Raw genomic sequence first — 83,893 nt, forward strand, 5'->3', positions numbered from 1 at the left:
GCCGCAAAGCGGCCCCAGGTATTATGAAGTCTTCCTGTTCAACCCCACTTCCATGTCATCGATCAGCGCCTTGGCCATGGCATTTGGTTTCAGATTCGGAAATGTCTGACAGCCTTCAAGATCGCCGGGGCTGCTGCGCAGCCCTTTCGCGACACAAGGCCGCTCCTACAGGGATGCGCGTACTCCTGTAGGAGCGGCCTTGTGTCGCGAAAGGGGCGCAAAGCGCCCCCAGAATCAAAAACGAGATTCCTGATCAGACCAGTGGTATTGACCTGGTATTAAAGTGGTATTAATTTTCCACCCAACAACAATATCGGACACCCCTCATGCGTCCTCTATCGGCCCTGCGCCCCGACGACACCAGCGCCACCCCGCTCTACCTGCAGCTGGCGCGCAACCTTGAGCAGGCCATCCACGCCGGCCAATGGACCGCCGACCAGGCGCTGCCCTCGGAGCGCACCCTCAGCGAAACCCTGGACATCTCCCGGGTCACCGCGCGCAAGGCCCTCGAGGTCCTGCTCGAACAAGGCCTGATCCATCGCATCCAGGGCTCCGGCACCTTCATCACGCCACGCCTGGAACAACCCCTGTCACGCCTGTCGAGCTTCAGCGAAATGCTGCGCATGAAAGGCTTCGTGCCCAGCTCCCAGTGGCTCGAGCGCAGCATCGGCACCCCAAGCAACGACGAACTGATCCGCCTCGGCCTGTCGCCCACCGACCAGGTGGTCCACCTCAAGCGCCTGCGCAAGGCCGACGACATCGTCATGGCGGTGGAGGTCAGCACCCTGCCCGCCCGCCTGCTCGGCGACCCACAGGCCATCGGCGATTCGCTCTACCAGCACCTCGACCGGCTCGGCCGCCCGGTGGTCCGCGCCCTGCAACACATCCGCGCAATCAACGCCGGCGACGAGCTGGCCGCCCAGGTGGGCATCGCCCCCGGCACCGCCATGCTGCTGATGACCCGCATCGGCTACCTCGACGACAACACCGCCATCGAGCTGACCGACACCTACTGCCGCAACGACTACTACGACTTCGTCGCCGAACTGCGACGCTGACCGGAGCCCCCATGGACATCGCCAACATCCTCACCCCCGACGGCTGGGTGCGCGGACAACTGCACCTCGAAAACGGCCGTGTCCGGGCCATCGAGGGCACGCCGTGCGACCCGCAGGCCAACGACCTGCCGTACCTGCTGCCCGGTTTCATCGACCTGCACGTGCACGGTGGTGGGGGCAGCGACATCATGCAGGGCGGCGAAGCCTTCGCCACCATCGCCCGTACCCACCGACGCTTCGGCACCACCTCGCTGCTGGCCACTACCATGACCGCACCCCGCGAGGAACTGACCCGCGTGCTCGCCGAGCTGGGCGAGCACCTCAAGCACCCGCGCCAGGGCGCGCGCATTCTCGGCGTGCACCTGGAAGGCCCGTACATCAACCCCGGCAAGCTCGGCGCGCAGCCGAACTTCGCCCACCAGGCGCTGCTCGACGAGGTCGAGCAATACCTGGCCCTGGCGCCGATCAAGGTCATCACCATCGCCCCGGAAATCGCCGGCCACCTGCCGCTGATCCAGGCCCTGAGCCAGCGCGGCATCCGCCTGCAGCTCGGCCATACCCTGGGCAGCTACGAAGAAGGCGTGGCGGCCCTGGAGGCCGGCGCCACCAGCTTCACCCACCTGTACAACGCCATGAGCCCGCTGCACCACCGTGAGCCGGGCATCGTCGGCGCGGCCCTGGCCCATGCTCGCTACGCCGAGCTGATTCCCGACCTGCTGCACGTGCACCCCGGCGCCATGCGCGTGGCCCTGCGCTCGATCCCGTGCCTGTACTGCGTGACCGACTCCACCGCCGCCGCCGGCATGCCCGACGGCGAATACCGCCTGGGCAGCCACACCGTGACCAAGTGCCTGGGCGGCGTGCGCCTGCCCGACGGCACCCTGGCCGGCAGCACCCTGACCATGGACCAAGCCCTGCGCAACCTGGTGAAGATCGGCCTGCCGCTGGCCGAAGCCTCCGAGCGCCTGTCGCGCCATCCCGCCGATTATCTCGGCATCGCCGACCGTGGCCGCCTGCAACCGGGCGCCTGGGCCGACGCGGTGCTGCTGGACCGCCAACTGAACCTGACCGCCGTGATGATCGAAGGAGAAACCGCATGAATTCAAGGATGCTCGAAGAAGCCCGCGCCTGCGCCGAGGTCGTCCAACGTCAGACACAGACGCTGGATCCGCGCCTGGAAACCCTGGCCGAACAGCTGCGCCGGCTCGATCCGCAAGTGGCGCTGACCGTGGCCCGGGGCAGCTCGGACCACGCCGCCAGCTACTTCGCCTACATCGCCATGCAGCAGCTGGGGCTGCCGGTGGCTTCGCTGCCGATGTCGGTGGTGACCCTGCAGCAGGCACCGCTGCGAGTGCGTGGCCAGGTGGCGCTGGGCTTCTCGCAGTCGGGGCAGAGCCCGGACCTGGTGGAAAGCCTGCGCCGCCTGGGCCAATGCGGGGCAACCACGGTCTCGCTGGTCAACGCCGAAGGCTCGCCCCTGGAGCAGGCCTGCCAGCACCACTTGCCGCTGTGCGCGGGCCCTGAGCTGTCGGTGGCGGCGACCAAGAGCTTCGTCGCCACCCTGGCTGCCAGCGCCCACCTGGTCGCCCACTGGGGCCAGGACCGCGCCCTGCTGGCAGCCGGCCTTGCCCTGCCCGCGCAGCTGCGCGAGGCCGCCGCGCAGGACTGGACCCCGGCCATCGACACCCTGCGCGACAGCGAGCGCCTGATGGTGATCGGCCGTGGCGCGGGCTTCGCCATCGCCCAGGAGGCCGCGCTCAAACTCAAGGAAACCTCGGTGATCCAGGCCGAAGCCTTCAGCAGCGCCGAAGTGCGCCATGGCCCGATGGCCCTGATCGATGCCCAGTACCCGCTGCTGGTGTTCGCCCCCCGTGGCGTCGAGCAGGCCGGGCTGCTGCAGCTGGCCGCCGACATGCGCCAGCGCGGTGCCCGCGTGCTGCTGGCGGCGCCGGTCGATATCGCCGGGCGCGACCTCACCCTGAGCTGCGCCGAACACCCGGCCCTGGACCCGCTGCTGGCGATCCAGAGCTTCTACATCATGGCCGCGGCCCTGGCCGAGGCCCGCGGCCTCGACCCCGACCAGCCGCGCCACCTGAGCAAAGTGACCTGCACGCAGTGAAGCCGCGAGGAACAGCGCATGCCCGACAATAACAAGATCATCCTCCATGCCCCGCTCGCCGGACCGCTGATACCGCTGGACCAGGTACCCGACCCGGTGTTCAGCAGCGCCACCCTGGGCGACGGCGTCGCCATCGACCCGTTGAACGACGTGCTGCACGCGCCCTGCGCGGGCGAAGTGGTGCAACTGGCGCGCACCGGCCATGCGCTGACCCTGCGTGCGGCCAACGGCGCGGAAGTCCTTTTGCATATCGGTGTCGACACCGTGCAGTTGCAGGGGCGTGGGTTCTCGCCACAGGTTCGGTTGGGCGAACACGTGATGCAGGGCCAGGCGCTGGTGCACTTCGATATGGACCTGGTGGCGCAGCACTGTGTCAGCCTGGTCACCGTGATGCTGATCAGCAATGGCCCAGGCTTTGGCCTGACGCGACTGGACACAGGCACTTCGCGCCTGGGCACGGCGTTGCTGGAGGTCGAGGCCACGGGCAGCGGAGCGCATGCACGACCGGTCAGCCATGAGTGCGCGCGCGGTCATGCCCGGGTCGCTCATCACGGCGGCCTGCACGCCCGCCCCGCGGCCCTGCTGCGCCAGACCGCGCAAGGCTTCCAGAGCCATGCCGTGCTGCGTTTCGCCGAGCGCGAGGCCGACCTCACCAGCCTGGTGGCGGTCATGGGCCTGGGCGTTGGCGAAGGCGCCGAAATCGAACTGATCTGCACCGGGCCGGACAGCCAGGCCGCGCTGCAGGCGTTGATCGCCGCCGTGCAGACCGCCTCGGTCGGTGAGCGCCATGCCTCGCACGTGCCCACCAGCACCGTCACGCCCAAGCCCAATGCCGAGCCCGGCGTGCTCAACGGTGTCTGCGCCGCCCCCGGCCTCGCCCTCGGGCCACTGGCGCGCCTGGACGGCATCAGCCTGCCGGCGGACAGCGGCGATAACGACCCCGCCGAGCAGCACCAGGCGCTGAACAGCGCCCTGGCCGAGGTCCGTCATGCCATCGACCGCGACTGGCGCCACCTGCCTCGCGGCCAGGAGGACGCGGCAGCGATCCTCGAGGCCCACCTGGCCCTGCTCGACGACCCGGCCCTGCTCGGCGATGCCCGCCAGCATATCGCCGGCGGCGTCGCCGCCAGCCATGCCTGGAGCCGCGCCATCGAGACCCAGTGCCAGGTCCTGCGCAGCCTGGGCAACCCGTTGCTGGCCGAGCGCGCCAACGACCTGTACGACCTGCAGCAGCGGGTGCTGCGCGCCCTGCTCGGCGAAACCCGGCAACTGCGCCTGCCGCCGGCGGCCATCGTCGTCGCCCACGAACTGACGCCCTCCGACCTGCTGCTGCTCGCCCGTCACGATGTCGCCGGGCTGTGCATGGCCGCCGGTGGCGCCACCTCGCACGTCGCCATCCTCGCCCGTGCCCGCGGCCTGCCATGCCTGGTGGCCGTGGGCGAAGCGCTGCTCGACCTGCCCGCCGGCACGCCCCTGGTGCTGGACGCCGACCAGGGCCGCCTGGAAACCCAGGCCGACCCGCAACGCCTGGCCGAGGTCCACTGCCACCTGCAGCAACGCCGCGAAATCCGCCAGCGCCAGCAGGCCGCCGCGCAGCAAGGCGCGCGCACCCGCGATGGCCAGTTGATCGAGGTCGCGGCCAACGTCGCCAGCGCCGAAGAAGCCGCCCAGGCCCTGGCCCAGGGCGCCGACGGCATCGGCCTGCTGCGCAGCGAGTTCCTGTTCATCGACCGCCCCACCGCACCGGACGAGGCCGAGCAGCGCAACGCCTACCAGGCCGTGCTCGACGCCATGGCCGAACGCCCGGTGATCATCCGCACCATCGATGTCGGCGGCGACAAGCAGCTCGACTACCTGCCCCTGCCGGCCGAGGCCAACCCGGTGCTGGGCCTGCGCGGCATCCGCCTGGGCCAGGTCCGTCCGGAGCTGCTCGACCAGCAACTGCGCGCCCTGCTCCAGGTCAGCCCGCAGCGGCGCTGCCGGATCATGCTGCCGATGGTCACCGAGGTCGACGAGTTGATCGCCATCCGCCAGCGCCTTGACCGGCTGGCCGCCGAGCTGGGCGGGACGACACGCGCCGAACTGGGGGTGATGATCGAGGTGCCGGCCGCGGCGCTGCTCGCCGAGCGTCTGGCCGAGCATGCGGACTTCTTCTCCATCGGCACCAACGACCTGTCCCAGTACACCCTGGCCATGGACCGTGACCATGCCGGGCTGGCGGCGCGGGTCGATGCCCTGCACCCAGCGCTGCTGCGCCTGATCGAGCTGACCTGCCAGGGCGCGGCGAAGCACGGTCGCTGGGTCGGCGTGTGCGGTGCGCTGGCCTCCGACCCGCTGGCCACGCCGGTGCTGGTCGGCCTCGGCGTGGCCGAGCTGTCGGTCAGCGCGCCGCAGATCGGCGAGATCAAGGCCCTGGTCCGCCAGCTCGACGCCAGCGCCTGCCGCCGTTTCAGCCAGGGCCTGCTGGGCCTGGCCAGCGCCGGTGCCGTGCGCCAGGCCTGCCGCGACTTCGCCGCGCAATCCCACGCCCAACCCGCGGCCCCCATGGCCCTACAACAATAATCGGAGCGCACCATGTACCAGCACTTCATCCAGGGCCTGCAGCGGCTCGGCCGCGCCTTGATGCTGCCCATCGCCATCCTGCCCATCGCCGGCCTGTTGCTGCGCCTGGGCGACACCGACCTGCTCGACATCGCCCTGGTGCATGACGCCGGCCAAGCGATCTTCGCCAACCTGGCGCTGATCTTCGCCGTCGGCATCGCCGTGGGCTTCGCCCGCGACAACAACGGCACCGCGGGCCTGGCCGGCGCCATCGGCTACCTGGTGCTGGTGGCGACGCTGAAGGTGATCGATCCGAAGATCGACATGGGCATGCTCGCCGGCATCATCTGCGGCCTGCTCGGCGGCGGCCTGTACAACCGCTTCAAGGACATCCAGCTGCCGGACTACCTGGCGTTCTTCGGCGGCCGGCGCTTCGTGCCGATCGCCACCGGGCTTTCGGCGGTGATCCTCGGACTGCTGTTCGGCCTGATCTGGCCACCGATCCAGCACGGCATCAACGCGCTCGGCCAGCTGATGCTGGAGAGCGGCAGCATCGGCGCGTTCTTCTTCGGCGTGCTCAACCGGCTGCTGATCATCACCGGCCTGCACCATATCCTCAACAACCTGGTGTGGTTCGTCTTCGGCAGCTTCCAGGCGGCCAGTGGCCAGGTGGTGACCGGCGATCTGGCGCGCTACTTCGCCGGCGATCCCAACGCCGGGCAGTTCATGGCCGGCATGTTCCCGATGATGATCTTCGGCCTGCCCGCCGCGTGCCTGGCCATGTATCGCCACGCCCTGCCGGCGCGGCGCAAGCTGATCGGCGGGGTGCTGCTGTCGATGGCGCTGACCTCGGCGCTGACCGGGGTGACCGAGCCGATCGAGTTCGCCTTCATGTTCCTCGCGCCGCTTTTGTACCTGATCCACGCGCTGCTGACCGGCTTGTCCATGGCGATCTGCGACCTGCTGGGCATCCGCCTGGGCTTTACCTTCTCCGGCGGCGCCATCGACATGGCCCTGGGCTGGGGCCGCTCGAGCAACGGCTGGCTGGTGTTCCCGGTCGGTGTGCTGTACGGCCTGCTCTACTACTTCGTGTTCGACTTCTGTATTCGCCGCTTCGACCTGAAGACGCCGGGGCGCGAGGAGCAGCCCACGGAGCAGGCCAACAACGCCGAAACGCCCCGGGGTCGTCGCTATATCGACGCCCTGGGTGGCGCGGACAACCTGCTGGGTGTCGATGCCTGCACCACACGCCTGCGCCTGGTACTGGCCGATCGCTCGCTGGCCCAGGACGAAGCGCTGAAAAAGCTCGGGGCCATGGCCGTGGTGCGTCCTGGCAGTGGCGGTAGCCTGCAAGTGGTGGTCGGCCCGATGGCCGACGCGTTGGCGGACGAGATCCGTGGCGAGCTGACGCATGGCCTGGCAGCCACGCCTGCCGACGTCGGCGCAACAGCCGACAGCATCGAGCCACTGCCGGCAGACGGTTGGTTGCAGGCCCTCGGCGGACGCGACAACCTGCTCAAGGTCGAGTGCGTGGCACTGAGCCGGGTACGGGTTCAGTTCAGGGATCCGACCAAGGCCAGCCAGGAACACCTCATGGCGTTGGGCTGCCAGGGGATCAGCCCACAGGCCGATGGCGTCTGGCACCTGCTGATGGGGCCACGGGCGCAGGCGCTGAACGTGGCGCTGCAGGCCTGACAGGGCTCACGAGCAGGCGATGTAATCACTGCACTCGACCGTGCGTGGGAAGGCGCCGTGGCGTGCCCACGGAATCATGACGATGAGAAGCAAGACGGGTCTTGCTTCGCCGTGAGGCATTCGTTCCATATTCTGCTGCCGCACCCGCAACGTCAGGCTGCTCCTCTCGTACAACCAGAGAGGACACACGCCATGAACCACTTGAACGATGCTCCGGTCTTCACCAGCGATTTCGCGCTGGAGCAGTTATGCGCTTTCGCCAGGAACATGGAAGAGCTGGATTTCGTGCTGATGTTCATGCCGATCTTCGGTTCGCAAGTGCCCAGTGAGATGTTCCTGCGCTTGCGTGCAGATCTTCTGGCGGGCGACATCAGCAGCCCCGGCTATGTGGTAGAGGATCGCGGTCAGGACAATGCCCGCTACGACGACGAACACCAGGTGATCGTCGTCAACCCGGAAAAAATCGAACTGGCACTGACCACCCCAAGCTCCACGCCGAACCTGCTTATGGCCTTGCTCGGTACCTTCGGCCAGTATCTGGCGGACCTCTACGCATCGGACGACAGCGACTGGCCCAGGCCGCAAGCACAGGAGCTGCGCAGCATCGGCTCACGCTATGCCAGCCTGATGGCATTCTGCGACGACCAGACCAGGGATGGGACGGTGTTTGCCCATTACACCAGCGACGAGCACGACGCGGCGTTGCTACTCGATGCGAGCGAGGCGCCAGCAGTAGATGAACTCTTGCCCGAAGACGCATGGCAATTGTCCATCGAACCTCGATTCGGTGCCGGAGACGGCGGCCATGAATCGGTGGAAGAAGTACTGAGCGAGGTCGGCTTCTCCCACCAGGAATGCAAAGCCATCTACTTCGGCAACTGGATACGTGACCACTCGCAACTGATCGATCCCAAGCTGGTTCGCCCGGAGCACGCCCCCAAGCAGTTCCCCGCGAAACTCTCGAGGGAGGCACTGACCCAGGTGGTCGACATGCTTGCGCTCAAGGCGTTCAACAGCCTGCAACTCTCCGAAAGTGGACGTGAGGCTTACCGGGTGACCCAGGCACTGCTTGGGGTCTATCGCGCATCGGAGCATATCGACAACCCTACCAACCTCGAGAACGACCCCGTCGACCCGAAAACGATCGACGAGGATTTCGAGCCGCTGGTACTGCCCGACGACCCTGATAACGAGGTCTACTACAGCACCTCGATGAAAGCCTACATAGACGGCCCGGCGAGGTACATGAACAGCAGGATCTACCAGGCTGCCACGGCAGGTCGAACCCCGGAAGGCATGCGTTTGTTCGGCGAGGCCCTGCACGTGCTGGAGGATTATTTCGCCCACTCCAACTTTGTCGAACTGAGCCTGCGCAAGCTGGGGCACGAAGACGTGCTGCCGTGGACCACGCAGGTTCCCTGCCGACACGACTATCCCGTCGTGACCGGCCTGTTCAGCGGCCTGGACATTCTCGCCAGCATCGCCGAGCCGCTGAGCAAGATGCTGTTTCCCGCCAACCCCCTGTTCTTCGAGCCGCTCAGGAGAGGTTACCGCAGCGACGCCGAGCAGATGATGCTGATCCTGCTGCGCGAGCAGGAAAACCCGATGTGGCTGAAATCGCTGGAGAACATGCTGGCCATGCGTGACCGGATCGCCGACAACCCACTGTTGCGCTTCGCGCACCTCGGGTTCTGGGCCCTGACCCTGCCATTGCGACTGGTCGGCCACTATTGCAACCGCGTTTTCCAGTCGTTGCTGGTGAAACTGGGGGATCTGGTGGATGACCTGCAAACCAGCATGGGCGACGACCCCAACACCTCTCCAGGCGTCGATCCTACCCATTCACAACTGGCCAAGGATCACGACACCCATCCGTTCCACACGCTGGCCATGCTGCTGGCGCGCGAGGCGGTTCGCCAGGTAGGTGCGCATATGCAGGCACACTGGAACGGCGAGGTCAGCTATCCGCCCGCGGACCTTGCAGTGAACTTCCTGTGTCATCCCAACGACTGCGACTGGCAGGACGCGATCGTCGACGAATGGGCGAGCACTCACCAGACGCAAATCGAAGCCGGCAAATACGCCAGCGAATTCGAACGGCTGCGCGACGAGTACATGGCGAAAGCGCACGAGACGATACGGGCCTTGGCTGCGAACGGCAACTATACCCCGGTGAAAACCAGCGAAAGCTTCCGCACGCTCTTCCCGTTCCGTTGACCACAATGCAATCGGGGCCGCTGCGCGGCCCCGATCGGGTTCACAGATCCAGCAGTTGCCAGACCTCGTACGCCGGTGTCTGGTAGGGGTGGCTGTGCTTGAGCGCGGCGACCGCCTGGGCGATCAGCGCATCAGCCACCACCAGCTCCACCTTCCACTCCTCGACCACCTCGACCTGGCCAGTCTGCCCGAGGTACGGCTGGCTGCCGTCCAACGGGCGGAACTGGCCCTGGCCCAGGGTCTGCCAGGCGCAGTGGTCATAGTCGCCGATGCGCCCGCCACCGGCGGTGAACACGGCGGTCTTGACCACCTCGACATGGCTGTCGGGGACGAAGAAGGCGAGCTTGTACACCCTTAGTTCACCCACACCCGCGCATTGCGGAACATGCGCATCAGGGCCGCGTCTTCCTGCCACTCATCCGGGCGCCAGGAGTTCTGCACGGCGCGGAACATCCGCTCCGGGTGCGGCATCATGATGGTCACGCGGCCGTCGCGGCTGGTCAGGCCGGTGATGCCACGCGGCGAGCCGTTCGGGTTGGCCGGGTAGGCTTCGGTGACCTTGCCATGGTTATCGACGTAGCGCAGGGCCACGCAACCGGACAGGTCGGCTTCCAGCAGCGCTTCTTCGCTGGCGAATTCGGCATGGCCTTCGCCGTGGGCGATGGCGATCGGCATGCGCGAACCGGCCATGCCCTGCAGGAAGATCGAGTTGGACTTCTGCACCTCGACCATGGCCACGCGCGCCTCGAACTGCTCCGAGCGGTTGCGCACGAAGTGCGGCCAGTACTCGGTGCCCGGGATCAGCTCGTGCAGGTTGGACATCATCTGGCAACCGTTGCACACGCCCAGGGCGAAGCTGTCGGTACGCTCGAAGAAGGCCTGGAAGGCATCGCGGGCACGGGCGTTGAACAGCGCCGACTTGGCCCAGCCTTCACCGGCACCCAGCACGTCGCCGTAAGAGAAGCCGCCGCAGGCCACCAGACCTTTGAAGGCTTCGAAGTCGACACGGCCAGACAGGATGTCGCTCATGTGCACGTCGACCGCAGCGAAGCCCGCGCGGTCGAAGGCGGCAGCCATCTCGACCTGGCCGTTGACACCCTGCTCGCGCAGGATCGCCACTTGCGGACGCACGCCTTTCTTGATGTACGGCGCGGCGATGTCGTCGTTGACGTCGTAGCCCAGCTTGACCGACAGGCCCGGGTTGTCTTCTTCCAGCAGGGCGTCGAATTCCTGGTCGGCGCAGTCGGCGTTGTCGCGCAGGCGCTGGACCTGATAGCTGGTTTCGGCCCACTGGCGCTGCAGCAGGCGGCGATCGCCGTTGAACAGCTCTTCGCCTTCGAAGTTGATCAGCACTTCACCGTTGTTGATCGGCTGGCCGATCACGGCGACGCAATCCTCACCCAGGCCAGCGGCGCTGAACTGCGCCAGCACATCCGGCGTGGCGTCCTGACGGACCTGGATCACCGCGCCCAGCTCTTCGTTGAAGAGGATGGCCGCGACTTTCTCGCGCTTGCTGGTCAGGTTGCCCAGTTCCAGCTCCAGGCCACAGTGGCCGGCGAAGGCCATTTCCAGCACGGTGGTCATCAGGCCGCCGTCGGAACGGTCGTGGTAGGCCAGCAGGTGGCCGTCTTCGTTCAGGCCCTGGATCACGGCGAAGAACGCCTTGAGGTCCTCGGCGTCATCGACGTCCGGCGCCTGAGCGGCCAGCTTGCCATGGGTCTGCGCCAGGATCGAGGCGCCCATGCGGTTCTGTCCACGGCCCAGGTCGATCAGGATCAGGTCGGTTTCGCCCTTGTCCATGCGCAGTTGCGGGGTCAGGGTCTTGCGGATGTCGGTGACCGGGGCGAAGCCGGTGATGATCAGCGACATCGGCGAGGTGACGCTCTTCTGCTCGCCCGCCTCGCTCCACTGGGTCTTCATCGACATCGAGTCTTTGCCGACCGGGATGGTGATGCCCAGCTCCGGGCACAGCTCCATGCCGACGGCCTTGACGGTGTCGTACAGGCGGGCGTCTTCACCCGGGTGGCCAGCGGCGGACATCCAGTTGGCCGACAGCTTGATGTCGGACAGCTTCTCGATACGCGAGGCGGCCAGGTTGGTCAGGGTCTCGCCGATCGCCATGCGCCCGGACGCCGGGGCGTCGAGCAGGGCCAGCGGCGTGCGCTCGCCCATGGCCATGGCTTCACCCGTGTAGACGTCGAAGCTGGTGGCGGTGACGGCGCAGTCGGCTACCGGTACCTGCCACGGGCCGACCATCTGGTCGCGAGCCACGAGGCCGGTGATGGTGCGGTCGCCGATGGTGATCAGGAAGCTCTTGCTGGCCACGGCCGGGTGACGCAGGACGCGCTCGACCGAATCCTTGAGCTCCAGGGTGCTCGGGTCGAACTCATCGCCCAGCTCCGCTTCGCGGCTGACCGAACGGTGCATGCGCGGCGGCTTGCCCAGCAGCACGTCCAGCGGCATGTCCACCGGGGTGTTGTCGAAGTGACTGTCGGTGACGGTGAGGTGCTTCTCCTCGGTGGCCTCGCCCACCACCGCGAACGGGCAGCGCTCACGCTCGCAGATGGCCTGGAAGCGCTCGAAGTCCTCGGCGCTGACCGCCAGCACGTAGCGCTCCTGCGACTCGTTGGACCAGATCTCGTGCGGGGCCATGCCCGGCTCGTCGTTGGGCACGTTGCGCAGTTCGAAGCGGCCACCGCGGCCACCGTCGTTGACCAGCTCCGGGAAGGCGTTGGAGATGCCGCCGGCGCCGACGTCGTGGATGAAGGCGATCGGGTTCTTGTCACCCAGCTGCCAGCAGCGGTCGATGACCTCCTGGCAACGGCGTTCCATTTCCGGGTTTTCGCGCTGTACCGAGGCGAAGTCCAGGTCAGCCGAGCTGGCGCCGGTGGCGACCGACGAGGCGGCGCCGCCGCCCAGGCCGATCAGCATGGCCGGGCCGCCGAGCACGATCAGCTTGGCGCCGACGGTGATCTCGCCCTTCTGCACGTGGTCTTCACGGATGTTGCCCATGCCGCCGGCGAGCATGATCGGCTTGTGGTAGCCACGGACTTCTTCACCGTGCGGGGTGTTGATGCCCTGCTCGAAGGTGCGGAAGTAGCCGGTCAGCGCCGGGCGACCGAATTCGTTGTTGAACGCGGCGCCGCCCAGTGGGCCTTCGATCATGATGTCGAGGGCGTCGACGATGCGCTCAGGCTTGCCGTAAGGCTTCTCCCATGGCTGTTCGAAGCCTGGGATACGCAGGTTGGATACGGTGAAGCCGGTCAGGCCAGCCTTGGGCTTGGCGCCACGGCCGGTGGCGCCTTCGTCGCGGATCTCGCCGCCGGAGCCAGTGGAGGCGCCGGAGAACGGGGCGATGGCGGTCGGGTGGTTGTGGGTCTCGACCTTCATCAGGATGTGCACCGGCTCCTGTACCGCGCCGTACTGGCGGGTCTCAGGGTTCGGGAAGAAGCGGCCGGCGACGCTGCCGACGATCACCGAGGCGTTGTCCTTGTACGCAGACAGCACGCCTTCGCTGTGCATCTGGTAGGTGTTCTTGATCATGCCGAACAGGCTCTTCTCCTGCGCCTGGCCGTCGATGTCCCAGCTGGCGTTGAAGATCTTGTGGCGGCAGTGCTCGGAGTTGGCCTGGGCGAACATCATCAGTTCGATGTCGTTCGGGTTGCGCTTGAGCCCCTGGAAGGCGTTGACCAGGTAGTCGATCTCGTCCTCGGCCAGGGCCAGGCCCAGGTCGATGTTGGCTTGCGCCAGGGCGGCGCGGCCACCGGCGAGGATGTCCACCGAGGTCATCGGCTTGGGCTGGGCGTGGCTGAACAGGTCGGCGGCATCTTCCAGCTTGGCCAGCACGCGCTGGGTCATACGGTCGTGCAGCTCGGCGGCAAGCACCTGGGCGTCGGCATCGGAAATGTTACCGGCGACGTAGTAGGCGATGCCGCGCTCCAGGCGCTGGATCGACTGCAAGCCGCAGTTGTGGGCGATGTCGCTGGCCTTGGATGCCCAGGGCGAGATGGTGCCCAGGCGCGGCACGACCAGGAACAGGCGGCCGGCTGGCTCCTGCACCGGCACGCTCGGGCCGTACTTGAGCAGACGGCCCAGCACCTGCTGCTGGTCGGCGGTCAGCTCGCCGTCGACGTCGGCGAAGTGGGCGAATTCGGCATACAAACCAGTAACAGCGGGGACTTTCTGGCTCAGTTGCTCGAGTAATTTACCGTGGCGAAAGGCAGAAAGGGCAGGAGCGCCGCGCAGGATCAACATCGTCGGGACAGCCTCAGGAAGGGGTGTGCTTAGAGGCCGTGCATTCTAGCCTAATTCGCAGGCTTTCGGCACCCGCTCAAAGCCAATGCTGCCGGGCGGCGGAACCGGACTTTCGGGTCAAAAAAGCAGCTGCAAGCTACAAGCTTCAAGCGGCAAGAAAAAGCGGGGGCGCACACTCTGCTTTTTCTTGCAGCTTGCAGCTTGCCGCTTGCAGCTTGCTGCTTGCTGCTTGCAGCTTGCAGCTTGCAGCTCATATCCGCTAACAGACCTGCCAACCATTGTCGAGATATGGCGCCGCCGGTCCTTTGCGTATACTGCACCCTATGTTCGCCCACACTGCTTTGCGCCAGCGATGCGCCAGATGGCTCCTCGCAACCGGACTCTTCCTGATGCTCGGTGCCTGCGTTGAAAAACCCAGCACCCTCGAACGCGTCAAGGAGGATGGCGTATTGCGCGTAATTACCCGCAACAGCCCGGCCACCTACTTCCAGGACCGCAACGGCGAAACCGGCTTCGAGTACGAACTGGTCAAGCGCTTCGCCGACGACCTGGGCGTGAAGCTCGAGATCGAGACCGCCGACAACCTCGACGAGCTGTTCGACCAGCTGGGCAAGCCCTCCGGCCCGGTGCTGGCCGCCGCCGGCCTGGTCAGCAGCGAACGCCGCGCCGCCCAGGCGAAGTTCTCCCACCCCTACCTTGAAGTGACCCCGCAGGTCATCTACCGCAATGGCCGCTCGCGGCCGACCAGCGTCAAGGGCCTGGTGGGCAAGAAGATCATGGTGCTCAAGGGCAGCAGCCACGCCGACCAGCTCGCCGAGCTGAAAAAGCAGAACCCGGGGCTGGAGTACGAGGAGTCCGACGCCGTCGAAGTGGTCGACCTGCTGCGCATGGTCGACGAGGGCCAGATCGACCTGACCCTGGTCGACTCCAACGAACTGGCGATGAACCAGGTGTACTTCCCCAACGTGCGCGTGGCCTTCGACCTGGGCGACACCCGCGACCAGCGCTGGGCGGTGGCTGCCGGCGAAGACAACAGCCTGCTCAACGAGATCAACGAGTTTCTCGACAAGTCGCAGAAGAACGGCACCCTGCAGCGCCTGAAGGACCGTTACTACGGCCACGTCGATGTCCTCGGCTACGTCGGTGCCTACACCTTCGCCCAGCACCTGCAGCAGCGCCTGCCCAAGTACGAAAAGCACTTCAAGACCAGCTCCAAGGTCGAGCAGGTCGACTGGCGCCTGCTCGCCGCGATCGGCTACCAGGAGTCGATGTGGCAGCCGGAGGTCACCTCCAAGACCGGCGTGCGCGGCCTGATGATGCTCACCCAGCGCACCGCCCAGGCCATGGGCGTGTCCAACCGCCTGGATCCCAAGCAAAGCATCCAGGGCGGCGCCAAGTACTTCATGCTGGTCAAGGACCAACTCGACGACAGCATCAAGGAACCGGACCGCACCTGGTTCGCCCTGGCGGCCTACAACGTCGGCAGCGGCCACCTGGAAGACGCCCGCACCTTGGCCAAGCGCGAAGGCCTGAACCCGAACAAGTGGCTGGACGTGAAGAAGATGCTGCCGCGCCTGTCGCAGAAGCAGTGGTACAGCAAGACCAAGTACGGTTATGCCCGCGGCGGCGAGCCGGTGCACTTCGTGGCCAACATCCGCCGCTACTACGACATCCTCACCTGGGTGACGCAGCCGCAGCTCGAAGGCCAGGTGGCCGAGGGCAACCTGCATGTGCCGGGGGTGAACAAGGACAAGCCGGCGGAGCAGTCACCGCCGATGTGACGCCATCGCGGGGCAAGCCCGCTCCCACGATACCCGTGGGAGCGGGCTTGCCCCGCGATCGATCATTGACCTTTCGCCCGCCGCGCCTTGAAGAACTCGCTCAGGATCGCCCCGCACTCCTGCGCCAGCACCCCACCCTCGACCATCACCCGATGATTGAGAAAGCCCTGCCCGAAGAACTGCCCCTGGCTCTGCACGATCCCCGCCTTGGGCTCCAGCGCCCCGTAGACCACCCGTGCCACCCGCGAATGCACGATCAACCCCGCGCACATGCTGCACGGCTCCAGGGTCACGTACAGCGTGCTGCCCGGCAACCGGTAGTTGCTGGCGGACTTGGCCGCGGCGCGAATCGCCACCATTTCGGCATGAGCACTGGGGTCGCTGTCGATGATCGGCCGATTGAAGCCCTGGCCAATCACCTGGCCATGCTGCACCAGCACCGCGCCCACCGGCACTTCGCCCAGGGCCGCGCCCTGCGCCGCCAGCTCCAGGGCCAGGCGCATGAATTCCTGGTCGCGGCTGCGATCGATGATCTGCGGTCGCATCAGACCACCGCGATCGCGGCCATCAGGCCGGTTTCCATGTGGTCGATGACGTGGCAGTGGAACATCCAGGTGCCGGGGTTGTCCGCCACCAGCGCCACCTGCGCCCGCTCGTTCTTGCCCAGCAGGTAGGTGTCGGTGAACCACGGCTCGACAATCTTGCGCCGATTCGAGGCGATCACCTTGAAACTCATGCCGTGCAGGTGGATCGGGTGCTGGTACTGGGTCATGTTCTTCAGCTCGAAGATATAGCTCTTGCCCTTGCGCAGCGTGGCGATCGGCCGGTCGGCGCAGGTCTTGTCGGTGATGTCCCAGGCCTGGCCGTTGATCTGCCACAGGCTCGGCGGCTTGCCGTTCTCGGTGTTCACCGAGACCTTGCCGACCCATTCGAAATTGAAGTTGAGCTTCTCGGCGTTCTCCAGGTCCGGTTCGGCCACCGGATTGGGCGGCAGCGCCTTGGGCCAGTCGCCAGGCGCTTCGCTGCTGGCCACCGAGCGCAGGGTGCCCAGGCGCACGAATCCATCGCGCAGGGAGATCTCTTCGCCGGCCTCGGGAATGCGGATCGCCAGGCAGATGCGCATGCCCGGGCCAAGCCAGTACTCGTCGTCCAGCGGACGCGGAGTGACCGGATTGCCGTCGAGGGCGTAGATCATCGCCTCGCAGTTGCCCTTGAGGTTCAACCGGTAGGTCCAGGTGTTGTCCAGGTTCAGCAGGCGCACCCGCACGACCTGCCCCGCCGGCAGTTCGGTGACCGACTCAGGTTGGCCATTGATGGTGATCAGGCGCCCCGCGGTGCCGTTGCGGGCAGCCTCACGGGGGATGCTGAAGGGCATCCAGGCACCCTGCTCGTCCACGTGCCAGTTCTTCAGGCTCAGCGTGCGCTCGTGCCTGAAGCCGGTCGGCTCGCGCTCCTCGACGATCAGCGGCCCGACCAGGCCGCGCCCCAGCTCCTCGGAGCTGCTCACATGCGGGTGGTACCAATAGCTGCCGGCATCCGGCACGCGGAACTTGTAGTCGAAGTACTCGCCCGGCTTGACCGGCAGCTGCGAGACGTACGGCACTCCGTCCATCTCCAGCGGCAGGCGAATGCCATGCCAGTGAATGGTGGTCTCCACCGGCAGGCGGTTGATGAAGCGCACCCGCAGCCAGGTGCCTTGGCGCACCCGCAGCTCGGTACCCGGCGCCGACGGGCCGAAGGCCCAGGCTTCGGTCTTGAAGCCCGGCACCAACTCGACATCCAGGGGCGCGGCGATCAGTTCGTAGTCGTGCCCGGCGTTGTCGTCCTCGACCTTGCCCAGCCAGTAGCGCGCCGCGCCTCCGGCGCCTAGACCTACCACCACCAGGCCGGTCAGGCCCTTGAGCATTTGTCGACGGGTAAAGGACATCAGTGCGGGTACCTCGTTTCAGCGCGATCAAGCTGCCAGCGGGGCTGGCGATGAAGGGCGAATACGATACACCTGCATTTGCGAAATATTAAGTGAAGTCTTGTCGCAGGACGGCCAGCGGCGCAACGCCTCCATTATCCATCCGAGCCCCATGCGCATGGCTCCCACTGGTTCGCCAGGATCGCCGGCAGCAGATCATGCCGACTGCACTGCAAGTATGTCTTCAGCGGTCTGCCGGCCCAGCAGCGGCGCCAGAATGACGCCTGGATGGGCGACAGCGACAAACAGCCCCTCGAAGCCTGGCAGAAACCGACGTAGCGGCCAGCCATCGGTTGTCTTGGGTCGTTGCACGGCATGCAGCGAACGCAACGTCACCGCGCAGTCCGGGTGCAGTGATTGGCGAACCGCCGCCAGGCTGTCCCGGCCCAGGGCTTGCAGCTTGTCATGCCCAGGAAAATCGGCGGCAGACAACAAGCCACCGGCCAGCGTCGGGCGCAGTTCAAGGGACTGGCCATAAAGCAGATGACGCAGTGATACGGATCGGGCATCGAAGCGCAGCAACACCGCCGGTTCTTCGTAAAGAGGCAGTTGCACATCCAGCGGGCCGACCAATGCCTGAGCGCCCATCGCGTTGGCCAGCACCACCACGTCAGCCTGGATGACGCCACCCAGGGTACGCACGCCGCAGACCCGATGCCCATTGAGTACAAGACCCGAAACCTCACAGCCGGCCAGCAAGCGTGCGCCATCCGCTTGCGCGGCGGCCAGCAGGCGGTGGGCCAACTGGTCCGGTTCCACGGCAAACTCTTCAGGCGCCCAGAGCGCCAGCTCCGGCGGCCGTGCCAGGGCCGGTTCCAGTTGCTGGATCTGCTTGCGTCCGACCTCCGCCATGCTCACGCCAGCGGCCTGCTGCTCGGCGAGCATGCGCTGGGTTTGCTGGTCACTGTCGAGCCAGATCAAGGCGCCCTGCGCAGCCACCGGCAATGGCCCAAGGGTCTGTGCCAGACGAGCGAACTCGCCGAGCGCCTGCTGCTCGAGTGCGAACCGGGCGGGATGCTCGGAAGGCAGGCGGCTACCCGTGCCAACCCAGCCGTAGGATTGGCCGGTGACGCCCTGGCCCATGGCACGCTCGCGCTCGAACACGGTGACCCTGGCCCCCCGACGGGCGAGATGCCAGGCAATCGAGGCACCGAGAATGCCGCCACCCACTACTGCTGCATGAAGCGCCATGGCACAGCATCCTTGTACAAAGCCGAAGAAACGCAGTGTGGACAAGAATCGGCAGGACGTCTGTGAACAATCGTGTCGGGGCCGCGTCAGGATCGGTCATCACCTGTGGGCCAACAACCCGCGCAACAGTAGCCTCAGGGCTTCAAGCCCCTGTTCCAGGCGCGCCTCGCTATCCTCTCCCTGCGCGATCCACTGCGCGGCCTCGGCCAGGCTGCCATAGATCAATGCCGCCAATGCCCGCGGATCGGCCTGGGTCATCACGCCCCCCTCGACCAACTGCCGCACCAGCCGCTGCATGGTCGCCAGGCACTGCTGGTGCGAGGCGTGCGAGGCAGCGCCCAGCACCGCCCGGGCATCACGCAGCACGATGCGTTGCATATCCGGCTCCACGGCCATCTCGAGGTAAGTGCGACAACGGCGCTGGAAACCTTCCCAGGCATCCTCGGCGGTAACGGTGATGCGGTTCAGGCGCTCGTCTACCTCGCCGTCTATCTGCGCCACCACCGCCGCCAACAAGCCCTGCTTGTCACCGAAATGATGGTAGAGCGCGCCCCGTGTCAAACCCGCTCGGGCTGTCAGGTCATCCATCGAGGTATTGGCGTAGCCCTGCTCACTGAATACCTTGCGCGCCATGGCCAGCAGCGTGGCTCGCGTCTGCTCCATCTCGGCGCGGGTGCGTCGGACCATGCGCTCTCTCCTTTACATACACACTGCATGATTGATTACATTCAAAGCGTATGTATATGATCCATTCATACGCATTGCACGTATTTTCGCCAACACACCTCGCAGTGACAAGGGACTGGATCATGGGCACATCGACTGGCGCAGCACCCCTGCATGACAACTGGCTCGCGGTAGGCGCCGCGGGTCTGGCCACCTTCTCGGTGGTCACCACGGAAATGTTGCCGGTGGGCTTGCTGACGCCCATCGCCGAAACCCTGGACAGCAGCACCGGCACCACCGGCCTGACACTGACCCTGCCCTCGCTGCTGGCCGCGCTGTTCGCCCCTCTGGTCGTGGTCGCCGCTGGCGGCGTGGACCGCCGGCGGATCCTCTGCGGCCTGCTGGGCCTGCTGGCGCTCGCCAACCTCGCCTCGGCGCTGGCCCCGAACATCGGCTGGCTGCTGGCGGCACGGGTGCTGGTCGGCTTCTGCATCGGCGGCATCTGGGCCATCGCCGGAGGGCTGGCCGCACGCCTGGTAGCCAACCCTGCCGTCGGCCTGGCGACGGCCATCATCTTTGGTGGCGTGGCGGCCGCCTCGGTGCTGGGCGTGCCGCTGGGCGCGATGATCGGTGATTTCGTCGGCTGGCGCTGGGCGTTCGCCGGCATGGCCGCGCTCAGCGCATTGGTGCTGCTGTTGCACCTCGCCGTGCTGCCGCCATTGCCTGTCGCCAGCGCGGTGACAGCGCGGCAGTTTTTCGCGCAGTCGGGCAATCGTGCGCTACGGATCGGGTTGCTGCTCACCCTGTTGCTGGTGGCGGGGCACTTCCTGACCTTCACCTTCGTGCGCCCCCTGCTGCTTGGCTGGTCCGGGTTCGATGACCAGTGGATCGGCGCGCTGCTGTTCGCCTATGGCGTGGCCGGGATGACCGGCAACTTCCTGGTCGGCCTGCTCGCCTCGAAGCGGCCGGGCACGACCTTGGCGCTGATCGCACTGGGACTGCTGCTGGTGCCGGCGATGTTTCTGAGCGTCGGCCACACGCCTGTCGGCGGCACCATCGCGCTGCTGACCTGGGGCCTGGCCTATGGCGGCGTTTCGGTCGGGCTGATGACCTGGATGATCAAGGCGGCGCCATCGGCGGTGGAGGTGGCCACGGCGCTGTACATTGCCGTGTTCAATGGCGCTATTGCCCTGGGATCGTGGGCAGGAGGGCAGATCGTGGACGAGCTCGGTCTGGCCGACATGCTGTGGTTGGCCGCAGCGTTGGCAGGCGCAGCCCTGCTGCTGTCCCTGACACGCCTTGAACGACGCCAGGACGCCAGCGTCGCCAGGCACTGCTGAGAAACGGCAAAGCCCGCCTGACGGCGGGCTTTGCGCTTATCGGATCACGGCCCGGGCCGGGCGCGGGATCATTCCCACTCTATTATCAATAGGTACCTATAGCCACTTTTAACCGTACTCCTTAAAGCAAATTCCATTTCGAGACCATGATAAATACCATGCGAATGACTGCTCTTGAGAGTGATCTCGCTAGGAACACCTTCCCAAGGCAAGGCCGGTAAAAGCTGCCGCATCAAAACCGGAGTCCGGAGAACGTCAGTCCATAGTCGAATCTGGCGACTGATTTGGATATCGTCACATCCATGCTCTGAGAGGCTAGGAAGCGAACGGGTTGAGCGGATCCGGCTTGAGCCTTAACGACGCAGCGCAAATGCTGCAGCGTCCTCAGCGCCGTAAACCTCTGCGTCAAGCAGGCGCTCGTAGATCGTCATCGCACGAGTTTTGATCTCTATTGGTGAGCGCTGAAGTGCAATCACAAGCCCTATAAATTCGCCGTCGTACATCCCTCCAACGGTCCTATCTGGCGATTTACGTGCAAGCTCAGTTGCAGCCTCTGCGATTTCAAGCACCAGCATTTCAAAGCCTGGATAAAGCAACAGGTGCTGAAGCGAGCGTACAAACAGCAACCCCATCGACTCTCTGAGCAGATCAATATTTACTGCAACAGAAGCCAGCAGGGCTCGCGTCATCTCATCGGGAGGTAATCGCTCGCCACAATCTACAGCTGTAGATAGCGCATGAGCCTCGAACCCACTAACAATGCTGGCCATAGAAATGAGGTAGGCATGCGAGCGGCTTCGAATATCGTGATCAAGTTCACCCCACCCCGCCGCTGCCGCAAATAACACACCAGACCTGGCGGAAACATCATTCCCGCCCTTCACCGCTTCGACTATCTCGCCCATCCCACAAGAAGCAGTGCTATCGACAATCACGCTAGCAGCAGAGAACTCACCACCAATCTGCCTAAGCTTATGATCGCTATGAGTGAGCCAGAAGTTGACAATCTCCTGCTGTAAGCTCGTATGCATGCGAACGCGCAGGCGCCACAACGGCTGGACTACAGCTGCATCTTCAAACGCCGCTGGAAACCTCCGCCAGATCGCCTCAATCAGCTCGCCCACTCTTGCCGAATCTGCCCACCAAAGTTCATGCGACCTGAATATTAGGATCGCACTCCAAACCTCGGGATCTTCAGGATAAGTAACGTGTAGTTCCAACTCCGAGAGCCAACCATCACAATCCACGCCGTCACGATAAATATATCCCGCCGCGATCGCGGACAGCAGCGTAAAATTGCGCTGAGGGAGAAAATGCATCCCCCCGCCCCGGCCAAATAGCATGGCCTCAGGGCGTTGATCTGGTTTTTCATTCCTCTCACGATTGGATTTGTTTAACTCGGCGTGACGTAGTGTTTCTGCGGCCAACACATTGGGGTCGCGCTGCAGCCAGCCTTTGAGCAACTCGATGTCACGACCCTCAAGACCTTTCAGGCGTTTAGCGAGTACCTCCATGGCGCTGGCAACATCGTGGCGAAAGCTAGTCGACGAAAAGCCACGGGACTGGGCATCCCAAATCAAAGCTTTCTGTGTCTGAGCGTCAACTGCCTCAACCGCCGACAACTCCCTAATCGCGGCGCCTGTAACCTGCTCGTGCAGACCCGGCTGTAAACGCGGAATGATACGAAGAACACGATCTGGAAACGACTTCGCAAACGCAGCAAAAGCCCGAGACAACTCAGTAACACCACCCTTCAACCAGTGTTTCGGGTGCTCATGACGCCCAGTGTGGTCATTTACTGCATCGAGCATTTTGATAATCGCATCGTCACTGGCTTTCGCCATCTGATCGTGGCTCATGGGTGATCCAACGAACTGCGCCATCCTCCGACCGCCACGCTTTGCTCGTAGCGTGGGCTGTTCGGCCTGCCACTCCTCAACTTGCCTACGACGACGGGGTGTCAGTACTTGCACAGGTAGTTCGGCAAGTAAACGCAACCTCCGCTCATCAGACCAACGGAGCAATTGCCTTCGATGGGCAGGATCTCGCTCTTCCTGTAATTCTTCCCCCCAAGGCTCCCAAGCCTCAATGTAATCGCGCATCCGCTCAATATCAGCGAGCGAGAGGTAGGGAGTGATCTGGGCAATCAGTGTGCTTGACGACCAACCACAGATCATGTGGCCGACACTTCTTTCATCATCGAACATATCGCTACCTAGATGAAGACGCCGCTGATCGGTCAGGAGAAACGCAAGCGCATACTCAGCAAATACAGCCGAGTTCGCCGCCAGGGTATCGGCCACTAGCGACTGGACCTCATCAATTTCTACAGCACCAACAGTAACAAGCAAGGTGCGCACACCTAGCGGGTCAGAAACTGCTGACTCTTCGAGCACACTTCGCAGGAGCTGCGTCAAATGCCCTTGGCCAGAGTCATGTTTCCAATCGTATGGAACAGATATCGATTGCGGATACCGATGCCCTGGCCGTCCATCACCAACCTCTCGCGATGCCACCCCGACAAACCAAGGCAGGAGCCGTTCGGCACAATAGAGCGGTGCGGCTGCCGCAATCTTTTCAATGCCATAAACGCTGATGTCATTGTGCCGATCCGCAGGCTGCAACTCAGCCCAAAATGAAATGAGATCCAAAGCAACGTGAGTATTACCGTTCTCATGTAAAGTTTTGGTGTAATGGGATATCGCCCAATCTGCCAACATCGTTCGATTAAAGATCGTACGGACATGGGCGATTGCACGGTCGGTCGCAATACCAGAACGCTCAAAGAGACTAAACACATCTCCGTCATGTGAAGTATCCGACCAATAGCGGTCGACCAGATCCATAACTTTGCTCGAGTCCTCAGCAACTTCTCGAACGAGCAACATGGTCGCATTCCAGCGATGCTTTTCGTCCTGTAGAAGAAAAGGAAGGAGCGGCAGCACCCCTGACCTCCAGCACGGCCATCTTGTCGCTAGCTGCCTGAATGCCCGATTCGCAAGTGCATGATCGTTACGCGCCATCCAATCGACCCAAGCAATATCACTTGCACTTGGATCATCAACACTCGCCAAATAATCGGCCACAAGATGGCGCAAATGTCTGCGTGTCTTGGGGTTTGGTAGCAACAAGCGAATAGCAACCTCATAGGAAGCCGTATCAACCCTTCGCATGTGCTCAAGGCCGCGCAAGACTGTTCCCCGCGCAAATAAGCCTTCTTGGCGACTCCATGCATAATCAGCCAGCTCTTGTGCGGTTCGGAGTGTCTTAGCTTGGAAATCATCGAGCCATGACTGATGACTGAATCCGATACTGGCGTCTTCGCGGATGACGATGCCAATTGACTCGGCCCAACGCAGCATCTCGCTGTAATCAGGATCATAGTGAGCGGCCGGCCGCCAGAGGCTCTCATACTGAGTCATGTCAGCTGCGAGTTGGCGCAAGAACGCCAGACACGAAGCACGCGCAGTCCCTACAGGTAGTTTTTTGTCGAGCCATCGATCAAGTAAGTTTGCTGCTGTAAAATCCGCAGGATTCAAGCCAGACTTGGCAAGATCAACGTATATAGCGAGAGCAAAAGGTGTACGCAGCGTCTCTTTGAGACTATCCGGCACAACCGTGGAGTCAATACCGAGTTCACCAAGCAGTGTGGATATCCGCTCGAACGGAGGCAGAGCAAGTAGTAACTCATCCGCATCAAGTAACCTAAATCGAGCGTCGAACTTCGCCTCAAATGGTCGCGAAGAAACGATTACGTGAATGGGAAGTTTATTGCCCTCTTGACTCTCTGCCTCCTGTAGCCGAGACGCAAGGCGAAGTAAGACCTGCATGCGCTGTGAACTTTGGTCCATCACTTCACTGACAGCGTCAAGCTGATCAATGATCAACACAACCGGGGCTTCAACCGCCAGCGAGAGAAGCTCCTGTTCGATGTCACCTGACATACCAAGATCGCGAGCGAGGTCGGCGAAATTCACAATATTAGGGCTAAGCATGTCGGCCTTTATCGCTAGCACAATCTGGCCGCGGGCTTTGAGGGCACAATACAGCTCAGCGAGAAGTGCTGACTTCCCAGTCCCTGCGCCTCCGACGACTAACGTAGAGCCTGCAGGGTGCCGACTGATCCGGTGGATCAGATCGTCGAATTCTGGTCGCTCTATATGCTGCCCCCAAATCTGTTGAGACCAGTCGGCCAGACCGCGCGACCCCCGTGTTATGTCTTCCTCAACATCAGCTCTGGTGAATGTTTGTGTGGTCTTTGAGACTAAGCCAGCTGCAGCGAACCGAGCCTCAATCATGGCCTCGGCATCCTCCACAGCCACAACAAGTTGAACTTTGAAAAAACGTTGGCGGACAGCAGGAATGTCCTCCAGTAACGCATCTAGGTCGACTGGTCTATGAAGCTCATATTTCAGGTTCTTCAGGGCAGCTCTGATGCCTGGCATGACAGCCTCGATCTTCAGCATCGAGAATGCTTCATACTTTTTAATGACATCGGCAACCAGACTTAAAAGCTCAGTTTCATTGGCAGTTAGCCAAGTCTGTGGTGCATCGAAAAAATCGGTTGTAGTGCTGGCAGGATCCGAAGCAAGGGCAAGAACAAATCGAAAACTAGCCGGGTCCGGCATAAGCGCCGGCTCAAGCACAACATTTAGAAGGAACTTAATTACCTCACGGAGCGTGTCCGGCCGGGTGAAACCGGCCTTAACCTTTTTGCACTGAATAAGCCCAACTGGCTTCTCATCCTTCGTGAGCCAAACATCCCGTCCTTGATCAGCTCCTGTGACCATCAAGCGAAGATTGCTGTACCACGACGACTCAGATGCACGCCCTCGATAGATGCTGTACAAGAGAAGTTCAAAATCAGCGTCCGTTAACGCAAGATAATTTGCTCTATCTGGTCCCACACGCCCTTCGTCTACTGCCCTGACGTGAGCGTACGCAACGTTAATCTCATCATCTGTGAGGACTTTCATACTGGTCTTCCATATTTGACGATTTCCAGCTTCCGACAAAGAGCTGCTGCCAACACAATGCGGCACTTTCAATAGCGAGACCAAGCGCCGCCAGTGCAGACATGAAAAAACCGGCCAAAGCCGGTTCTTTCATACAGTCATGCAGTCGTGCAGCACTGCGGGGTTACTCCCACTCGATGGTGGCCGGCGGCTTGCTCGACACGTCGTAGGTGACGCGGGAGATGCCGTCGATTTCGTTGATGATGCGACCGCTGACGGTTTCCAGCAGCTCGTACGGCAGGTGTGCCCAGCGCGCGGTCATGAAGTCCACGGTCTCGACGGCGCGCAGGGCCACGACCCAGGCGTAGCGACGACCGTCGCCGACGACGCCGACCGACTTGACCGGCTGGAACACCACGAACGCCTGGCTGGTCTTGTGATACCAGTCGGCCTTGCGCAGTTCTTCGATGAAGATGTGGTCGGCGCGACGCAGGATGTCGGCGTATTCCTTCTTCACCTCACCGAGAATGCGCACGCCCAGGCCCGGGCCCGGGAACGGGTGGCGGTAGACCATGTCGTACGGCAGGCCCAGTTCCAGGCCGATCTTGCGCACTTCGTCCTTGAACAGTTCGCGCAGTGGCTCGACCAGCTTGAGGTTCATCTCCTCCGGCAGGCCACCGACGTTGTGGTGCGACTTGATCACGTGGGCCTTGCCACTCTTGGCGCCAGCCGACTCGATCACGTCCGGGTAGATGGTGCCCTGGGCGAGGAACTGGATGTTGTCCAGCTTGCTGGCCTCGGCATCGAACACGTCGATGAAGGTGCGACCGATGATCTTGCGCTTTTTCTCCGGGTCGGCTTCGCCGGCCAGGTTGTCGAGGAACTGCTTCTCGGCGTCGGCGCGGATGACCTTGACGCCCATGTTCTCCTTGAACATGGCCATCACCTGGTCGCCTTCGTGCAGGCGCAGCAGGCCGTTGTCGACGAACACGCAGGTCAGCTGGTCGCCGATGGCGCGGTGCAGCAGCGCGGCAACCACGGAGGAGTCGACACCGCCGGACAGGCCCAGCAGGACGTTGGCCGAACCAACTTGCTCGCGAACCTGGGCGATGGCGTCTTCGACGATGTTGGACGGGGTCCACAGGGCTTCGCAGCCACAGATGTCCTGGACGAAGCGCGACAGGATGCGACCGCCTTGCTTGGTGTGGGTCACTTCCGGGTGGAACTGCACGCCGTAGTAGCCCAGGGCATCGTCGTACATGCCGGCGATCGGGCAGCTCGGGGTGCTGGCCAGCACGCTGAAGTTGCCCGGCATCTGGGTGACCTTGTCGCCGTGGCTCATCCACACGTCCAGGCCCAGCACGCCGTCATCGTCGACGTGGTCTTCGATGCCGTCGAGCAGGCGGCTCTTGCCGACCACGTCGACGCGGGCGTAGCCGAACTCGCGCAGGTCGGAACCTTCGACCTTGCCGCCCATCTGCTCGGCCATGGTCTGCATGCCGTAGCAAATGCCCAGTACCGGGACCTTCAGGTCGAACACGGCCTGCGGGGCGCGTGGGCTGTTGGCTTCGTGGACCGACTCGGGGCCACCGGCCAGGATGATGCCGCGCGGGTTGAATTCGCGGATCGCTTCATCGTCCATGTCGAACGGGTGCAGCTCGCAGTACACACCGATCTCGCGCACGCGGCGGGCGATCAGCTGGGTGTACTGGGAACCGAAATCGAGGATCAGGATGCGGTGAGCGTGAATGTCGAGGGCCATGACTCAATCTCTGATGCAGCCGCAAGCTTCAAGCCGCAAGCTGCAAGTTGATCGGGGAAAACGCGGTAGCGGCTGCAGCGCAGCTACCGCTTGTAGCTTGTAGCTTGTAGCTTGTAGCTTGTAGCTTGAAGCTTGCAACTGACGACTGGAGGCGTCAGCCGACCCGGTAGTTAGGGGCTTCTTTGGTGATCTGCACGTCATGCACGTGGGATTCGGCCATGCCGGCACCGGTGATGCGCACGAACTCCGGCTTGGTGCGCATCTCTTCGATGGTCGCGCTGCCGGTGTAGCCCATGGACGAACGCAGGCCGCCCATCAGCTGGTGGATGATCGCGGCCAGGGCGCCCTTGTACGGCACGCGGCCTTCGATGCCTTCCGGCACCAGCTTCTCGGCGCCGGCCGAGGAGTCCTGGAAGTAGCGGTCGGAGGAGCCTTGCGCCTGTGCCATGGCACCCAGCGAGCCCATGCCACGGTAGGCCTTGTAGGAGCGGCCCTGGAACAGCTCGACTTCACCCGGAGCCTCTTCGGTACCGGCGAACATCGAACCCATCATCACGCACGAAGCGCCGGCGACGATGGCCTTGGACAGGTCACCCGAGAAACGGATGCCGCCGTCGGCGATCAGCGGCACGCCAGTGCCTTCCAGCGCGGCGGCGACGTTGGCGATGGCGCTGATCTGCGGCACGCCGACACCGGCAACGATACGGGTGGTGCAGATCGAGCCTGGGCCGATGCCGACCTTGACCGCGTCGGCGCCGGCTTCAGCCAGGGCCTTGGCGGCGGCGCCGGTGGCGATGTTGCCGCCGATCACCTGCACTTGCGGGTAGGTCTCTTTCACCCAGCGAACGCGATCGATCACGCCCTTGGAATGACCGTGGGCGGTGTCCACCACCACCACGTCAACGCCAGCGGCCACCAGGGCGGCAACGCGCTCACCGGTGTCCTTGCCGGTGCCGACTGCGGCGCCGACGCGCAGGCGACCCTGGTCGTCCTTGCTGGCCAGCGGGTAGGCCTTGGCTTTTTCGATGTCCTTGACGGTCATCATGCCCTTGAGGTTGAACTTGTCGTCGACGATCAGGACTTTTTCCAGGCGGTGCTTGTGCAGCAGCTCACGGACTTCGTTCTTGTCGGCGCCCTCGCGCACGGTGACCAGGCGCTCTTTGGGCGTCATCACCTCGCGGACCTTGGCATCCAGGCGGTTCTCGAAGCGCACGTCACGGGAGGTGACGATGCCGACCAGATCACCGTTGGCCAGTACCGGAACACCGGAGATGTTGTTCAGGCGGGTCAGTTCGAACAGGTCGCGCACGGTGGCGTCGGCGTCGATGGTGATCGGGTCCTTGACCACGCCGGCCTCGAACTTCTTGACCTTGCGTACTTCGCCGGCCTGCTGCTCGATGGTCATGTTCTTGTGGATGATGCCGATGCCGCCTTCCTGGGCCATGGCGATGGCCAGGCGCGCTTCGGTCACGGTATCCATGGCGGCGGAGACCAGGGGAATGTTCAGCTCGATGCCACGAGTCAAACGGGTCTTGAGACTGACTTCATTGGGCAGTACCTCGGAGTAGCCAGGTACAAGGAGGATATCGTCGAAGGTCAGGGCTTCTTGGCTGATACGCAGCATCGCGGGGGCTCCCGGGAGGGAAAAATGGAAGCGCGCCATTATACCCATCCATGGCGCGCCGCTCAATGTAAATCAAGCTTCAAGTTACAAGCGGCAAGCTACAAGAAGTCGCAGGACGTACGGACCGCTTTTTCTTGAAACTTGCGGCTTAAAGCTTGCCGCTGACTTGCACCACCGCCACCGGCTGGTCCAGCCAGTCGGCGAAGCTGTCGAGAAAGGCCTGGGTGAACCCGGCCTCGCCCCAGTTGTTGAAGATGAACCCCAGGTTGGAAAAGGCACAGGGCTGCAGGTAGAGGAAGCCATTGATGTCATCCTCGAAGCCGCACAGCGGGCAGGTGAAATTGTCGCTCACCCCCGGCATCCATTCTTCCAGGCTCTCGAACAGCGGCTCGCCCACCTCGCGCCGGCATTCCGGGCAGCCGGCCTCTTCGAGAAAACCGTCGGTGGGGGTGTAGATGCAGCGCTTGAGCATCACCTCCAGGCCATTGACCTGCTCGCCAAGCGGTAGCTTGTGCGGGTGCAGGGCCACCTTGCGCGCCCCCTCGGCCAAGGCATGGCCCATGCGGTTACCGGTACGGCCACAGGTGGTCAGCTGTTCCTCGACGATCTTCTCGCGCACCAGCCAGCGCAGGATGGCGCGGGCACGGGCCTCGTGGACCGGCACGGTGGAGAGTTTGGGGACGATGATGCTCTGGGTGTTCATGCGCGAGGGGCCTGCGGACTGCGGTGGTCGCGCATTCTACCGCCTGCTCAGACACTCAGATAGCGACCGATCAGCGCCAGGCCGCTGGCCAGCACCAGCCAGGTGATCAGGCGCACGAAGGCCTCACGGGACAATTTCAGGGTCAGCCGCCGCCCCAGCCAGGTGCCGAGGAACATCACCGGCAGCAGGCAGGCGGCGAGTGACAGCAGGCTGGCGTCGGCATAGACCCCGGCGATGAGGAACAGCGACAGGCGCACCACGGTGCTGCAGCTGATCAATGCGACCTGGGTCGCGCGCACCTGATCCTTGGCCTCCAGCCGTGCGCTCAGATAGATCGCGTAGAGAAAGCCACCGCTGCCGAACAAGGCGCCGAACAACCCACCCACGGTGCCCATGGGAGCCGCCCACAACGCCGACAGGCTCGCCGGTCGCACCTTCACCGCAAGGCCATAGACCGCATAGGCGGTGACGAACACGCCCATCAGCAACAGCAGCACGTCCGACTTCAAGCGCAGCAGGAACACCACGCCCAACGTGCAGCCCACGGCCATGAACGGCAGCAGGCGCAGCAGTTCGCCGCGCACCACGTCACGCCGCGACGGCAGCAGGTTGCCGAACGCGGCGACGAAGTCCAGCAGCACCAGCAGCGGGATGATCCGCGACAGCGGCATGAAATGGATCAGCACCGGGCCTGCGACCAGCGCGGTACCGAAGCCGGCGATACCGAAGACGATATAGGCCACGGCCACGCCGAGCAGGATCGGTAGCCAGTCGAGGGCGGAGAACGACAGTTGAGCGAACATCGCGACAGCTCCTGGGAAGACGGCTGAAGGTTAGCCAGCGACAAGCCATGCCGACTAATATGCCTTTACGCCATGAGCCATCTCAAAAAGGCATGACATGACTTCCACCCGCCAATTGCGCTACTTCGTCGAAATCGCCGAAAGCGGTAGCTTCAGCGCCGCCGCCGAACGGCTATACATCGCCCAGTCGGCCTTGAGCCGGCAGATCAAGGAGCTGGAACTGCAGCTCGACACGGCCTTGTTCGAACGCACCGCGCGCCAACCCCGGCTGACCGCCGCCGGTCAGCTGTTCCTCGAGCGTGCCCGGCGCCTGCTGGCCGACCTGGACAAGGCCGAACGCCTGGCCCGGGAAGTCGGCCAGGGCCTGCGCGGCAGCTTACGGCTGAACCACTCCAGCACCGTGCCGTTGACCGGTCAGTTGCTGCAGCGCCTCGGCACCTACCTTGAGGACAACCCTGGCGTCTCGCTGGAGATCGCCCAGCAATCGTCGGAGGCGCAATTGGAAGACATCGCCGAAGGCCGCCTGGAGATCGGCTTGCTGCGCCTGCCGGTGTTGCGCCAGCACGAGGGCGTGGAGCTGCATGCGCTGTTCGACGAACCGCTGTTGCTGGCGGTGGCGGCAAGCCATCCACTGGCCACGGCGGACAGTGTTCGGCTGGGGCAACTGCGCGAGGAGCGCTTCATTTCCATACCCCATCGCCAGCGCGGCGGGCTGAGCTACCTGTCGGCGTCGTTGTGCATGAACGAAGGATTCTTTCCCCAGGCGGCACAGGTGGTGTCGCGCAAGACCACGCAACTGCAGCTGATCCAGGCCGGGTTCGGGGTGGCGTTGTTGCCGGCGAGCATGCTCGAGATCGCCCCGCCATTGGTGCGTTTCGTGCCACTGGCCGAGGCGTGCCAAAGTACCGTGGCGCTGGCTTGCCGGCGGGATGCCGGGGAGCTGGTGCGCCAGTTCGTGGCGATCATGCAAGGCTGAAGGCCGCTATCGCGGGGCAAGCCCGCTCCCACGCCCTAGGTCGTATGTGCGTGGGAGCGGGCTTGCCCCGCGATAGCGGCCGGCACAGACAACCAGGCCTTCGCTCCTTTATGATGCCCGGCATGATCAGAGCCCCTTTCGAACGACTCGGCCTGGACCGCGAGGTCCTCACCGTCAGCCAGCTCAACGGCCGCGCCCGCGTGCTGCTCGAGGACGTGTTTCGCAGCGTCTGGGTGGAAGGCGAGATTTCCAACCTCGCCCGCCCGGCCTCCGGCCACCTGTACTTCACCCTCAAGGACAGCGGCGCGCAGATCCGCTGCGCCTTGTTCCGGCAGAACGCCGCCCGCGTGCGCCAGGCCCTGCGTGATGGCCTGGCGGTGAAGGTGCGCGGCAAGGTTTCGCTGTTCGAGGGCCGTGGCGACTACCAGCTGATCCTCGACACGGTGGAGCCGGCCGGCGACGGCGCCCTGCGCCTGGCCTTCGAAGCCTTGAAGGAAAAGCTCGGCGCCGAGGGTCTGTTCAGCACCGATCGCAAGCGGCCGCTGCCGGCGCATCCGCAACGCATCGGCATCATCACCTCGCCCACTGGCGCGGTGATTCGCGACATCATCAGCGTGTTTCGCCGCCGCGCGCCGCAGGTCGAACTCAACCTGATCCCCACCGCGGTGCAGGGCCGCGAGGCCATCGCGCAGATCGTCCACGCCCTGCAGATGGCCGACCGACAGGGCTTCGACGCGCTGATCCTGGCCCGTGGCGGTGGCTCGCTGGAAGACCTCTGGTGCTTTAACGAAGAGGCCGTGGCCCGCGCCGTGGCCGCCTGCGTGACACCGATCGTCAGCGCCGTGGGCCATGAGACCGACGTGTCGATCAGCGACTTCGTCGCCGACGTGCGCGCGCCCACGCCCTCAGCCGCCGCCGAACTGCTCGCCCCGGACAGCAGCGGTCTGCAGCAGCGTCTGGACAGCCTGCAACGGCGCCTGCTGCTGCGTATGCAGAGCCGCCTGGCCCACGACCGTCTGCGTGTGGAGGGCCTAGCCCGACGCCTGCGCCATCCTGGCGAGCGCCTGCGCCAGCAGGCCCAGCGCCTGGACGACTTGGACATGCGCCTGCGTCGCGCCTTCATGCTTGGCATGAGCCAGCGCCACGAACGCCTCGGCCGTCTCGACACACGCCTGGGCGCACAGCATCCAGGGCGCAGCCTGAAATTGCTGCGCCAGCGCCTGGACAGCCTGGCCGAGCGCCTGCCACGGGCCATGCGCGACGTGCTCAAGGACCGTCGCCAGCGTTTCCAGGCGCAATTGCAGACCTTGCAGGTGGTCAGCCCACTGGCCACCCTCGCCCGCGGCTACAGCATCCTGCTCGACGAGCGTGGCCAAGCCATCCGCAGCGCCGCGCAGACCCACAACGGCCAGCGCCTGACCGCCCGCCTCAAGGAAGGCGAGCTCAAGGTGCGGGTCGAGGACAACCACCAGACTCCGGTCACCCTCTCGCTACTGGACTGACACATGCCCCGCCTGTTCGCGCCCCTGCTCGCCCTCGCCCTGTTGCTGCCGCTCACCACGGCCCAGGCCAGCTACATCACCCGCACCCTCGACAAGCCGGTGCCCGGCGGCGTGGCCGTGGTCAACCTGGGGCCTGCCGCCAGCGCGCCAAGCGCCCGCTTCGACGGCAAGCCGGTGCTGGTGGTGAAGGAGCAGGACAACTGGCTGGCCATCGTCGGCATCCCGCTCACCCAGAAGCCCGGCAGCGCCGTGCTCACCCAAGGTGGACGCGACATCCGCTTCAGCGTGGGCAGCAAGAAATACCCCGAACAGCACATCACCTTGAAGAACAAGCGCCAGGTCAACCCCGAGCCCGAGGACTTGAAGCGCATCGACCGCGAGCTGGCCGAGCAGATCAAGGCCTACCGCAGTTTCAGCCCGACCCTGCCGAGCAACCTGATCCTCGACAAGCCGGTCAACGGCCCGCTGTCGAGCAAGTTCGGCGTGCGCCGCTTCTTCAACGGCGAGGAACGCAACCCCCATGCGGGCCTTGACTTCGCCGTACCGGCCGGCACGCCGATCAAGACCCCGGCCAATGGCAAGGTGATCCTGGTGGGCGACTACTTCTTCAATGGCCGCACGGTGTTCGTCGACCATGGCCAGGGCTTCATCAGCATGTTCTGCCACATGTCGAAGATCGACGTGAAGCCAGGACAGGTGCTGCGCCGCGGCGAGGTGGTCGGCCGCGTGGGCTCGACCGGCCGGGCCACCGGGCCACACATGCACTGGAACGTCAGCCTCAACGATGCGCGGGTCGATCCGGCAATTTTCATCGGCGCGTTCCAGCCCTGAAAGCGCAATCGCGGGGCAAGCCCGCTCCCACGCAGCCATGGTGGGATCGTGGGAGCGGGCTTGCCCCGCGATTTGCGCAACGAAAAAACATCACGCAATAAAATCTCAACAAACCCTAATCAACGGCCACAAAAACTCAGAAGCATCGTTTTTTTAAGCATTCCTCTCAATTTTCTCGCAATGCTTGCCATCCCCCAACCCACTGGTTAGGGTTGAGCCTATGAACATCTTCAGCACCCTGCTCCGACAACACCGCAGCCTCTGCCTGGTCAGCGCCCGACTACCAGGGTGAATCGCGTCGCCTCGCCTTTTTCTCTCGTTTTCGTTTGGCAGGCCCGATCACGGCCGCACATAAAAAGGATTGCTTGCATGACCATGCTCAAAGACCCTTCGAAGAAATACCGCGCGTTCCCGACCATCGACCTGCCTGACCGTACCTGGCCGTCGAAGACCATCACCCAGGCGCCGATCTGGTGCAGCTCCGACCTGCGTGATGGCAACCAGTCGCTGATCGAGCCGATGGACTCGGAGAAGAAGCTGCGGTTCTGGAAGACCCTGGTGCAGGTGGGCGTGAAGGAAATCGAAGCGTCGTTCCCGTCTGCCTCGCAGACCGACTTCGACTTCGTGCGCACCCTGATCGAAGATGGCCACATCCCGGACGACACCACCATCCAGGTGCTGACCCAGGCCCGTGAAGACCTGATCGCCCGGACCTTCGAATCCCTGCGCGGGGCCAAGAAGGCCATCGTCCACCTGTACAACGCCACCTGCCCGTCGTTCCGCCGCATCGTCTTCAACCAGGACAAGCAGGGCGTGAAGGACATCGCGGTCAACGCCGCCAAGCTGTTCGTCAAGTACGCCGCCCAGCAGCCGAACACCCAGTGGACCTTCCAGTACTCGCCTGAAACCTTCAGCGCCACCGAACTGGAATTCGCCAAGGAAGTGTGCGACGCGGTGATCGAGGTGTGGAACCCGACCCCCGAGCACAAGATCATCCTCAACCTGCCGGCCACCGTCGAAGTCGCCACGCCGAACGTCTACGCCGACCAGATCGAATGGTTCTGCCGCAACATCAACCGTCGCGACAGCGTGATCATCAGCCTGCACACCCACAACGACCGTGGCACCGGCATCGCCGCCACCGAACTGGGGCTGATGGCCGGCGCCGACCGTGCCGAAGGCTGCCTGTTCGGCAACGGCGAGCGCACCGGCAACGTCGACCTGGTGACCCTGGCGTTGAACCTCTACACCCAGGGCATCGACCCGCAACTGGACTTCTCCGACATCGATGGCGTGCGCAAGGTCGTCGAGGAGTGCAACCAGCTGCCGGTACACCCACGCCACCCGTATGTCGGCGACCTGGTCCACACCGCCTTCTCCGGCTCGCACCAGGACGCCATCCGCAAGGGCTTCGCCAAACAGCAGGACGGCGAACTGTGGGAAGTGCCATACCTGCCGATCGACCCGGCCGACATCGGCCGCAGCTACGAGGCGGTGATCCGCGTCAACAGCCAGTCGGGCAAGGGCGGCATCACCTACCTGCTCGAGCAGGAGTACGGCATCAGCCTGCCGCGCCGCATGCAGATCGAGTTCAGCCAGGTGGTACAGGGCGAGACCGACCGTCTCGGCCTGGAAATGACCGCCGAGCAGATCTACAAGCTGCTGCAGAAGGAATACCTCCAGGCCAACGCACCGTATGCACTGGTCAGCCACCGCCTGCAGGAAGAGAACGGCAGCAGCCATGTGCAGGTGGAAGTCTCCGGTGAAGGCGAGACCACACTGCATTGGCACGGCAAGGGCAACGGCGCCCTGGAAGCGCTGGTGGCCGGCTTGCCGGTCAGCGTGGAGATCATGGACTACAACGAACACGCCATCGGCGCTGGTACCAACGCCAAGGCGGCGGCCTACATCGAGCTGCGCGTGGCCGGTGGGCGTCCGGTACACGGCGTGGGGATCGACGAGAACATCACCACCGCCAGCTTCAAGGCGCTGTTCAGCGCGCTGAACCGGTCGCTGAGCCAGCAGCAGGCCAAAGCGGCGTAAACCATCGCCGATAAACGAAGCCCGCATCCTCGATGCGGGCTTTTTTTTTGCCTGTAGCAGGCAACCCCTTTTGCCCTGCATACCCGTGTAGGAGCGGCCTTGCCGAGGCGTCGGACCGGTCGGAAAGGGGCGCGCAGCGGCCCCAGGGTTTCAGCGTTCATGCAAAGATCGCTGGGGCCGCGTTGCGGCCCTTTCGCGACACAAGGCCGCTCCTACAGGGAGATGCGTAGATCCCGATAACTGCAGCAGGCAAAAAAAAGGGGCGCCGACCAAGCGCCCCACAAGCCGTGTAGCACACAACGAAATCTGTCAGTCCAGCAACGCCATCGCCTCGGCGCTGCACGCCTCGATCCGCGCCCAGTCGCCGTTCTTGATCCAGCTGCTGTCGAGCATCCAGGTGCCGCCCACGCACATCACATTGGGCAGGGCCATGTAGTTGCGCACGTTGGCCGGGTTCACCCCGCCGGTCGGGCAGAAGCGGATGTCGCCGAACGGGCCGGCAAAGGCCTTGATCGCCGCCACGCCACCACTGATCTCCGCCGGGAACAGCTTGAAGCGACGGTAGCCGAGGGCATAGCCCATCATGATCTCCGACGGCGTGCTGATGCCCGGCAGCAGCGGAATGTCGCTGTCCACGCCCGCTTCGAGAATGTCCTGGGTGATGCCCGGGGTGACGACGAACTGCGCGCCCGCGGCCTCGACGGCGGCGAACATGCCGCGGTCGAGCACGGTACCGGCACCGACGCACAGTTCCGGACGCTGCTCGCGCAGCACCTGGATGGCCTTCAGGCCATGCTGCGAGCGCAGGGTCACTTCCAGGGTGCGGATGCCGCCGGCGGCCAGGGCGTCGGCCAAGGGCAGGATGTCCTCCTCACGGGCGATGGTGATCACCGGCAGAATGCGCGCCTGGTCGCAGATCGCGTCGATGCGCTCGGCTTTCTCGGCCATCGAGAGCAAAGGCTGTGGGCGTTCGAGGGTGGTCATGACAATGGGTCCTTGGCTCATGGGCACCAGTAGATGTCCAGGGGATCGTGAAGAAAGGCGCGAATCGGCATTTCGGTTGGGTCTTCGGCCGCCAGGGCGGCACGCAGGGTGGCGAGCTTGCCCGCGCCTTGCACGGACAGGGCGATGAAGCCGGCGCTAGCCAGCAGCGCGCGGGTCATGCTCAGGCGCTGGTGCGGCACGCTCGGCGCCAGCATCGGCAGGCAGCGACGCTCACCCACCTTGGCCAGGCCCTGGCGCAGGTTGGGGCTGGCCGGGAACAGCGAAGCCGTGTGGCCGTCATCGCCCATGCCCAGCACCAGCACATCGATCGGCGGCAGGTCGGCGAGTACCTGATCAGCCTGCTCGGCGGCGGCCTCCAGGGTCGCGCCGCTCTGGTACAGGCCGATGAAACGCGCCTTGGCCGCACCACCCTTGAGCAGGTGGCGGGCCAGCAGGCCGGCGTTGCTGTCGTCGTGCGCCACCGGCACCCAGCGCTCGTCCGCCAGGCTCACGGTGACCTTCGACCAGTCCAGCACCTCTGCCGCCAGCTTCTCGAGAAACGGCACCGGGCTGCGGCCGCCGGACAGCACCACGCAAGCCTGGCCCTTGCTGGCGATGGCCTGGCGCAGGTGCTCGGCCACGTCATGGGCCAGGGTCGCCGCCAGGGTTTTCGCATCAGCCAGCTGATGCGCCTTCACCGTCGCCGGCAGTTGCAGTTCAGATATCGCCATACCAGGCCCTCCCATCACGAGTGATCAATGCAATCGAGCTCATCGGCCCCCAGGAACCGGCCGCATAGGGCTTGGGCGCGTCGCCGCTGGTCTTCCAGCCAGCGATCAGCTGATCGCACCATTTCCAGGCGTATTCGATCTCGTCCTTGCGCACGAACAGGTTCTGGTTGCCGCGCATCACTTCCAGCAGCAGACGCTCGTAGGCGTCCGGAATCCGCGCGCTGCGCCAGGTGTCGGAGAAGTTCAGCTGCAGCGGGCCGCTGCGCAGCTGCATGCCCTTGTCCAGGCCCTGCTCCTTGGTCATCACCCGCAGCGAAATGCCTTCGTCCGGTTGCAGGCGAATGATCAGCTTGTTGCCGATCTGCAAACGCTGTTCCGGGGCGAAGATGTAGTGCGGGGTTTCCTTGAAGTGGATGACGATCTGCGACAGCTTCTGCGGCATGCGCTTGCCGGTGCGCAGGTAGAACGGCACGCCCGACCAGCGCCAGTTGCGGATATCGGCGCGCAGGGCGACGAAGGTCTCGGTGTCGCTCTGGGCGTTGGCGTTGTCCTCTTCCAGATAGCCCGGCACCGGCTTGCCGTCGCTGAAGCCGGCGATGTACTGGCCGCGCACCACATGAGTGCTCAGGCCTTCGCCGGTGATCGGTGCCAGGGCCTTGAGCACCTTGACCTTCTCGTCGCGGATACTGTCGGCCGACAGGTCGCTGGGCGGGTCCATGGCGATCAGGCAGAGCAGCTGCAACAGGTGGTTCTGGATCATGTCGCGCAGCTGGCCGGCCTTGTCGAAGTAACCCCAGCGGCCCTCGATGCCGACCTTCTCGGCGACGGTGATCTCCACATGGGAGATGGAGTTCTGGTTCCACTGGGTTTCGAACAGGCTGTTGGCGAAACGCAGGGCGATCAGGTTCTGCACCGTCTCCTTGCCCAGGTAGTGGTCGATGCGGTAGACCCGGCTCTCGGGGAAGAACCGCGCCACGGCGTCGTTGACCCGGCGCGACGACTCCAGGTCGTGGCCGATGGGTTTCTCCAGCACCACTCGGGTGCGCGAGGCCAGGCCGGCCTTGTCGAGGTTCTCGCAGATCGCACCGTAGACCGCCGCCGCCGTGGCAAAGTAGGCGATCAGCGGCTGCCCGCTCGGCGCCTGCTCGGCCAGGGCCTGGTAGCCCTCGGGCTCGACGAAGTCCAGGTGCAGGTAGCTCAGCCGCCCGAGGAAGCGCCCCAGGGAAGCGGCATCGATCTCGGCCTCTGGCACATGACGGCGCAGATGGGCTTCGATGTTGTTCAGGTGTTCCTGCACGCTGCCCGGCTCGCGGGCCAGGGCCAGCAGGCGGGTATCCGGGTGCAGGAGGTCGGCGCGGTCGAGCTGGTAGAGCGCGGGAAACAGCTTGCGCAACGCCAGGTCGCCGAGGGCGCCAAAGAGGGCGAAGGTGCAGGGTTCGACACTGATCGCGGCCATGATGTTGGTTCTTTTATTAATGTTGAACTAGGAATACCGGTTTCAACCCTGCTTTTCAAGGGTTAATGTAGTAAAAACCACAACATTCAATACAGCTGTTACAGACAAGTGGTGTGTCAATCTTACCGACAGTACGATACACGCCATCGCAAAAAGCCTGCTTCCCGACCCAAGGACACACCATGGACCGCGTGCGCAACCTCCTGGAACAGATCCAGGGCCGCCTCGACGAGCTGAACAAGGCCGAACGCAAAGTCGCCGAAGTCATCCTGCTCAACCCGCAACAAGCCACCCGCTTCAGCATTGCCGCCCTGGCCCAGGCGGCCAAGGTCAGCGAACCGACGGTCAACCGCTTCTGCCGCTCGTTCGGTGTCAGCGGCTACCCCGAGCTCAAGCTGCAGCTGGCGCAAAGCCTGGCCAGCGGCGCCGCCTATGTCAGCCGCGCGGTGGAGGCCGACGACGATCCGGCCGCCTACACCCAGAAGATCTTCGGCAGCGCCATCGCCTCGCTGGACAGCGCCTGCCAGGCGCTCGACCCGCAGCAGGTCAGCCGCGCCGTGGACATGATGATCCAGGCCCGGCAGATCCACTTCTTCGGCCTCGGCGCCTCGGCCCCCGTGGCCCTCGACGCCCAGCACAAGTTCTTCCGCTTCAACCTCGCCGTGTCGGCCCATGCCGATGTGCTGATGCAGCGCATGCTGGCCTCGGTGGCCCACACCGGCGATCTGTTCGTGATCATTTCCTACACCGGGCGCACCCGCGAACTGGTCGAGGTGGCGCGCCTGGCCCGGGAAAACGGCGCCTCGGTACTCGGCCTGACCGCCGCCGGCTCGCCCCTGGCCCAGGCCTGCAGCCTGAGCCTGCACATCCCGCTGCCGGAAGACACCGACATCTACATGCCGATGACCTCGCGGATCATCCAGCTCACCGTGCTCGACGTGCTCGCCACCGGCATGACCCTGCGCCGCGGCGTGGACTTCCAGCCGCACCTGCGCAAGATCAAGGAAAGCCTCAACGCCAGTCGCTACCCGATCGAGGACGACGACCTCAACTGAGCCGGTGCGCCTGCAGCCGCAGGTGCGCCCGCTCCCCCGGCGCCAGGCTCAGGCCCTCGCCACTGCCGCTGGCCGCCTCGACGCAGACGAAGCCCTGGCATTCGCGCCCGGTCACGCCCATCAGCGGGCGATTGCCTGGGTGCCAGACCACGGTGTCATCGCTGTCGCCGGTGTCGATGCACAGCTCTCGCTGCCAGTCCGGGTCCTGCAACTGCACCTTGGGTGTACCGGGGTAGACCTTCTGGCAGCCGCCCTTGAGGGTCAGCGCGCCGTCCTCGCGGCAGGCCTGGCGATTGAGGCGATCGTAGCCCTGGATATCCTCGAGCCCGGACAGCGCTATCTTCGACACGTCGCTGATTCGCCAGTAGGCCAGCAGCGCATGGCTCAACTGGCAGGGCTCGCTGTCCTGGTGCTCGGTGCTCAGGCTCAGCTCCATGCTCGCGCCGAGACGGGCGTGCAGGTCGACCTGCCAGTCGCACAGGTCCAGGCGCCACTTCAGGGTCACACCCTGCTCGTCCTCGCGACTGTCCACCAGCTTCCAGTCCAGCAGGCGCGCCCAGCCGTGGGCCGGCCACAGGTCCTCGCTGGGATGACGGCCATACCAGGGCCAGCACACTGGCACGCCACCGCGGATGGCGCCCACCTGTGGCCACTGCTCGGCGCACCACAGCCAGGGTTTTTCGCCGGCCGGCTGGAAATGCAGCAGTTGCGCGCCCTGGCGGCTGAACACCGCCTGGCAGCCAGGGTGGTCGATGATCAGCACATCGCGCTGCTGGTAACGCTCCCACTCGAAGGTCGGCCTGGGCCGTTGCGAGGTGAAGAAGCGATGTAGCGGATGTTCGGGCATGGTTCCAAGCTCTTTTGTTGTTTGAGATAGCGCTGTCTCGACCCGTGCCCGCTAACCACTGCTGGCCAGTGGTTAGCGGGAGGTCGAGATGGATGGCGTAAATTTACAACAATTTTTCTCAGAATGACGACTGAATCTTCAACCCCGCGACCAGCGCGTTATCCACCTCATCCACACCACCCGGGCTCTTGATGTACTGCAGGTTCGGGCGCACGGTCAGCCAATTGGTGACGTGGAAGCCGTAGTAGAGCTCGGCGTTGTACTCGGTGCGCTGCAGCGGCACGAAGCCGGGGTTGTCGTAGTCGTTGATGCCACTCTGGGCATTGAGCAGCTCGGCGCGCTTCTTCACGTCGTCGTTGACGTGAATGCGGGCGATGCCGAAGCCGATATCGTCCTTGGGCCGGGCATCGAAGGCGCCTTTGTAGACCAGGCCGACCTGCTGGTAGTTGTCGACCACGTTGGTGGCCTTGTCGTGCACGGTGAAGTTGGCGAACAGGCTCAGGCCACGGTTGACGTCGCCGGCATGGGCGGTGACCTGCTGCTGCGCCACCACCCACCAGCCGTGCTTGCTGGAGTGCGACTTGAACGCCGCGCCGGTCAGCGCCTGCGGGTTGCCGTTGATGTCGTCGTAGACGTCGTCGGCCTTGGCGGTGCTGTAGTAGTAACCCAGGCGGTACTCGCCCGGCAGGCCGTTGACCTTCGGCGACCACACCGCCTCCACCGGCAGGATCGCGCCCTTGGTGCCGCTTCCGCTGAGCTTGAAGCCGTTGCCGGTCTCCAGGTTCGACGGGTTCTGTTCGTAGGCGCCGACCTGGACGAATAATTCCGGGGTGATGTTGTACTTGACCCGCAGCGCCCACTGGCTGACCGGCCAGTTGTACCAGATGCCACCGACCCAGTTGCCCACCTGTGAGCCGCAGAACGCCAGGTTCTGGAAGTCACAGGGGAAGCTGTTGAAGTCCTCGCCCTCGCCGAAGCGGCCGAATTTCACGTCCAGCGCGCCGTCGAAGTACTTCTGCTTGATCCACATCTGGGTCAGCCGCCAGGTCTGGCCCCGGCCCCAGACTTCCTGCACCGAGCTGAACTGCCCGGCACGCGGATCGCTGATGCGGTCGTTGGACAGGTTGCGGCCGCTACGCTCGGTGATCGCCAGTTTGAACTCGGTGTCCTTCCAGCCGAAGATCTTCTCCAGGTCCAGGTGCGCGCCCAGGGCGAACTGGTCGCTGTAGCGCGCGGTCTTGTCGTCGTTGTAGCCGCCGTGCAGGTTGCCGGCCACCTCGCCGACGTAGTCGAGGGTGAAGTCGTAGCCCTTCTCCAGCAGCTCGGTGCGGGTGCCGCCCCAGTCGCCGGTCATCCATTTCGATTCCGACGAGAAAGCCTCGGCGGCCTGGGCCCCGCTGCTGCCGACCACGGCCAGCAGTGCCAGTGAACCCAGCGTTCTGATGCGATTGCGATGTTCCATCCCTTTGCGTCCTCTTTTCTTGTTATTAACAGAACGAATCAACGGCCAGGTCTTTTCTGTGGGAGCGGCCTTGTGCCGCGAAAGGGCTGCGTAGCGGCCCCAGGATCTGCACATCCCGCACAATTGCCGGGGCTGCTGTGCAGCCCTTTCCGACCGGTCCGACGCCTCGGCAAGGCCGCTCCTACAGGGACCGTGTCCGGTTCAACGGCCTTTGAAACGCGTCACGTTGTCCTTTACGGCAGTGGCGGCAAGGTCCAGGCGTTCGCCGCTGCCGGCGTCGAACAGCAGCACCCGCGCCGGGTCGAACTGCAGGTTGAGGCTGTCGCCGACCCGGCACGCCACATCCGGCGCCAGGCGGCAGCAGACCTTGGTCTGGTTGAGGGTGACGAACACCAGCAGATCCGGCCCGGTGGGCTCGGTGACCTGCACTTCGGCGCGGATGCCCGGCAGGCCATTGCCCTGCTCCGCCCCCAGGGCGATCTGCTCCGGGCGCACGCCGAGGATGATCTCGCGGCCTTCCAGCTCGTCCGCCGCCACGCCCAGCGGCAGCTCGCAGCGCGCCTGGCCGCTGTCGAGCAGCGCCAGCACGCGCCCGTCCTGCCGGGTCAGGCGCACCGGGATGAAATTCATCGGCGGCGAGCCGATGAAGCTGGCGACGAACAGGTTGGCCGGATCGTTGTAGATCTGCTGCGGCGTGCCGAACTGCTGGATGATGCCGTCCTTCATCACCGCCACCTTGTCGCCGAGCGTCATCGCCTCGATCTGGTCGTGGGTGACGTACACCGTGGTGGTTTTCAGGCGCTGGTGCATCAGCTTGATCTCGGTGCGCATCTCCACCCGCAGCTTGGCATCGAGGTTCGACAGTGGCTCGTCGAACAGGTAGATCTTCGGCCGGCGCGCCAGCGCCCGGCCCATGGCCACGCGCTGTTGCTGGCCGCCGGACAGCTGCCCGGGCTTGCGCTCGAGCAGGTGCTCGATCTGCAGCAGCTTGGCGACCCGCGCCACCTCCTGGTCGATGGCGGCCTGGGGCATCTTGCGGATCTTCAGACCAAAGGCGATGTTGTCGCGCACGTTCATGGTCGGGTACAGCGCGTAGGACTGGAACACCATGGCGATGTCGCGATCCTTGGGGCTCATGCCGCTGACGTCCTCGTCGTCTATGAGGATCGCCCCGCCACTGATGCTTTCCAGGCCGGCGATGCAGTTCATCAGCGTCGACTTGCCGCAGCCCGAGGGGCCGACCAGGATCAGGAACTCGCCGTCCTTGATCGCCAGCTGAATGTCCTTGAGCGTGTCCGGCAGGCCCACGCCGTAGGTCTTGTGCACATTGCGAAGTTCGAGTGTTGCCATGACTTACCCCTTGACCGCGCCGGCGGTCAGCCCGCGCACGAAATACTTGCCCGCGACCACGTAGACCAGCAGCGTCGGCAGCCCGGCGATCATCGCCGCGGCCATGTCGACGTTGTATTCCTTGGCCCCGGTGCTGGTGTTGACCAGGTTGTTGAGGGCCACGGTGATCGGTTGCGAGTCGCCGCTGGAGAACACCACGCCGAACAGGAAGTCGTTCCAGATCTGGGTGAACTGCCAGATCAGGCAGACCATGATGATCGGCGTCGACATCGGCAGGATGATCCGCCCGAAGATGGTGAAGAACCCGGCGCCGTCCAGGCGCGCAGCCTTGACCAGCGCCTCGGGGATGCTCACGTAGTAGTTGCGGAAGAACAGCGTGGTGAAGGCCAGGCCGTACACCACGTGCACCAGCACCAGCCCGCTGGTGGTGCTGGCCAGGCCCAGCTTGCCGAGGGTGAACGAGGCCGGCAGCAGCACGGTCTGGAACGGCAGGAAGCAACCGAACAACAGCAGGCCGAAGAACAGCTGCGAGCCACGGAAGCGCCACATCGACAGCACATAGCCGTTGAGCGCGCCAATCGCGGTGGAGATCAGCACCGCAGGCACAGTGATCAGGATCGAGTTGACGAAGTAGCCGCTGACCGTGGCCCAGGCCTTGCTCCAGCCAATGGCGGTGAATTCGGTCGGCCAGCTCAGCAGGTTGCCAGTGCCGATGTCCTCGGGGGTCTTGAAGCTGGTCAGCAGCATCACCACCAGCGGCACCAGGTACAGCAGCACGGCCAGCAGCAGCACGCCGTGGATGGCGATGCGGCTGAGGTTCAGTGCGGGTTTGTCGGTCAGGCTAGTCATGGCGTTTGCCCCGCAACTCGGAATACAGGTACGGCACCAGGATCGCCAGGATCGCGCCGAGCATCAGGATCGCGCTGGCCGAGCCCATGCCCATCTGCCCGCGGCTGAAGGTGAACGAGTACATGAACATGGCCGGCAGGTCCGAGGAGTAGCCCGGGCCGCCGGCGGTCATCGCCGCCACCAGGTCGAAGCTCTTGATGGCGATGTGCGCGAGGATCATCAGCGAGCTGAAGAACACCGGGCGCAGGCTGGGCAGCACCACGGTCCAGTAGATGCGCGGCAGGCTGGCGCCATCGAGCTGGGCGGCGCGGATGATCGACTGGTCGACGCCGCGCAGGCCGGCGAGGAACATCGCCATGATGAAGCCCGAGGCCTGCCACACGGCGGCGATCACCAGGCAGTAGACCACGCGGTCGGGGTCGATCAGCCAGTCAAGGCGAAAGCCTTCCCAACCCCAGTCGCGCAGCAGCTTGTCCAGGCCCATGCCGGGGTTGAGCAGCCACTTCCAGGCAGTACCGGTGACGATCATCGACAGCGCCATCGGATAGAGGTAGATGGTGCGGATGAATCCTTCGCGGCGGATGCGCTGGTCGAGCAGCACGGCGAGGAACACGCCGATGGCCAGGGTGATGCCGATGAACAGGCCACCGAACAGCAGCAGGTTCTTGCTCGCCACCCACCAGCGGTCGTTGTCGAACAGCCGGGCATACTGGGCCAGGCCCGCCCACTTGTAGGTGGGCAGGAAGGTCGAGGTGGTGAACGAGAGGACGAAGGTCCACAGGATGTAGCCATAGAAGCCCACCAGGACGATGAACATGCTCGGCGCCAGCACCAGCTTCGGTAGCCAGCGCTGCAGCGCGTCCAGGGGGGAGGCCCGCAGGCGGGCGGTTGCTGTGGTCATGATTGCACACCTGGAAAAGGGTCAGCACATCACCTGTGGGAGCGGGTTTACCCGCGAAGCAGACACTGCGGTGCCTGGCACCGGCTATGCCGGTGTTCGCGGGTAAACCCGCTCCCACAGGGATCTCGCCAGCCTCGGCGTTGGCTATTGGGCGGCTTTGACTGCCGAGTAGAGTTTCTTCGCCGCATCCGCAGGATCGGCCTTCGGATCGTTGATGTAGTTGGTCACCACATCGAAGAACGCCCCCTGCACCGCCAGCGTGGTGGCCATGTTGTGCGCCATGCTCGGTTGCAGGCCGCCGGTCTTGGCGTCGGCCAGGAAGTCCTTGGCCGCGGTCTGGGCGCAGCTGTCGAAGCCATGCTTGCCCATGTCGGCGAGCATGTCGTTGCGCACCGGGATCGAGCCCTTGTTGGTGCTGAAGACCTTCTGGAACTCCTCGCCCAGCACCTTTCGGGCGATGTCCTGCTGGCCCGCCGCGGTACCCTTGTCCTTCTGCTTGAACACCACCAGCGAGTCGATGTTGTAGAGGAAGGCCTGGTCGGTGCCAGGGAAGGCCACGCACTGGTAGTCCTTGCCAGCGGTCTTCTTGGCCAGGGTCCATTCGCTCTTGGCCCAGTCGCCCATGATCTGCATGCCGGCCTTGCCGTTGATGACCTTGGCCGCTTCCAGGTTCCAGTCCTGGCCCTTGCCGTCAGGGTCCATGTAGGTGGCGACTTTCTTCAGCTCGGTAAGCGCCTTGACCATCTCGGGGCCGGTCAGGGCCTTTTCGTCCAGTTCGACCAGCGCTTTCTTGTAGCCGTCGACGCCCATCACCGAGAGCACCACGCTCTCGAACACAGTGCTGTCCTGCCACGGCTGGCCGCCGTGGGCCAGCGGGATGAAACCGGCTGCCTTGAGTTTGTCGCCGGCGGCGTAGAACTCCTCAAGGGTGGTCGGCGCCTTGTCGATGCCGGCCTTCTTGAACACATCGGGGTTGATCCACAGCCAGTTGATACGGTGGATGTTGACCGGCACGGCCACGTAGTCACCGTCGTACTTGACGGTGTCGGCAACCTTCTTGTCGAGCAGGCTGTCCCACTTCTCCGCTTTGGCCACATCCTTGAGCACATCAGGATCGAGCAGGCCGGTCGCGGCCCAGTCCTGGATATCCGGCCCTTTGATCTGGGCGACGGCGGGCGGGTTGCCGGCCACGGCGCGGCTCTTGAGCACGGTCATCGCGGTGGCGCCGCCACCGCCAGCCACGGCGCCGTCTTTCCAGGTGAAGCCATCTTTCTCGACCTGGGCCTTGAGCACGTCGACGGCAGCTTTTTCACCACCGGAGGTCCACCAATGGACGACCTCCACATTGCCTTTTGATTCGGCGGCATGGGCATTGAGAGAGCAGAGTGAGGCGAAGGAGATCGCGGCGGCGAGACGAAGCGTCGAATGCATGGGAATACCTTTCTTGTTGTTATGCGAGGCAAGACTGTCGCTTGCATGGCATGGAGTGTAGGGAGCTCGCGCCCGGCGCCAGGTAACGAACGGATGCGCGAATGTCATCGTTTGGTTACAAAGCCAGGGCCGTGGCCAGGCTCGGCGCCAGCGGCAGGCGCGGCAGCAGCAGGGCCTGATAGGCATGATAGAGGTCGGGCTTGCCGCCCCAGATTCGCGCACTGGGCAGCAAGGTAGCATCGAGTTCGTGATGCCAACTGCCGTGGGCGTGGTCGATGAAATGGCTGGCGATGAAATCCCAGAAGCAGCGATACCACTGTTCGTACTGCGCCTCACCGGTGCGCCTCGACAAGGCCGCGGCGGTGGCGCAGGCCTCGGCATGCACCCAGTGCAGGCGCTCGCGCACCACTGGACGGTCGTGCCAGTCGAGGGTATAGACCAGGCCCGGCGCACCGTCGGCCTGCCAGGCATGCCGCCAGGCGCTGTCGAACAGCCCCCTGGCGGCCACCAGCAGCCCCTCTGGGGCTGGCAACTGTGCCCGTTGCAGGGCCGCCTCCAGATGCAGCGCCAGACGCGCCCACTCGAAGGCATGACCAGGTGTGGTGCCATAAGGGCGGAAACCGTCGGCGGGATTGTCGCGGCTGTAGTCGGGCAATGCCTGCCAGTGCTCGTCGAAATGCTCGGTGACCCGGAAACCGTCAACGGTGGCCCGGCCAAGGATCAACCGTTCGACGATCCGCAAGGCACGCTTGAGCCACAGCGGCTCGCCGGTCACATCGGCCAGGGCGAGAAACGCCTCGACGCCGTGCATGTTGCTGTTAGCGCCACGGTAGGCCTCCGCCTGCCGCCAGTCGCGGGAGAACGACTCACGCAAGGCGCCCTCCTCCTCGCACCAGAAGCGCTGCTCGATGACCCGGACCACGGCATCCAGCAGTGCCTGGGCCTGCGCCACGCCCGCCACCACCGCCGAACTGGCGGCAAGGGCGACGAAGGCATGCAGGTAGGCGGCCTTGCCGCTGTCGCCATGGCCTTCGGGCTGCGCGTACCAGCCGTCGTGCTCCTGATCGCGCAGCGGGCCCAGCAGGGCCTCGACGCCATGCTCGACCAGCTCGCGGCAACCCGGAACACCCTGGATATGCGCCAAGGCGAAACTGTGGGTCATGCGCGCGGTGTTCATGGTCTCGGCCAGGGCGCAACGGGGCAGGCGGCCTTCGTCGTCGAGGTTGCCGAAGCCTTGGGACAGGCGCGAGGCTCTGGCGAACCTGAGCAGGCGCAAGGCCTCGAGGTCGAGCCAGGCATGGTGTGTCGGGGAGTCGATCCAGCGGTTGGCCATGGGCGTGGTCTTCCTTGTTGTTGTCAGCCGATTCTAGTCAGCCGTCCTGGCTGGCATGTCACGAAGACCGGCTCGATTGTCACCACTTAGTGACATCAGGCCCCTGTAGGAGCGGCCTTGTGTCGCGAAAGGGCCGCAGAGCGGCCCCAGGATCTCGGCGCAGATACTGAAATTGCCGGGGCTGCTTTGCAGCCCTTTCGCGACACAAGGCCGCTCCTACAGGGGATCGTGTCAATCGGCTGTACGGGGTAGGTACAAGGTCACTCGCAATCCCCCTTCACGCAGGTTGAACAGGCTCACCTCGCCGCCATGGCTGTGGGCGATGTTGCGCGCGATCCCCAGCCCCAGCCCATAGCCCTGCTGCTGCCCGGCCAGCCGGAAATGCGGCTCGAACACCTGCTCCAGGCGCTGCTCCGGCACCCCCGGGCCCTGGTCGTCCACCTGCAGGACGAAGCCCTCGGCACTGTCGAGGATCCGCAGGTGCGCCCGCTCGCCGTACTTGATGGCGTTATCGATCAGGTTGCCGATGCAACGGCGCAGGGCCAGCGACTTGCCGGGGTATGGCGCCAGCGCCTGTCCTTCAAGGGTGATGCGGCCGTCGCCGAGGTATGGCTCGGCGAGCATCTCCAGCACCTGGTTGAGGTCGATCGGTTCGATGTTCTCGTGAATATCGGTGTCCTTGACGCATTGCAGCGCGCCCTTGACCAGCAGCTCCAGCTCGTCGAGGTCGCGGCTGAACTTCGCTTGCAGCTTCTCGTCCTCGAGCAGCTCGACCCGCAGGCGCAGGCGCGTGATCGGCGTGCGCAGGTCGTGGGAAATGGCGCTGAACAACTGGGCGCGCTCGGTGAGATAGCGGCTGATCCGCTCGCGCATGCTGTTGAACGCCCGCCCCACCTCGACCACTTCGCTGCCGCCGCCCTCGGCCACCGGGGCCACGTCGGCGCCCAGCGACATTTCCCGCGCCGCCCGCGCCAGGCGCTTGAGCGGCCGGCTCTGCCAGTGCACCAACAGGCCGATGAACAGCAACAGCAGGGCAGTGGTCATGGCGATGAAGCCGATCTGCTGACGTGGCAGGCGCTCGGCCTCGAGGCTGGTGTAGGGCTCGGGCAACAGCGAGGCGATGTACAGCCACTCGCCCTCGCCCAGGCGGATCTGGGTCACCAGCACCGGCGGGTTGAGCGGCTCCAGAGTCAACGAGTAGTGCGCCCAGGAACGGGGCAGCTCATCGAGTTTCAGGCCGCTGTTGAAGATCCGCAGGTCATCGGGGCTGACGAATTCGACGGAGATCTCCAGCTGCTGGCCCAGGCGCTCGTGCAACACCTCCTGGAACACGTCGATCACCGCCTGCTTGCGCGGGGTGATCGGCAGCACCGGCATCTCCAGCGGCTTGACGTTGAGCGAGACGAAGAAGCGCGTGCCGCCCATGCTGCGCAACTGGTCGAGGACCATGGGCCGGTAGGCCACCGGCAGCGAACGGAAGTAGCTGACGCTGGCGCTCATCGAATGAGCCAGGCTGCCAGCGCTGGCACGCAGGCCCTGCAGCTGGCTGGCACGCAATTGCGCCACCCAGATCAGGCTGGACAGCCCCTGGGCCAGCAACACCACCAGCAAGGTGAGCAGCAGCATGCGCCCCAGCAAGGAGCGCGGCAGCAGGCGCCAGCGGCGCTCGCTAGGCCGGGCAGACATTGGCCGCCAGCAGATAGCCGCTGCCGCGCACGGTGCGGATCAGCCGAGGGGGCTTTTCGGTGTCGCGCAGGCGCTGGCGCAGGCGGCTGACCGCCATGTCGACAATGCGATCCAGCGGCATCGGCTCGCGCCCGCGGGTGGCGTTGCCGATGGTGTCGCGGTCGAGGATCTGCTGTGGGTGGTCGAGGAACAGCTTGAGCAGGGCGAAGTCGGCGCCGGAGAGGATCACCTCCTCGCCATCGCGATGGAACAGGCGATGGCTGACCGTGTCCAGGCGCCAGTCGTCGAAGGCCAGCACCGCGCTGGCCGGCGCCGCCTGGCCAAAATCGGCGCGGCGCAACAGGGCCTTGATCCGGGCCTGCAGCTCACGCGGGCTGAAGGGTTTGCCGAGGTAGTCGTCGGCGCCCAGTTCCAGGCCGATGACCCGGTCGGCCTCGTCGGAGCTGGCGGTCAGCATGATGATCGGCACCCGCGCCTGGCGCGGGTGCTCGCGGACCCAGCGGCACAGGCTGAAGCCGTCCTCGTCGGGCAGCATCACGTCGAGGATCACCAAGTCGTAGGGGTTGGCGTCCAGGGCGCGGCGAAAGCCCTGGCCATCGGGTTCGGCATGGACCTGCAGGCCGCAGCGGGCAAGGTAGGTCTGCAACAGTTCGCGGATGTCCTGGTCGTCGTCGACCATCAGGATCGATTTGCCGGCAGTGGTCACAATGGTCAGTCCTCTTGTAAACGCAGATCTTTGTGTCTGCTGTGGGGGCTGCTTCGCAGCCCTTTCGCGACACAAGGCCGCTCCTACAGTTGATCGCGTTGCCCTGTAGGAGCGGCCTTGTGTCGCGAAAGGGCCGCGAAGCGGCCCCAGCAATCAATGGTCCAACGCTTGCTGCAAGGCCACCCCGGCCCCCAGCAACCCGGAAAACTCCGCCGTCACCAGCCATACCGGCACCCCGGCGAAGTAACCGCTCATGCAGCCCTTGTCGGCGAAACTCGCGGCAAATCCGCTACGCAGGAACAACTCGGCGAAACGCGGAATCACCCCACCGACAATGTAGACCCCACCCCGGGCGCCCAGGGTGAGCACGTTGTTACCCGCCACCCGACCGAGGAAGCGGCAGAACTGCTCGATCACCGCCAGCGCCCGGGGCTCGCCGGCCAAGGCCGCGTCGGTGATCTGCGCCGGGCTCTTGTGCGTCGGCGTGACGCCGTCGAGCACACAGATCGCCTGGTACAAACGCACCAGCCCACCGCCACTGAGCACCGTCTCGGCGCTGACATGGCCGATCTGCCGGTGAATCTCCTGGTGGATCGCCGCCTCGCGGGCATTGCCCACCGGCAGGTCGACATGCCCGCCCTCCCCCGGCAGCGCCAGCCAGTGCTCGCCCAGGCGCAGCAGGCTGCCCACGCCCAGGCCGGTGCCGGGGCCGATCACCAGCGCCGGGCGCAACGAGTCGGCGAGGCCTGCGCAGACCTCGCGGAACTCGCCGTCGCGCAGGCGCGTCATGCCCAGGGCCATGGCGGAAAAATCGTTGATCAGCAACAAGCGCTCGACCTGCAACGTCTGGCAGAACGCGCTGCGGCTCAGGCGCCAGTGGTTGTTGGTGAAGCGGAATTCGTCGCCGTCCACGGGGCCTGCTACCGCCAGGCACACCGCCGTCAGGCCGCCACGGGCGATGCCCTGGTCGGCGAGGTAGGCCTCGATGGCCTGCTCGGGGCTGGTGTAGTCGGCGGTGGCCAGCACCTGTACCGCCTGCAGCTCGTTATCGCGCCACAAGGCGAAACGTGCGTTGGTGCCGCCGATGTCGCCGACCAGCAAGGCATTCATTTGAGATTCTCCAGGGCCGAGGTGAAGGCGCTCGCGCCCTGTTCGGCGGAACTGAACGCCACGCGCATGAAGCCGAACAGCTCGCGCCCGCAGCCCAGGTCGTTGCCCGTGGGCGGCTCGGGCAGTTCACGGCTGGCCAGTTCCTCGGCCGGGACCATGATCCGCAGCGTGCCTTCGGCACCATCGACGCGCACGATATCACCATCACGCACCCGCGCCAGCGGGCCACCGTCGAAAGCCTCCGGGCACACGTGGATGGCCGCCGGGATCTTGCCCGAGGCGCCGGACATGCGCCCGTCGGTAACCAGCGCCACCTTGAAGCCGCGATCCTGCAGCACGCCGAGGAACGGTGTCAGCTTGTGCAGCTCGGGCATGCCGTTGCAACGCGGGCCCTGGAAGCGCACCACGGCGACGAAGTCGCGCTCCAGCTCGCCGGCCTTGAACGCATCGGCCAGCGACTGCTGGTCGTGGAATACTCGGGCCGGCGCCTCGACCACGCGATGTTCTGGCGCCACCGCCGATACCTTCATCACGCCGCGCCCCAGGTTACCCTCCATGACCCGCAGGCCGCCCTCGGCGGAGAACGGCCGCGCCACCGGACGCAGGATGCTTTCGTCGAGGCTGTCCTGCGGCCCTTCGCGCCAGACCAGTTGGCCATCCTCGAGGAACGGCTCCTGGGTATAGCGGCGCAGGCCGTGCCCGGCCACGGTATTGACGTCCTCGTGCAGCAGGCCCGCGTCGAGCAGCTCGCGAATGAGGAACGCCATGCCGCCGGAGGCCTGGAAGTGGTTGATGTCGGCCTTGCCGTTCGGATAGACGTGGGACAGCGTCGGCACCACCTCGGACAGATCGGCCATGTCCTGCCAGGTCAGCTGGATACCGGCGGCCTGGGCGATGGCGGGGATGTGCAGGGTGTGGTTGGTCGAGCCGCCGGTGGCGTGCAGGGCGACGATCGAGTTGACCAGCGCCTTTTCGTCGACGATCTCGCCGATGGGCATGAAGTTGCCGCTGGCCTTGGTCATGCGCGTGACCTGGCGCGCGGCCTCGGCGGTGAGGGCGTCGCGCAGCGGCGTGTAGGGATTGACGAACGAAGCGCCCGGCAGGTGCAGGCCCATCACTTCCATCACCAGCTGGTTGGTGTTGGCCGTGCCGTAGAAAGTGCAGGTGCCCGGGCCGTGGTAGCTCTTCATTTCCGATTCGAGCAGTTGCTCGCGAGTGGCCTTGCCCTCGGCGTAGCGCTGGCGCACATCAGCCTTCTCCTTGTTGGAGATGCCCGAGACCATCGGCCCGCCCGGCACGAAGATGGTCGGCAGGTGGCCGAAACGCAGCGCGCCCATCATCAGGCCGGGAACGATCTTGTCGCAGATGCCCAGCATCAGCGCGGCGTCGAACATGTTGTGCGACAGGGCGATGGCGGTGGACATGGCGATCACTTCGCGGCTGGCAATGGCCAGTTCCATGCCCGGCTCGCCCTGGGTGACGCCATCGCACATGGCCGGCACGCCGCCGGCGAACTGGCCGACCGAGCCGACTTCGCGCAGGGCTTGCTTGATCTGCTCGGGGAAGTGCTGGTACGGCTGGTGCGCCGAGAGCATGTCGTTGTAGGCCGAGACGATGGCCACGTTGGCGGCGTTCATCAGGCGCAGGGTCTGCTTGTCCTCGCCACCACAGCCGGCCACGCCATGAGCGAAGTTGGCGCACTGCAGGCTGGCGCGCATGGGTCCGTCACTGGCCGCCCCACGGATCAGCTCAAGGTAGCGTTCACGGGTACGGCGGCTGCGGGCGATCAGCCGTTCGGTGACCTCAAGGATGCGCGGATGCATGTACTGGACTCCAGGCTAACTGTGGGGCGGCCTCCACTGGCCATTTCCCCTCCAAACGATTGCGACCTAGGCTCTAGAAAAAGGTGCCTGGACCGTTCGAAATAGGGCTGACCCGACCACTCGTTGTATGTTTAAACAAAATACTGCCAGCAAAAAGGCTTGTTTTCTATCTCTCGGTGAATAATCTTGTAATTCCAACAACAAAACCGTTTCAGTGAAGCTGCCCTTTGTGCCACAGGCTTCACCCGACTGCCAGAGGTAACGCCATGACCCTACGCATCGCCATCAACGGATTCGGTCGCATCGGCCGCAACGTCCTGCGCGCACTGTACACGCAGGGCTACCGCCAGGACCTGCAGGTCGTCGCCATCAATGACCTGGGCGACAGCGCGATGAACGCCCACCTGCTCAAGTACGACAGCGTCCACGGCACCTTCGACGCCAGCGTCGAGGTCGACCACGAAAGCCTCACCGTCAATGGCGATCGCATCGCCGTCAGCGCCATCCGCAACCCCGCCGAGCTGCCCTGGAAGACCTTGGCCATCGACGTCGTCTTCGAGTGCACCGGACTGTTCACCGAACGCGCCAAAGCCGCCGCCCACCTGGCGGCCGGCGCTGGCAAGGTGATCGTCAGCGCCCCGGCCAAGGGTGCCGACGCCACCGTGGTGTACGGGGTCAACCACGATGTGCTGCGCGCCTCGCACCAGATCATCTCCAATGCCTCGTGCACCACCAACTGCCTGGCGCCGATCGCCCAGGTGCTGCACCGCGAGTTCGGCATCGAACAGGGCCTGATGACCACCATCCACGCCTACACCAACGACCAGGTGCTCACCGACGTCTATCACAGCGATCCGTACCGCGCCCGCTCGGCCACCCAGTCGATGATTCCGAGCAAGACCGGCGCCGCCGAGGCGGTGGGCCTGGTGCTGCCGGAACTGGCCGGCAAGCTCACCGGCATGGCCGTGCGGGTGCCGGTGATCAACGTGTCGTTGGTCGATCTCACCGTCAACCTCAAGCGCGAGGCCAACGCCGACGAAGTCAACCAGCTGTTCCTCGAGGCCAGCCGCCACTCCCGGGTGCTGGGCTACAACGCCCTGCCGCTGGTGTCGTGCGACTTCAATCACAACCCGCTGTCGTCGATCTTCGACGCCAACCACACCCGCGCCAACGGGCGCATGCTCAAGGTGCTGGCCTGGTACGACAACGAATGGGGCTTCTCCAACCGCATGCTGGACAACTGCCTGGCGTTGTTCAACGCCAGGTGACGTTTTGCACGGTTCCCTGTAGGAGCGGCCTTGCCGAGGCGTCGGACCGGTCGGAAAGGGCTGCGAAGCGGCCCCAGCAATATCTGTATCCACATCGAAATCCTGGGGCCGCTGCGCGGCCCTTTCCGACCGGTCCGACGCCTCGGCAAGGCCGCTCCTACAGGGATCGCGTTAGCCGCAATATTTACCTGTTCGTGACATTTCCGCGCTTGACCTTTGGCACGGATGATAAGCATTATCATTCATCCGAAAAATCGACCAGGTTTCCCCGTGAGTCAGTCCCGGTTCAATTCAGTGTTCCTCACCCAGCGCCTTACCTTGCTGCGCACGCTGCAGCGCATGGTGGGCAACCCCAGCACAGCCGAGGATCTGCTTCAGGAAACCTACCTGCGCGTTACCCGCGCCCTGGGTGAACGGCCCATCGAACACCTGGAGCCGTTCGTCTTCCAGACCGCGCGCAACCTCGCCCTGGACCACCTGCGCGCCCGTCGGGTGCAGGCCCGGACCCTGGTGGACGACGTGCCCGAGCAGGTCCTGCACAACGTCGCCGCCCAGGTCGGCAGCAGCGAGGACGCCGCTCACGCCGAACAGTTGCTCAAGCACCTGAGCGTCAGCCTCGGCCAGTTGAGCGCACGCCAGCAACGCATCTTCATCCTCAGTCGCCTGCACGGCGCCAGTTACCTGGAAATCGCCGAGCAGTTGCAGGTTTCGGCCAGCACCGTGCAGAAGGAACTGAAACTGATCATGGCCATCTGCATGGGCGTGGCCGATCGTCACCAGTGACCCGACCGCTCGCCGCCGATCCGCGCAAACCCCTTGCCATGCGCCGGGCCTGCGCCGATCATGCGCAAAAAAATGCCGCTGCAAGGATTCCCCGTGACCGACCACCCCGCCCCTCGCCCGACACCCGCCGAGCCCGACGCCCGCGCCCGTGCCCGCGAAGAGGCGCTGGACTGGTTGATCCGCCTGCAGTGCGCCGATGAGCAAGACACCCAGGCGTTCGAGCACTGGCTCGGCGCCGAACCGGAGAACGCCGAAGCCTATGTCGAGGCCGAAGCGCTATGGAATGGCACGCCACTGCGCCAGGCCGCCGACCGTCTGCACCGGCGGCAGCGGCACTCGCTTGGCGGACGCCTGCGCAGGCACTGGAAACCACTGGCCACGGCCGCCGTGCTGCTGGTCGGGCTGTTCACCTTCGGCAACCTGCCCGTACGCCTGCAGGCCGACCACCTTACCGTGGTCGGCGAGCGCCAGCGCCTGCAACTGGACGATGGCGCCAAGGTGCTGCTCAACACCAACTCGGCCTTCGCCAGCGATGTGCAGGGTGGTCGCCAGGTGGCCCGCCTGCTGCAGGGCGAGGCGTACTTCCAGGTATCGGGCAGCAGCCAGCCTCCGCTGGAGGTGAGGGCTGGCCCCTTGCGCGCCAGCGTGCGCGATACCGACTTCGCCGTGCGCTACCTCGATGGCGAGGCTCAGGTCCGCGTGCAACGCGGCGATGTCGACCTGCAGGCAGCGAGTGACCAGCGCATCCGCCTCAGCGCTGGCGACAGCATCAACGTCGGCCCCAAGGGCTTCAGCGAACGCCAACGCGCGGACCTGCGCAAGGACCTGGCCTGGGTCGAAGGCCGCCTGGTGTTCGAGAACTGCCCGCTCAGCCAGGTGCTGGCCGAAGTCCGCCGTTACTACCCCGGCTGGATCATCAGCCGCAATGCCGAGCTGGAGCAGGTCGCGGTCACGGGCAACTACCGTCTCGACCAGCCGCTGGAAACGCTTCGCGCCCTGGCTCACATCACCTCGGCGCAATTGCACGAGTACCCCGCGCTGGTGATTCTCAACTGATCCGAAGTTTTTTTACGCGATCGCCCCCTGTCGCCCGTCTCGTTATAGCCAATACGATTGATTCTCGTTCGAAAACGAGAACAAACACTGCCTATAACCCACGCGCGACAGGGAGCGCTCTCGATGCCCACAGGTCAAACCCGCCCGTCCTCTTCTTCCCGCCGTAGCGGGCAATTGTCCCTGTTGACCCTGGCCCTGCTCGCCAGCGGCGCCTGCAGCCTGCCGGTGCTGGCCGTGGAGCCGGCCCAGGCGAGCAGCCCGCGCATGGGCGACTACCGCTTCGCCATCACCCAGCAGCCGCTGGTCGAAGCCATCAACGCCTTCAGCAAGGTGACCGGTTGGCAGGTCGGTTTCAGCGCCACGCTGGCCGACGGCGTCGCCTCGCCGGGCGTGCAGGGCTCGCTGACCCCGGAGGCGGCACTGCAGCGCCTGCTGCGCGGTACAGGCCTGAGCTACCGCAAGATCGGTAACGGCAACGTGGTGCTCGAGCGCCAGTCCGCCGGCAACGTCATCGCCCTGCAGCAGGTCACCGTCAGCGCCACCCGCAGCGCCCAGGATGTCAGCCAGGTGCCGAGCACCGTCAGCGTGCAGACCCGTGAGCAGCTGGATCGGCAGAACGTTAACGACATCAAGCAGCTGGTGCGTTACGAGCCCGGCGTTTCGGTGTCCGGCACCGGCCAGCGCAGCGGCCTGAACGGCTACAACATCCGTGGTATCGATGGCGACCGGGTGCTGACCCAGGTGGACGGCGTAACGATTCCCGACAGTTTCTTCTACGGTCCCTATGCCCAGACACAACGCAACTACGTCGATCCGGAGATCGTCAAGCGGGTGGAGATCCTGCGCGGCCCGGCCTCGGTGCTGTACGGCAGCAATGCCATTGGTGGCGCGGTGAGCTACTACACCCTGGACCCGGAAGACATCATCAAGCCAGGCAAGGATGTCGGCGCACGCCTGAAGTCCGGCTACAGCTCCGCCGACGAAAGCTGGTTGACCTCGGCCACCGTCGCGGGCCGCCAGGGCGAGTTCGACGGCCTGCTGCACCTGAGCCAGCGCAACGGCCATGAGACCGAGTCCTATGGCGGGCACGGTGGCCCCGGCATCGCGCGAACCAAGGCCAACCCCGAAGACGTTCGCACCACCAACGTGCTGGCCAAGCTGGGCTGGAATTACGCCGATGACGCGCGACTCGGGCTGACCTACGAGCACTACAAGGATGATCGCGACCAGAACATCCTCAGCGCGGTGGGTGGGCCGTATGACGGCAACCGCCCCCTGGGCATGTACCGCAGCCGTACCGGTAACGACACCGTTACCCGCGAACGTTTCGGCATCAATCACGAGTTCGGCCTGGACACACTGCTCGCCGACCACGTCAAGTGGAGCCTGAACTACCAGATCGCCAAGACTGACCAGGAAACCTCTGAAATCTACTTCCCGTTCAGCCGCACTGTGCTGCGCGAACGCGACACCACCTACAAGGACCGCCAATGGGTGCTCGATGCCCAGCTGGACAAAGCGTTCCGTATCGGTGAAACCGACCACCTGCTCACCTACGGCACCACGCTCAAACATGAAAAGATCACCGGCCTGCGTACCGGCAACGGCACCTGCCTGGTGGTGGGCGGCGCCTGCCGCTTCATCGGCCAGAACAGCCCGGCCGACACCCCGGCACCGGTCAGCGACTTCCCGGATCCGACCATCAACACCTACAGCCTGTTCGCCCAGGATGAGATCCGCTGGAACAACTGGACCTTCCTGCCCGGCGCACGCTACGACTACACCCGCATCGATCCGAAGATGACCGCCGAGTACCTGCGGGGCGTCCAGGACACCAGCCCGACCCCGGAAAGCGGTATCGATGATGCTGACAAGAAGTGGCACCGTCTGTCGCCCAAGCTTGGGGTGACCTATGCCTTCAACGACAACTACACCTGGTACGGCCAATACGCCGAAGGTTTCCGTACGCCAAGCGCCAAAGCCATCTGGGGTCGCTTCACAAACCTCGCCGGAGGTTATGCGGTGGAGCCCAATCCAGGTCTGGAACCGGAAAAGAGCAAGAGCTACGAAACCGGACTGCGTGGCAACTTCGACGCTGGCAACTTCGATGTGGCAGTGTTCTACAACAAGTATCGCGACTTCATCAATGAAGAGGCCGTCAAATCGTCCAACCTGGGTAGCGCCTTCCAGGCCAGCAATATCAAGCACGCGACCATCAAGGGCGCCGAGGTCAAGGGTCGTCTGAACCTGGACCGCTTCGGCGCGCCAGAGGGCCTGTACACCGTCGGCTCCATCGCCTATGCCTACGGGCGCAACGACGACACCGGCCAACCTCTCAACAGCGTCAACCCGCTGACCGGCGTGTTCGGCCTGGGCTACGAGCAGGTTGACTATGGCACCCAGCTCAGCTGGACCGTGGTCAAACGCAAGAACCGCGTGGACGACACCAAGTTCTTTGCTCCCGACGGTTCCAGCTCCGATTTCCGTACCCCTGGCTACGGTGTGCTCGACCTGACCGGGTTCTACCGGATCACCGACGATCTGACCATCAATGGCGGTTTGTACAACCTTACCGACAAGAAGTACTGGCAATGGGATGACGTGCGCAAGTACGCCATGGTCGGCAACCCCAATGGGCAGAGCGAAGCAGCCGCTACCCAGCCGGCCAACCTGGATCGCCTGACAGCCCCTGGCCGTAACTTCGCCATCAATCTGGTGTGGGATATCTGATCGACTGAAAAGGGCGGCGCCCGCGATGCAGGTGCCGCCCGTTTCAAGTCATGAGAATGATTTCACTTCGCAGGTGAGGTTTTTTTACTGTCCCGCGTCTTCTCTTTCGTCTTGTCACTAGACAGCCCCATTTCCCAAGGATGCCCCCATGACCACTCCGTCCGCCGAACGCGCCGCGCTGCGCTCCCAACGCCTGAACCAGGTCACCCACGCCCCGCACACCGAGCTCGACGCCCTGGTCAAGTCGCACAAGCCGTTCGACAGCCGCGAAAGCTTCGCCCGCTTCGTGGTCGCCCAGTACCTGTTCCAGTCCGAACTGCAAGCGCTGTACACCGACCCCAAGCTGATCGCCATCGTTCCTGACCTGGCCGAGCGCTGCCGCGCCGAACAGGCCCGCCTGGACCTGGCCGACCTCGACACCGAAGTGCCGGCGCCGTTCGCCGGGGCCTTGCAGAACCCAAGCCTGGGCGAGGCCCTGGGCTGGATCTTCGTCTCCGAAGGCTCCAAACTGGGCGCCGCGTTCCTGATCAAGCGTGCCGTGGCCCTGGAACTGTCCGAGACCTTCGGCGCTCGTCACCTGGGCGAGCCAGCCGGTGGCCGCGCCGAAGGCTGGAAACAGTTCACCCGGATCCTCGACGGCCTGGAATTGTCGCCCGAGGAAGACGCCGCCGCCGAACGTGGCGCGGTCGCCGCCTTCGAGCGCTTCACCGAGCTGCTCAAGCATGCCTACGCCACCGACGCGGCGCTGGCCTGACACGCTTTACCCCGGCCGCCTGCGGGCGGCCGCACCGTTGCAGTGAGACCATGACCCGAATCGCCCGCTCGAAACTGTCCCGTCTGCTCTACGCGATCCTCGCCTACGTCAGCCTGGGGATAGGCCTCGTGGCCATCGTCATCCCCGGATTGCCGACCACCGAATTCATCCTGCTCGCCGCCTGGGCCGCCACCCGCAGCTCGCCGCGCCTGTCAGCCTGGCTGGAGAACCACCGGCTGTTCGGCCCGATTCTCTTCAACTGGCGCAACGGCAAGGTGATCCAGCGGCGCGCCAAGATCAGCGCGACCATCAGCATGCTGCTGTGTGCCGGCCTGATGCTGACCTTTCTCGAACACCGCTGGCCGGTGTTCCTCGCCATCGGCGGCATGACCCTGGGCAATCTGTGGATCTGGTCGCGCCCGGAACGCCCGACCACGCAAGGCGCCGTCGAACTGCGAGGTTGATTCATTTGCGCCGCGGCGCCAGATGTACTGCAATGGGGTCCACGAAGGAGGATCCCGCATGCGGCCGTTGCTCGAGACCATCGCCGACTCCCTGACTCTGGACACCGATGCCGTGCGCTGGCACGGTATCGGCGCCCTGCCCTCCGCGTTCGCCGTCACCGGCCTGGCCTCGGCCAGTTTCGCGGCCTGCGGTCTGGCCTTGGCCAAGCTGCTGGCAAGCCAGTTGCACCACTGTCCGCCGGTCAGCGTCGATCGCCGCCTGGCATCGCTCTGGTTCGGCACCAGCCTGCGCCCTCTGGGCTGGCAGCCACCGCCCTTGTGGGATGCCATCGCCGGCGACTACCAGGCCCGCAATGGCTGGATACGCCTGCACACCAATGCGCCCCATCATCGCGCCGCGGCCTTGCAGGTGCTTGGCTGTCCGGCCGACCGGGACAGCGTGAGCAATCGAGTGCTCGCATGGGATGCCGACGCCCTGGAAACCGCCATCGTCAAGAACGGCGGCTGCGCGGCGCGCATGCGCAATTGGCAGGAGTGGTGCGGGCATCCTCAAGGCCTGGCGGTCAACCGCGAGCCGCTGATTCTGCGCGAGTCTCACGCGGGCGCGCCGCTTGCCTGGCAAGGCAGCGAGGCCAGGCCGCTGAACGGAATCAAGGTGCTCGACCTCACCCGCATTCTCGCCGGCCCCATTGCCACTCGCCTGCTGGCCGGCTTTGGCGCCGATGTGCTGCGCCTCGATCCACCTGGCTGGGAAGAGCCGGCGGTCGCCGCCGAAGTCACGCTGGGCAAACGCTGCGCGCGCCTGGACCTGCGCACCCGCGCGGGCCAGGAGGTTTTCCGACAACTGCTGGCCGAAGCCGATGTACTGGTCCACGGCTACCGCGCCGATGCCCTCGAGCGCCTTGGGTTCGGCGCGCAGCCACGCCGCCAGCTCAACCCCGGCCTGATCGATGTGAGCCTCAACGCCTATGGTTGGAGCGGCCCCTGGCGAGATCGGCGTGGATTCGACAGCCTGGTGCAGATGAGCACTGGCATCGCGCGCGAAGGCATGCGTTGGCGACAGATGGACCGGCCCGTGCCGTTGCCGGTGCAGGCGCTGGACCATGCCACAGGGTACCTGATGGCCGCCGAGGTGATACGCGCGCTGACCGAGCGCCTGCGCAGTGGCGAGGCTTGCCAAAGCCGGCTGTCGCTGGCGCGTACCGCCAAGCTGCTGATCGAGCGGGGAACGATGGAGGAGGATCTGCCGTTGGCGGCGGAGTCACCCGAGGATCTCGACCCCGTCATGGAATGCACGGCCTGGGGCGAGGCACAACGGATCAGAGGGCCGTTGAAAGTGGGTGAAGCGTCGATGGCCTGGGAGCGTGGGGCATCGCAACTGGGCTCGGCACAGGCACAGTGGTGATGGATCCGTGGGAGCGGGCTTGCCCCGCGATTTTCTAAAGGCTCAGCAACCCCGAATACAACGCGTATGCGGCCAATCCTGCCCCTACCAGCACCGCAGCGAATATCAGCTTCTCCAAACGGGTGAACAATGCCTGCCCCTGTTCGCGCTTGGCCCGGGCGAACAGGATCACCCCAGGGGCATAGAGCAACGCCGACAGCAGCACGTACTTGAGGCCACCGGCGTACAGCAGCCAGACCGCATACAGCAACGCGACCAGCGCGATCAGCAGGTCCTTGCGGCGCAATCCGGCCTGCCCCTGGTAGCCCTCGCCGCGCACGGCCAGCAGCACGGCATAGGCCGCCGACCAGAAATACGGCACCAGGATCATCGACGACGCCAGGTAGATCAGGCTGGTATAGGTGCCCGCCGAAAACAGCGTGATCAACAAGAAGCCCTGGATCATCACATTGGTCAGCCACAGGGCGTTGGCCGGCACCTGGTTGGCGTTCTCCCGCGCCAGGAACCGCGGCATGGTCTTGTCGCGGGCGGTGGCGAAGAGAATCTCCGCGCACAACAGCGCCCACGACAGCAAGGCGCCCAGCAGCGACACCGCCAGGCCAATGCTGATCAGCAACGCCCCCCAGGGCCCGACGATATGCTCCAGCACCGAAGCCAGCGACGGGTTCTGCAACCCGGCCAGCTCCGGCTGGGTCATCACCCCCAGCGACAGCACATTGACCAGCACCAGCAATGCCAGCACCCCAAGAAAGCCGATCACGGTGGCCTTGCCCACGTCCGAACGATGCAACGCGCGCCCCGAGTAGACACTGGCGCCCTCGATACCGATGAACACGAACACAGTCACCAGCATCATGTTGCGCACCTGCTCCAGCACGCTGCCGAACTTGGGGTTGCTCAGGCCCCAGATATCGCGGGTGAAGATGTCGGCGCGGAAGGCGACGGCGGCGATGACGATGAAGATCAGCAGCGGCACCACCTTGGCCACGGTCGTCACCTGGTTGATGAACGCCGCTTCCTTGATGCCGCGCAGCACGAGAAAGTGCACGGCCCACAGCAGCAGCGAGGCGCAGCCTATGGCCAGCGGCGTGTTGCCCTCGCCAAACACCGGAAAGTAGAAGCCCAGGGTACTGAACAACAGCACGAAATAACCGACGTTGCCCAGCCAGGCGCTGATCCAGTAGCCCCAGGCCGAGGAAAAGCCCATGTAGTCGCCGAACCCGGCCTTGGCGTAGGCATACACCCCCGAGTCGAGTTCGGGCTTGCGGTTGGCCAGGGTCTGGAACACGAAGGCCAGCGCCAGCATGCCCACCGCGGTGATGCTCCAGCCGATCAACACCGCACCGACATCGGCGCGCGCGGCCATGTTCTGTGGCAACGAGAAGATCCCGCCACCGATCATCGAGCCGACCACCAACGCGATCAGCGCGCCAAGGCGCAGCTTTTGTCCGGGTTCGCTCATGGGGTTCCCCGTGCGCGGGCACGCGTAAACGAATTAAGCAGCATGAATGTTACAAGTTTCTTATTAAATCAAGCCATTAAAAGCTATAGCACTCATAACAGAGTTGTCTATAGCCGCCACCTGTTAAAAATGACAGTTGCCAACTATTTGGCAACTCGCCTAAACCTGTCGCTGTTTACTGTGAAAAATTTGCGAAACGCCTAAAAGTGTCTAACTTCACAGTTCGCAGGCAAAACGGAGCGTTTGCTCTGGATGGACACGGAGGTGCCAGCGCACAAGGCCTGCGGCAGAGCTGTCGGCATCCTCCAGGAGACGCATGAAGGATTTTTCACACCTTCATGCAGGCATGAACTGATCTAAGTCAGCTAATGATCCCGGCGTCAGATTTATTCTGAAGCCAACTTTCTCCTGGTACGGAGTCGTTAAATGTCTGATTCTCCCGGAAAACTAAAACTGGGTGCGCTCGTCGCACTTGTCGTCGGCTCGATGATTGGCGGCGGGATCTTCTCGTTGCCGCAGAACATGGCGGCCAGCGCCGGCGTCGGCGCCGTGCTGATCGGCTGGGCCATCACCGCGGTGGGCATGCTCACCCTGGCCTTCGTCTTCCAGACCCTGGCCAACCGCAAGCCCGATCTGGATGGCGGGGTGTATGCCTACGCCAAGGCCGGATTCGGCGACTACATGGGCTTTTCCTCGGCCTGGGGCTACTGGATCAGCGCCTGGCTGGGCAATGTCGGCTACTTCGTGCTGCTGTTCAGCACCTTGGGGTACTTCTTCCCGATCTTCGGCGAGGGCAACACGCCAGCGGCGGTGATCGGTGCCTCGATCCTGCTGTGGGCCGTGCACTTTCTCGTGCTGCGCGGCATCAAGGAAGCAGCGTTCATCAACCTGGTCACCACCGTGGCCAAGGTCGTGCCGCTGGCGCTGTTCGCCCTGATCTGCCTGTTCGCCTTCAAGCTCGATGTGTTCACCGCCGACATCTGGGGCGTGGGCACGCCGGAGCTGGGCAGCGTGATGAACCAGGTGCGCAACATGATGCTGGTCACCGTGTGGGTGTTCATCGGCATCGAGGGCGCGAGCATCTTCTCCTCCCGTGCGGAAAAACGCTCCGACGTCGGCAAGGCCACGGTCATCGGCTTCGTCACCGTGCTGCTGTTCCTGGTGCTGGTCAACGTGCTGTCGCTGGGCGTGATGACCCAGCCGGAGCTGGCCAAGCTGCAGAACCCGTCGATGGCCGCGGTGCTGGAGCACGTGGTCGGCCACTGGGGCGCGGTGCTGATCAGCGTCGGCCTGATCATCTCGCTGCTGGGCGCCCTGCTCTCGTGGGTGCTGCTGTGCGCCGAGATCATGTTCGCCGCCGCCAAGGACCACACCATGCCGGCGTTCCTGCGCCGCGAGAACGCCAACCATGTGCCGGCCAACGCCCTGTGGCTGACCAACGCCATGGTGCAGATCTTCCTGGTCATCACCCTGTTCTCCAACAGCACCTACCTGTCGCTGATCTACCTCGCCACCTCGATGATCCTGGTGCCTTACCTGTGGTCGGCGGCCTACGCCTTCCTGCTGGCCTGGCGCAACGAGACCTACGAACAGGCCCTGGCCGAGCGCAAGAAAGACCTGATCATCGGCGGCATCGCCCTGGTGTATGCCATCTGGCTGCTGTACGCCGGCGGCGTGAAATACCTGCTGCTCTCGGCCTTGCTCTATGCCCCTGGCGCGATCCTGTTCGCCAAGGCCAAGCGTGAGGTCGGCCAACCGATCTTCACCAGCGTGGAAAAACTGATCTTCGCCGCCGTGGTCGCGGGCGCCCTGGTGGCGGCCTACGGCCTGTACGACGGCTTCCTGACGCTCTGAACCCCACGTCTTCGCTTTACAGGAGGATTCACCATGTCCACTGAGAAACAGAAATACGGCGTTCATTCCGAAGCCGGCAAACTGCGCAAAGTGATGGTCTGCAGCCCGGGCCTTGCGCACAAACGCCTGACCCCGAGCAACTGCGACGAGCTGCTGTTCGACGATGTGATCTGGGTCGACCAGGCCAAGCGCGACCACTTCGACTTCGTCACCAAGATGCGCGAGCGCGGCGTCGATGTGCTGGAAATGCACAACCTGCTGACCGACATCGTCCAGCAGCCCGATGCGCTGAAGTGGATTCTCGACCGCAAGATCACCTCCGATACCGTCGGCGTCGGCCTCACCAACGAAGTGCGCAGCTGGCTCGAAGGCCTGGAGCCACGTCACCTGGCCGAGTTCCTGATCGGCGGCGTGGCCGGTCAGGACCTGCCGCAGAGCGAAGGCGCCGACGTGATCAAGATGTACAACGACTACCTCGGCCACTCCAGCTTCATCCTGCCGCCGCTGCCCAACACCCAGTTCACCCGCGACACCACCTGCTGGATCTACGGCGGCGTGACGCTCAACCCGATGTACTGGCCGGCGCGACGCCAGGAAACCCTGCTGACCACCGCCATCTACAAGTTCCACAAAGAGTTCACTGGCGCCGACTTCCAAGTCTGGTACGGCGACCCGGACAAGGACCACGGCAACGCCACCCTCGAGGGCGGCGACGTGATGCCGATCGGCAAGGGCGTGGTCCTGATCGGCATGGGTGAACGCACCTCGCGCCAGGCCATCGGCCAGCTGGCGCAGAACCTGTTCGCCAAGGGCGCGGTGGAGAAAGTCATCGTCGCCGGCCTGCCCAAGTCCCGCGCCGCGATGCACCTGGATACCGTGTTCAGCTTCTGCGACCGCGACCTGGTCACGGTCTTCCCGGAAGTGGTCAAGGAAATCGTGCCGTTCATCATCCGCCCGGACGAAAGCAAACCGTATGGCATGGACGTGCGCCGCGAGAACAAGTCGTTCATCGAGGTGGTCGGCGAGCACCTGGGGGTCAAGCTGCGCGTGGTCGAGACCGGCGGCAACAGCTTCGCCGCCGAGCGCGAGCAATGGGATGACGGCAACAACGTGGTGGCCGTGGAGCCCGGCGTGGTCATCGGCTACGACCGCAACACCTACACCAACACCTTGCTGCGCAAGGCCGGGATCGAGGTCATCACCATCAGCGCCGGCGAGCTGGGCCGGGGCCGCGGCGGCGGCCACTGCATGACCTGCCCGATCGTGCGCGACCCCATCGACTATTAACGCCCACCGAACCCGGCCACGCCCACGAGGCGGCGGCCGGACACCTCACCGAATCCAAGGAGAACCGTCATGGCGTTCAATATCCACAACCGCAACCTGCTCAGCCTCGAACATCACAGCACCCGCGAGCTGCGCTACTTGCTGGACCTGTCCCGCGACCTCAAGCGCGCCAAGTACACCGGCACCGAGCAGCAGCACCTGAAGGGCAACAACATCGCCCTGATCTTCGAGAAGACCTCGACCCGCACCCGCTGCGCTTTCGAAGTCGCCGCCTACGACCAGGGCGCCAACGTCACCTACATCGACCCCAACTCCTCGCAGATCGGTCACAAGGAGAGCATGAAGGACACCGCCCGCGTGCTCGGGCGCATGTACGACGCCATCGAGTACCGTGGCTTCAAGCAGGAGATCGTCGAGGAACTGGCCAAGTTCGCCGGTGTACCAGTGTTCAACGGCCTGACCGACGAGTACCACCCGACCCAGATGATCGCCGACGTGCTGACCATGCGCGAGCACAGCGACAAGCCGCTGCACGACATCAGCTACGCCTACCTGGGCGATGCCCGCAACAACATGGGCAACTCGCTGCTGCTGATCGGCGCCAAGCTCGGCATGGACGTGCGCATCGCCGCGCCCAAGGCGCTGTGGCCCCATGACGACCTGGTCGAGCGCTGCCGCAAGTACGCCGAGGAAAGCGGCGCGCGCATCACCCTGACCGAAGATCCGAAAGCCGCGGTCAAGGGCGTGGACTTCGTGCATACCGACGTCTGGGTGTCGATGGGCGAGCCGGTCGAGGCCTGGGGCGAGCGCATCAAGCAGCTGCTGCCCTACCAGGTGAACAAGGAGCTGATGAAAGCCACCGGCAATCCACGCACCAAGTTCATGCACTGCCTGCCGGCGTTCCACAACTCCGAGACCAAGGTCGGCAAGCAGATCGCCGAACAGTATCCGGACCTGAGCAACGGCATCGAAGTGACCGATGACGTGTTCGAGTCGCCGGCGTGCATCGCCTTCGAGCAGGCAGAGAACCGCATGCACACGATCAAAGCGATCCTGGTGTCGACCCTGGCTGATCTCTGAACACCCAGTAGCGGCAAGCTACAAGCTGCAAGCTACAAGAAGAAGCGAGACCGCGTGCGATCCGTTTTTTCTTGTAGCTTGAAGCTTGCAGCTTGCCGCTCCAACCAGACAAGGACATTCCCCATGCGTATCGTTGTTGCATTGGGCGGTAACGCCCTGCTGCGCCGCGGCGAACCGATGACCGCCGACAACCAGCGCGCCAATATCCGCACCGCCACCGAACAGATCGCCAAGATCCACCCCGGCAACGAGCTGGTCATCGCCCACGGCAACGGCCCGCAGGTCGGCCTGCTGTCGCTGCAGGGGCTGTCGTACAAGCCGGATGAAGCCTATCCGCTGGACGTGCTCGGCGCCGAGACCGAAGGCATGATCGGCTACATGATCGAACAGGAACTGGGCAACCTGTTGGCCTTCGAGGTGCCGTTCGCCACCCTGCTCACCCAGGTGGAAGTCGACGCCAACGACCCGGCGTTCAAGGATCCGACCAAGTTCATCGGCCCGGTCTACGCCAAGGACGAAGCCGAACGCCTGGCCAAGGAGAAAGGCTGGGTGGTCAAGCCCGACGGCGACAAGTACCGCCGTGTGGTGGCCAGCCCCAAACCCAAGCGCATCTTCGAGATCCGCCCGATCAAGTGGCTGCTGGAGAAGAGCAGCATCGTGATCTGCGCCGGCGGCGGCGGCATCCCCACCATGTACGACAAGAACCGCAAGCTCAAGGGCGTCGAAGCGGTGATCGACAAGGACCTGTGCTCGGCGCTGCTGGCCGAACAGCTGGAAGCCGACCTGCTGATCATCGCCACCGACGTCGACGCGGCGTACATCGACTGGGGCAAGCCGACGCAGAAAGCCATTGCCCAGGCGCACCCCGACGAACTTGAACGGCTGGGCTTCGCCGCAGGTTCCATGGGGCCGAAGGTCCAGGCCGCCTGCGATTTCGCCCGCCACACCGGCAAGGTGGCGGTGATCAGCTCGCTGGAGAACATCGAGGACATCGTCAAGGGCACCGCTGGCACCCGGGTTTCCACCGCCAAGCTCGGCATCAGCTACCGTTGAATGCGGTTGGCGGGTGCCTGGCACCCGCCGTTTTCAACCTTCCGAAGGAGTCTGCCATGGCCCAGTACGCGCCCGGTCATGTACACATTGAGCGCACCGCGCTGAACACCAACGACCACAGCTACGACCTCAATATCGAATACGAGGCGGCTACCGACCCCAAGGAAGGCAGAGGTATCCAGTTCCACATGCATGGCAACATCGAGGGCAAGACCGTCGATGAGAAATTCTTCCTGGCCAAGGACCAGGTGCTGCCGAGCTTTCTGATGCAGTTGAGCCGCAAGGCCCAGTCGTACCTGCCGCCACCGAAGAAGTTCGAGAACCTCGGTTCGCCGCACAAGCTGTATGACTACATGTTCGAAGACATTCGCACCAAGCTGGATGTGAAATCGGGCGACCCGATCAAGCCCGAGCATCTGGGGTGATCCTCGGGGCCGCTACGCGGCCCTTTCGCGACACAAGGCCGCTCCTACAGGGATCGCACGCACCTGTAGGAGCGGCCTTGTGTCGCGAAAGGGCTGCGCAGCAGCCCCGGCAATAGTGGGCTAGAACGACATCGCAAGGCATACTGTCGCCCTCCTCGGCTACTAACGCCTCCCCCATGCGCATCCACGTCAGCTTCATCGACCGCGTCGGCATCACCCAGGAAGTCCTGGCCCTGCTCGGTGCCCGCAACCTCAATCTCGACGCCGTGGAGATGGTTCCGCCGAACGTCTACATCGATGCCCCGACCCTGAGCCCAGCCGTGCTCGAGGAGCTGCACGACGCCCTGTTCGAGGTCCACGGCGTGCAGTCGGTGCAAGTGGTCGACATCCTCCCCGGCCAACGCCGCCACTTGCAGCTCGACGCCCTGCTCGCCGCCATGAGCGACCCGGTGCTGGCGGTGGACAGCGCGGGCAATGTGCTGCTGGCCAACCCGGCGCTGATCGCCCTGTGCGGACGCGAGTCGGCCGGGCGCTCGGTGGGCGAGCTGTTCAACGACCGCGGTTTGCTCCAGGCCCTGCTGGACAACAATTTCCACCTGCCCATGCGGGAAATGCAGCTCAACGGCCAGAGCCTGCTGCTGGACGCCACGCCGATCACCAACGCCGGCGGGCTGCTCACCCTGTACCCACCCAACCGCATGGGCGAGCGCCTGTCAGCCCTGCACCACGACCATGCCGAAGGCTTCGACGCCATGCTCGGCGACTCCCCGGCCATCCGCACGCTCAAGGCGCGCGCCCTGCGCGTGGCCACCCTCGATGCGCCCTTGCTGGTGCATGGCGAGACCGGCACCGGCAAGGAACTGGTGGCCCGCGCCTGTCATGCCATCAGCAGCCGTCATGGCGCACCGTTCCTGGCACTCAATTGCGCGGCGCTGCCCGAGAGCCTGGCCGAGAGCGAACTGTTCGGCTACGCCCCTGGCGCCTTCACCGGCGCCCAGCGTGGCGGCAAGCCCGGGCTGATGGAGTTGGCCAACCAGGGCACGGTGTTCCTCGACGAGATCGGCGAGATGTCGCCGTACCTGCAGGCCAAGCTTCTGCGCTTTCTCAGCGACGGCAGCTTCCGTCGTGTCGGTGGCGACCGTGAGGTGAAGGTGGATGTGCGCATCATCAGCGCCACCCACCGCGACCTGGAACGCATGGTGGCCGAAGGCACCTTTCGCGAAGACCTGTTCTACCGCCTCAACGTGCTCAACCTGCAGGTACCGCCGTTGCGCGAGCGCGGCCAGGACATCCTCTCGCTGGCGCACTTTTTCATGCAGCAAGCCTGCACCCAGATCCAGCGCCCGCCCTGCCGCCTGGCCCCGGCCACCCATCCGGCGCTGCTGGCCAACCCCTGGCCGGGCAACGTGCGCCAGTTGCAGAACGTGATCTTCCGCGCCGCGGCCATCTGCGAGGGCAACATGGTGAACATCGGTGACCTGGATATCGCCGGCACTTCGGTCGCCCGTGGCCAGGATGGCGAGGTGGCGAGCCTGGAGCAGGCGGTCGGGGACTTCGAGCGGGAACTGCTGCAGCGCTTGTACGCCAGCTATCCCTCGACCCGACAACTGGCCGGACGCCTGCAGACATCGCACACCGCGATTGCCCAGCGTCTGCGCAAATACGGCATTCCAGGCAAGACCTGACTCGCGCCCGAGCCAATACGAAAAACCTGCGCAGCCTTTCAGAATTACCCTACAAGCAAACTAATACTTTCCGAATCCTGATACGTACCATGTCGACTCTGTTCGAGAGGCGCTTCCCAATGGCCTCCGCACCATGACGAAGAGTACGTTGAATGCTTGAGCTCGATTTTTACGGAACACTCGTAGCCGCCTCGCTGGTCCTTCTGCTCGGCCGTGGACTGGTCAAGCGCATTGGTTTCCTGCGCACCTACAACATTCCCGAACCGGTCGCCGGCGGCTTGATCGTCGCCCTCCTCCTGCTGGGGCTGCGCAGCTTCGAAGTCCGCGTCCAGTTCGATACTTCACTGCAGTCGCCGCTGATGCTGGCGTTCTTCGCCACCATCGGCCTGAACGCGGACATCGCCAGCCTGAAGAAAGGCGGACGCGTCGTCGGCACCTTCCTGCTGGTCGTCACGGGGCTGCTGCTGGTGCAGAACGCCATGGGCATCGGCCTGGCCAAGGCGCTGGGCCTCGATCCACTGATGGGGCTGCTGTCCGGTTCGATTTCCCTGTCCGGCGGCCACGGCACCAGCGCCGCCTGGGGCACGACCTTCAGCGAGACCTACGGCTTGGCCTCGGCCACCGAACTGGCCATGGCCTGCGCGACATTCGGCCTGGTGCTCGGCGGTCTGATCGGCGGCCCCGTGGCCCGCCTGCTGGTCAGAGGCATCCGCACGCCCGGTGGCGAACAGGTCACGCCACAACTGCCGAAAGGTTTCGAGCAGCCGAACAAGGAGCGTCTGATCACCCCCTTTTCCCTGGTTGAAACCATTGCCCTGATTGCCGTCAGCCTGCTGGCCGGTTCGCTGCTCAACGGCCTGCTCCTGGGGACCGCCTTCGAGCTGCCGACTTTCGTCTGCGTGTTGTTCGTCGGCGTGCTGCTGCGCAACGCGCTATCGGCGCTGGGCCTGTACCAGGTGTTCGAGCGGGAGGTTTCGGTGCTGGGCAATGTCAGCCTGTCGCTGTTCCTGGCGATCGCCCTGATGTCGCTGAAGCTCTGGGACCTGGCCTCCCTGGCCTTGCCGTTCCTGATGCTGCTGGCCATGCAGACACTGGTCATGGCCCTGTTCGCGATCTTCGTGACATTCAGGGTCATGGGGCGCAACTACGACGCGGCGGTATTGGCGGCCGGGCATTGCGGCTTCGGCCTCGGCGCCACGCCGACGGCCATCGCCAACATGCAGGCGGTCACCCATCGCTATGGTCCTTCGCAGCTGGCCTTCCTGGTCGTCCCCATGGTGGGGGCGTTCTTCATCGATATCATCAATGTCATCGTGATCAAGCTGTACCTGGCGTTACCCCTGTTTGCCGCAAGCTGACGGCATCGACATGGATTGAAATCGATACACCGTATCGAAATCAATACACTCTCATTCGAATGCGCCTACGCAAGGGCTTGATCCCACAACGCTTTATAATCTCGGCCCCTGTGTAGCGATTTCGTTCCAAAGTAGTCATGACGACACAGCATAAATTTATTAAGTGATTGATTTAAAAGGATTTTTATAGACTGGCCGCATTATTGCTAAGGGAATTCCAACCTTAAGAGCGCGGAGCCTACCGCGCCCAACGCCCCTGCTTCCCGAGGAATTCCCATGAGCGAGTTGCGTTTCACCGAAGATCACGAATGGCTGCGCGTCGAAACCGACGGCAGCGTCACCGTGGGCATCACCGCCTACGCCCAGAACGCCCTCGGCGACGTGGTCTATGTGCAACTGCCGGAGCTGCAGCAGTACGACAAGGGCGCCGAAGCCTCCACCGTGGAGTCGGTCAAGGCCGCCAGCGGCGTGTACATGCCGCTCACCGGTGAAGTGGTCGCGGTCAATGAAGGCCTGAACGACAGCCCCGAGCTGGTCAACGAAGACCCGCTGGGCGAAGGCTGGTTCTTCCGTTTCATCCCCGCCGACATGAGCGAAGTGGCCGCCCTGCTCGACCAGGACGCCTACGACCGCCTGCTCAAAGCCAACGACGACGCCTGAGGTACCGCACCATGACCATCAACCTCGGCACCGCCAACGAATTCATCGCCCGTCACATCGGTCCGCGCGCCGCTGACGAGCAGGCCATGCTCGCCACCCTGGGCTTCGACTCGCTGGAAGCGATGACCGCCGCGGTCATCCCCGACAGCATCAAGGGCACCAGCGTGCTCGGCAGCGAAGATGGCCAGAGCGAGGCCGACGCCCTCGCCGCGCTGAAAGCCATTGCCGGCAACAACCAGCTGTTCAAGAGCTACATCGGCCAGGGCTACTACAACACCCACACCCCGGCGCCGATCCTGCGCAACCTGCTGGAAAACCCGGCCTGGTACACCGCTTATACCCCGTACCAGCCAGAGATCTCCCAAGGCCGCCTGGAAGCGCTGCTGAACTTCCAGACCCTGATCAGCGACCTCACCGGCCTGCCGATCGCCAACGCCTCCCTGCTCGACGAAGCCACCGCCGCCGCCGAAGCCATGACCTTCTGCAAGCGCCTGTCGAAGAACAAGGCCAGCCACGCCTTCTTCGCCTCCGTGCACTGCCATCCACAGACCCTCGACGTGCTGCGCACCCGTGCCGAGCCTCTGGGTATCGAAGTGGTGGTGGGCGACGAGCGTGAACTGAGCGACGTCAGCGCCTATTTCGGCGCCCTGCTGCAATACCCGGCCAGCAACGGTGATGTGTTCGACTACCGCGATGTGGTGCAGCGCTTCCATGGCGCAGGCGCCCTGGTGGCCGTGGCCGCCGACCTGCTGGCCCTGACCCTGCTCACCCCGCCCGGCGAGTTCGACGCCGACGTGGCCATCGGCAGCGCCCAGCGCTTCGGTGTGCCGCTGGGCTTCGGTGGCCCGCACGCGGCCTACTTCGCCACCCGCGACGCGTTCAAGCGCGACATGCCGGGCCGCCTGGTCGGCGTATCGATCGACCGCTTCGGCAAGAGCGCCCTGCGCCTGGCCATGCAGACCCGCGAGCAGCACATCCGCCGCGAGAAGGCCACCAGCAACATCTGCACCGCCCAGGTGCTGCTGGCCAACATCGCCAGCATGTACGCCGTGTACCACGGCCCGGCCGGCCTCAAGCGCATCGCCGAGCGCACCCACGCGCTGACCGCGATCCTGGCCACCGGCCTGACCAAGCTGGGCGTGAAGGTCGTCACCGGCGACTTCTTCGACACCCTGACCCTGGCCACAGCCAGCGCCACCGCCGCCCTGCACGACAAGGCCCGCGCCCAGGGCATCAACCTGCGCCAGATCGACGCCACCCACCTGGGCCTGTCGCTGGACGAAACCAGCAGCCAGGCCGATGTCGAGGCCCTGTGGCACCTGTTCGCCGACGGCCAGGCCATCCCTGACTTCGCCACCCTGGCCAACACCGTCGCCGTGCGCCTTCCGGCCAGCCTGCTGCGCCAGTCGGCCATCCTCGAGCACCCGGTGTTCAACCGCTATCACAGCGAAACCGAGTTGATGCGCTACCTGCGCCGCCTGGCCGACAAGGACCTGGCGCTGGACCGCAGCATGATCCCGCTGGGCTCGTGCACCATGAAGCTCAACGCCGCCAGCGAAATGATCCCGGTGACCTGGGCCGAGTTCGGCAATCTGCACCCGTTCGCCCCGGCCGAGCAGAGCCAGGGCTACCTGCAGATGACCACCGAGCTGGAAGCCATGCTCTGCGCCGCCACCGGCTATGACGCCGTGTCGCTGCAGCCCAACGCCGGCTCCCAAGGCGAATACGCCGGCCTCCTGGCGATCCGCGCCTATCACCGCAGCCGCGGCGACAGCCACCGCGACATCTGCCTGATCCCGTCTTCCGCCCACGGCACCAACCCCGCCACCGCGCACATGGCCGGCATGCGCGTGGTGGTCACCGCCTGCGACGCCCGCGGCAACGTCGACATCGACGACCTGCGCGCCAAGGCCATCGAGCACCGCGAGCGCCTGGCGGCGATCATGATCACCTACCCGTCGACCCACGGCGTGTTCGAGGAAGCCATCGGCGAAATCTGCGCGATCATCCACGACAACGGCGGCCAGGTGTACATCGACGGCGCCAACATGAACGCCATGGTCGGCCTGTGCGCCCCGGGCAAGTTCGGCGGCGATGTCTCGCACCTGAACCTGCACAAGACCTTCTGCATCCCTCATGGCGGTGGCGGCCCGGGCGTCGGCCCGATCGGCGTCAAGTCGCACCTGGCGCCGTTCCTGCCCGGCCACGCGGCGCTGGAGAACACCCAGGGCGCGGTGTGCGCGGCGCCGTTCGGCAGCGCCAGCATCCTGCCGATCACCTGGATGTACATTCGCATGATGGGTGGCGCGGGCCTCAAGCGCGCCTCACAGATGGCGATCCTCAACGCCAACTACATCGCCCGTCGCCTGGAAGAGCACTATCCTGTGCTGTATACCGGCGGCAACGGCCTGGTGGCGCACGAGTGCATCCTCGATCTGCGCCCGCTCAAGGACACCAGCGGCATCAGCGTCGACGACGTGGCCAAGCGCCTGATCGACTTCGGCTTCCACGCCCCGACCATGTCCTTCCCGGTGGCCGGCACGCTGATGATCGAACCGACCGAAAGCGAGTCCAAAGAGGAACTGGACCGCTTCTGCAACGCGATGATCCAGATCCGCGAGGAGATTCGCGCGGTCGAGAACGGCAGCCTGGACAAGGACGACAACCCGCTGAAGAACGCCCCGCACACTGCGGCGGAGCTGGCCGGCGAATGGACCCACGGCTACAGCCGCGAGCAGGCGGTGTACCCACTGCCGAGCCTGGTGGAAGGCAAGTACTGGCCGCCGGTAGGCCGGGTCGACAACGTGTTCGGCGACCGCAACCTGGTCTGCGCCTGCCCGTCGATCGAGAGCTATCAGGACGTCTGATAGCTCCAGGCCTGCCCACACCTGTGAGGCGGGCCTCGGCCCCTGTGGGAGCGGGTTTACCCGCGAATGCGATAGTGAATTCACCGACGCATTCGCGGGTAAACCCGCTCCCACAGGGTCACCATCAACCCCAAGAGCCGGTTAGGAGATCACCATGTCCCTGAGCGTCTTCGACCTGTTCAAGATCGGCATCGGCCCCTCCAGTTCGCATACCGTCGGCCCGATGCGCGCCGCTGCGCGCTTCGCCGAGGGGCTGCGCCGCGACGGCCTGCTGGCCGGCACGGCAAGCGTCAAGGCCGAGCTGTACGGCTCGCTTGGCGCCACCGGCAAGGGCCACGGCAGCGACAAGGCGGTGCTGCTGGGCCTCGAAGGCGAACACCCCGACACCGTCGACACCGAATCCATCCCCGCCCGCCTGCAGGCGATCCGTGACAGCGGCCGCCTGCGCCTGCTCGGCGAGCACGAAATCGCCTTCGTCGAGAAGCAGCACCTGGCGATGATCCGCAAGCCACTGGACTACCATCCCAACGGCATGATTTTCCGCGCCTTCGACGCCGCGGGGCTGCAGATCCGCAGCCGCGAATACTACTCGGTAGGCGGCGGCTTCGTGGTCGACGAGGACGCGGCGGGCCATGATCGTATCGTCGAGGACAGCACCGTGCTGGCCTACCCGTTCAAGACCGGCAAGGAACTGCTGGCCCACTGCACCGCGCAGCAGCTGTCGTTCAGCCAGGTAATGCTGGCCAACGAAGCCGCCTGGCGCCCCGAGGCCGAGACCCGCGCCGGCCTGCTGCACATCTGGCAGGTGATGCAGGACTGCGTCGACGCCGGTTGCCGCCACGAGGGCATCCTGCCTGGCGGGCTCAAGGTCAAGCGTCGAGCGCCGGCGCTGTATCGCCAGCTCAGTCGCCATCCGGAGGCGAGTCTGCGCGATGCGCTGTCGGTGCTCGACTGGGTCAACCTCTATGCCCTGGCGGTGAACGAGGAAAACGCCTACGGCGGCCGCGTGGTCACCGCGCCGACCAATGGCGCGGCCGGCATCGTCCCGGCGGTGCTGCACTACTACATGCGCTTCGTCCCCGGCGCCAGTGAAGACGGCGTGGTGCGCTTCCTGCTCACCGCGGCGGCGATCGGCATTCTCTACAAGGAAAACGCCTCGATATCCGGCGCCGAGGTCGGCTGCCAGGGCGAGGTCGGCGTGGCCTGCTCGATGGCCGCCGGCGCCCTGTGCGAAGTAATGGGCGGGACCCCGCAGCAGGTGGAGAACGCCGCAGAGATCGGCATGGAACACAACCTGGGCCTGACCTGCGACCCCATCGGCGGGCTGGTCCAGGTGCCTTGCATCGAGCGCAACGCCATGGGCTCGGTGAAGGCCATCAACGCCGTGCGCATGGCCCTGCGCGGCGACGGGCAGCACTACGTCTCCCTCGACAAGGTCATCCGCACCATGCGCCAGACCGGCGCCGACATGAAAAGCAAATACAAGGAGACCGCCCGCGGCGGTCTGGCCGTCAACATCATCGAATGTTGACCCGAAAAAAAAAACGAGGAGTCACCGATGTCCGAAACACTGCACAAGACCCCGCTGCACGCCCTGCACCTGGAACTGGGCGCGCGCATGGTGCCCTTCGCCGGCTACGACATGCCGGTACAGTACCCGCTGGGCGTGCTCAAGGAGCACCTGCACACCCGCGAGCAGGCCGGCCTGTTCGACGTCTCGCACATGGGCCAGATCATCCTGCGCGGCAGCGATGCCGCCCGTGCCCTGGAAACCCTGGTGCCGGTGGACATCGTCGACCTGCCGGTGGGCATGCAGCGCTATGCCATGTTCACCAACGCCGAGGGCGGCATCCTCGACGACCTGATGGTCGCCAACCTGGGTGACGACACCTTGTTCCTGGTGGTCAACGCCGCCTGCAAGGACCAGGACCTGGCGCACTTGCGCAAACATATCGGTGATCGCTGCGAGATCCAGCCACTGTTCGAGGAGCGCGCCCTGCTCGCCCTGCAAGGTCCGGCGGCAGTCAAGGTGCTGGAACGCCTGGCCCCGGAAGTGGCCGGCATGACCTTCATGCAGTTCCGCCCGGTCACCCTGCTCGGCAACGACTGCTTCGTCAGCCGCTCGGGCTACACCGGCGAGGACGGCTACGAGATCTCGGTACCCGCCGCTGCCACCGAAGCCCTGGCCCGCCGTCTGCTGGCCGAGCCCGAGGTTCAGCCGATCGGCCTGGGTGCGCGCGACTCGCTGCGCCTGGAAGCCGGCCTGTGCCTGTACGGCCACGACATGGACACCACCACCACCCCGATCGAAGCCAGCCTGTTGTGGGCCATCTCCAAGGTCCGCCGTGCCGACGGCGCCCGTGCCGGTGGCTTCCCCGGCGCCGAAACCGTGTACGCCCAGCAACAGGCGGGCGTGGCGCGCAAGCGGGTCGGCCTGCTGCCGCAGGAGCGCACGCCAGTGCGTGAGGGCGCGCAGATTGTCGACCAGGCTGGCAAGGTGGTCGGCGAAGTGTGCAGTGGCGGCTTCGGTCCGACGCTCGGCGCGCCAGTGGCCATGGGCTATGTCGATAGCGAACATGCTGCCGTCGACACGGCGTTGTTTGCCGTCGTGCGTGGCAAGCAAGTTGCCCTGAAAGTCAGCAAAATGCCTTTCGTGGCACAGCGTTACTACCGTGGCTGATTGAGTGGATTGGACGGGTTCGACATATTCGTTTTCGAACCTGTCCAATAACTTCTGAACATAGCGCCAGCCCAGGCGCCACGCCGTTTCCGACAAATCGTTCGGTTATCGGGAAAAGCCTGATTTTCACCCCCCGCCAGGGCTTGTTTTTCGCTCGGCAGTTGGCGTAGAGTCATCGCACTGTGTTTGCATGGGTCGCAACAGTTCGTGACCTGGGCCAGTAGCCGCAATCTGCTACAACCCGTTCGACGTCTCTTACTTTCCTGCAACCCAGCCCAGTAGTCTTTCACTTACAAAAGCGTGAAAGAAACTGTCATCAAAATTCAAGTTTCATAGGAAATAAGACAATGGCTGAGCGTCAGAACGGTACCGTCAAGTGGTTCAATGACGAGAAAGGTTACGGCTTCATCACCCCTGAGAACGGTGCTGATCTGTTTGTTCACTTCCGTGCTATCGAAGGCAACGGCTTCAAGAGCCTGAAAGAAGGCCAGAAAGTCACCTTCGAAGCCGTGCAAGGCCAGAAAGGCCTGCAGGCTGACAAGGTTCAGGTCGTCGCCTAAGCGATTACCCGAATTCAAAAAGCCCCTGCCAAGTGCAGGGGCTTTTTTTTGCCCGTAGAATAGCGGCTTCGCCATTCGGAGCCGTCCTGCATGTCCAAGCCCCTGCTCTCACCCCAGGGTGATTTTCCCCCCGTCGGCCTCGGTCGCCGGCTGGCGGCGATGTTCTATGACTTCCTGCTGTGCACCGCACTGCTGATCGTCACCGCTGGCGCCTACAAGATGATCCAGATGGCGATCATCGGCGAGGCACGCATGCGCGAACTCACCGACGCCGGCGCGCTGGATGGCGACCCGCTGCTGTCGACCATCCTGCTGTTCGCCCTGTTCGGTTTCTTCGCCAAGTTCTGGACCCATGGTGGGCAAACGCTGGGCATGCAGGTGTGGGGCGTGCGCGTGCAGAACGCCGACGGCAGCGCCATCAGCCTGTGGCAGGCGCTGCTGCGCTTCCTGGTGTCGATCGCCTCCTGGCTGTGCCTGGGGCTGGGGTTCTTCTGGTCGTTGGTCGACAAGCGCCAGCGCAGCTGGCACGACATCTATTCCGAGACGCAGCTGGTGCGCTTGCCCAAGCGCAAGAAGTAGACCGGACCGACGATCGCCCTGTAGGAGCGGCCTTGCCGAGGCGTCGGACCGGTCGGAAAGGGCCGCGAAGCGGCCCCGGCGATCTGACTTGTGGCGCAGACCCTGGGGCCGCTTCGCGCCCCTATCGCGACACAAGGCCGCTCCTACAGGGGATGGGTAAATCCTGCTCTTCCTGTTGCGCACAAAAAAGCCGACCCAAGGGTCGGCTTTTTTGTGCAGCTCAGGCCATCAACCCGCCCGGCGCATCAACCACAAGCCCGCCAGCGCACAGATCCCCGCAGGGATCACCACTGCCAGCAGCGGCGGGAAGCCGAACACCTGGCTCGATGGCCCCAGCAAGTCCCCGGCGATGCGGAACACGAAGCCCACCAGCACGCCGGTGAACACGCGCTGACCCAGGGTCACGGAGCGCAGCGGGCCGAAGATGAACGAGATCGCCATCAACACCAGCGCCGCGGTGACCAACGGCTGCAGGACCTTGGTCCAGAACGCCAGCCAGTAGCGCGAGTTGTTCAACCCCTGGTCGGCCAGGTAGTGGATATAGTCCCACAGCCCGGTGATCGACAGCGACTCAGGCGCCAGCACCACGGTGTTGAGCAGCTCCGGCGTCACCGAAACATCCCACACCTCTTCGGGCGCCTTGACCACTTCGGTGTGATCGCCACGGAAGTAGGTGGTGGAAACGTCGCTGAGCATCCATTTACCTTCGACGTACTGCGCACGACGGGCGAAGCTGGAGGTCTGGATCTTGCGCTGCTCGTCAAAGCGATAGCGGGTCACACCCAGCAGCAGGCCGTTGGGCTGCACCGAGTTGATATGCACGAACTCCTCGCCCTGGCGGTGCCACATGCCGCGCTTGGAGCTCTGCGCCTCGCCGCCGCCCTGGGCCAGCGAACGGTCGGCCTGGGCCTTGTTCTCGGTCACCGGGGCCACGTATTCGCCGATCAGCAGGCCGACCAGCATCAGCACCAGCATCGGCTTCATCACCGCCCAGACGATGCGGCCGATGGATACGCCCGCGGCGCGCATGATGGTCAGTTCGCTGCTGCTGGCCAGGCTGCCCAGGCCGATCAGGCAGCCGATCAGGGCCGCCATCGGCAGCATGTCGTAGAGCCGGCGCGGCGCCGTCAGCAGCACGTAGGTGCTGGCGTCCAGCACGGTATAGGTGTCGCTCAGGTCCCCCATCTCGTCGATGAAGGCGAACAGCGAGGCCAGCCCCAGAATGATGCCCAGCACGGCGACGATCGCCAGCAGCACGCTCTTGCCGATGTAGCGATCCAGTTTAACCACGGGCCACCTCCGCACGACGCGCGGCGCGCTTGAGGCGCAGCGGCTCCCAGTACATCAGCGCCAGGCCGATCAACAGGAACAGGCCATGGACCCACCAGATCCCTAGCGAGAGAGGCAGCTTGCCCTTCTCCAGGGCGCCACGCACGGAAATCAGCATCGTCAGATAAGCCATGTACAGAAGAATCGCCGGCAGCAACTTGAGGAATCGCCCCAGGCGTGGGTTGACGCGCGACAGCGGCACCGCCAGCAGGGTCACGACGAACACCAGCAGCGGCAGCGACAGGCGCCACTGCAACTCGGCACGCTCGCGCACGCCGTCATGGCCGATCAGGTCGGTGGTGGGAATGGCCTCGCGCTCGGTCACCTCCTCGGCGACCTCCGGCTTGGGCAGCAGCACGCCATAGGTGTCGTACTTGATCGCGCGGTAGTCGGCCTGGCCCGGGTTGCCGTCGTAGCGATAGCCGTTCTCCAGCACCAGGTAGCGATTGCCGTCGGCCTGCACTTCCTGGTGGCCCTTCTCGGCAACCAGCACCGAGGGCGCGCGGTCCTTGGTCTTGTCCTGGTTGAAACGCTTCTCGGAGATGAACACCCCGGCCAGGTTGATGCGGTCATCGGAAAGCTGTTCGGTGTAGGTGACCCGCGAACCGTCGCGCAGGGTCTGGAAGCGCCCGGGCACCAACGTGTCGAACTCGGTCAGGGTGTCCTGCTGGGCAATGATCTTCTGCACCTGGGCCACGCCCAAGGGGGCCAGGCTCAGGCTCAGCCAGGCCACCAGCAGGGCGACCAGCGCGGCCGGGGCCATGGTCATCGCCAGCAGGCGCTGCTGGCTCATGCCGGTGGCCGACAACACGGTCATCTCGCTTTCGAGATAGAGCCGGCCATAGGCGAGCAGGATGCCGAGGAACAGCCCCAGCGGCAGGATCAGCTGCAGGAAGCCGGGCAGGCGAAAGCCCATGATCATGAACAGCACGCCCGGATCGAGCACGCCCTGGGCCGCCTGGGCCAGGTATTTGATGAAGCGCCCGCTCATGATGATCACCAGCAGCACGGCGCTGACGGCGCTCAAGGTCACCAGGACCTCGCGGGACAGATAACGAAAGACGATCAAACCAGACACTCCTGGGTTGTCAGGGGCTCAAAGCCAGACGAACGATGCGGGCAGCCAAGCCCCATGCCGGTTCGCCAAGGCGAACCTCCATGTAAAAGTGCGCGCATTATCCTGTGATTGACGGCGCCTGTCACTTGGCTGCGCATGACACTCGATGCCGGGGTTGTCATGAAGGTCGCGGCAGGCTCAAACTGGCAGCTTTTCCGCTGGCAGGCAAAGGTGGCCGCAGCGGCATTCCGAGCGCTTGCACGAGACAGCGCCAACTGACTGATCATTCGGGGACCCCAGACATGGAATTGGTTGTAAAAAGCGTAGCCGCTGTATCCGTCAAGACCGCCACCCTGGTCGTACCGGTGGGTGAAGGCCGCAAGCTCGGCGCCACCGCCAAGGCCGTCGACCTGGCCTGCGAAGGCGCGATCAGCGCGCTGCTCAAGCGTGGCGACCTGGCCGGCAAGCCGGGCCAGACCCTGCTGCTGCACAACCTGCCTGGCCTGAAGGCCGAGCGCGTGCTGCTGGTCGGCAGCGGCAAGGACGAGGCCCTCGGCGACCGTGCCTGGCGCAAACTGGTCGCCAGTGTGGCAGGCGTGCTCAAGGGCCTGGGCGGGGGCGACGCGGTACTGGCCCTGGACGACATCGCCGTCACCGGCCGCGACGGCCACTACGGCAAGTACCGCCTGCTGGCCGAGACCCTCCTGGACAGCAACTACGTATTCGACCGTTACAAGAGCCAGAAAGTCGAACCACGCGCCCTGAAGAAAGTCACCCTGCTCACCGCCAAGGCGGCTCAGGCCGAAGCCGAGCGCGCCGTCAAGCACGCCAGCGCCATCGCCACCGGCATGGCCTTCACCCGCGACCTGGGCAACCTGCCGCCGAACGTCTGCCACCCGAGCTTCCTCGCCGAGCAGGCCAAGGACCTGGGCAAGGCCCACAAAGGCCTCAAGGTCGAAGTGCTGGACGAGAAGAAGATCAAGGACCTGGGCATGGGCGCGTTCTACGCCGTGGGCCAGGGCAGCGACCAGCCGCCACGCCTGATCGTGCTCAACTACCAGGGCGGCAAGAAGAGTGAAAAACCCTTCGTGCTGGTCGGCAAGGGCATCACCTTCGACACCGGCGGCATCAGCCTCAAGCCGGGCGCCAACATGGACGAGATGAAGTACGACATGTGCGGCGCCGCCAGCGTGTTCGGCACCCTGCGTGCCGTGCTCGAGCTGCAGCTGCCGATCAACCTTGTGTGCCTGCTGGCCTGCGCCGAGAACATGCCGAGCGGTGGCGCGACCCGTCCGGGCGACATCGTCACCACCATGAGCGGGCAGACCGTGGAGATCCTCAACACCGACGCCGAAGGCCGCCTGGTGCTGTGCGACACCCTCACCTACGCCGAGCGCTTCAAGCCCCAGGCGGTGATCGACATCGCCACCCTGACCGGCGCCTGCGTCGTCGCCCTGGGCAGCCACACCTCCGGCCTGATGGGCAACAACGACGAGCTGGTCGGCCAGTTGCTCGATGCCGGCAAGCGCGCCGACGACCGCGCCTGGCAGCTGCCGCTGTTCGACGAGTACCAGGAGCAACTGGACAGCCCGTTCGCCGACATCGCCAACATCGGCGGCCCGAAGGCCGGCACCATCACCGCTGGCTGCTTCCTGTCGCGCTTCGCCAAGGCCTACGACTGGGCGCACCTGGACATCGCCGGCACCGCGTGGATCAGCGGAGGCAAGGACAAGGGCGCCTCGGGTC

The 83,893-nt window shown here is 64.7% G+C and carries 62 protein-coding genes; 34 read left to right on the forward strand and 28 right to left on the reverse strand.

Translation table 11 applies throughout. The features are described from left to right. The first annotated feature begins 326 nt into the window (after window positions 1-326). The 6 genes from N5D48_RS04675 (at window position 327) to N5D48_RS04700 (ending at window position 9,630) form a co-directional block, all read left to right on the forward strand. A complete protein-coding gene (locus tag N5D48_RS04675; protein ID WP_110738341.1) occupies window positions 327-1,058 on the forward strand; it encodes a GntR family transcriptional regulator in 732 nt (243 codons plus the stop codon). A gap of 11 nt (window positions 1,059-1,069) precedes the next feature. Continuing rightward, window positions 1,070-2,158, forward strand: coding sequence for an N-acetylglucosamine-6-phosphate deacetylase (nagA, locus tag N5D48_RS04680; protein WP_279881624.1), 1,089 nt, complete (start codon window positions 1,070-1,072; stop codon window positions 2,156-2,158). Continuing rightward, on the forward strand, window positions 2,155-3,177 hold the full coding sequence (locus tag N5D48_RS04685; protein WP_279881627.1) for an SIS domain-containing protein: 1,023 nt from the start codon (window positions 2,155-2,157) through the stop codon (window positions 3,175-3,177). The genes nagA and N5D48_RS04685 overlap by 4 nt, the downstream gene beginning before the upstream one ends. 18 nt (window positions 3,178-3,195) lie before the next feature. Beyond that, window positions 3,196-5,739, forward strand: coding sequence for a phosphoenolpyruvate--protein phosphotransferase (gene ptsP / locus N5D48_RS04690; protein ID WP_279881629.1), 2,544 nt, complete (start codon window positions 3,196-3,198; stop codon window positions 5,737-5,739). A gap of 12 nt (window positions 5,740-5,751) precedes the next feature. After that, window positions 5,752-7,413 carry an N-acetylglucosamine-specific PTS transporter subunit IIBC gene (nagE, locus tag N5D48_RS04695; protein ID WP_279881632.1) on the forward strand — a complete coding sequence of 554 codons (1,662 nt, stop codon included), beginning with the start codon at window positions 5,752-5,754 and terminating at the stop codon, window positions 7,411-7,413. Window positions 7,414-7,605: 192 nt separating this feature from the next. Continuing rightward, the gene (locus N5D48_RS04700; RefSeq protein ID WP_279881635.1) at window positions 7,606-9,630 is read left to right on the forward strand and encodes an HET-C-related protein; all 2,025 of its coding nucleotides are present in this window, start codon (window positions 7,606-7,608) and stop codon (window positions 9,628-9,630) included. Between the two features lie 40 nt (window positions 9,631-9,670). On the opposite strand, the gene N5D48_RS04705 is transcribed toward N5D48_RS04700, so the two are convergent. Then, window positions 9,671-9,982, reverse strand: a complete 312-nt coding sequence (locus N5D48_RS04705) for an NGG1p interacting factor NIF3 (RefSeq protein WP_279881638.1) — start codon at window positions 9,980-9,982, stop codon at window positions 9,671-9,673. A gap of 2 nt (window positions 9,983-9,984) precedes the next feature. Next, a complete protein-coding gene (purL, locus tag N5D48_RS04710) occupies window positions 9,985-13,884 on the reverse strand; it encodes a phosphoribosylformylglycinamidine synthase (protein WP_279881641.1) in 3,900 nt (1,299 codons plus the stop codon). Window positions 13,885-14,207: 323 nt separating this feature from the next. On the opposite strand from purL, the gene mltF reads away from it, so the two are divergent. Next, window positions 14,208-15,665, forward strand: coding sequence for a membrane-bound lytic murein transglycosylase MltF (gene mltF, locus N5D48_RS04715; protein WP_279881644.1), 1,458 nt, complete (start codon window positions 14,208-14,210; stop codon window positions 15,663-15,665). A 62-nt stretch (window positions 15,666-15,727) separates the two neighbouring features. Here the strand turns inward: mltF and tadA are convergent, their stop codons facing one another. The 4 genes from tadA to N5D48_RS04735 all read right to left on the reverse strand — a co-directional run bounded on the left by tadA (window position 15,728) and on the right by N5D48_RS04735 (window position 19,509). After that, window positions 15,728-16,210, reverse strand: coding sequence for a tRNA adenosine(34) deaminase TadA (tadA, locus tag N5D48_RS04720; protein WP_279881646.1), 483 nt, complete (start codon window positions 16,208-16,210; stop codon window positions 15,728-15,730). Further along, window positions 16,210-17,592 carry a multicopper oxidase family protein gene (locus N5D48_RS04725; protein WP_279881649.1) on the reverse strand — a complete coding sequence of 461 codons (1,383 nt, stop codon included), beginning with the start codon at window positions 17,590-17,592 and terminating at the stop codon, window positions 16,210-16,212. Before N5D48_RS04725 ends, tadA begins: the two co-directional genes overlap by 1 nt. 195 nt (window positions 17,593-17,787) lie before the next feature. Further along, window positions 17,788-18,822, reverse strand: coding sequence for an FAD-dependent oxidoreductase (locus tag N5D48_RS04730; protein WP_279881652.1), 1,035 nt, complete (start codon window positions 18,820-18,822; stop codon window positions 17,788-17,790). A 99-nt stretch (window positions 18,823-18,921) separates the two neighbouring features. After that, complete coding sequence (locus N5D48_RS04735; RefSeq protein WP_279881655.1) at window positions 18,922-19,509, reverse strand: helix-turn-helix domain containing protein; 588 nt, start codon at window positions 19,507-19,509, stop codon at window positions 18,922-18,924. A gap of 122 nt (window positions 19,510-19,631) precedes the next feature. Here N5D48_RS04735 and N5D48_RS04740 point away from each other — a divergent pair, with 122 nt between their 5' ends. Next, window positions 19,632-20,828 (forward strand): MFS transporter, encoded by a 1,197-nt coding sequence (locus N5D48_RS04740; RefSeq protein WP_279881657.1) that lies wholly within the window; start codon window positions 19,632-19,634, stop codon window positions 20,826-20,828. Between the two features lie 353 nt (window positions 20,829-21,181). Here the strand turns inward: N5D48_RS04740 and N5D48_RS04745 are convergent, their stop codons facing one another. The 5 genes from N5D48_RS04745 to N5D48_RS04765 all read right to left on the reverse strand — a co-directional run bounded on the left by N5D48_RS04745 (window position 21,182) and on the right by N5D48_RS04765 (window position 30,675). After that, complete coding sequence (locus tag N5D48_RS04745) at window positions 21,182-25,804, reverse strand: ATP-binding protein (protein WP_279881659.1); 4,623 nt, start codon at window positions 25,802-25,804, stop codon at window positions 21,182-21,184. Window positions 25,805-25,967: 163 nt separating this feature from the next. Further along, on the reverse strand, window positions 25,968-27,545 hold the full coding sequence (guaA, locus tag N5D48_RS04750; protein WP_279881661.1) for a glutamine-hydrolyzing GMP synthase: 1,578 nt from the start codon (window positions 27,543-27,545) through the stop codon (window positions 25,968-25,970). Between the two features lie 154 nt (window positions 27,546-27,699). Beyond that, window positions 27,700-29,169 carry an IMP dehydrogenase gene (gene guaB / locus N5D48_RS04755; RefSeq protein ID WP_279881663.1) on the reverse strand — a complete coding sequence of 490 codons (1,470 nt, stop codon included), beginning with the start codon at window positions 29,167-29,169 and terminating at the stop codon, window positions 27,700-27,702. Window positions 29,170-29,317: 148 nt separating this feature from the next. Next, window positions 29,318-29,872, reverse strand: coding sequence for a sugar ABC transporter ATPase (locus N5D48_RS04760; protein ID WP_279881665.1), 555 nt, complete (start codon window positions 29,870-29,872; stop codon window positions 29,318-29,320). 47 nt (window positions 29,873-29,919) lie between these two features. Then, a complete protein-coding gene (locus tag N5D48_RS04765) occupies window positions 29,920-30,675 on the reverse strand; it encodes a sulfite exporter TauE/SafE family protein (protein ID WP_279881667.1) in 756 nt (251 codons plus the stop codon). Window positions 30,676-30,772: 97 nt separating this feature from the next. Between N5D48_RS04765 and N5D48_RS04770 the strand changes: the two genes are divergently transcribed. The 4 genes from N5D48_RS04770 (at window position 30,773) to leuA (ending at window position 36,027) form a co-directional block, all read left to right on the forward strand. Then, the gene (locus tag N5D48_RS04770) at window positions 30,773-31,651 is read left to right on the forward strand and encodes a LysR substrate-binding domain-containing protein (RefSeq protein ID WP_279881669.1); all 879 of its coding nucleotides are present in this window, start codon (window positions 30,773-30,775) and stop codon (window positions 31,649-31,651) included. A 122-nt stretch (window positions 31,652-31,773) separates the two neighbouring features. After that, window positions 31,774-33,153, forward strand: coding sequence for an exodeoxyribonuclease VII large subunit (xseA, locus tag N5D48_RS04775; protein WP_279881671.1), 1,380 nt, complete (start codon window positions 31,774-31,776; stop codon window positions 33,151-33,153). 3 nt (window positions 33,154-33,156) lie between these two features. Then, entirely contained in the window at window positions 33,157-33,984 is an 828-nt protein-coding gene (locus N5D48_RS04780) for a M23 family metallopeptidase (protein ID WP_279881674.1), read from the forward strand. A gap of 369 nt (window positions 33,985-34,353) precedes the next feature. Beyond that, complete coding sequence (leuA, locus tag N5D48_RS04785; RefSeq protein WP_186713889.1) at window positions 34,354-36,027, forward strand: 2-isopropylmalate synthase; 1,674 nt, start codon at window positions 34,354-34,356, stop codon at window positions 36,025-36,027. Between the two features lie 309 nt (window positions 36,028-36,336). On the opposite strand, the gene N5D48_RS04790 is transcribed toward leuA, so the two are convergent. Genes N5D48_RS04790 through zwf form a run of 3 tightly spaced genes read right to left on the reverse strand, consistent with a single transcriptional unit; the run spans window position 36,337 to window position 39,198 of the window. Continuing rightward, window positions 36,337-37,011: a bifunctional 4-hydroxy-2-oxoglutarate aldolase/2-dehydro-3-deoxy-phosphogluconate aldolase gene (locus N5D48_RS04790; RefSeq protein ID WP_279881680.1), complete on the reverse strand. Its 675-nt coding sequence runs from the start codon at window positions 37,009-37,011 to the stop codon at window positions 36,337-36,339. Window positions 37,012-37,028: 17 nt separating this feature from the next. Continuing rightward, window positions 37,029-37,742 (reverse strand): 6-phosphogluconolactonase, encoded by a 714-nt coding sequence (pgl, locus tag N5D48_RS04795; RefSeq protein WP_279881682.1) that lies wholly within the window; start codon window positions 37,740-37,742, stop codon window positions 37,029-37,031. Continuing rightward, on the reverse strand, window positions 37,729-39,198 hold the full coding sequence (gene zwf, locus N5D48_RS04800) for a glucose-6-phosphate dehydrogenase (RefSeq protein ID WP_186734093.1): 1,470 nt from the start codon (window positions 39,196-39,198) through the stop codon (window positions 37,729-37,731). Before zwf ends, pgl begins: the two co-directional genes overlap by 14 nt. A 191-nt stretch (window positions 39,199-39,389) precedes the next feature. Between zwf and hexR the strand changes: the two genes are divergently transcribed. Beyond that, window positions 39,390-40,253, forward strand: a complete 864-nt coding sequence (gene hexR / locus N5D48_RS04805; RefSeq protein ID WP_172402443.1) for a DNA-binding transcriptional regulator HexR — start codon at window positions 39,390-39,392, stop codon at window positions 40,251-40,253. Here the strand turns inward: hexR and N5D48_RS04810 are convergent. The 11 genes from N5D48_RS04810 to edd all read right to left on the reverse strand — a co-directional run bounded on the left by N5D48_RS04810 (window position 40,246) and on the right by edd (window position 53,751). Then, window positions 40,246-41,100 (reverse strand): D-hexose-6-phosphate mutarotase, encoded by an 855-nt coding sequence (locus N5D48_RS04810; protein ID WP_279881686.1) that lies wholly within the window; start codon window positions 41,098-41,100, stop codon window positions 40,246-40,248. The two genes, hexR and N5D48_RS04810, sit on opposite strands and share 8 nt — an antisense overlap. Window positions 41,101-41,218: 118 nt before the next feature. Further along, on the reverse strand, window positions 41,219-42,562 hold the full coding sequence (locus N5D48_RS04815) for a carbohydrate porin (RefSeq protein WP_279881688.1): 1,344 nt from the start codon (window positions 42,560-42,562) through the stop codon (window positions 41,219-41,221). A 201-nt stretch (window positions 42,563-42,763) separates the two neighbouring features. Beyond that, window positions 42,764-43,912, reverse strand: coding sequence for a sn-glycerol-3-phosphate ABC transporter ATP-binding protein UgpC (gene ugpC, locus N5D48_RS04820; RefSeq protein WP_279881690.1), 1,149 nt, complete (start codon window positions 43,910-43,912; stop codon window positions 42,764-42,766). A 3-nt stretch (window positions 43,913-43,915) separates the two neighbouring features. Further along, a complete protein-coding gene (locus N5D48_RS04825; RefSeq protein WP_279881692.1) occupies window positions 43,916-44,761 on the reverse strand; it encodes a carbohydrate ABC transporter permease in 846 nt (281 codons plus the stop codon). Next, on the reverse strand, window positions 44,754-45,662 hold the full coding sequence (locus N5D48_RS04830; protein WP_186713879.1) for a sugar ABC transporter permease: 909 nt from the start codon (window positions 45,660-45,662) through the stop codon (window positions 44,754-44,756). The genes N5D48_RS04825 and N5D48_RS04830 overlap by 8 nt, the downstream gene beginning before the upstream one ends. A 144-nt stretch (window positions 45,663-45,806) precedes the next feature. Continuing rightward, window positions 45,807-47,093 (reverse strand): ABC transporter substrate-binding protein, encoded by a 1,287-nt coding sequence (locus N5D48_RS04835; protein WP_279881696.1) that lies wholly within the window; start codon window positions 47,091-47,093, stop codon window positions 45,807-45,809. 115 nt (window positions 47,094-47,208) lie between these two features. Then, the gene (locus tag N5D48_RS04840; RefSeq protein ID WP_279881698.1) at window positions 47,209-48,426 is read right to left on the reverse strand and encodes an AGE family epimerase/isomerase; all 1,218 of its coding nucleotides are present in this window, start codon (window positions 48,424-48,426) and stop codon (window positions 47,209-47,211) included. Between the two features lie 231 nt (window positions 48,427-48,657). After that, window positions 48,658-50,112 (reverse strand): ATP-binding protein, encoded by a 1,455-nt coding sequence (locus N5D48_RS04845; RefSeq protein WP_279881700.1) that lies wholly within the window; start codon window positions 50,110-50,112, stop codon window positions 48,658-48,660. Beyond that, window positions 50,096-50,818: a response regulator transcription factor gene (locus N5D48_RS04850; RefSeq protein ID WP_279881702.1), complete on the reverse strand. Its 723-nt coding sequence runs from the start codon at window positions 50,816-50,818 to the stop codon at window positions 50,096-50,098. The genes N5D48_RS04845 and N5D48_RS04850 overlap by 17 nt, the downstream gene beginning before the upstream one ends. A 153-nt stretch (window positions 50,819-50,971) precedes the next feature. Next, window positions 50,972-51,928, reverse strand: a complete 957-nt coding sequence (locus tag N5D48_RS04855; protein WP_279881704.1) for a glucokinase — start codon at window positions 51,926-51,928, stop codon at window positions 50,972-50,974. Next, window positions 51,925-53,751, reverse strand: a complete 1,827-nt coding sequence (gene edd / locus N5D48_RS04860; RefSeq protein ID WP_279881706.1) for a phosphogluconate dehydratase — start codon at window positions 53,749-53,751, stop codon at window positions 51,925-51,927. Before edd ends, N5D48_RS04855 begins: the two co-directional genes overlap by 4 nt. Before the next feature lie 266 nt (window positions 53,752-54,017). Here edd and gap point away from each other — a divergent pair, with 266 nt between their 5' ends. The 7 genes from gap to N5D48_RS04895 all read left to right on the forward strand — a co-directional run bounded on the left by gap (window position 54,018) and on the right by N5D48_RS04895 (window position 62,211). Next, window positions 54,018-55,019 carry a type I glyceraldehyde-3-phosphate dehydrogenase gene (gene gap / locus N5D48_RS04865; protein WP_279881708.1) on the forward strand — a complete coding sequence of 334 codons (1,002 nt, stop codon included), beginning with the start codon at window positions 54,018-54,020 and terminating at the stop codon, window positions 55,017-55,019. A 270-nt stretch (window positions 55,020-55,289) separates the two neighbouring features. Next, complete coding sequence (locus tag N5D48_RS04870) at window positions 55,290-55,802, forward strand: RNA polymerase sigma factor (protein ID WP_279881710.1); 513 nt, start codon at window positions 55,290-55,292, stop codon at window positions 55,800-55,802. A gap of 93 nt (window positions 55,803-55,895) precedes the next feature. Beyond that, a complete protein-coding gene (locus tag N5D48_RS04875; protein WP_279881712.1) occupies window positions 55,896-56,858 on the forward strand; it encodes a FecR domain-containing protein in 963 nt (320 codons plus the stop codon). A gap of 123 nt (window positions 56,859-56,981) precedes the next feature. After that, window positions 56,982-59,588 carry a TonB-dependent receptor gene (locus N5D48_RS04880; RefSeq protein WP_279881715.1) on the forward strand — a complete coding sequence of 869 codons (2,607 nt, stop codon included), beginning with the start codon at window positions 56,982-56,984 and terminating at the stop codon, window positions 59,586-59,588. 148 nt (window positions 59,589-59,736) lie between these two features. Further along, window positions 59,737-60,342 carry a biliverdin-producing heme oxygenase gene (locus N5D48_RS04885; RefSeq protein WP_279881718.1) on the forward strand — a complete coding sequence of 202 codons (606 nt, stop codon included), beginning with the start codon at window positions 59,737-59,739 and terminating at the stop codon, window positions 60,340-60,342. Between the two features lie 50 nt (window positions 60,343-60,392). Then, the gene (locus tag N5D48_RS04890) at window positions 60,393-60,806 is read left to right on the forward strand and encodes a YbaN family protein (protein ID WP_279881721.1); all 414 of its coding nucleotides are present in this window, start codon (window positions 60,393-60,395) and stop codon (window positions 60,804-60,806) included. A 58-nt stretch (window positions 60,807-60,864) separates the two neighbouring features. Continuing rightward, window positions 60,865-62,211 (forward strand): CoA transferase, encoded by a 1,347-nt coding sequence (locus N5D48_RS04895; RefSeq protein ID WP_279881723.1) that lies wholly within the window; start codon window positions 60,865-60,867, stop codon window positions 62,209-62,211. A gap of 34 nt (window positions 62,212-62,245) precedes the next feature. Here N5D48_RS04895 and arcD (N5D48_RS04900) read toward each other — a convergent pair whose 3' ends face one another. Next, window positions 62,246-63,673, reverse strand: coding sequence for an arginine-ornithine antiporter (gene arcD, locus N5D48_RS04900; protein ID WP_279881725.1), 1,428 nt, complete (start codon window positions 63,671-63,673; stop codon window positions 62,246-62,248). 426 nt (window positions 63,674-64,099) lie between these two features. Here arcD (N5D48_RS04900) and arcD (N5D48_RS04905) point away from each other — a divergent pair, with 426 nt between their 5' ends. From arcD (N5D48_RS04905) to N5D48_RS04965, 13 genes are all read left to right on the forward strand, one after another. Next, on the forward strand, window positions 64,100-65,527 hold the full coding sequence (arcD, locus tag N5D48_RS04905) for an arginine-ornithine antiporter (RefSeq protein ID WP_279881727.1): 1,428 nt from the start codon (window positions 64,100-64,102) through the stop codon (window positions 65,525-65,527). Window positions 65,528-65,560: 33 nt separating this feature from the next. Continuing rightward, window positions 65,561-66,814, forward strand: coding sequence for an arginine deiminase (gene arcA / locus N5D48_RS04910; protein ID WP_279881729.1), 1,254 nt, complete (start codon window positions 65,561-65,563; stop codon window positions 66,812-66,814). A gap of 69 nt (window positions 66,815-66,883) precedes the next feature. Continuing rightward, entirely contained in the window at window positions 66,884-67,894 is a 1,011-nt protein-coding gene (locus N5D48_RS04915; protein WP_279881731.1) for an ornithine carbamoyltransferase, read from the forward strand. A gap of 123 nt (window positions 67,895-68,017) precedes the next feature. Next, window positions 68,018-68,947, forward strand: coding sequence for a carbamate kinase (arcC, locus tag N5D48_RS04920; RefSeq protein ID WP_279881733.1), 930 nt, complete (start codon window positions 68,018-68,020; stop codon window positions 68,945-68,947). A gap of 56 nt (window positions 68,948-69,003) precedes the next feature. Next, the gene (locus N5D48_RS04925; protein WP_279881735.1) at window positions 69,004-69,372 is read left to right on the forward strand and encodes a DUF5064 family protein; all 369 of its coding nucleotides are present in this window, start codon (window positions 69,004-69,006) and stop codon (window positions 69,370-69,372) included. Window positions 69,373-69,548: 176 nt separating this feature from the next. Further along, window positions 69,549-71,057: a sigma-54-dependent transcriptional regulator gene (locus N5D48_RS04930; RefSeq protein ID WP_279881737.1), complete on the forward strand. Its 1,509-nt coding sequence runs from the start codon at window positions 69,549-69,551 to the stop codon at window positions 71,055-71,057. Window positions 71,058-71,209: 152 nt separating this feature from the next. Further along, window positions 71,210-72,415, forward strand: coding sequence for a sodium/glutamate symporter (gltS, locus tag N5D48_RS04935; RefSeq protein ID WP_279881740.1), 1,206 nt, complete (start codon window positions 71,210-71,212; stop codon window positions 72,413-72,415). 276 nt (window positions 72,416-72,691) lie between these two features. Next, window positions 72,692-73,075, forward strand: a complete 384-nt coding sequence (gene gcvH, locus N5D48_RS04940; protein ID WP_279881743.1) for a glycine cleavage system protein GcvH — start codon at window positions 72,692-72,694, stop codon at window positions 73,073-73,075. 11 nt (window positions 73,076-73,086) lie between these two features. Further along, window positions 73,087-75,942, forward strand: coding sequence for an aminomethyl-transferring glycine dehydrogenase (gcvP, locus tag N5D48_RS04945; protein WP_279881746.1), 2,856 nt, complete (start codon window positions 73,087-73,089; stop codon window positions 75,940-75,942). A gap of 154 nt (window positions 75,943-76,096) precedes the next feature. Beyond that, the gene (locus tag N5D48_RS04950) at window positions 76,097-77,473 is read left to right on the forward strand and encodes an L-serine ammonia-lyase (protein WP_279881748.1); all 1,377 of its coding nucleotides are present in this window, start codon (window positions 76,097-76,099) and stop codon (window positions 77,471-77,473) included. A gap of 27 nt (window positions 77,474-77,500) precedes the next feature. Beyond that, entirely contained in the window at window positions 77,501-78,622 is a 1,122-nt protein-coding gene (gene gcvT, locus N5D48_RS04955; protein WP_279881750.1) for a glycine cleavage system aminomethyltransferase GcvT, read from the forward strand. 347 nt (window positions 78,623-78,969) lie between these two features. Further along, window positions 78,970-79,182 (forward strand): cold-shock protein, encoded by a 213-nt coding sequence (locus N5D48_RS04960; RefSeq protein ID WP_279881752.1) that lies wholly within the window; start codon window positions 78,970-78,972, stop codon window positions 79,180-79,182. A 90-nt stretch (window positions 79,183-79,272) separates the two neighbouring features. After that, complete coding sequence (locus N5D48_RS04965; RefSeq protein WP_279881754.1) at window positions 79,273-79,761, forward strand: RDD family protein; 489 nt, start codon at window positions 79,273-79,275, stop codon at window positions 79,759-79,761. 228 nt (window positions 79,762-79,989) lie between these two features. Here the strand turns inward: N5D48_RS04965 and lptG are convergent, their stop codons facing one another. Both lptG and lptF read right to left on the reverse strand, forming a co-directional pair. Next, entirely contained in the window at window positions 79,990-81,051 is a 1,062-nt protein-coding gene (gene lptG / locus N5D48_RS04970) for an LPS export ABC transporter permease LptG (RefSeq protein ID WP_279881756.1), read from the reverse strand. Further along, window positions 81,044-82,159: an LPS export ABC transporter permease LptF gene (lptF, locus tag N5D48_RS04975; protein WP_279881759.1), complete on the reverse strand. Its 1,116-nt coding sequence runs from the start codon at window positions 82,157-82,159 to the stop codon at window positions 81,044-81,046. The genes lptG and lptF overlap by 8 nt, the downstream gene beginning before the upstream one ends. A 290-nt stretch (window positions 82,160-82,449) precedes the next feature. On the opposite strand from lptF, the gene N5D48_RS04980 reads away from it, so the two are divergent. Beyond that, the coding region (locus tag N5D48_RS04980; RefSeq protein ID WP_279881762.1) for a leucyl aminopeptidase at window positions 82,450-83,893 on the forward strand (1,444 nt) is incomplete at its 3' end.

It is taken from the genome of Pseudomonas sp. GD03858, assembly GCF_029840925.1.
Lineage (GTDB): Bacteria > Pseudomonadota > Gammaproteobacteria > Pseudomonadales > Pseudomonadaceae > Aquipseudomonas.

Coding starts and splice junctions, on each gene's coding strand:
- N5D48_RS04765 (WP_279881667.1), bottom strand. CDS start 30,675: ATGTTCGCTCAACTGTCGTTCTCCGCCCTCGACTGGCTACCGATCCTG.
- N5D48_RS04725 (WP_279881649.1), bottom strand. CDS start 17,592: ATGTCCTTTACCCGTCGACAAATGCTCAAGGGCCTGACCGGCCTGGTG.
- guaB (WP_279881663.1), bottom strand. CDS start 29,169: ATGCTGCGTATCAGCCAAGAAGCCCTGACCTTCGACGATATCCTCCTT.
- pgl (WP_279881682.1), bottom strand. CDS start 37,742: ATGGCGATATCTGAACTGCAACTGCCGGCGACGGTGAAGGCGCATCAG.
- N5D48_RS04825 (WP_279881692.1), bottom strand. CDS start 44,761: ATGACTAGCCTGACCGACAAACCCGCACTGAACCTCAGCCGCATCGCC.
- N5D48_RS04965 (WP_279881754.1), top strand. CDS start 79,273: ATGTCCAAGCCCCTGCTCTCACCCCAGGGTGATTTTCCCCCCGTCGGC.
- tadA (WP_279881646.1), bottom strand. CDS start 16,210: ATGCGACCGCAGATCATCGATCGCAGCCGCGACCAGGAATTCATGCGC.
- N5D48_RS04895 (WP_279881723.1), top strand. CDS start 60,865: ATGCGGCCGTTGCTCGAGACCATCGCCGACTCCCTGACTCTGGACACC.
- N5D48_RS04925 (WP_279881735.1), top strand. CDS start 69,004: ATGGCCCAGTACGCGCCCGGTCATGTACACATTGAGCGCACCGCGCTG.
- N5D48_RS04740 (WP_279881657.1), top strand. CDS start 19,632: ATGGGCACATCGACTGGCGCAGCACCCCTGCATGACAACTGGCTCGCG.
- gltS (WP_279881740.1), top strand. CDS start 71,210: ATGCTTGAGCTCGATTTTTACGGAACACTCGTAGCCGCCTCGCTGGTC.
- gcvT (WP_279881750.1), top strand. CDS start 77,501: ATGTCCGAAACACTGCACAAGACCCCGCTGCACGCCCTGCACCTGGAA.
- arcA (WP_279881729.1), top strand. CDS start 65,561: ATGTCCACTGAGAAACAGAAATACGGCGTTCATTCCGAAGCCGGCAAA.
- N5D48_RS04930 (WP_279881737.1), top strand. CDS start 69,549: ATGCGCATCCACGTCAGCTTCATCGACCGCGTCGGCATCACCCAGGAA.
- N5D48_RS04685 (WP_279881627.1), top strand. CDS start 2,155: ATGAATTCAAGGATGCTCGAAGAAGCCCGCGCCTGCGCCGAGGTCGTC.
- nagE (WP_279881632.1), top strand. CDS start 5,752: ATGTACCAGCACTTCATCCAGGGCCTGCAGCGGCTCGGCCGCGCCTTG.
- N5D48_RS04855 (WP_279881704.1), bottom strand. CDS start 51,928: ATGAATGCCTTGCTGGTCGGCGACATCGGCGGCACCAACGCACGTTTC.
- N5D48_RS04845 (WP_279881700.1), bottom strand. CDS start 50,112: ATGTCTGCCCGGCCTAGCGAGCGCCGCTGGCGCCTGCTGCCGCGCTCC.
- gcvH (WP_279881743.1), top strand. CDS start 72,692: ATGAGCGAGTTGCGTTTCACCGAAGATCACGAATGGCTGCGCGTCGAA.
- guaA (WP_279881661.1), bottom strand. CDS start 27,545: ATGGCCCTCGACATTCACGCTCACCGCATCCTGATCCTCGATTTCGGT.
- arcD (WP_279881727.1), top strand. CDS start 64,100: ATGTCTGATTCTCCCGGAAAACTAAAACTGGGTGCGCTCGTCGCACTT.
- gcvP (WP_279881746.1), top strand. CDS start 73,087: ATGACCATCAACCTCGGCACCGCCAACGAATTCATCGCCCGTCACATC.
- arcC (WP_279881733.1), top strand. CDS start 68,018: ATGCGTATCGTTGTTGCATTGGGCGGTAACGCCCTGCTGCGCCGCGGC.
- mltF (WP_279881644.1), top strand. CDS start 14,208: ATGTTCGCCCACACTGCTTTGCGCCAGCGATGCGCCAGATGGCTCCTC.
- N5D48_RS04735 (WP_279881655.1), bottom strand. CDS start 19,509: ATGGTCCGACGCACCCGCGCCGAGATGGAGCAGACGCGAGCCACGCTG.
- N5D48_RS04885 (WP_279881718.1), top strand. CDS start 59,737: ATGACCACTCCGTCCGCCGAACGCGCCGCGCTGCGCTCCCAACGCCTG.
- N5D48_RS04760 (WP_279881665.1), bottom strand. CDS start 29,872: ATGAACACCCAGAGCATCATCGTCCCCAAACTCTCCACCGTGCCGGTC.
- N5D48_RS04780 (WP_279881674.1), top strand. CDS start 33,157: ATGCCCCGCCTGTTCGCGCCCCTGCTCGCCCTCGCCCTGTTGCTGCCG.
- edd (WP_279881706.1), bottom strand. CDS start 53,751: ATGCATCCGCGCATCCTTGAGGTCACCGAACGGCTGATCGCCCGCAGC.
- xseA (WP_279881671.1), top strand. CDS start 31,774: ATGATCAGAGCCCCTTTCGAACGACTCGGCCTGGACCGCGAGGTCCTC.
- N5D48_RS04960 (WP_279881752.1), top strand. CDS start 78,970: ATGGCTGAGCGTCAGAACGGTACCGTCAAGTGGTTCAATGACGAGAAA.
- ptsP (WP_279881629.1), top strand. CDS start 3,196: ATGCCCGACAATAACAAGATCATCCTCCATGCCCCGCTCGCCGGACCG.
- N5D48_RS04815 (WP_279881688.1), bottom strand. CDS start 42,562: ATGGAACATCGCAATCGCATCAGAACGCTGGGTTCACTGGCACTGCTG.
- N5D48_RS04675 (WP_110738341.1), top strand. CDS start 327: ATGCGTCCTCTATCGGCCCTGCGCCCCGACGACACCAGCGCCACCCCG.
- N5D48_RS04770 (WP_279881669.1), top strand. CDS start 30,773: ATGACTTCCACCCGCCAATTGCGCTACTTCGTCGAAATCGCCGAAAGC.
- purL (WP_279881641.1), bottom strand. CDS start 13,884: ATGTTGATCCTGCGCGGCGCTCCTGCCCTTTCTGCCTTTCGCCACGGT.
- N5D48_RS04890 (WP_279881721.1), top strand. CDS start 60,393: ATGACCCGAATCGCCCGCTCGAAACTGTCCCGTCTGCTCTACGCGATC.
- N5D48_RS04915 (WP_279881731.1), top strand. CDS start 66,884: ATGGCGTTCAATATCCACAACCGCAACCTGCTCAGCCTCGAACATCAC.
- N5D48_RS04830 (WP_186713879.1), bottom strand. CDS start 45,662: ATGACCACAGCAACCGCCCGCCTGCGGGCCTCCCCCCTGGACGCGCTG.
- N5D48_RS04880 (WP_279881715.1), top strand. CDS start 56,982: ATGCCCACAGGTCAAACCCGCCCGTCCTCTTCTTCCCGCCGTAGCGGG.
- ugpC (WP_279881690.1), bottom strand. CDS start 43,912: ATGGCAACACTCGAACTTCGCAATGTGCACAAGACCTACGGCGTGGGC.
- N5D48_RS04790 (WP_279881680.1), bottom strand. CDS start 37,011: ATGACCACCCTCGAACGCCCACAGCCTTTGCTCTCGATGGCCGAGAAA.
- nagA (WP_279881624.1), top strand. CDS start 1,070: ATGGACATCGCCAACATCCTCACCCCCGACGGCTGGGTGCGCGGACAA.
- zwf (WP_186734093.1), bottom strand. CDS start 39,198: ATGGCCGCGATCAGTGTCGAACCCTGCACCTTCGCCCTCTTTGGCGCC.
- N5D48_RS04745 (WP_279881659.1), bottom strand. CDS start 25,804: ATGAAAGTCCTCACAGATGATGAGATTAACGTTGCGTACGCTCACGTC.
- N5D48_RS04700 (WP_279881635.1), top strand. CDS start 7,606: ATGAACCACTTGAACGATGCTCCGGTCTTCACCAGCGATTTCGCGCTG.
- leuA (WP_186713889.1), top strand. CDS start 34,354: ATGACCATGCTCAAAGACCCTTCGAAGAAATACCGCGCGTTCCCGACC.
- N5D48_RS04840 (WP_279881698.1), bottom strand. CDS start 48,426: ATGGCCAACCGCTGGATCGACTCCCCGACACACCATGCCTGGCTCGAC.
- N5D48_RS04810 (WP_279881686.1), bottom strand. CDS start 41,100: ATGCCCGAACATCCGCTACATCGCTTCTTCACCTCGCAACGGCCCAGG.
- arcD (WP_279881725.1), bottom strand. CDS start 63,673: ATGAGCGAACCCGGACAAAAGCTGCGCCTTGGCGCGCTGATCGCGTTG.
- N5D48_RS04950 (WP_279881748.1), top strand. CDS start 76,097: ATGTCCCTGAGCGTCTTCGACCTGTTCAAGATCGGCATCGGCCCCTCC.
- gap (WP_279881708.1), top strand. CDS start 54,018: ATGACCCTACGCATCGCCATCAACGGATTCGGTCGCATCGGCCGCAAC.
- N5D48_RS04835 (WP_279881696.1), bottom strand. CDS start 47,093: ATGCATTCGACGCTTCGTCTCGCCGCCGCGATCTCCTTCGCCTCACTC.
- N5D48_RS04730 (WP_279881652.1), bottom strand. CDS start 18,822: ATGGCGCTTCATGCAGCAGTAGTGGGTGGCGGCATTCTCGGTGCCTCG.